99 protein-coding genes, 12 pseudogenes and 1 other annotated feature (1 of these 112 cut by a window edge) are annotated in these 115,063 nt (G+C 58.1%); of the genes and pseudogenes, 52 read left to right on the top strand and 59 right to left on the bottom strand.

The genetic code is table 11. The features are described 5' to 3' along the window. Nucleotides 1-137 precede the first annotated feature (137 nt). The 4 genes from J2J98_RS27310 to J2J98_RS27295 form a co-directional block, all read right to left on the bottom strand. On the bottom strand, nucleotides 138-1,946 hold the full coding sequence (locus tag J2J98_RS27310) for a DUF2326 domain-containing protein (protein ID WP_207603856.1): 1,809 nt from the start codon (nucleotides 1,944-1,946) through the stop codon (nucleotides 138-140). 2 nt (nucleotides 1,947-1,948) lie between these two features. Then, the gene (locus J2J98_RS27305; protein WP_012478041.1) at nucleotides 1,949-2,197 is read right to left on the bottom strand and encodes an ABC-three component system middle component 8; all 249 of its coding nucleotides are present in this window, start codon (nucleotides 2,195-2,197) and stop codon (nucleotides 1,949-1,951) included. Next, nucleotides 2,175-3,146: an ABC-three component system protein gene (locus J2J98_RS27300; RefSeq protein ID WP_207603855.1), complete on the bottom strand. Its 972-nt coding sequence runs from the start codon at nucleotides 3,144-3,146 to the stop codon at nucleotides 2,175-2,177. The genes J2J98_RS27305 and J2J98_RS27300 overlap by 23 nt, the downstream gene beginning before the upstream one ends. Nucleotides 3,147-3,292: 146 nt before the next feature. Further along, nucleotides 3,293-4,438: an RHE_PE00001 family protein gene (locus J2J98_RS27295; protein WP_246569487.1), complete on the bottom strand. Its 1,146-nt coding sequence runs from the start codon at nucleotides 4,436-4,438 to the stop codon at nucleotides 3,293-3,295. 189 nt (nucleotides 4,439-4,627) lie between these two features. Between J2J98_RS27295 and J2J98_RS27290 the strand changes: the two genes are divergently transcribed. Next, the gene (locus J2J98_RS27290; protein ID WP_207603853.1) at nucleotides 4,628-5,776 is read left to right on the top strand and encodes a tyrosine-type recombinase/integrase; all 1,149 of its coding nucleotides are present in this window, start codon (nucleotides 4,628-4,630) and stop codon (nucleotides 5,774-5,776) included. An 88-nt stretch (nucleotides 5,777-5,864) separates the two neighbouring features. On the opposite strand, the gene J2J98_RS27285 is transcribed toward J2J98_RS27290, so the two are convergent. From J2J98_RS27285 to repA (J2J98_RS27265), 5 genes and pseudogenes are all read right to left on the bottom strand, one after another. Further along, complete coding sequence (locus tag J2J98_RS27285; RefSeq protein WP_207603852.1) at nucleotides 5,865-6,299, bottom strand: type II toxin-antitoxin system VapC family toxin; 435 nt, start codon at nucleotides 6,297-6,299, stop codon at nucleotides 5,865-5,867. Continuing rightward, on the bottom strand, nucleotides 6,299-6,487 hold the full coding sequence (locus tag J2J98_RS27280; RefSeq protein ID WP_207603851.1) for a type II toxin-antitoxin system Phd/YefM family antitoxin: 189 nt from the start codon (nucleotides 6,485-6,487) through the stop codon (nucleotides 6,299-6,301). Before J2J98_RS27280 ends, J2J98_RS27285 begins: the two co-directional genes overlap by 1 nt. A gap of 196 nt (nucleotides 6,488-6,683) precedes the next feature. Continuing rightward, nucleotides 6,684-7,961 (bottom strand): plasmid replication protein RepC, encoded by a 1,278-nt coding sequence (gene repC, locus J2J98_RS27275; protein WP_207603850.1) that lies wholly within the window; start codon nucleotides 7,959-7,961, stop codon nucleotides 6,684-6,686. Nucleotides 7,962-8,199: 238 nt separating this feature from the next. After that, nucleotides 8,200-9,240 (bottom strand): annotated as a pseudogene (gene repB / locus J2J98_RS27270) (plasmid partitioning protein RepB). Continuing rightward, complete coding sequence (gene repA, locus J2J98_RS27265; protein ID WP_207603849.1) at nucleotides 9,225-10,433, bottom strand: plasmid partitioning protein RepA; 1,209 nt, start codon at nucleotides 10,431-10,433, stop codon at nucleotides 9,225-9,227. The pseudogene repB (J2J98_RS27270) and the gene repA (J2J98_RS27265) overlap by 16 nt, the downstream one beginning before the upstream one ends. A gap of 419 nt (nucleotides 10,434-10,852) precedes the next feature. Here repA (J2J98_RS27265) and J2J98_RS27260 point away from each other — a divergent pair. Next, nucleotides 10,853-11,095 (top strand): annotated as a pseudogene (locus tag J2J98_RS27260) (tyrosine-type recombinase/integrase); the annotation flags it as partial. A gap of 786 nt (nucleotides 11,096-11,881) precedes the next feature. Here the strand turns inward: J2J98_RS27260 and J2J98_RS27255 are convergent. From J2J98_RS27255 to repA (J2J98_RS27235), 6 genes and pseudogenes are all read right to left on the bottom strand, one after another. Next, nucleotides 11,882-12,073: pseudogene (locus J2J98_RS27255) on the bottom strand (cold-shock protein); the annotation flags it as partial. Nucleotides 12,074-12,224: 151 nt separating this feature from the next. Next, nucleotides 12,225-12,383 (bottom strand): OST-HTH/LOTUS domain-containing protein, encoded by a 159-nt coding sequence (locus tag J2J98_RS30550; RefSeq protein ID WP_246569486.1) that lies wholly within the window; start codon nucleotides 12,381-12,383, stop codon nucleotides 12,225-12,227. Nucleotides 12,384-12,590: 207 nt separating this feature from the next. Beyond that, a pseudogene (locus tag J2J98_RS30545) lies at nucleotides 12,591-12,957 on the bottom strand (NYN domain-containing protein); the annotation flags it as partial. A gap of 226 nt (nucleotides 12,958-13,183) precedes the next feature. After that, complete coding sequence (repC, locus tag J2J98_RS27245; protein WP_207603848.1) at nucleotides 13,184-14,398, bottom strand: plasmid replication protein RepC; 1,215 nt, start codon at nucleotides 14,396-14,398, stop codon at nucleotides 13,184-13,186. Nucleotides 14,399-14,589: 191 nt separating this feature from the next. After that, on the bottom strand, nucleotides 14,590-15,627 hold the full coding sequence (gene repB, locus J2J98_RS27240; RefSeq protein WP_207603847.1) for a plasmid partitioning protein RepB: 1,038 nt from the start codon (nucleotides 15,625-15,627) through the stop codon (nucleotides 14,590-14,592). Further along, nucleotides 15,624-16,886 (bottom strand): plasmid partitioning protein RepA, encoded by a 1,263-nt coding sequence (repA, locus tag J2J98_RS27235; protein ID WP_207603982.1) that lies wholly within the window; start codon nucleotides 16,884-16,886, stop codon nucleotides 15,624-15,626. The genes repB (J2J98_RS27240) and repA (J2J98_RS27235) overlap by 4 nt, the downstream gene beginning before the upstream one ends. A 336-nt stretch (nucleotides 16,887-17,222) precedes the next feature. On the opposite strand from repA (J2J98_RS27235), the gene traI reads away from it, so the two are divergent. The 13 genes from traI to J2J98_RS27170 all read left to right on the top strand — a co-directional run bounded on the left by traI (nucleotide 17,223) and on the right by J2J98_RS27170 (nucleotide 28,396). Continuing rightward, the gene (traI, locus tag J2J98_RS27230) at nucleotides 17,223-17,861 is read left to right on the top strand and encodes an acyl-homoserine-lactone synthase (RefSeq protein ID WP_207603846.1); all 639 of its coding nucleotides are present in this window, start codon (nucleotides 17,223-17,225) and stop codon (nucleotides 17,859-17,861) included. Then, the gene (gene trbB / locus J2J98_RS27225; protein WP_207603845.1) at nucleotides 17,858-18,835 is read left to right on the top strand and encodes a P-type conjugative transfer ATPase TrbB; all 978 of its coding nucleotides are present in this window, start codon (nucleotides 17,858-17,860) and stop codon (nucleotides 18,833-18,835) included. The genes traI and trbB overlap by 4 nt, the downstream gene beginning before the upstream one ends. Beyond that, on the top strand, nucleotides 18,825-19,208 hold the full coding sequence (locus tag J2J98_RS27220; protein ID WP_207603844.1) for a TrbC/VirB2 family protein: 384 nt from the start codon (nucleotides 18,825-18,827) through the stop codon (nucleotides 19,206-19,208). Before trbB ends, J2J98_RS27220 begins: the two co-directional genes overlap by 11 nt. Continuing rightward, a complete protein-coding gene (locus J2J98_RS27215; protein WP_207603843.1) occupies nucleotides 19,201-19,500 on the top strand; it encodes a conjugal transfer protein TrbD in 300 nt (99 codons plus the stop codon). Before J2J98_RS27220 ends, J2J98_RS27215 begins: the two co-directional genes overlap by 8 nt. Before the next feature lie 10 nt (nucleotides 19,501-19,510). Continuing rightward, nucleotides 19,511-21,967, top strand: coding sequence for a conjugal transfer protein TrbE (locus tag J2J98_RS27210; RefSeq protein ID WP_207603842.1), 2,457 nt, complete (start codon nucleotides 19,511-19,513; stop codon nucleotides 21,965-21,967). Beyond that, nucleotides 21,939-22,742 (top strand): P-type conjugative transfer protein TrbJ, encoded by an 804-nt coding sequence (trbJ, locus tag J2J98_RS27205; RefSeq protein WP_207603841.1) that lies wholly within the window; start codon nucleotides 21,939-21,941, stop codon nucleotides 22,740-22,742. The genes J2J98_RS27210 and trbJ overlap by 29 nt, the downstream gene beginning before the upstream one ends. Then, on the top strand, nucleotides 22,739-22,939 hold the full coding sequence (gene trbK, locus J2J98_RS27200; RefSeq protein ID WP_207603981.1) for an entry exclusion protein TrbK: 201 nt from the start codon (nucleotides 22,739-22,741) through the stop codon (nucleotides 22,937-22,939). Before trbJ ends, trbK begins: the two co-directional genes overlap by 4 nt. Next, the gene (gene trbL, locus J2J98_RS27195) at nucleotides 22,933-24,114 is read left to right on the top strand and encodes a P-type conjugative transfer protein TrbL (protein ID WP_207603840.1); all 1,182 of its coding nucleotides are present in this window, start codon (nucleotides 22,933-22,935) and stop codon (nucleotides 24,112-24,114) included. Before trbK ends, trbL begins: the two co-directional genes overlap by 7 nt. A 20-nt stretch (nucleotides 24,115-24,134) precedes the next feature. Next, nucleotides 24,135-24,797, top strand: a complete 663-nt coding sequence (locus J2J98_RS27190; protein ID WP_207603839.1) for a conjugal transfer protein TrbF — start codon at nucleotides 24,135-24,137, stop codon at nucleotides 24,795-24,797. Between the two features lie 17 nt (nucleotides 24,798-24,814). Next, nucleotides 24,815-25,627, top strand: coding sequence for a P-type conjugative transfer protein TrbG (gene trbG, locus J2J98_RS27185; protein ID WP_207603838.1), 813 nt, complete (start codon nucleotides 24,815-24,817; stop codon nucleotides 25,625-25,627). Between the two features lie 3 nt (nucleotides 25,628-25,630). Continuing rightward, nucleotides 25,631-26,071: a conjugal transfer protein TrbH gene (gene trbH, locus J2J98_RS27180; protein WP_207603837.1), complete on the top strand. Its 441-nt coding sequence runs from the start codon at nucleotides 25,631-25,633 to the stop codon at nucleotides 26,069-26,071. A gap of 11 nt (nucleotides 26,072-26,082) precedes the next feature. Then, nucleotides 26,083-27,381 (top strand): IncP-type conjugal transfer protein TrbI, encoded by a 1,299-nt coding sequence (gene trbI / locus J2J98_RS27175; protein WP_207603836.1) that lies wholly within the window; start codon nucleotides 26,083-26,085, stop codon nucleotides 27,379-27,381. 310 nt (nucleotides 27,382-27,691) lie between these two features. Continuing rightward, the gene (locus J2J98_RS27170) at nucleotides 27,692-28,396 is read left to right on the top strand and encodes an autoinducer binding domain-containing protein (RefSeq protein WP_207603835.1); all 705 of its coding nucleotides are present in this window, start codon (nucleotides 27,692-27,694) and stop codon (nucleotides 28,394-28,396) included. Between the two features lie 3 nt (nucleotides 28,397-28,399). On the opposite strand, the gene J2J98_RS27165 is transcribed toward J2J98_RS27170, so the two are convergent. Continuing rightward, nucleotides 28,400-28,723, bottom strand: a complete 324-nt coding sequence (locus J2J98_RS27165) for a transcriptional repressor TraM (protein WP_207603834.1) — start codon at nucleotides 28,721-28,723, stop codon at nucleotides 28,400-28,402. Nucleotides 28,724-28,947: 224 nt separating this feature from the next. On the opposite strand from J2J98_RS27165, the gene J2J98_RS27160 reads away from it, so the two are divergent. From J2J98_RS27160 to J2J98_RS27150, 3 genes and pseudogenes are all read left to right on the top strand, one after another. Beyond that, nucleotides 28,948-29,190, top strand: a complete 243-nt coding sequence (locus J2J98_RS27160) for a helix-turn-helix domain-containing protein (RefSeq protein WP_087002841.1) — start codon at nucleotides 28,948-28,950, stop codon at nucleotides 29,188-29,190. A gap of 345 nt (nucleotides 29,191-29,535) precedes the next feature. Further along, on the top strand, nucleotides 29,536-30,153 hold the full coding sequence (locus J2J98_RS27155) for a type IV toxin-antitoxin system AbiEi family antitoxin domain-containing protein (RefSeq protein WP_127431473.1): 618 nt from the start codon (nucleotides 29,536-29,538) through the stop codon (nucleotides 30,151-30,153). Beyond that, nucleotides 30,146-31,014: pseudogene (locus J2J98_RS27150) on the top strand (nucleotidyl transferase AbiEii/AbiGii toxin family protein). The gene J2J98_RS27155 and the pseudogene J2J98_RS27150 overlap by 8 nt, the downstream one beginning before the upstream one ends. A 225-nt stretch (nucleotides 31,015-31,239) precedes the next feature. Here J2J98_RS27150 and J2J98_RS27145 read toward each other — a convergent pair. From J2J98_RS27145 to traA, 4 genes are read right to left on the bottom strand one after another with little or no spacing between them, the layout of a single operon-like run. Continuing rightward, a complete protein-coding gene (locus tag J2J98_RS27145) occupies nucleotides 31,240-31,848 on the bottom strand; it encodes a TraH family protein (RefSeq protein WP_207603833.1) in 609 nt (202 codons plus the stop codon). Nucleotides 31,849-31,864: 16 nt separating this feature from the next. Next, nucleotides 31,865-33,028: a conjugal transfer protein TraB gene (locus J2J98_RS27140; protein WP_207603832.1), complete on the bottom strand. Its 1,164-nt coding sequence runs from the start codon at nucleotides 33,026-33,028 to the stop codon at nucleotides 31,865-31,867. After that, nucleotides 33,018-33,581: a conjugative transfer signal peptidase TraF gene (gene traF, locus J2J98_RS27135; protein ID WP_207603831.1), complete on the bottom strand. Its 564-nt coding sequence runs from the start codon at nucleotides 33,579-33,581 to the stop codon at nucleotides 33,018-33,020. The genes J2J98_RS27140 and traF overlap by 11 nt, the downstream gene beginning before the upstream one ends. Continuing rightward, a complete protein-coding gene (traA, locus tag J2J98_RS27130; protein WP_207603830.1) occupies nucleotides 33,578-36,904 on the bottom strand; it encodes a Ti-type conjugative transfer relaxase TraA in 3,327 nt (1,108 codons plus the stop codon). The genes traF and traA overlap by 4 nt, the downstream gene beginning before the upstream one ends. A 255-nt stretch (nucleotides 36,905-37,159) precedes the next feature. Between traA and traC the strand changes: the two genes are divergently transcribed. The 4 genes from traC to J2J98_RS27110 all read left to right on the top strand — a co-directional run bounded on the left by traC (nucleotide 37,160) and on the right by J2J98_RS27110 (nucleotide 40,485). After that, nucleotides 37,160-37,456, top strand: coding sequence for a conjugal transfer protein TraC (traC, locus tag J2J98_RS27125; protein ID WP_207603829.1), 297 nt, complete (start codon nucleotides 37,160-37,162; stop codon nucleotides 37,454-37,456). Nucleotides 37,457-37,460: 4 nt separating this feature from the next. Then, on the top strand, nucleotides 37,461-37,676 hold the full coding sequence (gene traD / locus J2J98_RS27120) for a type IV conjugative transfer system coupling protein TraD (RefSeq protein WP_207603828.1): 216 nt from the start codon (nucleotides 37,461-37,463) through the stop codon (nucleotides 37,674-37,676). Next, a complete protein-coding gene (gene traG, locus J2J98_RS27115) occupies nucleotides 37,663-39,597 on the top strand; it encodes a Ti-type conjugative transfer system protein TraG (RefSeq protein ID WP_207603827.1) in 1,935 nt (644 codons plus the stop codon). The genes traD and traG overlap by 14 nt, the downstream gene beginning before the upstream one ends. A 438-nt stretch (nucleotides 39,598-40,035) precedes the next feature. Further along, nucleotides 40,036-40,485: a thermonuclease family protein gene (locus J2J98_RS27110; RefSeq protein WP_207603826.1), complete on the top strand. Its 450-nt coding sequence runs from the start codon at nucleotides 40,036-40,038 to the stop codon at nucleotides 40,483-40,485. Between the two features lie 242 nt (nucleotides 40,486-40,727). Here the strand turns inward: J2J98_RS27110 and J2J98_RS27105 are convergent, their stop codons facing one another. Further along, nucleotides 40,728-41,051, bottom strand: a complete 324-nt coding sequence (locus J2J98_RS27105) for a hypothetical protein (RefSeq protein ID WP_207603825.1) — start codon at nucleotides 41,049-41,051, stop codon at nucleotides 40,728-40,730. A 442-nt stretch (nucleotides 41,052-41,493) separates the two neighbouring features. Between J2J98_RS27105 and J2J98_RS27100 the strand changes: the two genes are divergently transcribed. Further along, nucleotides 41,494-41,802 carry a WGR domain-containing protein gene (locus J2J98_RS27100; RefSeq protein ID WP_207603824.1) on the top strand — a complete coding sequence of 103 codons (309 nt, stop codon included), beginning with the start codon at nucleotides 41,494-41,496 and terminating at the stop codon, nucleotides 41,800-41,802. A 61-nt stretch (nucleotides 41,803-41,863) separates the two neighbouring features. Here J2J98_RS27100 and J2J98_RS27095 read toward each other — a convergent pair whose 3' ends face one another. From J2J98_RS27095 to J2J98_RS27075, 6 genes are all read right to left on the bottom strand, one after another. Next, the gene (locus J2J98_RS27095; protein WP_207603823.1) at nucleotides 41,864-42,037 is read right to left on the bottom strand and encodes a hypothetical protein; all 174 of its coding nucleotides are present in this window, start codon (nucleotides 42,035-42,037) and stop codon (nucleotides 41,864-41,866) included. 286 nt (nucleotides 42,038-42,323) lie between these two features. Next, entirely contained in the window at nucleotides 42,324-42,494 is a 171-nt protein-coding gene (locus J2J98_RS27090) for a hypothetical protein (RefSeq protein ID WP_020048119.1), read from the bottom strand. A gap of 320 nt (nucleotides 42,495-42,814) precedes the next feature. Continuing rightward, on the bottom strand, nucleotides 42,815-43,123 hold the full coding sequence (locus J2J98_RS27085) for a DUF736 domain-containing protein (protein ID WP_163928111.1): 309 nt from the start codon (nucleotides 43,121-43,123) through the stop codon (nucleotides 42,815-42,817). 641 nt (nucleotides 43,124-43,764) lie between these two features. Next, complete coding sequence (locus J2J98_RS27080) at nucleotides 43,765-44,691, bottom strand: ArdC family protein (RefSeq protein ID WP_207603822.1); 927 nt, start codon at nucleotides 44,689-44,691, stop codon at nucleotides 43,765-43,767. A 68-nt stretch (nucleotides 44,692-44,759) separates the two neighbouring features. Continuing rightward, nucleotides 44,760-44,882 carry a hypothetical protein gene (locus tag J2J98_RS30740; protein ID WP_259665027.1) on the bottom strand — a complete coding sequence of 41 codons (123 nt, stop codon included), beginning with the start codon at nucleotides 44,880-44,882 and terminating at the stop codon, nucleotides 44,760-44,762. Nucleotides 44,883-44,991: 109 nt separating this feature from the next. Beyond that, nucleotides 44,992-45,576 carry a hypothetical protein gene (locus J2J98_RS27075; protein ID WP_207603821.1) on the bottom strand — a complete coding sequence of 195 codons (585 nt, stop codon included), beginning with the start codon at nucleotides 45,574-45,576 and terminating at the stop codon, nucleotides 44,992-44,994. A gap of 453 nt (nucleotides 45,577-46,029) precedes the next feature. On the opposite strand from J2J98_RS27075, the gene J2J98_RS27070 reads away from it, so the two are divergent. Further along, complete coding sequence (locus J2J98_RS27070) at nucleotides 46,030-46,320, top strand: hypothetical protein (RefSeq protein WP_207603820.1); 291 nt, start codon at nucleotides 46,030-46,032, stop codon at nucleotides 46,318-46,320. Here J2J98_RS27070 and J2J98_RS27065 read toward each other — a convergent pair. The 12 genes from J2J98_RS27065 to J2J98_RS27010 all read right to left on the bottom strand — a co-directional run bounded on the left by J2J98_RS27065 (nucleotide 46,289) and on the right by J2J98_RS27010 (nucleotide 60,377). Next, nucleotides 46,289-47,179 (bottom strand): DUF7007 domain-containing protein, encoded by an 891-nt coding sequence (locus J2J98_RS27065; protein ID WP_207603819.1) that lies wholly within the window; start codon nucleotides 47,177-47,179, stop codon nucleotides 46,289-46,291. The two genes, J2J98_RS27070 and J2J98_RS27065, sit on opposite strands and share 32 nt — an antisense overlap. Beyond that, a complete protein-coding gene (locus J2J98_RS27060; protein WP_207603818.1) occupies nucleotides 47,176-47,631 on the bottom strand; it encodes a hypothetical protein in 456 nt (151 codons plus the stop codon). The genes J2J98_RS27065 and J2J98_RS27060 overlap by 4 nt, the downstream gene beginning before the upstream one ends. Before the next feature lie 90 nt (nucleotides 47,632-47,721). Then, a complete protein-coding gene (locus J2J98_RS27055) occupies nucleotides 47,722-49,545 on the bottom strand; it encodes a ParB/RepB/Spo0J family partition protein (RefSeq protein WP_207603817.1) in 1,824 nt (607 codons plus the stop codon). Between the two features lie 525 nt (nucleotides 49,546-50,070). Then, on the bottom strand, nucleotides 50,071-55,164 hold the full coding sequence (locus J2J98_RS27050) for a DEAD/DEAH box helicase family protein (RefSeq protein ID WP_207603816.1): 5,094 nt from the start codon (nucleotides 55,162-55,164) through the stop codon (nucleotides 50,071-50,073). A 113-nt stretch (nucleotides 55,165-55,277) separates the two neighbouring features. Beyond that, complete coding sequence (locus J2J98_RS27045; protein WP_207603815.1) at nucleotides 55,278-55,679, bottom strand: DUF3085 domain-containing protein; 402 nt, start codon at nucleotides 55,677-55,679, stop codon at nucleotides 55,278-55,280. Between the two features lie 10 nt (nucleotides 55,680-55,689). Beyond that, on the bottom strand, nucleotides 55,690-56,166 hold the full coding sequence (locus tag J2J98_RS27040; protein ID WP_207603814.1) for a DUF1419 domain-containing protein: 477 nt from the start codon (nucleotides 56,164-56,166) through the stop codon (nucleotides 55,690-55,692). A 65-nt stretch (nucleotides 56,167-56,231) separates the two neighbouring features. Then, the gene (locus tag J2J98_RS27035) at nucleotides 56,232-57,293 is read right to left on the bottom strand and encodes a DUF3991 and toprim domain-containing protein (protein WP_246569463.1); all 1,062 of its coding nucleotides are present in this window, start codon (nucleotides 57,291-57,293) and stop codon (nucleotides 56,232-56,234) included. Nucleotides 57,294-57,451: 158 nt separating this feature from the next. Next, nucleotides 57,452-57,637 carry a hypothetical protein gene (locus tag J2J98_RS27030; RefSeq protein ID WP_207603992.1) on the bottom strand — a complete coding sequence of 62 codons (186 nt, stop codon included), beginning with the start codon at nucleotides 57,635-57,637 and terminating at the stop codon, nucleotides 57,452-57,454. Nucleotides 57,638-57,942: 305 nt separating this feature from the next. Next, nucleotides 57,943-58,077 carry a hypothetical protein gene (locus J2J98_RS30735; protein WP_259664348.1) on the bottom strand — a complete coding sequence of 45 codons (135 nt, stop codon included), beginning with the start codon at nucleotides 58,075-58,077 and terminating at the stop codon, nucleotides 57,943-57,945. Between the two features lie 310 nt (nucleotides 58,078-58,387). Then, nucleotides 58,388-58,705, bottom strand: coding sequence for a hypothetical protein (locus tag J2J98_RS27020; RefSeq protein WP_207603813.1), 318 nt, complete (start codon nucleotides 58,703-58,705; stop codon nucleotides 58,388-58,390). 29 nt (nucleotides 58,706-58,734) lie between these two features. Next, the gene (locus tag J2J98_RS27015; protein WP_207603812.1) at nucleotides 58,735-59,499 is read right to left on the bottom strand and encodes a GntR family transcriptional regulator; all 765 of its coding nucleotides are present in this window, start codon (nucleotides 59,497-59,499) and stop codon (nucleotides 58,735-58,737) included. Continuing rightward, complete coding sequence (locus J2J98_RS27010; protein WP_207603811.1) at nucleotides 59,496-60,377, bottom strand: glucosamine kinase nucleotide-binding domain-containing protein; 882 nt, start codon at nucleotides 60,375-60,377, stop codon at nucleotides 59,496-59,498. Before J2J98_RS27010 ends, J2J98_RS27015 begins: the two co-directional genes overlap by 4 nt. A gap of 464 nt (nucleotides 60,378-60,841) precedes the next feature. Between J2J98_RS27010 and J2J98_RS27005 the strand changes: the two genes are divergently transcribed. Then, nucleotides 60,842-61,564: a Crp/Fnr family transcriptional regulator gene (locus J2J98_RS27005; protein WP_207603810.1), complete on the top strand. Its 723-nt coding sequence runs from the start codon at nucleotides 60,842-60,844 to the stop codon at nucleotides 61,562-61,564. 90 nt (nucleotides 61,565-61,654) lie between these two features. Here the strand turns inward: J2J98_RS27005 and J2J98_RS30535 are convergent. Further along, a pseudogene (locus tag J2J98_RS30535) lies at nucleotides 61,655-61,786 on the bottom strand (L,D-transpeptidase); the annotation flags it as partial. Nucleotides 61,787-61,850: 64 nt separating this feature from the next. Here J2J98_RS30535 and J2J98_RS27000 point away from each other — a divergent pair. Then, complete coding sequence (locus tag J2J98_RS27000; protein WP_207603809.1) at nucleotides 61,851-63,062, top strand: NADP-dependent isocitrate dehydrogenase; 1,212 nt, start codon at nucleotides 61,851-61,853, stop codon at nucleotides 63,060-63,062. Nucleotides 63,063-63,377: 315 nt separating this feature from the next. Here J2J98_RS27000 and J2J98_RS26995 read toward each other — a convergent pair whose 3' ends face one another. Genes J2J98_RS26995 through J2J98_RS26980 form a run of 4 tightly spaced genes read right to left on the bottom strand, consistent with a single transcriptional unit; the run spans nucleotide 63,378 to nucleotide 68,084 of the window. Continuing rightward, a complete protein-coding gene (locus J2J98_RS26995; RefSeq protein WP_207603808.1) occupies nucleotides 63,378-64,301 on the bottom strand; it encodes a sugar phosphate isomerase/epimerase family protein in 924 nt (307 codons plus the stop codon). A 17-nt stretch (nucleotides 64,302-64,318) separates the two neighbouring features. Continuing rightward, nucleotides 64,319-66,028, bottom strand: coding sequence for an ABC transporter permease (locus J2J98_RS26990; protein WP_207603807.1), 1,710 nt, complete (start codon nucleotides 66,026-66,028; stop codon nucleotides 64,319-64,321). Then, entirely contained in the window at nucleotides 66,025-67,029 is a 1,005-nt protein-coding gene (locus tag J2J98_RS26985) for an ABC transporter ATP-binding protein (protein WP_207603806.1), read from the bottom strand. The genes J2J98_RS26990 and J2J98_RS26985 overlap by 4 nt, the downstream gene beginning before the upstream one ends. A 50-nt stretch (nucleotides 67,030-67,079) precedes the next feature. Then, nucleotides 67,080-68,084: an extracellular solute-binding protein gene (locus tag J2J98_RS26980; RefSeq protein WP_207603805.1), complete on the bottom strand. Its 1,005-nt coding sequence runs from the start codon at nucleotides 68,082-68,084 to the stop codon at nucleotides 67,080-67,082. Nucleotides 68,085-68,230: 146 nt separating this feature from the next. On the opposite strand from J2J98_RS26980, the gene J2J98_RS26975 reads away from it, so the two are divergent. Continuing rightward, a complete protein-coding gene (locus J2J98_RS26975; protein WP_207603804.1) occupies nucleotides 68,231-69,388 on the top strand; it encodes an ROK family transcriptional regulator in 1,158 nt (385 codons plus the stop codon). Nucleotides 69,389-69,507: 119 nt separating this feature from the next. Here J2J98_RS26975 and J2J98_RS26970 read toward each other — a convergent pair whose 3' ends face one another. Beyond that, nucleotides 69,508-70,767, bottom strand: a complete 1,260-nt coding sequence (locus J2J98_RS26970; RefSeq protein ID WP_207603803.1) for an ROK family transcriptional regulator — start codon at nucleotides 70,765-70,767, stop codon at nucleotides 69,508-69,510. Nucleotides 70,768-71,053: 286 nt separating this feature from the next. Here J2J98_RS26970 and J2J98_RS26965 point away from each other — a divergent pair, with 286 nt between their 5' ends. The 6 genes and pseudogenes from J2J98_RS26965 to J2J98_RS26940 all read left to right on the top strand — a co-directional run bounded on the left by J2J98_RS26965 (nucleotide 71,054) and on the right by J2J98_RS26940 (nucleotide 78,729). Continuing rightward, a complete protein-coding gene (locus J2J98_RS26965) occupies nucleotides 71,054-72,508 on the top strand; it encodes an ABC transporter substrate-binding protein (protein ID WP_207603802.1) in 1,455 nt (484 codons plus the stop codon). Nucleotides 72,509-72,578: 70 nt separating this feature from the next. Next, on the top strand, nucleotides 72,579-73,508 hold the full coding sequence (locus tag J2J98_RS26960) for a carbohydrate ABC transporter permease (RefSeq protein ID WP_207603801.1): 930 nt from the start codon (nucleotides 72,579-72,581) through the stop codon (nucleotides 73,506-73,508). A 1-nt stretch (nucleotide 73,509) separates the two neighbouring features. Then, entirely contained in the window at nucleotides 73,510-74,343 is an 834-nt protein-coding gene (locus tag J2J98_RS26955) for a carbohydrate ABC transporter permease (protein ID WP_207603800.1), read from the top strand. Between the two features lie 27 nt (nucleotides 74,344-74,370). Further along, nucleotides 74,371-75,396, top strand: coding sequence for a Gfo/Idh/MocA family protein (locus tag J2J98_RS26950; protein WP_207603799.1), 1,026 nt, complete (start codon nucleotides 74,371-74,373; stop codon nucleotides 75,394-75,396). A 79-nt stretch (nucleotides 75,397-75,475) separates the two neighbouring features. Continuing rightward, nucleotides 75,476-76,642, top strand: a complete 1,167-nt coding sequence (locus J2J98_RS26945) for an ABC transporter ATP-binding protein (protein ID WP_207603798.1) — start codon at nucleotides 75,476-75,478, stop codon at nucleotides 76,640-76,642. A 181-nt stretch (nucleotides 76,643-76,823) separates the two neighbouring features. Then, nucleotides 76,824-78,729 (top strand): annotated as a pseudogene (locus J2J98_RS26940) (methyl-accepting chemotaxis protein). A gap of 118 nt (nucleotides 78,730-78,847) precedes the next feature. Here J2J98_RS26940 and J2J98_RS26935 read toward each other — a convergent pair. Beyond that, nucleotides 78,848-80,122: an ROK family transcriptional regulator gene (locus J2J98_RS26935; protein WP_207603797.1), complete on the bottom strand. Its 1,275-nt coding sequence runs from the start codon at nucleotides 80,120-80,122 to the stop codon at nucleotides 78,848-78,850. 457 nt (nucleotides 80,123-80,579) lie between these two features. Here J2J98_RS26935 and J2J98_RS26930 point away from each other — a divergent pair, with 457 nt between their 5' ends. From J2J98_RS26930 to J2J98_RS26910, 5 genes are all read left to right on the top strand, one after another. Next, nucleotides 80,580-81,866, top strand: coding sequence for a DegT/DnrJ/EryC1/StrS family aminotransferase (locus J2J98_RS26930; RefSeq protein ID WP_207603796.1), 1,287 nt, complete (start codon nucleotides 80,580-80,582; stop codon nucleotides 81,864-81,866). A gap of 126 nt (nucleotides 81,867-81,992) precedes the next feature. Then, nucleotides 81,993-82,664: an HAD family hydrolase gene (locus J2J98_RS26925; protein WP_207603795.1), complete on the top strand. Its 672-nt coding sequence runs from the start codon at nucleotides 81,993-81,995 to the stop codon at nucleotides 82,662-82,664. A 150-nt stretch (nucleotides 82,665-82,814) separates the two neighbouring features. Beyond that, nucleotides 82,815-83,312, top strand: coding sequence for a GNAT family N-acetyltransferase (locus J2J98_RS26920; RefSeq protein WP_246569462.1), 498 nt, complete (start codon nucleotides 82,815-82,817; stop codon nucleotides 83,310-83,312). Between the two features lie 342 nt (nucleotides 83,313-83,654). Continuing rightward, the gene (locus J2J98_RS26915; protein ID WP_246569461.1) at nucleotides 83,655-84,863 is read left to right on the top strand and encodes a glycerophosphodiester phosphodiesterase family protein; all 1,209 of its coding nucleotides are present in this window, start codon (nucleotides 83,655-83,657) and stop codon (nucleotides 84,861-84,863) included. A gap of 35 nt (nucleotides 84,864-84,898) precedes the next feature. Next, nucleotides 84,899-85,981 (top strand): hypothetical protein, encoded by a 1,083-nt coding sequence (locus J2J98_RS26910; RefSeq protein ID WP_207603794.1) that lies wholly within the window; start codon nucleotides 84,899-84,901, stop codon nucleotides 85,979-85,981. 480 nt (nucleotides 85,982-86,461) lie between these two features. On the opposite strand, the pseudogene J2J98_RS26905 reads toward J2J98_RS26910, so the two are convergent. The 8 genes and pseudogenes from J2J98_RS26905 to J2J98_RS26870 form a co-directional block, all read right to left on the bottom strand. Further along, nucleotides 86,462-86,596: pseudogene (locus J2J98_RS26905) on the bottom strand (helix-turn-helix domain-containing protein); the annotation flags it as partial. Nucleotides 86,597-86,950: 354 nt separating this feature from the next. Next, nucleotides 86,951-87,160, bottom strand: a complete 210-nt coding sequence (locus tag J2J98_RS26900; RefSeq protein ID WP_207603793.1) for a hypothetical protein — start codon at nucleotides 87,158-87,160, stop codon at nucleotides 86,951-86,953. 25 nt (nucleotides 87,161-87,185) lie between these two features. Next, nucleotides 87,186-87,326, bottom strand: coding sequence for a hypothetical protein (locus J2J98_RS26895; RefSeq protein WP_207603792.1), 141 nt, complete (start codon nucleotides 87,324-87,326; stop codon nucleotides 87,186-87,188). A gap of 1,142 nt (nucleotides 87,327-88,468) precedes the next feature. Further along, nucleotides 88,469-89,182: a GntR family transcriptional regulator gene (locus J2J98_RS26890; RefSeq protein WP_207603791.1), complete on the bottom strand. Its 714-nt coding sequence runs from the start codon at nucleotides 89,180-89,182 to the stop codon at nucleotides 88,469-88,471. A 204-nt stretch (nucleotides 89,183-89,386) separates the two neighbouring features. Further along, complete coding sequence (locus tag J2J98_RS26885) at nucleotides 89,387-89,926, bottom strand: hypothetical protein (protein WP_207603790.1); 540 nt, start codon at nucleotides 89,924-89,926, stop codon at nucleotides 89,387-89,389. Between the two features lie 1,198 nt (nucleotides 89,927-91,124). Continuing rightward, nucleotides 91,125-92,111: a molybdopterin-dependent oxidoreductase gene (locus J2J98_RS26880; RefSeq protein WP_207603789.1), complete on the bottom strand. Its 987-nt coding sequence runs from the start codon at nucleotides 92,109-92,111 to the stop codon at nucleotides 91,125-91,127. A 4-nt stretch (nucleotides 92,112-92,115) separates the two neighbouring features. Then, nucleotides 92,116-93,138, bottom strand: a complete 1,023-nt coding sequence (locus J2J98_RS26875; protein ID WP_207603788.1) for a carbon-nitrogen hydrolase family protein — start codon at nucleotides 93,136-93,138, stop codon at nucleotides 92,116-92,118. Between the two features lie 62 nt (nucleotides 93,139-93,200). Further along, a pseudogene (locus J2J98_RS26870) lies at nucleotides 93,201-93,589 on the bottom strand (RidA family protein). A gap of 179 nt (nucleotides 93,590-93,768) precedes the next feature. Here J2J98_RS26870 and J2J98_RS26865 point away from each other — a divergent pair. Together J2J98_RS26865 and J2J98_RS26860 are read left to right on the top strand one after the other, a co-directional pair. Continuing rightward, a complete protein-coding gene (locus tag J2J98_RS26865; protein ID WP_207603787.1) occupies nucleotides 93,769-94,689 on the top strand; it encodes a LysR family transcriptional regulator in 921 nt (306 codons plus the stop codon). Between the two features lie 163 nt (nucleotides 94,690-94,852). Continuing rightward, complete coding sequence (locus J2J98_RS26860) at nucleotides 94,853-96,058, top strand: aminotransferase class V-fold PLP-dependent enzyme (RefSeq protein WP_207603786.1); 1,206 nt, start codon at nucleotides 94,853-94,855, stop codon at nucleotides 96,056-96,058. A 124-nt stretch (nucleotides 96,059-96,182) separates the two neighbouring features. Then, nucleotides 96,183-96,297 (bottom strand) — a sequence feature (AL1L pseudoknot). Here J2J98_RS26860 and J2J98_RS26855 read toward each other — a convergent pair. Next, nucleotides 96,217-96,508 (bottom strand): annotated as a pseudogene (locus J2J98_RS26855) (transposase); the annotation flags it as partial. Its footprint overlaps the feature before it by 81 nt. An 829-nt stretch (nucleotides 96,509-97,337) precedes the next feature. Between J2J98_RS26855 and virG the strand changes: the two are divergent. Together virG and J2J98_RS26845 are read left to right on the top strand one after the other, a co-directional pair. Next, a complete protein-coding gene (gene virG / locus J2J98_RS26850) occupies nucleotides 97,338-98,081 on the top strand; it encodes a two-component system response regulator VirG (RefSeq protein WP_207603785.1) in 744 nt (247 codons plus the stop codon). After that, nucleotides 98,036-98,299 (top strand): annotated as a pseudogene (locus J2J98_RS26845) (glutamine synthetase); the annotation flags it as partial. The gene virG and the pseudogene J2J98_RS26845, both read left to right, overlap by 46 nt. A 74-nt stretch (nucleotides 98,300-98,373) precedes the next feature. On the opposite strand, the gene J2J98_RS26840 reads toward J2J98_RS26845, so the two are convergent. Then, nucleotides 98,374-99,849, bottom strand: a complete 1,476-nt coding sequence (locus J2J98_RS26840; RefSeq protein WP_207603784.1) for an efflux transporter outer membrane subunit — start codon at nucleotides 99,847-99,849, stop codon at nucleotides 98,374-98,376. Nucleotides 99,850-100,091: 242 nt separating this feature from the next. Between J2J98_RS26840 and J2J98_RS26835 the strand changes: the two are divergent. Continuing rightward, nucleotides 100,092-100,708: pseudogene (locus J2J98_RS26835) on the top strand (FMN-binding negative transcriptional regulator). 488 nt (nucleotides 100,709-101,196) lie between these two features. On the opposite strand, the gene J2J98_RS26830 reads toward J2J98_RS26835, so the two are convergent. Continuing rightward, nucleotides 101,197-102,018: a DUF3800 domain-containing protein gene (locus J2J98_RS26830; RefSeq protein WP_207603783.1), complete on the bottom strand. Its 822-nt coding sequence runs from the start codon at nucleotides 102,016-102,018 to the stop codon at nucleotides 101,197-101,199. Between the two features lie 480 nt (nucleotides 102,019-102,498). On the opposite strand from J2J98_RS26830, the gene msuE reads away from it, so the two are divergent. The 9 genes from msuE (at nucleotide 102,499) to J2J98_RS26785 (ending at nucleotide 111,991) form a co-directional block, all read left to right on the top strand. Beyond that, the gene (gene msuE, locus J2J98_RS26825; protein WP_207603782.1) at nucleotides 102,499-103,086 is read left to right on the top strand and encodes an FMN reductase; all 588 of its coding nucleotides are present in this window, start codon (nucleotides 102,499-102,501) and stop codon (nucleotides 103,084-103,086) included. Between the two features lie 20 nt (nucleotides 103,087-103,106). Then, nucleotides 103,107-104,210: a dimethylsulfone monooxygenase SfnG gene (gene sfnG, locus J2J98_RS26820; RefSeq protein WP_207603966.1), complete on the top strand. Its 1,104-nt coding sequence runs from the start codon at nucleotides 103,107-103,109 to the stop codon at nucleotides 104,208-104,210. A 162-nt stretch (nucleotides 104,211-104,372) separates the two neighbouring features. Beyond that, nucleotides 104,373-105,266, top strand: a complete 894-nt coding sequence (locus tag J2J98_RS26815; RefSeq protein WP_375337114.1) for an ABC transporter ATP-binding protein — start codon at nucleotides 104,373-104,375, stop codon at nucleotides 105,264-105,266. Further along, nucleotides 105,266-106,162, top strand: coding sequence for a branched-chain amino acid ABC transporter permease (locus tag J2J98_RS26810; RefSeq protein WP_207603964.1), 897 nt, complete (start codon nucleotides 105,266-105,268; stop codon nucleotides 106,160-106,162). Before J2J98_RS26815 ends, J2J98_RS26810 begins: the two co-directional genes overlap by 1 nt. 3 nt (nucleotides 106,163-106,165) lie before the next feature. Continuing rightward, nucleotides 106,166-107,206, top strand: a complete 1,041-nt coding sequence (locus J2J98_RS26805) for a branched-chain amino acid ABC transporter permease (protein ID WP_207603963.1) — start codon at nucleotides 106,166-106,168, stop codon at nucleotides 107,204-107,206. 99 nt (nucleotides 107,207-107,305) lie between these two features. After that, entirely contained in the window at nucleotides 107,306-108,640 is a 1,335-nt protein-coding gene (locus J2J98_RS26800; RefSeq protein ID WP_207603962.1) for an ABC transporter substrate-binding protein, read from the top strand. A gap of 121 nt (nucleotides 108,641-108,761) precedes the next feature. Beyond that, the gene (locus tag J2J98_RS26795; protein ID WP_207603961.1) at nucleotides 108,762-109,544 is read left to right on the top strand and encodes an ABC transporter ATP-binding protein; all 783 of its coding nucleotides are present in this window, start codon (nucleotides 108,762-108,764) and stop codon (nucleotides 109,542-109,544) included. Between the two features lie 24 nt (nucleotides 109,545-109,568). After that, nucleotides 109,569-110,816: an SfnB family sulfur acquisition oxidoreductase gene (locus tag J2J98_RS26790; RefSeq protein WP_207603960.1), complete on the top strand. Its 1,248-nt coding sequence runs from the start codon at nucleotides 109,569-109,571 to the stop codon at nucleotides 110,814-110,816. Nucleotides 110,817-111,133: 317 nt separating this feature from the next. Next, nucleotides 111,134-111,991, top strand: a complete 858-nt coding sequence (locus J2J98_RS26785) for a calcium-binding protein (RefSeq protein ID WP_207603959.1) — start codon at nucleotides 111,134-111,136, stop codon at nucleotides 111,989-111,991. 704 nt (nucleotides 111,992-112,695) lie between these two features. Here J2J98_RS26785 and J2J98_RS26780 read toward each other — a convergent pair. Both J2J98_RS26780 and glmS read right to left on the bottom strand, forming a co-directional pair. Continuing rightward, nucleotides 112,696-113,181, bottom strand: a complete 486-nt coding sequence (locus tag J2J98_RS26780; RefSeq protein WP_138333862.1) for a MaoC family dehydratase — start codon at nucleotides 113,179-113,181, stop codon at nucleotides 112,696-112,698. A 74-nt stretch (nucleotides 113,182-113,255) separates the two neighbouring features. Next, nucleotides 113,256-115,063: the 3' portion of a glutamine--fructose-6-phosphate transaminase (isomerizing) gene (glmS, locus tag J2J98_RS26775; protein ID WP_138396807.1), read on the bottom strand. The gene runs 19 nt beyond the window's last position; 1,808 of the gene's 1,827 nt are visible here — the last part of the coding sequence; its start codon lies beyond the right edge, outside the window — the gene reads right to left on this strand; its stop codon occupies nucleotides 113,256-113,258.

Raw genomic sequence — 115,063 nt, 5'->3', positions numbered from 1 at the left:
CCTTAACGTACGATTTCGGACTGCTCTTGTTCTGGCCCCAACAGGCGGTAGCATATCTCTTCGCCCCTAAGAGTCAGCCGGCCATTATCATACCCCTCGCCGCCCCGGCTCCGCTGTGATCATCAGTGAGACTGACGTCAGAATTCGGCCATCTTGAACAGCCGTCCAGCTTGTCCGCTATCGTCCAGTCGAAGAACTATCTCGTCATCTGCGAATGCAACGAGCTTACCCTTGGAATCGCGAGGCAGGTCAGACGCGATGACTGTCATGATATATTGAAGCTTTCGGTGGCTGATCTGCTCGCGGACAAGCTCGAGGAATGCCAGCTTCTTTCGATCGTCGAGAGCTTCAAACATTCCGTCGTGATACACGAAATGAAAGAACGGAATGTCCTCGTAAACGCGCAGGAGCGCCAGGTCGAACAAGGCGCAGATCAGCTTCTTGTAGCTGGTACCCTCGCCTTGGCTGGAGGCAACGCCCTTTTGCCCGGCAAGACCCAGGCTGATCTTGTAGTCAAGATTGTTGTTAGAGTTGATGTGAAAGAAGAAGATGCCTTCATGGTTGAGCACTTTTTGACAGTATTCGTTAAAAATCCTGGCGAAGCGCTCATAGATCACCGTCGGCTTTTCTAGCATAGCCTTGATCTCGTCAACGACCCGACCACGATCACGCTCTGCCTCGCGGACCTGCCTCGCAGTTTCCGCCACAGCTTCAAGTTTTTTCCGTTGCTCGCCAAGATATACAAGCTGCGCCTTCTGTTGCGTCACGTCCTTCTGCAATGCCTTGAACTTTTCGAAGGTGTCCGTTGAGCGAAGAACCTTCAGACGCTCGACTCTCCGAGCATCAAGCAACGTCTTTTGATCTTCGGCAGCCGATAGCGCGACCTCAAGCTCCTTGCGGCGCTTACGCAAGGCGGCATTTCGCTCTTGGGTGACCTTCTTCTTAAACTCCACGAGCTCGCCATACTGCTTTTTGAGCTGCGTCGGAAAATGAAGCTTTGCTTCATCAAAGATCGATTGAACTTCGCCCAGATCGAACTTGTCCTTATGGCTGAGAGAGCTGTCGATCTGGCCAATATCGTATCGTGCATCGTAGATCTGCTGATTGAGCGAGGCGATCTCGTCCTCAATGGTGTCGACGAGATCGCGCATTATCCGACGTTCTTCATCGTCGAAGCGAAAGGCATCGAGCTGCCCCTCCAAATCCTCGACATGCTGATGGAGGACCCCGAGTTCCGCCGTCAGTTTGGGAAGGTCCTCTTCTTTGAACTGGACCTCAGACTGCTGTTCAGCCTGCTTTTCCTGGAGTTTCGCAATGCGTTCGTCCAGCTCGTATTTTCGGGTGATCGGATTCTGATTGAAGCCAAAAAGATGAGCAACAAACGGCTTCCAATGAAGATCACGCCCGGCCTGGAACTTCTGCAGCTGCAGTTCATCACTCCAGTCGCCCTGAGAGCGCAGGAAGTAGGTGATCGCCTTTCTGTAGTCGTAAGGTTGAAGCGCACGCAGATCCAGCCATGCGTCAAGAAGCTTGATCGCTTCATCGATCGGCAAATCTGGATGGTCCCAGACGTCGTCGGCAGCGCCGTCAAAATTTTGATCGGGATCTTCATGACGGGAAAAGGCGACGCGCGTGGGTGCAGCAACACTACGCCTAATCGTGGCATACCCACCACCGTTCAACGCGATCTCGAGATAAAAAACAAAATCGGCGAAACGATCCCGATGTTTGTAGAGAAAGCTGTCCTGCGACCATCCCTTCAACATAAGGAAGTCGATCAGCTGCAATAGCGTCGTCTTGCCGAGATTATGCGAATCTTTCTTTCGATCCTTGGGATGTTTGACCTCGCCGAGCACGATGTTCAGCCGATCGCCATTGGCTCCATGATTGAACCCAATAGGTGAAAGAATGTCAGGCAAGTTCGAGTAAAGGCGACTGATTTGCATTGTCAATCGGCCTTGTATTCGAGAGTGTCGTTCTTGATGTGGTACTCTGCCTTACCGAGCAAAAACAGCAGGTCGAGAGCGGGGAGGAACGAAAGTTCCCCATCCGGCCCAACCCGCCGGATGACAACACCGCGCAGCTTCTCGAACTCGCAAACACCGCGCTTTTGCAGCTCCTTTAGGACAAGCGAGAACACGCGCAGCAGCGAGGTATCGAGGTTCAGGTGCTTCTTAGGCGTCAGCATGGACGACATCTTCGTTTTCCTCCAGCTGCTTGATCCCGATATCGCAATTGAAATACATATAGTGCAGCAGGATCGAAATGAGGCGTCGCTTGCCCTTCAAAACGTCGCGTTTCTGCTGAATTTGCTCATACATGAATAGGAAGATGTCGTCGAACGCTCCGAACTGGGCGCGCTTTGCGATGATCTTCTGCTTCAGCTCGTCGGCGGCATCGTGATACAGCGCTGCGAACTCGTCGTTCCTCGGATTTTGTAGGAATTGCGCCACTCGGTCGAAATGCGGCATGGATTGTGCAACGATTACTTGGCCATAATACTCGTCTGAAACCCCGTTGAGCTTGTTTTTCAACGGCATTTTCAACTTCTCAAAGTCGAAGGCGCTCTCGAAGGCGCTTCGCCCGTCGTCCTTGGTGTAGGAATGGAGCGCCCCGATTACCTCAGCCAGATCGTCTGGATTGAAGCGAAATGGCGAAGGATCGAGCAAATTCGGCAGTGTTTCGCGAATATCAGGATAATCGTCGAGAGCTAGGTGAAGACGCTCGACACCAATAATGTGTGCGGATGTCACACCAAGCGCCTTGAGATCCTTCATGTATTTCTCATCCGCGCCGCCCGTATATTTTCGGTTGGAGAAAACGAGGTAGTGATCACAGATGCCCTCACCATTAAGGCGTTTGATCTTCTCGTGTTCCTTCGCGAGTAGCCCTGCGAAATCAGGATCGGAGCATGATTTGTTTGGCGCAGCGATATGCTTGGCCTGCAGGACGAAATGCCCAGACAGCGGTGAAGCCGTGCTTGGAAAGGTGTTGGCGGTCCCGTGGAATTTTCCGTCTCGGCCGCCGTCCCGTCCACGTGCAAAAGGCGTTACACCCTCGCCGAGCCAACGCACGCAAATGCGGACGACGAGTCTTTCGAACTCGTCCTCATTTAGCTCGTGCAGTCTGTAATCGCGAGGCAACATAAGACCAGATTTGCAAACAAAAGTTGAATATAACTCTAACGTTTTTGGACTATCCGAGCGCAATTGAGTTTGCAACGGTGCGGTTACTTATTTGACGAAATCCTGACATATCAAGGGCCGGTGAGCCCTCAACCGAGACTGCGCCACTACACCACTCCCCACGCCCGAAACCTCCCCCTGCCCGTCATCTCGCGAAGCCCCAGTTCCTGCACGATCCGCCGCGCGCCTTGAGGCGTCACCTCAAGCGTCTTCGCCACCATGCCAGCCGAGATCAGCGGCCGCGCCATGACCAACTCGACCAGCTCTGGCAGCCTGGACGACGTTCGCCGCCCCTCCAGCTTGCGCATCATCATCTGCCGCGCCAGCACCAACCGGTCATGCTCCTTGAGCCCCGTCTGCGCAGCAATCGTGAGCGCCCTCGATATCGCCAGCAACCGCGTCTCGCGATCACGATGCCGGCGCCGATCGACGGGAACCGCCTTGAGCCCGAGATTGATGCCGACGAGATGGCTGCCGGTGGTAACGCCGCCCTCGCGCAGGATCGCGGCGGCCAGCAGCCGACCGAGCCAGGGGGCGTGCTGGAGGACGGCGATCTCGTTCCAGGCATCGAGCGCCACGATGGCCTGCAGGACCGGCGGCAGATCCTGGGACCGAGCCACCACCGCCTGCCACTCCGCCAGCCGCTCGTCCTCGTGCCAGCCGAGGTCGTAAACGAACGGATCCTTGTCCGGAGTGCTCTTTACTCGGCCCGGCGGCTTCTTCGCCTCCTCGATCGCGGCCTCGGAACGGGCTAGCACCGCATCGATCGCGGCAAACGCATCGCCCAGCCTGTCATTGTCAGGATCTTCGACTTCCCTTACCTCGGCCCAAGCGTCGCTCACCTCAACGCTCCCATCCCGCACCCCCTCCCCGTCTCCACCCAATGATGCTGCAGGCCACGCCTGCCCGCGCAGCGAAGCGAGGCCTTGAGCAGAGAGAGCCCAAGCGGGCGGATGGGCTGCGATGCGGCGTCGGGTTTTCAGGATGTCGCGGGCGATGGTGAGTTCGTGGGTCGGTGCGCGGATATCCCGGAGCGAGTCATGCAGGACGAGGTCTTCGAGATGGACGAGTTCGCCATCGACCCAGAGCGAGGCATGCGCCTCGAGGAAATGCGAGCGCTCGAGAAAGCCCTCGCCGACGGGAGAGCGGGCAATGCGCTCGTCGAGACGGGCAAGAGAGACCGCTGCCTCGGAGATCGGCCGCAGCAGGCTCTGGATGGGCAATTTTGTGAGTTCATAAAACATTGAATTTATGGTAAATGATTCGTTAAACGAAAGCTATATGCGCATTACGGTTCGGTACTTCTGATAAATGTATCCGCGGTCGCTCACATCCGATAAGTCTTCATTATCGATGGTTGTTGATTTCGCGGCGCAAATTGGTGAGAATCGGCGCAAATCACGGCCGTGAAGGCCACCGAATCCAGTGATTTTGGAGCGATCGTGGCCAAAGCCAAAACATCCCTGAGTGCTGTCGCGCGCCGCGCCGAAGAACTCGACACCATCGCGTCCGTGCTGCCGATGGAGCGCCGCGACGAGCTCGCCGAGCTGCTGACAGACCAGGATGTCGAGACGTTACGCCACCTCGTCAATCAGGGCATGGGAGACAATACCCTGCGGGCTCTCACCTCCGATCTCGCCTATCTCGAAGCCTGGGGATTGGCCGCGACCGGCCGGTCGCTGCACTGGCCGGCACCCGAGGCGCTGCTGCTCAAATTCGTCGCACACCATCTGTGGGATCCGGAGAAACGTGCGAACGACCCCGATCATGGCATGCCGGATGACGTCGACGACAACCTCCGGCGCCAAGGCTTTCTGAAATCCGTTGGCCCGCACGCGCCGGATACGGTGCGCCGGCGGCTGGCCAGCTGGTCGACCCTGACAAAGTGGCGTGGCCTGAATGGCGCCTTCGCCTCCCCTGCCCTCAAGTCTGCCATTCGTCTGGCTGTGCGCGCCGTCCCGAGACAGCGCCGCCGCAAGAGCGCCAAGGCGGTGACCGGCGACGTGCTGGCAAAACTGCTGGCGACTTGCGCGACCGATAGTCTGCCTGATCTTCGTGACCGGGCGATCCTGATGGTCGCCTTCGGCTCCGGCGGCCGCCGGCGCAGCGAAATCGCCGGATTGCGCGTCGAACAGCTGTCTGTCGAGGCGCCGATCGAGGTGCCCGGCGGCTCTCCCCTCCCCTCTCTCGCCATTCATCTTGGCCGCACCAAGACGTCCGATGGCGAACAGGATGAGGTGGTCTATCTGACCGGCCGACCTGTCGAGGCGCTCAACGCCTGGCTGGCGGCCGCCAAAATCGAGAAGGGCAGCGTGTTTCGGGCGATCGGGCGCTGGGGCACGGTGTCGCGGCGGGCGCTCGATCCGCAGTCGGTCAACGCGATCATCAAGCAGCGGGCGGAGATGGCCGGGTTGGAGCCGGGGGAGTTTTCTGCACACGGGATCCGATCGGGATATCTGACGGAAGCGGCCAATCGCGGCATTCCCCTTCCCGAGGCGATGGAGCAGTCGCGCCACCGATCCGTGCAACAGGCAGCAAGCTACTATAACAACGCGACCAGGCGCAGTGGTCGCGCGGCGCGGCTGCTTTAAACCAGGATGAACTCGGTACGACGGAGAACTCCTCGTCTCCTGACCAATCTCACTTGAGCTGCCGGACTTCCAGAGAAAGCCCCCTCCCCTATAACTCCGGCAATGCCTCGAACGGATCGAGTACTTGAACGCCCAAGGGCCTGAAATGGCGCATATTGCGAGTCAAGACCGTCAACCCATGTACTTTAGCCGTGGCGGCTATCGCAATGTCTTCAAAACCCGGCTGGTGGGCGCGAGGGTCATCAAGAATCCGGCCATCAGCACACGCGCATCTCAGATCGAACGACAACAGCTTCTGCGCGTAGAGATATTCGATGCTCTCCCACCAATCTTTTAGCCGCTGTGCCTTGGCGGTCGCGCCATCCCGCTCGGCTTTGGCGATCCCGGATTTGACCTCAGCGGCTGAAATGACCGACAAAAACAATTGCGAACTTGCCTTGTCGAGCCATTCGACCAGCTGGGCGGAACTTTGCCGTTTGGACGGGGCGAGCGCGGATATGACGGTCGTATCGACTACGAACATCAAAGATCAGCGTCTCGGGCCGGCTCATTGCCGGGGAACGCTGCCAACAAACGGCCAAAGCTTGGCACGCGGGATAGCTTTTCATACTCCTCGAACGAAAGCACCACGGCTTCCTTTTTGCCGTGTCGAGTGATGATGGCCGGGTTGCCATGGACCGCCTGGTCGATAACCGCAGAAAACATCCACATCCGATCCAATCGACTTCAGGCGCAAACGAATACCCGAGGAAACAACCACTCTTTCTGTCTGCGCCCGCTCCCGTTGCCGCCCATCCGACCGGATGGCAAGACGACGCCCCTGAACTCGATCTATTCTGCAGCGACTTCAACGCAAAGCTCGTCGCGATTAATCCATTCCGCAAGCCTAAGGGCGGAGTAACAGCTGTTACCTTTTCGCCCTTCTCTCGCGTGTATTCATCTCGCTTTGCGCAAGACCGTAAACGCTTTTTGAGAGGTGAAGACTTCCATCGACCGACCGGTCGACCATTGCACGGAAATAGCCCCCGGGCTTTGCAATCAGGTACGAGTCACGCAAAGATTTTTCGAGCACGGTCGCCAAGATGACAGACGCAGCAGTACGGCCGACCCTCCCTACAGCGTCCACCCATGCAGCCTCCGACAGGCCGATCATGCGCCGCATCACTTCGGCCGCGCCGACAACATCGGACCATCGGCGAAATTCCACGCTGACACATTCCTGTGCCGCGCGGCACCCAACCTGCAGCAAGCCAATCGACACAGCAGCAAGAACGGCACCCTGTATATCACCAGCCGTCTTTTCTGCCTGCCGCAATCGGTTTTGCATGTCACCCGCAGCCGCTTCAGGCTTATTTTCATAAGCCATTTCGGCGGCGGAGCCGTCGTCAGGTGGAATTATGTCTCGCTCGATAGAGCGGGTCCGTTCATTACTATCAGAAAAGATTTTAGGGATTGTATCAGTAGTGGACGTGACGCTGGTGTCACCCGCGGATGACATTTCATGCTCCTGGAAGCGTTGCTCCGCATACTCAAGAACCTCTGCGTAGAGTGATTCGAGACCGCTTGCCTGTTCTGCCCGGCTGGCCACACCATCGATGATTGCTTGCGCGGAGCTTCTCCAGATATCTGACTTTTCCGGGAACTCCTCGCAGGCATCGATGATTGCTCTGGGTAGCCTCGTGACAGCGCGACGTGCATCCTTGCTGGCCTTGAGTTCCCTCTGATAGTTCTCGACGCTCTCCTTGATCTCCTCCAGCCGTACGCGCGCTGGTGTGAAGTCAAGCCCGAAGCCGCTGGTAATCATCCCGCCTTTGTCGCGATCCACGAAACGCCGGCCGGTCGGACTGTCACGGTAGGCGGCGATTCCAGCCTCAACGATCCTGCGCAGGCAACGTGTCACCGTGCGCACGGAGCGCCGCATATATTCGGCTAGCATGGCGTTCGAGATGGCAACGATCGGTCGCCGGGTTCCTTTCCAATCATCGGGGCCCGAGAGGCCAAGGAGAATGTCCAGGGCATGATAGGTCGCGCCGTCGATCCCAAGAATCGGCGCTGCCTTTTTCAACAGGTGAGAGATCTCCGACTTCGAGGTGTCCGGTATGTCGTTGGCCATCGCCATCCGCGCGCTTGCGAGAATGGCCGGACTGACGCGTCTGAACGATGCGATTGCTGTTTCTTCTGTCATGAGCTAGCTGCCCGCAACGCCTTGGCGTGCGGCTCCATCGAGATTCTTGTTGATGAAAGCCAGCAGACGGGCGCAATTTTTCATTCCCGGCTGTTACGCAGGGGTTGATTGTGCCAGCGGTCCGTCATAGAATCAGTGTGTAAGAGCTGATGTCGATGGGACGCTTTCGTACTGTCGGCCAGGATTTCAAGGGTTCGCCGATTGCCGTCGGTGGGCCCTTTCCTATTTCTGAATCAGCCTACCCCATCGGCGCCTCCTCCCGTTTGCTTTCGGTACTCCTCCACCAGCGCCGGAAGCCTTTCGACGAGCCAGGCCGACAGGCCGGGCACCTTGCTTTCCGGAATCGTGATAAGCGTTGAAGAACGCGAAGATTTCGCGGTGATCACGGCGCCGCCGCCGACGTCGACCTCTTCGCCCTGGTTTCCTCTTGCCGCGTTGTGTTCGAGCGCGCTCATCAGCGCAGCGAAGCGCTGATCGCTCGTGGCAGCGGCCCATACAGCCGTCGAGGACACCCTATCGATGATCGCCTGGGCGGCGGCCGGAGCCTTCCCATCCTTGAAATGGGCGGCGAGCTTTTCCCACTTCGGGCGGCCGATCGAGGGAGCCGGACCAATTCTGCCGATCAGTTCGGCGGGGACCTGTTCCGCGATTCCAATCAGCATCGAAAGGTAGGTCAGCTTGCCATCCGCCCTGCCGAGCGCGGCGGCGATCGTCTCCCGCCGGAAGCCGCGCGCCTTGAGCGTCGCGGCAAAGAACGCCTGCTCGATGAAGGAGAGATTGGCGCGTTCGGTATTCTCGATACCTTGAGCGACCACCAGTTCATCGTCGGAGAGATTGCGGACGATGGCTTTCACCGGCCGTTCAAGGATCTGACAGGCGCGCAAACGCCTGTGGCCGTAAGCGACCTGAAAGTAGCCTTGCCTGTCGGGGGAGGTGCGAACGAGGATGGGAAGCCTCTGGCCCTTTCCCGAATGCCATCAACGAAACCCTGGAACTGCGGATCTCCCTCGATATCGAGGCGGTCCCTGACAAAGGAGGGAACGACAAGAGCGGAGTCAATTTCGACAATGGCTTCAGAGCCGCTCAATTGCAGGCGGAGGCGTTCATTCTCCTCCTCGACGGCAACGAAGGCCCGGTCCATCGATTTGAAGGCTCCAGATCCGACTTTCACCGCTGGCCCAGCTGAGATTTGCTTGGCAAGCTCCGCGGAATCGACGTTCGCGAACAGACTTTTCATCCGACTGGAGCGTTCTTTGGCATTTGTCATAACCGTCCCCATACCGATTTGAGGTGGTTGAAGATCTCGAGATTGACCGCGTCGACGGAATCCAGGGCGCGCGTAAGCGTGTCCCGACCAACCGAACCATGCGCCATTTCGTAAAGGCTCTTCTTCTCAAGGCCGGCGCTGGCGATTGCGGTCGTCTCCACCACCGCTGGCGCCAGCACGTCCTCGCCGAACAGGGAGCGCAGAAGCGCGACGACGTTCACCTGCGGAACGTCGTTCGGATTGTGCCTGGTGATGACATATCGGATGAAATCGTGTTCCAGAATACCGCCACGCTCCTCGATGACGTGCATGACATCGCTCACCATCGCCAGGAACTGGTTCATGCTGGCAACGTCGATCATAGCCGGCTGAACGGTGATCAGCAGCGAGGTCGCAGCACAAAGCGCGCCCAGGGTCAGATTGCCCAGTTGCGGCGACGAGTCGATCACGACGACATCATAGTCTTCCTCGACGCTGTTTATGACGGCGCCGAGCCGCCGGAAGAAGATCCCGTCGCCGCGGCCGCCGCCGCTTGCGATCGCCTGCGGCGTCACATGCTCGTATTCCATGAGCTCCAGGTTGCCCGGTACGAGATCGATTCCGTCAAAATAGGTATTGCGAATGACGTCGCGTATCGGTCGGCGGTTGTCGTCGTCATAACGAATCGCCGCATATACGGTCTCGTTGTCGCTGACATCGACCTCCGGCTGATAGCCGAACATGGCCGACAAGGATGCCTGCGGGTCAAGATCGATCGCGAGCACCCGCAGACCCGCCAGCGCAAGATAGTGGGCGAGATGAACGGTCGTCGTCGTTTTGGCCGATCCGCCCTTGAAGTTCGCAACCGCGATAACCTGCAACTTCTCACCGGGACGCCGGCGCGGCAAGAAATCCAAAGCTTCCATGGGCCGCTTCACCGCCAGGTATCTCCGGATCTCATTGACCTGGGCGAGCGTGTAGCTCCTGCGGCCATTCTCCAGCCTCTCTGGCATCGCACCTTCGCCGTCCAATGACATCTGTCGAAGGGTAGATCCTGCGATCCCAAGCATGGTGGCCACGTCGCGCGATTTAAACGTGCGCAACGATTTCATCGCTTTCGGCGGATACAAATCGGTGCGAAGAGACTGCAACTTCGCTGACAACATCTGCGATTGGCGTGTAATCTTCGCAGCGGAGGTTTCGCTTAATGGCCTGTATGTCTTCATCTGTTCCGTTATCCCGTCACGACGGATTTATGCCGCCATTCGCTAATATTCCGTCAGGAATGTTGCAGTTATCGCATACGTCGTCAAACATTCTTTGGTTAGTGACAAAAATGTAATGAATCACAGGCTGCCGGCAATGTGTTGCAGGCGTTCTCCATTGGGGGTGCGACTCAACGTCGGCCGCCCCCCATCGGCGTGCAACGCGGCGTCGCCATCAGCCCTGACCCCAAACTACGGGTACAGCGACACGCACTAGAGGCCGGCCAGCCCGTCTTAAAAATATGGAAAATATTTGCGCGAGTCGCAGATTTGCGACTGGAACCAGCCCGCTGCTTTCCGCAAACCAGGATCCGCTGACCAGCCTAATTCGGACCGAGATCATAGAGCTGATAGCACTCAAGACGATAAATCGCGCAAGGAGGAGCGCCACTGATCCACAGTCGGTCAACGCGATCATCAAGCAGCGGCTAGAAATGGCTGGGTTGGACAGTGGAGAGTTTTCCGCGCATGGTCTGCGCTGGGGTTTGCTGACCGAGACTGCCAACTGTGGGATTCCGCTCCCCGAGGCGATGGAACAGTCGAGACATCGCTCCGTTCAGCAAGCCTCGAGTTATTACAACAATGCCACGCGGCACAGCGGACGCGCTACGCGTATGCTCTGAAGGCTGCTTCCGGCTCGAGCGATCAGAAGTGGGTTACAGACAGCCGATTTTTGCTAACACTTTCCCCGAGAGAGATGGGGTGAGCGATGAACCAAGATTGAGTTGGAGTACGTCTACGTTGCAGCGTGGCCACCTTTACCCCTTCAGCGCTCCCCGCAAAGAGGGGAATATTCGACAGCGTCAGATCAATTGCCACGTTTGCTGAGTCCGCGCGTCTGCCCCTCATGGACGCCGGATGCTTCCCTCCTGTCACAAAATGGCGGGCGGCGGACGATAGAAGGAAGTGCGTGCAGCCTCTGTACCTTCGCTCGCTCGAAGTCGGTCAGGTTGATCGGCCTTCAGCGGGCGCGGCTGGAGCATCACGAGGGAACCGGGGAAGCAGCTCATGTCTCTAAGCTTCTGGTCTGCATCCTCTCAGCAGCATCGAAATTAAAGTCGTCGATGGCCTCCTTGACGCCGGCCGGCTCCATGACCAGATCCACCAAGACGATTGGCGGGACTTCGTGAGCCAATGATCGATAAGGATGTCCCAAATCCTAGTGACGGATGCGGCGGTTGTCCTGCCAGCGCAAGAACAAGCCCAGACCTCCGATAGTGACTGACAGCATGGTGTTCGTCGGACCCAAACGGTTTGGCAGGAGGCGAACCGCTTGAACACTCTGAAGGTAATGCTGCGACGCAGAACGTTGAAGTATGCGTGCTTGCACCGCGTACAGATCTCGGCCTGCAAAAAAGATCGACCGACGAACCTGGTCCATCCGACCCTTCACATAGCAAATAGACTCGGGCCTGCAGGTTGTCCGCAGATATCTTGCCGGACTTGCGATCCTTTACCAGCTCATATGTAATTTTCTGGCCGTCGTTGAGGGGCCCGCTCCACTACTGAAATATGGGCGAACACATCGGCGTGCCGTCGTCCGGCTTGATGAACCCGAAGCCCTTCGTTGCGTTGAACCACTTCACAGTACCCGTCGCCATGACGTCTTCCTTTGAACAATCGCCTTGCCGGAGCGTGTTACGCCGACACTTTTCTTGGCGGCAGCACTGATGGACGCTTCTCGCCGCAGGGGAAAGGCCGTACTCACGGTCTTGTCCCGGTACTTGCTCGCTCTATCGCGGCGAGATGGTGCTACTTTTTGCCTCGTTGTTTCACCCGGATGCTGATCGGACCGCCCTCGGCCTGGCGAACCTCGAACTGGTTCGTCTTGCGGATAACATCGCTGAATTTTCGGAAGCCGAATGTACGCGGGTCGAAATCCGGTGCGAGGTTCAACAACTGCTTGCCCACGGTGCCCAGGTTGACCCAGCCGTCATCACTATCCTCCTGGGACAGTACCTTCTTGATCAGCGGCACGGCCGATGTTGCCGACTGGAGCGGCTTGTCGGTGGAAACCGTATTCTGCTCGTCCTTGATCGCGCCAGGAAGCAGGTTTTCGGTATAGACGAACCGCCGGCAGGCCTGTCGAAAACTTTCCGGTGTCTTCTGCTCGCCAAAGCCGAATACATCGACGCCCTGCTCACGGATCCGGGCGGCAAGCCGCGTAAAATCGCTGTCCGAGGACACTAGGCAGAAGCCGTCGAACCGACCGCTGTGCAGCAAATCCATTGCATCGATGACCAATGATATCGGAAGCATTTTTTCCCGTCGTATACGCGAATTGCTGCTGCGGGATAATCGCGTGCTTTGCGAACACGTCCGCCCAACCCTTGGAGCGCGTGCCGGAAAAATGACCGTAAATGCGACGCACGCTCGCCTCCCCGATTTTGGCTACCTCTTCGAACAGCCCGTCGGCGATTTTAGCGGATGCATTGTCCGCATCAATCAGAACAGCTAGGCGCGGAGATCGAGTGTCAGACGGCATTGCTCTTCCTCATTTTTAAAGCGGTCTCGAAGGCCAGCAGTGCACGGCTCGGACCAGGCAAGGAACTTCATTTAACTTGCCCACCGGACCGATTGCTGCCTTGTCGGATGATGTCAGCAGCCGCCAGCCGAGTTGATCTACCCTTCCGCGCTCCAGCATCCGTCGATATCAAAACCCTGACAGCTGTCAGGGTTTTGATCAGCCGACCACAAGCATTGGCACCCAACTATCCCGTCCTGCGATTGCTATCGTCATCGACCCGAAGCAGCGCCATAAGCGCCGGGCCAAGTGAAAATTCGCCACGTGCTGCTTTGCGTGTCAGGTCTCGCAGATATCCCCCGGGCGAATTGATATGCCCAATTCGCTCAAGGATACAGGCGATCGCCGTGGCGGCATTCTCCGCCCCCATCACCTCACAGGCCTCCTGATAGGCTGACGGGCTGACACCGAGCATTGACCGGACAACGACCGCCGCCGCCATCATTTCGCGCCAACTTCCGATCGCACCATCCGGCCCATACATCGCGATTTCCGGACAAGCCCGCAGCACCATTCCAAGAGGAAAATTCCGCATTGGCTCCCGTTTCGGCCGATCATCGTCAACCGACTTTGCGCCATGGCTATTTCTGGAGCTAGGTTCAAGTTCAGTGATGGATTCGGTTTTTGAATTCTGTATGTGATGCTCACTATGATCATCATTGGTGCTAGTATTTGCGTCTTTTTGCTGCATTCCCAGGATGTTGATGATCTCCTGCTGCAATAGCTCCATTTCGTCCAGGATTGAATTCACGTCGCTGAGCGTTGGAGAGCGCGGAATCCTGCCAACGAGGCCGATGTAAATCATTTCGATGCTTTCCCAATCGCCGGACACGCCTTCTTCGATTGCGGCAGATATGAGCTTTCGAACGTCGCGCCGGCATATCGTCAAATTTTCCTTCGCCTGGCGGAGGGCGAAACGATCTGCGACGACCTGTTGCGCCATCATGGCAAGCTCATCCGCCCGCATGAGCAATGGTGACAGATCAAAGCCGAATGCGGTATCGATCGCACCCCCCTTGTCCTTCCGGGCGTAGCGCTTTCCATTCGCACTGTCCTTACGCACGATCAGTCCAGCCTCGACGAGCAGGGCCAGATGTCTACGAAGCGTAGCACCGGCGATCCCGTGAGCCCGAAGCGTCAATTGCGTGTTGGACGGGAAAACGATGAGCTGCGCGTCTTGGCGCAAGTCGTTGTCTGGGTAAAAGCTTAGGAGGGCGTCCAGCACGGCCAGGCTGCGATCCTGCAGCCCAAGCAGTTCCCTCGCCTCGGAAGCATCCCGAAAGACCTTCCATTTGCCCGCCGTCTTGCCTGGCTTGATCTCACTCGACTCGATTTGCCGTTTCACCAAGGCAAGCGTCATCGGTCGCCGCCCAAAGGGCGTCGTCACACTTCCAATCTGCATTTTCTTCACCTTCAAAAAGGCAAAAGAAACCCGCTCACCAAATTACGGTGCCAAAGACTCTTGACTGGGATTCGGGGAAATGCGATTCTCTAGTTGTCACACATTGAGAGAGGCTTCCACGACGGCAACGTTTGGGGGGCCTTTTCTTTTGCAGTTAGTCCTTTTTTCCATCTCCAAAACCCTGACAGCTGTCAGGGTTTCTCGTCTTCTCGCAGGCGGACAAAGCGCTCCGTTAGCGCTGGGAGCTCCGCCTCAACAAACTTCAAAAAGTCGATCCCGAGTGAACCCTCAGCCGAAATTCGAACCTCTTTTGAGGATATCAACAGGGCGCCAAGCTTCGTTCCGCTCTTGTCTGTAATCGGGCTTGGCTCTTTCCGACCAGTCGATACTGGCTTGATGGCGTTCAATGCACGCTGAAACCTTTGATCGGACGTCTCAACCGTATCGCCCGTCCTAACCAGTGCCGCCCTTAGGGCACCGAGCGCTTCCGCGTCGCCTGCAACAGTCTTAGCAAGATCCAGCCATCGTGGCCGCCCAATCTTCGGCGCCCGCCCGATGGCCTCGATGATATCCGCGGGAACGACCCTGTAGACATTCCGCATGCGAGCCAGTTCTGCGTCCTCGATCGAAAGCGCAGCGTAGATGTGCCGAGGCTTGATCCCCGCATCATCCATTCGGGAGGCAAACAGCGCGCGCTCGATCCAGGTCAGGTCTTGGCGACCCGCGTTTTCGATGCCTTGTGCAAGAACTAGGTCGAGGTCGGAAATTTCGACTTCGAGAGCGCGAACAGGCCTGTCAAGCTGCATGGCAGCGAGCCAGCGTCGATGACCGTAAACGATCTGATAACGACCTGGGGACGAGGGGTGTTTGCGAACCTGGACGGGAACCTTTTGCCCCTCAGTCTCGATCGACCGCTTGAACGCCTCGAAGCGCGACGCATCATCGTCCGGCAGCCTGTCCGGATAAGGGGAAGGGTCGATGAGCGACGGATCCAACTCGCGAATAGCACCACCGCCCGACTCCACGATAGCCTTCAAGCGATCTCGCTCAGTTCGAATGTCGTCGATTGCTCGGTGAGCAGCACCGATCACACCTGCTCCGACACGGTTTCCGGCAACCGGGGCAGGGGCCTGCGACGGCTGCTGTTGATCCGCTGCCTGATCGCTCTCCAGCTCTGCGGAAAGCAACCCGAAGCTGGCGACAATCGACTTCCGAGGGGATTTGCTCATGTCCGCCCCCAGCTCTCATTGACGAGGCGAACAATCGCCTCGTTCACCGCATCTACCGCCTCGCGGGCACGCTTGTGGGTATCGCGTCCGATCTGTCCCAATTCGAGCTCGTATACCGAGCGTTTCGCCAAGCCGGCTGCTTCAACGGCGGTGCTTTCAATGGCGGTGGGCAATAATACATCGGGGCCGAACAGATGCCGAAGCATCGCAACGACTTGCGACTGTGGCGCGTCATTGGGGTCGTGTCGTGTAACCAGATACCGAATGAAGTCCTGGTCCAACTGAGCGCCGCTCTCGTTCAGAACACTGATCAGATCACCCATCATGAGAAGGAACTGGCTCATTGACGCGACGTCCAGCATGGCCGGGTGGACTGTAATGATCATGCTAGTCGCGGCGTATATCGCGCTCAACGTCAGAAAGCCCAGCGATGGCGGAGTGTCGAGAATCACGATGTCGTAGTCCGCCTCGACTTCCGAAAGGGCGAGTTTCAGCCGCTCAAAGAAGATTGCACCGGAGCTGGACTTGTTCGCCAAGATCCGTGGCGTTTCGTGCTCATACTCCATGACTTCAAGATTGCCAGGAATGAGGTCGATGCCACCAAAATATGTCTTGCGAATTATGTCGCGGATGGGACGACGCTCGGCGTCATCGTAACGCAAAGCGGCATAGATCGTTTCGTTCGACCCGACGTCAACTTCTGGCTGAGCACCGAACAAAGCGGACAAGGATGCTTGCGGGTCCAGGTCGAGTGCGAGGACGCGATACCCATGAAGGGCGAGATAGTGGGCAAGATGGACACAGGTCGTCGTCTTCGCGCTGCCGCCCTTGAAGTTGGCTATAGCAAGAACCTGGAGGTGCTCGCCGGCACGACGACGGGGCAGGAACCGCAAGGCGTCTGCTGGCTTTTGAATAGCGAACAATTCACGCAGTTCATTGATCTGGTCCAGCGTGTAGACGCGATGGTTGTTTTCCAGCCTACTGGGAATCGGCCCACGTCCTTCGGTGGACATGAGCTTCAGGGTGGAATCGGGTATAGATGTCAGCTTCGACACTTCGTTGGTCAGAAAGGGACGCAGGGTCTTTTCCGATTTCGGCGGATACATACGAGTTCTGAGCTGCTGCAATTGCCCGGACAGAAGCCCGGCATGGCGCATGATTTTGCTGCCGGCATCTTCCTTTGAGCCAACACTTGCTTGTACTCGGTTTGCTATCGCCATCTGTCCCTCTTGGCGGCTTTTCACCGGTTTACCGGCCATTGCCCGCCAAAAATAGAACACGATTCTCCGAACTGGTCCAGCGGTTTACGGTTAACAAAGGGTGAACCACGAGGGACAATTTTCATAAGGCCATTGGGTTTTTGCTTTTCCGCTCCGGGAGTTAGCCCCAAACGGCGCGATCTCTGATCCCGCAATGTTCTCCTGTGAATCCTACAAATCCGAACAGTGTAGCAGCACGTAGATGGGGCGGTTCCGTAGCGCCACAGCCCTCATGACCCGCGACTCACCTCGCTACGCGCATGTTGAATCCTACAACTGCCCTCCGATCCCAATCTGTGCTGATTTCCTCGCCATCCAACGATGATGGAGAAAAGCATGCATCTTCTCACACTCTCAACGCCCCGGACGATTCAAGAGGCGCATCTCCTGCACATCCATCACCAGCTTCGTGCTCGGGTCTTTTCCGATCGCCTGGGTTGGGAAGTCGACGTAACGGCGGGGTGCGAGTCCGATCGTTTCGACGCGCTTCGGCCGACTTATGTGCTCGCCGTCGCAGAGACGGGCGGATTGATGGGGTGTGCGAGGCTTCTTCCTTCGCTTGGTCCAACAATGGTGGCCGACGTTTTCCCGTCGCTACTTCCCGACGGTCAACTCAATGGTCATGCCGCGATGATCGAGAGTTCTCGCTTCTGCGTCGACACAACTCTCGCGGAGGGGAGGGGCGACGGCTCGGTCCATGAAGCGACGCTCACCATGTTCGCTGGCATCATCGAATGGTGCATGGCGAATGGGTACACTGAGATTGTTACGGTGACCGATCTTCGATTCGAGCGAATCCTCGCTCGCGTCGGATGGCAGCTGCATCGTTTAGGCGAACCCAAGAAGATTGGCGTGACGATCGCCGTAGCGGGCACACTGGCCGCCGACGCAGATACGTTCCTCAGGCTTCGCCCCTCCAACTACCGTTCTCAACTCGCGCCCTGTCAGCCGGGCAGCCTAAGGAGAAATCCATGAACCAGCTTCGCTCTCACCCTCGGCTCGTCCGCAAACTTCAGGATGCGCTCGGCGATCAGCTTTGTGTTGCCCTGGACGACGCTAACGTCGTCGAAATCATGCTCAATCCGGACGGCAAATTATTCATCGAACGGCTAGGTCACGGCGTTGCGCCCGCCGGCGAGATGTCATCCGCTGCCGCGGAGATGGTCATTGGTACAGTGGCGCACGCGCTTCAGTCAGAGGTCGACACGGAACAGCCAATCATCTCCGGCGAGCTGCCAATCGGTGGTCACCGCTTCGAGGGACTGTTGCCTCCCGTTGTCACCAAGCCTGCCTTCACGATTCGTCGTCGGGCATCGCGCCTTATTCCGCTCGAAGACTATATTTACGCCGGGGTGATGACAGAATACCAAGCCGCAACGATCCGCAGTGCCATTTCCACGAGGCTGAACATCATCATTTCCGGGGGAACGGGCTCGGGCAAGACGACGCTTGCGAACGCTGTGATCCAAGAGATCGTCAAATCTGCCCCAGACGATCGCCTCGTCATTCTTGAGGACACCTCGGAAATCCAATGCGCCGCCGAAAACGCAGTTCTCCTGCATACCAGCGATACGATCGACATGGCGCGGCTCCTCAAGAGCACCATGCGCTTGCGACCCGACAGAATCGTGGTTGGCGAGGTCCGCGACGGCGCAGCTCTGACGCTGCTCAAGGCCTGGAACACCGGCCACCCGGGCGGCGTGGCGACCATTCACTCGAACTCCGCCATGTCGGCGCTGCGCCGGCTTGAACAGCTCACGGCCGAAGCAAGCCAGCAGCCGATGCACGAGGTAATCGGAGAGGCCGTCGACCTGGTCATTTCGATTGAGCGGACGCCGCGTGGGCGGCTTGTTCGCGACATCATTCAAGTCGAGCGGTTCATCAACGGACAGTACGAGATCGAATCCGATCAGTTCACCGAAGAATTGGAGGCGCGCCATGTCGCGTAAGCATCCCCTCATCGCCGCCGCGCTCCTTGCGGCGCCAATCATTCTTGCCTCTGTCGTGCCGGCGCTCGCCAGTTCCGGGGGCAGTCTCCCATGGGAAGGGCCGCTGCAGCAGATCCAGGAGTCGATCACTGGACCGGTCGCGGGTGCGATCGCGCTTGCAGCCGTGGCCATTGCCGGCGGCATGCTCATCTTCGGCGGCGAGCTCAACGATTTCGCGCGGCGACTTGTGTACGTCGTTCTTGTCGCCGGCATCCTGCTCGGCGCCACCAACATTGTCGGCCTGTTCGGTGCGACCGGCGCTTCGATCGGGCTGACCGACGAGCAGATCACGTCAATTGGTTCGAACAGAGGAGGGGAGGGAGATCATGGCTGAGTCCCTGTCCGGCCTGCGGCGTAACCGCATCCATCGCGCGCTCTCTCGCCCGAACCTGCTCATGGGCGCCGACCGGGAGCTGGTCCTGATCACCGGTCTTGCAGCAGTGATCCTGATCTTCGTCGTGCTTACGGCCTATTCGGCGATCTTCGGCCTCACTGTCTGGGTCGTGATCGTCGGGCTGCTCAGGATGATGGCGAAGTCCGACCCACTGATGCGGCAAGTCTATATCAGGCACATTTCATACAAGCCCTACTACAAGGCAACCACTATGCCGTGGCGGCGGTACTGAGGAGGCGGCCATGGTAGCTCTCAAACGCTTCCGGGTGACCGGCCCTTCCTTCGCCGATCTCGTTCCCTATGCCGGCCTGGTCGACAATGGTGTCCTCCTCTTGAAGGACGGAAGCCTGATGGCCGGCTGGTATTTCGCTGGCCCGGACTCCGAAAGCGCGATCGACCTCGAGCGTAACGAGCTGTCGAGGCAGATCAATGCCGTTCTGTCGCGGCTCGGAAGCGGCTGGATGATCCAGGTGGAGGCCATCCGTATTCCAACGGTCGACTATCCATCAGAAGATCGATGCCATTTCCCCGACCCGGTAACCCGCGCAATCGATGCCGAGCGTCGGGCGCATTTCGCGCGCGAGCAGGGCCATTTCGAGAGCAAGCATGCGCTGATCCTGACCCACCGGCCGCTCGAATCCAAAAAGACTGCTCTCAGCAAATACATCTATTCGGATGAGGAAAGCCGGAAAAAATCCTACGCGGACACGGTGCTCTTCGTGTTCAAGAACGCGGTGCGAGAGCTTGAGCAGTATTTGGCCAACACGCTTTCGATCCGGCGAATGGAAACCCGTGAAACGGTCGAAAGGGGAGGCGAGCGAATTGCCCGATACGACGAGCTGCTGCAGTTCGCGCGGTACTGCACTACCGGGGAAAGCCATCCAATCCGGCTACCCGACGTTCCCATGTATCTCGACTGGATCGCCACCGCGGAGCTTGAGCACGGACTGACGCCAAAGGTCGAAAACCTTTTTCTCGGCGTCGTTGCGATCGACGGTCTGCCGGCCGAGAGCTGGCCCGGTATTCTCAACAGCCTAGACCTGATGCCGCTGACTTATCGGTGGTCATCGCGCTTCATTTTCCTTGATGCCGAGGAGGCCCGGCAAAAGCTCGAACGGACGCGGAAGAAATGGCAGCAGAAGGTCCGGCCGTTCTTTGACCAGATATTCCAGACACAAAGTCGATCCGTCGACCAGGACGCGATGACGATGGTAGTCGAGACTGAGGATGCGATCGCGCAGGCCTCGTCGCAACTGGTTGCCTATGGCTATTACACACCGGTCGTTGTGTTGTTCGACAGCGATCGCGAAGCACTCCAGGAGAAGGCCGAAGCGATCCGGCGGCTGATCCAGGCGGAAGGTTTCGGGGCACGGATCGAAACGCTCAACGCCACCGACGCCTATCTCGGTAGCTTGCCAGGCAACTGGTATTGCAACATCCGTGAGCCGCTGATCAACACCAGCAATCTCGCCGACTTGATTCCGCTGAACTCGGTCTGGTCCGGAAACCCCGTCGCGCCATGCCCCTTTTACCCACCGAATTCGCCGCCCTTGATGCAGGTTGCGAGCGGCTCGACAGCGTTTCGTCTGAACCTGCACGTCGATGATGTCGGCCACACGCTGATCTTCGGTCCGACCGGTTCTGGCAAGTCGACGTTGCTCGCCCTGATCGCCGCGCAGTTTCGTCGCTACGAAAATGCGCAGATCTTCGCCTTTGACAAAGGCAGTTCACTTCTGCCCCTGACGCTCGCAGCCGGCGGCGATCACTATGAGATCGGCGGCGACAATGCGGAAGAGGGGAGGGCGTTGGCCTTTTGCCCATTGTCCGAACTCAAAAGTGATGCCGACCGGGCTTGGGCAACAGAGTGGGTCGAGATGCTGGTCGGTCTGCAGGGAGTCACCATCACCCCCGATCATCGCAACGCCATCTCTCGGCAGATCGGCCTCATGGCCAGTGCATCCGGTCGCTCGCTCTCGGATTTCGTCAGCGGCGTGCAGCTGCGCGAGATCAAGGACGCACTGCATCATTACACCGTCGATGGCCCGATGGGCCAGCTTCTCGATGCAGAAGAGGACGGCCTCACACTCGGCGCCTTCCAGACCTTCGAGATCGAGCAGTTGATGAATATGGGCGAACGCAGTCTCGTTCCGGTGCTGACCTACCTGTTCCGCAGGATCGAGAAGCGGTTGGATGGGTCCCCCAGTCTGATCGTGCTCGACGAGGCGTGGCTGATGCTCGGCCACCCTGTCTTCCGCGACAAGATTCGCGAGTGGCTCAAGGTGCTGCGCAAGGCGAATTGCGCCGTCGTTCTCGCGACCCAATCGATCTCGGATGCCGAGCGGTCCGGGATCATAGACGTGCTGAAGGAATCCTGCCCGACAAAAATCTGCCTCCCGAATGGCGCCGCTCGCGAGACAGGGACGCGAGAATTTTATGAGAGAATCGGGTTCAACGAGCGCCAGCTCGAAATCGTCGCTACCGCCATACCGAAGCGCGAATACTACGTCGCCACGCCAGAAGGCCGGCGGCTCTTCGACATGTCGCTTGGGCCAGTTGCGCTGAGCTTTGTCGGCGCGTCGGGCAAAGAGGACCTCAAACGCATCCGCGCACTGAAATCCGAACATGGCCACGAATGGCCGATCCACTGGCTTGAAACGAGAGGAGTTCACGATGCCGCATCGCTACTCAGGTTCGAATAGATGGCTCGCCTGCTTGGCCGCCGCCGCTCTCACGACCGGCGCTGCAGGCTCAGTGCAAGCCGGAACAGCCACCGGCGCTGCGACCGAATGGACGCAGCTCGCCAACAATGCGCAGCTCGTAGATCTTCTAAAAAGCTCCGGCATCCAGGTCGACAATCAGCTGACGCAGATCAGCCAGCTTGCAGAGCAGATCCAGAACCAGCTGAAGATCTACGAGAACATGCTGCAAAACACTGCGCAGCTTCCTGATCATGTCTGGGGGCAGATCGAAAGCGATCTCAACCAGCTGCGCAGTATCGTCGACGAGGGACAGGGCATCGCCTTTTCGATGGGGAATGCGGACGATGTTCTCCAGCAGCGCTTTCAGAGCTATGCCGATCTCAAGACCAACTTGCCGGACAATGCAACGTTTTCCTCGACCTACCAGTCCTGGTCGAACACCAACCGCGACACGATCGCCAGCTCGCTGAAAGCGGCGAGCCTCACGGCCGACCAGTTCGATAGCGAAGAAGATACAATGTCCTCGCTGCGGTCGATGTCCGAAACGGCTGACGGGCAGATGAAGGCTTTGCAGGTCGGCCACGAGATCGCGGCTCAGCAAGTCGCGCAAATGCAGAAGCTTCGCGGTCTCGTCTCCCAACAGATGACAATGATGGGAACATGGCTTCAGACGGAACAGACCGACAAGGACCTGGCGCAGGCGCGGCGAGAAAAGTTCTTCAACGCCGAGGTCAAGAGCGTTCCGGAAGGCCAGAAAATGGAACCGCGATGGTGAGCCGCCCCGTCCTCATTGCCTTGGTCCTGGCTGTCGCCGCTGCATCGTCTGCCGCGACAGTACTGATCGTCAATTCCCGAAACACAAGAATACCTGCGCTCACCGAGGAGCAGCGCGCCGTCCGGGAAAAATTCTTCGGCTCCGACAAGGAGCTGCCGCCGATCAAAGAAGGTCAGGAGATGCGCCCGAGATGGTGAAGGTTGCTGTCGCGCGTTCATTCCTGATTACCGGTCTTTTTTGCCTCGCCTATGCTGTTCCCGCATTCGCGCAGGAGGGACAGGTCCTCACGGAACTGGAAAACCAGGTCTCGTCCGCTGCGAAGGGGTGGGAGACCACCATCATGGAGGCGGCGAAATCCCTATTCTGGATTCTCGCAACGATCGAGATCGGCATTGCGGCCGTTTGGTTGGCAATCCAGTCAGCCTCACTGGACAGCTGGTTCGCCGAACTGGTGCGGCGGATCATGTTCATCGGGTTCTTCGCATTCGTCCTTACTCAAGGTCCGACCTTCGCCCGAGCTGTGGTCGACAGCCTCTTCCAGATTGGCGCCGGTGGCGGTTCAGCGTCACCCGCTGAGGTGTTCGACGCCGGCATTCGGGTCGCCTCGCAAATGTCCGAGCAGGCACAGTTCGGCGTGTTCGAAGACAACGCGCTGGCAATTGCGGCCGTGTTGGCAATGGGAATCGTCGTTATCTGCTTCTCGCTGGTCGCCGCGATTTTCGTGTCGGTCATGGTCGAGATGTATGTCGGCCTGCTCGCCGGTATGATTATGCTCGGATTGGGCGGCTCATCCTTCACGAAAGACTTCGCTATCCGCTATCTCGTCTACGCCTTCGGCGTCGGCATGAAGCTCATGGCCCTGGTGATGATCGCCAAGATCGGATCGAACGTCCTGCTTGGCCTCGCTCAAGCTCCGACTGCCTCGTCGGATCAGTTCGTCACCACCTTGGCCATTGCCGGTATCTCCGTCGTCGTCTTAATCATCGCGATGTACGTCCCGAACATCATCCAGGGCGTCGTCCAGGGCGCATCGGTTTCCGGAGGAATGGAAGCGATCCGCCACGGCGGCCAAGCGGCCTCTTTTGCCGCCGGTGCCGGCTTCCTCGCAGCCGGCGCTGCCGGCGCGGGGTTTGCGGTGGCTCAAGCCGCACGAGCTGGCGGTTCATCCGTTGCAGGTGCCGCTCTTCGCGGCATGGGTGCGAGCTTCAGTTCTGGTGCACAGGCGGCGGGATCGGCGGCGAAGGAAAAGGCAATCGGCTCTCCGGGCGCTTATGCCGGGTCCATTCTCGGACTGGCCAATGGCAAGCTCGATGAACAGCGCGGCGGTCATAGCGGACCGAAGCCTCCTCCCGAACGCAACGACAAACCGTAATCGAGACAAGGGAAGAATAAATGGCAGCGAACCGCGCCCCGGAAAACCCGTATCTTGCCGCCCGCCAGGAATGGAGCGAACGCTATGGCTCCTATGTGAAGGCCGCAGCCGCATGGCGCATTGTTGGTGTCCTCGGTCTGGTCATGGCCGTCATCGGCTTCAGCTACGCGATGTTTCTCAGCACCCAGGTCAGGCTCGTGCCTTACATCGTCGAGGTCGACAAGCTCGGAACTGCGGTCACGGCAGGTTTCCCCGAGCAGATCGAGTATGCCGACGTCCGCGTGGTGCGCTCCACACTCGGTAACTTCGTCACGAGCTTTCGCTCGATCACTCCAGATGCGGTGGTGCAGAAGCAATATATAGACCGGACCTACGCCCTTCTTCGCACGTCCGATCCGTCGACGGAGAAAGTCAACGCCTGGTTTCGAGGCAATTCTCCGTTCGAGAAGGCAAAGTCCTCGACGGTTGCCATCGAGGTCAACAACATCGTGGCGCTCTCGAACCAGACCTATCAGATCGACTGGACGGAATACGAGCGGGACCGAAAGGGCAAGGAAACCGGCACACGCCGTTTCCGCGGCATCGCAACGGTCGCGCTCACCGCGCCACAGGATGAGGCGACGATCCGCCTCAATCCGATCGGCCTCTACGTCCGGGATTTCGACTGGACGGCACAGCTTTAAGGGCAGGGATTCTTTCAATGAAAAAAACGGGATTGATCGCAGCCGCCGGCTGCATGGCCGGACTCTTGCTTGCCGCGGGCGCACAGGCGCAAAGCATGACGAGCAACGAGGTGAAGGGAACAAATCTTTCCAGAAAGTGGCGCGGCACGCCGGGACTGGTCACGACAGGACCGGACGGAAAGGTGATTTTCCTGTTCGGGGAAACGCAGCCGTCCGTGGTTTGCTCGCCCCTGCAGGTCTGCGATATCGAGCTTCAGGGCGGCGAGATCGTCCGCGACGTCCTCGTCGGCGACACGGTCAGATGGAAGGTGGAACCCGCGACCTCGGGGGCCACAGGCGGGCAGGCGATCCATCTCATCGTCAAACCGTCGGAACCAGGGCTTCTCACCTCGATGGTCGTGACGACATCACGTCGAACCTATCATATCCAGCTCAAATCCCATCCCAGCCAGTACATGGCGCGCATTGGCTTCGAGTATCCAGAAGACGTGTCCACCAAGCTCGCCGACATCAATGCCCGCCTCGAAACGGGCGGCATTCCGGGCGCCGCGCCGGACAAGCTGAACTTCTCCTATTCGGTCAGCGGCGGTGCTTCGTGGAAACCGAAGCGGGTCTATTCGGACGGAGTGAAGACCTACATTCAGTTCCCGAAGTCGATCTCCGGCCAAGATGCGCCTGTGCTCTTCGTCGTCTCCGGCGGTCAAAATCGTATCGTCAATTACCGGATGAAGAACGACATGATGACCGTCGACTATGCGATCGACAAGGCGATCCTCCTTTCCGGCGTCGGTTGGCGGCAGCAGAAGATCACCATCCGGCGGGGAGGCTGAACCATGCGGAAGCTTCTCGCATATTGCGTCGTGGTCGCGCTGCTCTCCGGTTGCCAAACGGCCGACGACGCGCTGACCACCAGCTCAACCCCTGTCGCAGTCACCGGACCGGCTGCGAGCGCCATCGCCGGCGACATGGCAAGCCGACTGGCCGAACAGATCGGCCCTGCCGGTGCTACGACCACGATCAAAATGGAGACGGACGCATCGGAGTTCGCATCCGCCCTCGAGGCGGCCCTGAAGGGGCGGGGTTATACGGTCGTCAGGGACGGCAAAGTCGCCAAAGACATCAAGCCGGTCGAGCTTGCCTATGCAATTGAGGGAATCGACGGGCAGCTGCTCGCGCGGGTTTCGACGCCTTCGATCGCTCTCGGACGTGCTTATACACCAACGGCGGCAGGCGCCACGCCGGCTAGTCCGCTTTCGATCATGCAGCGTAACTGACGGAGAGCAATATGGTCCAGTCGCTCCAACTTGGCGCGTCAGCCCAGGCCGACGATCAGAATGGCATGCGCCGGCTCAACCGCCTGCCGATCATCGTCGCCATCATCGTCATCGTGCTGTTCGTCGGCGTGGTCGTGATTGGTCTGTCACTGCGCGGGCTTTCCTTCAATCATGGCGACATCGAGGGTGCTTCCAACAGCCCTGCGACCAGTTTCGGCGATCAGCTTAAGCGGGGTGTCACCGACGGCATTATCGGTGACCCAGAAAAGCAGGAGGTGTTTCAACCGACGCCAGTCGTCGCGGAGAAAAAGGAAAAGCAGGAACCGGTCTTCGAGCGCCAACCAACAGATCGACAAGATCGCCGACAAAGGCTCGAATCCGAAGAGGAGTGGAAGGCACGCCTGAAGCGAGAGCAGGATGAACAATATATGCGCGAAGCCCAGCGGCAACGGATGGCGCGTCTCCAGGCCCGTTCCACGGCGCTCGATTCGCCGCTAAAGGTAGACATCTCCGATGTCGAGAAGGCTGCAATCTCCACCAATGACACCGTCCGCCAGCCGACAAATGCCGTGACGAGCAGCGCCTCAGACCTTTATGGCGCGGCCATGAAATCCGGCCTGATGGGACAGAACGTCGATCAGAACGGGCAGACGTCGAGGGAGGACTTCTTTAATCAGGACATCAAGGATCTCGGCTACCTGCCGAACCAGGTCGTGCCGCAGATGTCACCCAACGAATTGAAGCGCGGTTCAGTCATCCCGGCGACATTGATCACCGGCCTCAATTCCGACCTGCCGGGGCGCATTAGCGCTCAGATCAGCCAAAATGTCTACGACAGCGCAACCGGTTATCGCCTTCTCATCCCGCAAGGCGCAAAGCTCTTCGGTCGCTACGATTCCAAGGTGTCCTTCGGCCAGGAACGGGTACTCGTCGTCTGGACGGACCTCATTTTTCCGAACGGGTCTACCCTGCAGATCGGTGGTATGGCGGGCACTGACGCTGAAGGTTATGGCGGCTTCCAGGACAAGCTCGACCGACATCTCTGGAGAACATTCGGTTCTGCAGCCCTGGTGGCAATCATCGGGGCGGGTACCGATATGTCGATGCCTGAGAGTTCGACGCTCGCGACGCAGGACACGGCTTCGGATGCAGCAAGACGGAATTTTGCCGCGTCATTTGGCCGCGTAGCAGAAGAGACGATCTCGAAGAATCTGAACGTTCAGCCGACGATTCGCATCCGGCCGGGCTACAAGTTCAATGTGTTGGTCGATCAGGATGTTATTTTTCATTCTGTCTATAGCGGCCGCTAAACAGCTAACGGACGCTCAGATTTTCGCTTGTCGCTGAACGTCGCAAGTACATTCCGCGCGGGGCGCAGGTGTGACTAAAAATCTCTATAAAAATCATCGTCTTTAGATCAGAAAGAGTTGAATATCCGGCAGAGGTCAATAGACCTAAGCGATGCAACGAACGTGGATCTGCTTCGCGTAGAAGCAACTGCCGTATCGTCCAATGTCCCATGGGGTTCCGGCTAGCCGAACGGTGGCAACCGGTACCTCGCGGCGTCAGAACGGCGCGACGAGTGGGAGGCTTGCACCGTCGAAAAAAGGAGAAAAGTTAGTGGACGGTGACCTTCGCTCTCTCATCGATATGACAGAAGCCGCGCATGATGAACGTATGATCAAAAGTGCTTTGAAAACATTTGCGCACACATGCGGCTTCGACCGTTTTGCTTATCTGCAGACTGAGGGGTTGGAAATCCGCACATTCAACTCCTATCCGGAGGAATGGCAGGGTGTTTATCTCGAAGGCCATTACTCCCGCATCGACCCGGTCGTTACTGAAGCCAAGCGTCGCATGGAAATGTTTTCCTGGACGGCCGACGATTGGCCCGCTCGTGGAACCTCCGAACTCAGGCGTTTTCGGGACCAGGCGATCGAGTACGGAATTCGGAGTGGGGTGACGATCCCCGTCGAAGGAAGTTTCGGGTCGACGATGATGCTGACGTTTGCATCTTCGGCGCCGACGGCTGACGTTTCAAAACTGCGGGATGCGCAACAAGCGATCCGAGCGGTGCTGGTGATCCATTACTGCCTGAAGATTATCGCTGCGACGACCATTGTCGCTCCGAGACGGTTGCTTTCACCAAGAGAAGCAATGTGCCTCATGTGGGCGGCAAAGGGTAAAAGCGCTCCGGAAACCGCAATGCTAACGGGGATCAACCCGAGGACAGTGCAGCACTACCTTGATAAAGCGCGCGAAAAACTTGAGGCTGCGACCGTCCCACAGCTCGTCGCAATTGCTAAAGATCACGGGTTGGTTTGACCGTCATTCATGTTTATCGAGTGGAACCTCGGGGACGTAGCCTAATGCATCGATGATTTCCGAAAGTTCTTCTTGCTGGACTTCAGATTTCTTTTGGCGCGCGACATACTCCTCCTGCAGGCTCTTGAGCACGGCGGCGGAAATTGATGGGTCTGCGGTCGCGCGAGCCCATTCGTCATAGACAGCTTCGTCGGCGGCGATCAGGAGGCGGTGTTCGAGAATTGCCGAGACAGCCAACACCTCAAGCTTCGACTGTTGCATCGAGCTGAAGCGCGATTCTCTTTCCTTTTCTCGACCATTTGCATCGGATGAGCTCGCTTTGTTCACCCGCTTCTCCCAAACTTTCATTCTCTCACCAAGCGGCCCCGAAGGTTCGCCTACATCAAATGGGACACCGTTACATCCGAAATCTCTGAGTTGCAGACAATGTGCTGATGCTTATATCGACAACTAAACCCATTACCCGCCCGCATTGGCAGGCATTTACGGGAAGGAGCTTTACATACTTTAGTTGATAAACTCCGAGTGTGTAAACGGCGATCTTTCGGCGCATGGACATGCGCAAACTGGTCGGCTCGAATTTTGCCCGCCTGCGTCGGGAGAAAGGCCTGACACAGGAAGAGGTCGAGGCGCGTTCTGGTTTCAGCCAGCAATATCTTAGTAGCCTGGAGCGAGGTCGTCGCAACCCAACTGTGATTACGATTTATGAACTGGCTCAAGCCTTAGATGTCAGCCACGTCGAATTAGTGCGACCGATTGGTGAGACCCAAGTGAGTACGCAAACAGGCGCATAATCTGGGATCTCAGCAGCTTCAATCCGGCCCGCGACAACGAGAAATCGTCGAAGCAAGCCAATGGAATTGAGATTGTACTCCTCTCGAGTCCGAACAATCGCTGCGATGAAATTGCAAGGCGCTGCCGCAGACGAGATCGTCGAGGGTTATCCGGCTCTCACTGCGCGCATGGTGGACCTCGCCGCAAGCTACATCTTTACTCCAGGCGACCACTAGAATTGTCAACTTTGTCCATCGAGGCAATTAGTCGTGGTGAAGAATTCATAATGCGAGGGCTTTCTCGGCCCCAGGGATTGTGATACAAATCCTAGGATAATAGATCCTATTCTCCTAGCTTTTATATCAATGCCCAGTTCAGTCACGCAACGCCAAATTGCTCGGACCGTGCTAACCGAGCGCGGAATAGCACGTTTCGTCGAACTGCGGAACGCAGGAGTGACGGCTGCCACCATGAGCCGAATGGAACGAGATGGTGAAGTGCTGCGGCTTGCCCGCGGTCTCTATCAACTTCCTGATGCGCAGCTCGACGCCAGCCACAGCCTGGCGGAGGTTGCCAAACGCGCGCCCAAAGCCGTTATCTGCCTCGTTTCGGCATTGGCATTTCACAGCCTGACAGATCAGCTCCCCGGACAAATCTGGCTTGCCATAGGCCGTAAGGACTGGCCGCCGAAGCTGGAAGCCCCCGCTGTGCGCATCGTGCGCTTCACAGACAGCCTTCTCAACGACAGCGTCGAAACCCATATCATTGAAGGCGTTCCTGTGAGGGTCTTTGGAATCGCCAAGACAATTGCCGATTGCTTTCGATATCGCAACAAGATCGGCCTTTCGGTAGCGATAGAAGGGCTGCAGGAGGCGCTGCGGCAACGAAGGGCTACTCCTGGCGAAATCGCCAACCAGGCCGAACGCGGTGGCGTTGGCTCTGTGATCCGGCCGTATCTCGAGGCGCTGACCGCCAATGGCTAAAGAAATCAGAAACGTCGGCGCCTCGGTGCGCGCCCGCCTGTTGCAACTCGCCAAGGCAAGCGGGCAAAGCTTCGATCTCGTCCTGACGCGTTTCGCCCTTGAACGGTTATTGTTCCGGCTTAGCCAGTCGCCCCACGCCGATCGCTTCGTTCTAAAAGGGGCGATGTTGATGATGAGTTGGTTCGACAATCCGCACCGAGGCACGCGCGACCTGGATCTTTTGGGTTTCGGTGATCCGAGTCCGGACCCGATGCTTGAGACATTTCGGGAAATTCTGGCGCAAGAGGCCGACGATGGCGTTACGTTCGACGCTGATACGCTGCATGTGGATCGTATTCGCGAGGCACTGGATTATGGTGGGCTCAGGCTGCGGGTGATCGCTTCGATCAGCGGAGCCCGGATCAACCTGACCATCGACATCGGTTTTGGCGATGCGCTTGAGCCTGGGGTGGAGGTTTTGGATTATCCTTCCATGCTCGATTTTCCGATGCCGCGGCTTCGGGCCTATGCGCGAGAAACGGTCATTGCCGAGAAGTTCCAGGCAATGGTGATGCTGGGGCGAGTAAACAGCCGCATGAAGGATTTCTACGACATCTGGATCCTCAGCAGGTCTTTCGACTTCAGCGATGATCGGCTGGCGCGCGCAATAGCCGCTACCTTTGATCGCCGCGAGACACCGATCCCCATTGACCTGCCGGACGCCCTAACGGAGCCTTTGCCAAGGACCAGCAAAAGCAGCGACAATGGCGTGCTTTCATTGAAGGCGTTGCACACAATCCTGGCGATCTGATCGACGTCATCGCGCAGATTGCCACATTCCTGATGCCGCACGCGGTTGCGGCTGCGAGGCTGGACGAATGAGCGGTTTGGTCGCAACCACGCGAGTTCATGGCTCAGCGAGCAGAAATCAGATCCTGTCGGGTTTTTGTCGGGCAACTTCATAGCTGGAACCCGTCAGCACGCGGTTTTACTGGCTCGCCGCCATTACAACCGCGGACGAGGCATCTGGAAGCGCATTAAATTCATGCTTTGGAGTCGCCTAAACTTTGGCTTGGCCGGAACATGCCTCGCCAATGCGAGGTGAACTCAACGCTGTTGTTGACCACCAATGCGGGAAAGATCGATCCGTATGCCCGCATGCCTAACATCCTGCATCGTCTCTGGTTGTAAGTCTTTCGGCGTCGCTTCCTCGCCATCCACTTCCTTATCGCTTTGCTGCGGCGCTTCGATGGGTATGCCAGGATCCTCCGCCTGAAACACGCCGACACCCCCGAACTGGCCGGTCTTCCATGCGTAGACCGCGTCCTCGAAGATTTGCGGGAAGACGTCTTTGCTCGTGGGGTTGCCATACCATTTTGCAACGATCCTCAATACCTTGGCGAACATCGCAGTGCCTTTCCGGAGGTTCTGGCAAGGATCGACGAGATCGGGCTTCAGATCCGCCGGTTCCTTGACTCCCACGCCAGCGGGGAACTGGGTGAGCCCTACGCGGACGACCGCCTGACCAGCATATTGGCGCACGATCGCAATCGCCTCCTCGGCCGATGCCGCTTTCGGAACGAGGATCAATCGGTCGCCTGATTTGACGGTGACGACGAAGGGATCAGCCGAGCCCGCCGCCATCACGAACTGTTCGACGATCGTCGGCTTGAGTGAAGGGTCTGCGCATTCTTTTATCAGGGCTGCGTCGATCATGGTGTCTCCTGAGCACTCAGGTGTTGAAGGCAATAACAATCGGTTTTGCGAAGAGCTTTGACCACGCTGTGGTGGCAGTTCGCTGGATAGCTACGATTGATGTCCCTTCGGTCCACCACCCGTTTCCGACAGCAACAATGAGGTCCGGATCGTGCAGCATCGACTGAAGCACCGGCCAAACAATCAGTTGCTCGTAGCAGATCAGCGGTGCCGCTCGGCTGGCGCCGATGGAGACGACCGGGTTCGCGAAGAAATCCGCCCGAGCACCACCACTCTCCCCAAACCAGGATCGCCACGGCTGCCACATCGAACCGGGAACCGGCATACGTTCGCGATAGAGGATGCGGCCGCCCCTCCCGTCGACCGCGACCAGAACATTGTCGTAGCCCCCAGCATCGACCATCGCCGCACCGGCGATCACCGTCCCATCATCATCCCTGAAGGCGCTCGTCCAAAGCCGCGCCACGGTCGGTGTCCAGAAACCGAGCGCAGTTTCCGGCAGCACCACAAAACGGGCCCCATCGCTGGCCGCGCCACGCACCGTTGCGATCATGGCACGCTGGCGTTGAAGCCCGGGCTCCCGACCGAGCGAAGCCCCCATATCAAGATCGACGCCGCGCCAGCCTTCCGGTAGTTTCGGGTCGGTCCAGATTGCGGCGGACCACAGCCAAGGGCCTGCGAAGGCGATGGCGACAGCTGGCCAAATGCGGGTTACGAGACCCGCAAGGCCGGCTGTCATGAAGCCAAGTCCCCACCATCCCCATCCCGGAAACAGAACACCCGCGGCGGTGACAGGATGCGCCCAGCCCGTGATGCCGAACGGCGGGATGGCCATGACGGCTGCCGCAAGGAGGTAGCGAAACGGACGCGCGCGTCCGTTCATCGTCCAGAGGAGCGTATGCACGGCAACGAAACTCATAGACGCACCCAGCCAGAGCAGGAGGCCCGGCCAGATATCCGACGAATAAAAGGCGGCAACGCCTTGTGGCAGACCCCGGGACGCGGCCAGGAAGTATCCGCTGGAGACAAGTGCCGCGACCGATCTCGTTTGCGAGATCGACCAAAGAACCGGAAACCCGAGCGCGACGGGTAGGAGCCACACATGGCCGCTCCAGCCCACCACGCCGATCGCGATCGAAGCGAATATCAGCAGCGCTGGCTGAAGGTAATCACGGCACATAGGTGAACACCTCCTGCGCCAGCCCGAGAATGCCGGAGATCGGCACCGGGCCAAAATATCGGGAGTCATAGGAGCCGGGGAATGCGGAATGCAGGAAGACATATCCTGGCGGTATGATGCCGCTCGGAAACGGCGTCAACGGCCGGCCTTTTCCATCACGTAGTGCGAGACTGGATGAGGAAACCACCCGCCCATCCACTCTCACGTTGACGCCGATTTCGACACGCTGTCCTACAACGGCGATCACTGTCTTGATCAACGGTGCGACGTCGCCCGGGCAGGAACCAGAACGGAAATAGCCTCGTGCCCTGGCTGCCCGCATCGCCGCCGTTTCCAGCGGGCAGATGAACAGGAGGTCGTCGACTGCCACCGGTCGATGAAGCGGGATAATGCGCCATAGGCCCAGTGGCTCGCTCGGCGTCAGATTGATGCGGTAGCCGCCGGCGACGGCAGTCACCACCAGCAGAATGATGGCCGCGGCCGCTATCGACAGAACCGCAGTGGCACGTCGTTGTTGCGTGGTCATCGACCGGGTGGTTGCTGCCCGGGTCATTTCAGCGAGAGCCCTTGGCTCTTGGTTTGCCGCAGCGTCTCGGCCTGCTTGAGCGCTTCGGTCGTGCGTTCATGAGCGCCAAGCTGCTGGACCGTCCGCATAGATTTCCACGCGGACTGGACCTCAGCCTTCTGGACGACCGTCATTCCTGCTGTGACGGTCTCGAAAGTCTTGCCATCAGTGTCTTTGGCAGCCAAAGGCAGGAAGGTCCGTTCCCCGAAACGCTCCGACACAGCCTTGGCAAAACCTTCGAGTTCTGCCTTCACCATTTTGTCGGCGAGCGCGTATTCGAGGCCAGCCGGAAGATCGTTGCGATCGATCGCCTCGCGCACGCGTTCGAGCGTTTGCTTGGCGGCTGGAGAGAGCGCCGGGATGTCGACCGAAACCTTGAGCCGGACCGCGCGCTCCTCCGTCTCATGTTTGAATTCGGCCTCGGCCCGCTCACGAAGGTAGCGTTCAAGATTTCGGGCGAGCGCCGGTACATTGGCGAGCGCTTTTTCCCGGTCCTGCTTGTCACCACGGCTCGCGAGAAGACCGGTCTTGCCCTTGAGCGCGCCAAAGCTCTCTGGCTCGCCGGCAATCCTTGCCAGGGTGGACTGCGCGACCGACTGGTCCTTCAACATGGTATCGACATTGATCGCCTTGAAGGCAGCTTCCGGCTTCGCGTAGATGAGCTGGAGGCGGGTCGAGACGTCCTCCCATTGTTTCTTGAGGCCGGGATCGGCGGCGAGCTTATCTTCGACAGCCTGGTCGAGCGATTTCGGGAAGGTGGTGATGCCTGATACCATGGGCTTGGCCTCCTTGATTGTGTCCGGGATGGAGTGTTTGTTGCTGCCGCGGACCAGCCCGAGTGCCGCGCCGATGGCGGCAAGTCGGGCGCCGAGGTCGGCGAGTTTCTTTTTCTGCCGGACGGCCCATTGGAGCCGATCGTGTGCGATCGTGCGGGCGACGTTCATGAGGTGCAGGCCGCGGGCCTCGGCAAAGCGCAACGCCTGGCGATAGAGTGCGCTCTTCTCGTAGTCGAGGCTGGTTTCCTTGGCGTTCCGGCGCGACAGGATCGGGATGAGGCCGCCGGATTTCGCGAAGGAACGACTGCCGTAGTAGATCGCGAGATCCTCACGATGGCGCGTCATGGCCACATAGGTCAGGTGCCGGTCCAACGAGAGGGAAGCAAGTACCTTCACCCGGTCGACGGTCGCGCCCTGGCTCTTGTGGATCGTCGTCGCATAGCCGTGATCGAGATTGTTGTAGAAGCGCTGCTCGATCGTGACCTGGCGACGATGTTCCCTTTCGCCGATCTCAGCGACGATCCGGCCGGGTGCGGCCTCAACCACCTTTGCGAGCATGCCGTTCTTGACGCCAAGACTGCCCTCGTTCTTGAGGAACACGATCTGGTCGCCGGCCGCGAACATGCGGGTTCCGTCCTCTGTCTTGAACGCAAATCCGTCTGCGACGACGCCACGCTCGACCAGCTTGGCGCGGGCGATATCGTTGAGCATTCGGGCGTCGCGGCGAAGGTGTGCGAGGATCAGGCTGGTCTTCGAAGGGTCGTAGTCGCGGTCCCACGCTGCGATCAGGCTTTCGACCGCCTCGTCCTTCAGTCTCAAACCAATCATTCGACCATGGGCGGTGTAGGCATCGACAGCCTTGCGGACATTGCCACGCGCGAGATCGAGCGAGGCGTCGCGCATCCATTGCTGACGCTGACGATAGATCGTCTCGAGTTCGGCATAGCCGATGCGATCGGCAATGGCGCGAAAGGCCGCACCCGCTTCGATCGGTTGAAGCTGTTCCGGATCGCCGACAAGGACGAGTTTGGCGCCGGCCTTGGTGACTGCTTCGACCAACAGCGCCATCTGCCGTGACGAAACCATGCCGGCCTCGTCGAGTACGAAGACGGTCTTATCATCGAGCTGGTTGCGACCCTGGTTCCAGCGAAGCTCCCAGGACGACAGCGTGCGGGAAACGATGCCCGCTTCCTTCTCCAAACCTTCGGCGGCTTTGCCAGCCAAAGCTCCGCCGACCACACGATAACCGGCCGTTTCCCACGCCTCGCGCGCAGCCTTCATCATCGTCGTCTTGCCGGCCCCGGCGCGGCCGATGACAGCGGCAATCCGCGTGGTCCCGGCGACATGCTCGATCGCCGTTCGCTGCTCATCCGACAGACGAGAATGGCGCGTAAAAGTCGCCTGCAGCACCACCTCACGGACGCCATGGGAGGCGCGACCGGAGAGCCAGATCGCGCGATTGGCCATCTCGGCCTCAAGCCGGATCATCTCGCGCGTCGTGTATTTCGCGGGTGTCCGAATACCTGTCGCAAAGTTGATCCGCTCGCGTTCGAGCCGGAGTGCTTCCGGACTTTGCAGAATGCGGACCATCAGACTTTGGAACAGAAGGACATCGTCGATATAGCGATACAACACCTTCGCAACATCGCGTTCGTCGAAGACGCTCTTCTCCCGCGTGATCAGGTCGAGCACGATCTCCGGACGGCGCTGGATGCGGCGGGCGTTCTCCCTGCGGCGCTCCTCCTGAAGCTCGACGCGTTCGAGTTTGGGAGTCGAGGTCTCCGACTTGTGGTCGGATTGCTCGGCCTTGCGCTCGATGGCTTTGGCGCCGACGCCGAGGTGAATGGTTGGCTCGAGGTCGATACCCTGCTTTTCGAAGGAACGGCCATCGATGCGGATATCGAGGCCGGCAAGCGCCAGATGTTTGTTCTGGCAGGCAAACCAGCCGTCGCGAAACGCATTGAAATCCTCAGTGCTACCGGCCCACAGCTGATAGACGATTTTGCCGGCATCATTGCGGATCGGCTTGCCGTCCGGGGCGAGAACCGCGACCTTCTTTGAGCCGAACCCGTCCTCGGTGAGCGGCCGCAATGTCGTCATCAGATGCACATGCGGATTGCCTGGGGCGTCGTGATAGACCCAGTCGGCGACCATGCCCTTCGCGGTGATGTGGCACGCCACAAAGTCGCGCACGAGCGCGATGTTCTGCTCGGCCGTCAGTTCGAGCGGAAGGCCTATGGTGACGTCCTTGGCGAGCTGCGCGTCGGATCGCTTCTCGAAGCCCTCCACTTTGTTCCAGAAGGCCTCGGATGCGCCGGCGACCGAGCGATCGGCAATCATGCTGCGCACCCATTCCGGCGCGTCGGTAGGGATCACGAACTCCTCATGCAGGAGCCCCTGCTTTCGCGTGTAGTCGATCGTCCGGGCTTCCCGCTCAAACTCCATCTTAGCGCAGTGCCGGTAGGCGGCCGAGAGCACGGCGCTGCGGCCTGAGCCACGGGCGACGACGCTGACGGAGAAGTGAGGGACGGCCACGGCGAAGTTCTCTCCCGGTTACGAACGAAATCAATGAGTTCGTCGGGAGCGGCGGCCCCGCCAGGCACTCTCAGCAACACGTCGCGCCAGCGACGTATAATTGCGCCCTTGGAAGCCGCTCCTTCGGAACGGCCGGGATCATCCACGAAAGCATCGCCGCTGGCGATTGTAGGATTCACAGTAGTGCGTTCGCTACTTAAGTTCCGGAAACTGGCTTCGAAAGACAAGCTTTCTCAGCCAGGGAGACAAACGGACATGAAGAAGCCATCCGCGAAGATCCGCGACGAAATTGCCAAACTGCAGGAGCAGCTCAAGCTCGCCGAGACACGGGAAGCGGAACGCATTGGCCGGATCGCGCTCAAGGCAGGCCTTGGCGAGATCGAGATCGACGAGGCGGAGCTTCAGGCAGCGTTTGACCAACTGAGCAGGCGATTTCGCGGAGGGCAGGGGGGTACGACCGGAGGGAAAAAGGGGGCAGGCGATGGCAGCGGCGCAACGTCAACCACGGCGGTCGCGTCTGGCCCGAATGCAGGCCGGACTGGCGAGGCTTGAACGGATGGTGAGGACGATGACATCCGACTCCCGCAAGAAGGACACGCGCGAAAAGATCGAGCTCGGCGGCCTGATCGTCAAGGCCGGTCTTCGCTATGAGAAGCGAGCGCTGGTGCTGGGCGCGCTGATCGATGCAGCGCGCCGCATCAAGGGCGACGATGGCGAGCGATCCAGGCTCACCGGACTCGGCGTGGAGGCCTTCGGCAATGACGATCAATAGGATTGCGCTCGTTATAGTGCCAGCGGCGTTGATGATCCCGGTCGTCATCGGAATGACCGGGATCGAGCAGTGGCTATCCGGGTTCGGCAAAACCGAGACCGCACGACTGGCATGGGGGCGGGCAGGGATCGCGCTTCCCTATCTCGCAAGTGCCGCAGTCGGAATCTTGTTCCTGTTCGCGACCGCCGGCGCGATCAATATCAAGCAGGCAGGTTGGGGCGTCGTTGCGGGATGCAGCGGTATGATCCTGATCGCGGCACTTCGCGAGACAATACGCCTTTCCGCTTTCATGAAGACGGTACCCGCCGACAAGACGGTCTTGGCCTTTCTCGATCCGGCAACGTCGATCGGAGCGAGTGCGGCGCTCTTATGTGCCTGCTTCGCACTCCGCGTCGCGCTCATCGGCAATGCGGCCTTCGCAAGGGCCGAGCCGAAGCGCATTCAGGGCAAGCGGGCGCTCCATGGCGAAGCGGACTGGATGAAGCTGACAGAAGCGGCAAAGCTGTTTCCCGATACTGGCGGTATCGTCATCGGCGAGCGTTATCGGGTCGACAGAGACAGTGTCGGGAGCCAAGCGTTTCGAGCCGATAGCGCTGAGACGTGGGGCGCCGGTGGCAAGTCGCCCTTGCTGTGCTTTGATGGCTCCTTCGGCTCGTCGCACGGGATCGTTTTTGCCGGTTCCGGCGGTTTCAAGACAACGTCGGTAACGATCCCAACGGCGCTCAAATGGGGCGGCACGCTGATCGTGCTCGATCCATCGAACGAGGTCGCACCGATGGTCTCCGCACATCGCGGCGGAGCGGGGAGAGACGTGTTCGTCCTCGATCCGCGGAAGCCGGACATCGGCTTTAACGTCCTGGATTGGGTCGGATGTTTCGGCGGAACCAAGGAGGAGGATATTGCCTCGGTCGCCTCATGGATCATGAGCGACAGCGGCGGCGCGCGTGGTGTCCGTGACGACTTCTTTCGCGCATCGGCGCTGCAGCTTCTGACGGCGCTCATCGCCGATGTCTGCCTGTCCGGCCACACGGATGAGAAGGAACAGACACTTCGGCAGGTACGCATGAACCTCTCCGAGCCTGAGCCAACATTACGCAAGCGGCTCCAAGACATCTACGACAATTCCGGCTCGGATTTCGTCAAGGAAAACGTCGCCGCATTCGTCAACATGACCCCGGAAACATTCAGCGGCGTCTATGCCAATGCGGTCAAGGAGACACACTGGCTGTCCTATCCGAACTATGCCGCCCTCGTGTCGGGAAAGAAGTTCTCGACCAGCCAAATCGCGGCGGGCAACACCGACGTCTTCATCAACATCGACCTCAAGACGTTGGAGACCCATTCGGGTCTTGCGCGAGTCATCATCGGCTCATTTCTGAATGCAATTTACAATCGCGACGGACAGATCAAGGGGCGCGCCCTGTTTCTCCTCGATGAGGTCGCCCGGCTCGGCTACATGCGGATCCTCGAAACCGCGCGTGACGCCGGCCGCAAATACGGGATCACGCTCACGATGATCTATCAGTCGATCGGCCAGATGCGCGAAACCTATGGCGGCCGCGACGCAGCAAGCAAGTGGTTCGAGAGTGCCAGCTGGATTTCGTTTGCCGCGATCAACGATCCCGAGACCGCCGATTACATATCGAAACGCTGCGGCATGACCACGGTCGAGATCGACCAGGTCAGCCGCAGTTTCCAGGCAAAGGGATCATCGCGAACACGCTCGAAGCAACTCGCTGCCAGACCACTCATTCAGCCCCATGAAGTTCTGCGCATGCGTGCCGACGAGCAGATCGTCTTCACGGCCGGCAACGCGCCGCTCCGATGCGGCCGCGCCATCTGGTTCCGGCGCGACGATATGAAGGCATGCGTCGGCGCGAACAGGTTTCACATGATCGGGGATGCGCCAAGGCCTGCATGATCCAAGCCGGCGCGCGGTGCAACCGAGCAAGGCTGATCCAGGAAAGAGAAGAGTATCGGAGAAATCAGCATAGCGACGCCCGACGGGCGAGATTTCGGGAATTCTCGTCGTGCGATGGGTGGGAAACAGGGCAGCCGCGGGAGCCTCAACATAGTGGCCCGAAGGGGAGGCGGGATCGACTGCTCCCCGCCCCTCGCGCACCATTTTGCCGGCCACGCAGTAGCCCGGAGCCAAGCTCCTCCGTAAACGCAGATGAAACCGAGTCCGACATAGGCTGAGGCGAAACGAGGGGATCGGATATTGGCAAATTCGAATGTGGTTCCGTTCAAAAAGCCGCCGAAGGCCAGAGGCAGTCGCGGTCGGCAGCGCGCGGGCGGAGGATTGCTGAGATCTGGGCGGAACAGATGGCGTAGACGCTCGACGGCAGTTCTATGCACCGTGATCATTGCTGTTGGGGGTTGGCTTGCCTATGGCGGCGCCGACGTTCTCCCCGGGTTCGCCACTTTGGCCAAGACACCGACGACGGATTCATTGTCGGCCGCATTTTCGATCTGCGACGGAAGCCATCGAGCCAGCTGCGTCGTCGACGGCGACACCTTCTGGTTCAACGGCGAGAAAATCCGTATTGCCGATATCGACACGCCCGAACTCAGCCCGCCCCGCTGCGAGGCTGAACGGATAAAGGGTGAGGCGGCAAAATCTCGCCTGCTGACGCTGCTCAACGCAGGAAAATTCTCTCTGGCAGCCGGGTTCCGTGATGAAGACAAGTACGGTCGCAAACTTCGCACCGTGTCTCGCGCAGGCAATTCGCTGGGCGACGTCTTGATCGACGAAGGGCTCGCCCGATCATGGGATGGTGCCCGACACGGCTGGTGCCAGGGCGGGTGACAGCGAACCATCGCTTCCCCGGCACGGGAGAGGGATAGGGGTTTGGGGAAAGGGAGGAGGGAACCGTCCCCTTTCCCCATGGGAGGATGTTTGAAGGAGGGGCGTTGCCCTTCCTTCATGGGGTGAGGTTTGAGAGGGGCGGCAGGCCACCCTTTCAAAGCCTTACCGGCCGGTCGATCCGGCTGAAACGGCTCACGCGAAGGCAAAGACCAGAGGCGGCGAGCCACCTCTGGTCTGAAACCTCAATGATCTTCATCAGGTTCGAAGAACGGCTCTCTGTCTTCGAGGCCGATGTGCCATTGCTTGTCCGACCACCGCGACGGGAGGTAGATCTCATCACCGCCAAAATGCGCAATGATGATCTCGTCGGCCTCGTGGAACAGAGCGAAATCGACTTTGTGCTCGATCGCCCAGAGGAGGGATGCAGACAGAAACTCTCGCGAGATATCGGCTGGCAAATGAACTTCCGCATCGAAATTTCGGCGCAAACTTTCAAGCCAATTCGGTTGTTGATTCAGCAGCTTTTGATCTTCGCCAACCAGGTGAGTGTTTTGATGCCTTGTCATCAGAGTCTCCTTTTCGTTTCTGACGAAAGGTGTCCGCACCGTAGCCCGTGAGGGGTCAGGGACCGCGGAACGCGGCCGCCCTGCGGCGAGCGGAGGAACCGATTTTCCTGGGGCCGCTTGCGGCGCTGGGAAAATTGGAGGGGCCGCGATGTCCTTGACGCCGGAACGGCGGGTGCAAAATGGGATGTCAGAGAGAGATAGAACCGCGTCCGGAAGGGACGCGACCGCTTGCCATCTCCGATGGCCTTGTGTCGTTCTGGCTGTCTCCGGACAACGATTTTTGACAGAGGCATGCTTCTTGCCGCGAGAGGATCGTAACCCGACTGGGCGGAGACCGCGTGCAGGCTCCGGCCGCAGCGCGAATAGAGCCGCGCGCCGGCGGCGCCTCGCCCGAGCACCATTCTTCACGAAAATGAATCGGTCGCACCTGTAGGATTCACATATGTCGTTGGACGTGGCGGCGCCGGGTGACGATCATGCCGACATGATTTCGCAACCCTACCAGCTCTATGTCGAACGAACGGACCCAGCCAAAAACATGGCTCGGTACTATGCCATGGCGATCGAGCAGACGATGTTCGGAGAGGCTTGCCTGACGCGGCGTTGGGGACGGATCGGCAGGCGCGGGCAGGAGAAACAGCATGTTTTCGAACGGGAAGAGGAAGCGGTTCTGTTGTTCCTCGACCTGTTGAAACAAAAGCGTGCTCGCGGATATTTGCCGAGAACAGGGCTTCAGCTCTCGCAAAGCTGACCTTGGCCGCCTGTGCGTTTCGAGCGACAAAAGGAGGGCCGCCGTAGCGGCCCCTGGCGCATCATCTGCGCCGGTCCCAGTCGGTTTCGAACGAAGCCTCGATCTCAACGAAGAACGGGATCTTGACCGCGAGCTTGAAGCCGAGTTTTCCCTTGCGGAAAAAGTGACTGATCACCTTGCCGAGAGCCCGAAGACGGCGGCCGGTGGCGCCGAGGAATTTTGCGAGTTGGCGCATGATATTTTCTCCTTTCGATAAGCTGTCATCGCGGGGTGAGACACGCTGACCGGAAAGGAGGGCTGCATCGGGACGGCCGCAGCCATGCGGAGGACTTGCAGGCGACTGAATTTTGACCCGCGAGGAGCCGGCGGCGGGGAAAATTCTGGCGGCGGCAGGTTGCGGCGCGACGGACGGGATGCAGCATCCCCATGTCGATGACAGGAGATCGAAAGGAAAGTTGCAGCGGATCGCTCCTCTCGGACCTGCGAAAGACAGCGTCCAGAGTGCTGGTGATAGGCCGCCCTCAAGAGGGCGGCTCTTCGGAAAGAAGAGCATCAAGCTCTGCGTTGGCAAAGGCAAGCTCCTGCCTTGCGCCGGCCAGAGCCGCCTCGATCTGAAGGCGCTCGTCCCAGTCCGCGCAATTCGCCAACTCGGCCCGCAGTTCCTCGATGTGCTGTTCCAGGGAAAAAGTCATCGTTTCATCTCCTTGAGTTCGTGAAAGACGATGCCCGGCACCGGGGAGGTGACGACGGGGTCAAGGATCGCGACAGCGACCGGCGGAGCCGGGGAGTGGGGGAGCCGATTTGCGCAGGCTGCCCTTGGGCAGCTGGAGTAAATTGGGGGAACCGCTCATCCTTGGGGCCGTCGTCGCCGACCGGTATCCTCGACAGGATCTGAGCCGCTCACCCCCTCTCGTATGGCACTAAAAAAGCCGGACCGGGCTCGATGCCCGATCCGGCTTTGATATTTCGGCGGATCAGCAGGCCCCGCCTGGTAGCGGGGCCGTTGAGCGCCTCAGTCCTTGCGGCGGGACCAGATAAGCTGGAGCTCCTTCTCGCCTTCGACCTCGACGAGGCTGGCGTAGATCGGGGATGGGAAGCTCGGATCGTCCAGTTTGACCGAGAGGTAGTCGCGGCCCTTCTGCTCCGAGACCCGCTGCCAGGCGGCGCCGAGCTCGACATTGCCTGCGTAGATGCGGAAGTGCGGACCGTCGTCGGAGGGATTTTCGATCCGGGAGATGCGAGCCTTGACGTTGAGTGCGAGAGTGCGGATCGAGCCGGCGAAGCCGTTTTCGGTGGAGGTGAAGGTGCCGATGGTAGCCATTGTCTGTTCCTTTCGGTTGTTTCGGGCCGCGCCCTTCGCGGCCTCGATGGCTGTCGCAAGGATCGGGGACGATCGGACCGCACCCCGAAGGGGCTGAAACGACGTGGAGGGCGGCCGGGAGCGGCTTTGTTGTTGCGCGAGGAATGGGCGCGCAGCGCTCAGGGGAAGAAAGTTGCGGACGACCGTTGCGGGAGAACGATCGAGGCGAAGCCGGTCTCCGATCAGACATGCCTCATCGAGCCCGCGGAGGACGTGGCCTATGACAGCGGTGGGAGGAACTTGGACATGGCGGCCTTCGTCAGCGCGTTGCCATGTCGGAACATCGCAGCCGCGATCCCGTTGCCCTGTCTCTGAGTCAGGGCGTCGGCTTTGGACGCGACAAAACTCGGCCGCCCGGGCAGTTGCCTCCTCTCATCAACGCGATATTGTCGGGCCGCGATTCGTCGCCTGGAGGATCTATGCGTCAGCAGACAAAACCGTTTGCCGTCGAAATCAAGCACTCCCGGAAGCTGAAAGCCACCGATCGGAAACCATCGATCTGGGGGAAGTTGGACCTCACGTCCGATCAGAACGCGCTGGCGGAAAGAGAGCCGAAAGAGCTGTCGGCCGTTGCGGGTGACAACGACCGACCATGGCGTCTCCTATGCAGCCGATCTCTCGTCGGCCTGAATGGACTGGAGACCGTGCAGGAAGCTGACAGCACGCTGGGCATGCGCCGCGGCCTGGAAAATAGCCCGCCTGTCGTCGCATAGAATCTTCAGCCACGAGCCTAGGTAAGAGGCATGGTCCGGCCGGGGCTCCAGCTCCGGCGCGATTCCGAGATCGGCGCATAGGAAGCAGCTTCCGAGCTCGGCGATCAGTTCCTCGCGGGCGCGTTCGCTCTTGTCTTTGGCATATCGGCTGAGATCGCGACCGACGCGATCGGCGCGCGCCGTCCAATGGCAACTTTCGTGACTCAGCGTTGCCACATAAGACGCGGCGTCGCGGAAGGTCTCGAACGGCGGCATCTGGATGTGATCCGTGACCGGCGAGTAGTAGGCCTGCGAGCCTCCATGGCGAATGACCGCGCCGGTGTTCCGGAAAAAGCGATCGGCGTGCTCGACCCGCTCGACAGGATCGAGCACCGGAACCGGTCGATGATGATAGTGTTCCGGCAACCCGTCGATCTGCTCGATGTTGAAGACCGTATGTGCCTTCAGAAACGGGATTTCACGGTCGACTTCGCCACCATTGCCATCCGTTTCGGACTTGGTGAAGCGGCTGGCGAAGACGACGGTCGAACCGGTCTCGCCCTTGCGCACCGCCGCTCCCAGTTCAAGCGCCTGCTTGAACGTCATCCACATGGGTGAAGTGAAGCCGCGCGCCATTCCCTCCGACCATAACAGGAGAATGTTCATGCCCGAATAGGGCTGACCGTCGTGGCGTAGCGGCCGGGTAATCCGACCATCCGTGTTGGCCGCGTGCCAAGGCTTCATCCAGGGTTTTACACCCTTTTCCAGATCGGCAACGATCCGGTCCGTGATCCGTGCATAAATGTCGGCGCGTTCGTCCTCGGCTTTCCTGCTCATGTCCTTATCCTCCGTTTTGGAGGCCGCGCCCATCGCGGCCCCGTCGCGGAGGTCCGAAGCAGGAGCGATCAGGCGGCCGGCCGCACCGGAACGGCCGCAACGGAGTGAAGGACGGCGAAGCCGTTGCGGCAGACCGCCGGCTCCTGCAGGACCGCCGACCGGGACGGGGTCGCGTGGCGAGCGGGGTCCATGTTTCTCTTCCTTCTGATGACCTGGAAAAAGGCCGGTCCCAAAGGAACCGGCCTAATGATCAGGGAGAGGGAAGAAAGGGCGGAGCCGAAGCTCCGCGCGAAAAGCGGCTCAACCGAGTGCCGCCATCTGCGCCTCCGCCGCCTTGCGGTCGAGCGACTGGCCCGGGTTTTCGACCGGGCGGTCGAAAGGCTTCCAGGCTTCGCCGATGACGTGGCTGTAAGCTGCGACTGCGCCCTCGGCGGCCATCCGCAACGCGTGGGACTGTATGCCCATGTCGGCGGCGAATTCGCGTTTGCGCTGGGCGGCGCTGTCGTAACCGACCGGGCCATCGAGGTCCTCGTCGCGGGCATCGTTTGCCGATTTGGCGGTGGCGTCTCGCGCCTCGGAGACTGCCCGACTGTAGAACTGGCCGGCTCCGTGCGCCGAGCCGACATAGGCCCCGACGATGCGCTGGAGATGGATCTGCATCGCTTTCTCGCCGAGACCGTCTGAGAGGCTGTCGGCGGTCGCAATGATCAGGCGCTCGTGGAGCTCACGGATGCCGTCGCTGTCGACCACCGCGGATCCAAAGCTCTCGGCGATCAGCATTGCCTGGACGGTGTCCGGGCATGTGAGCCTGACCATCTCGAGGGTCGCGCCCTTGCGGAGCGGCACGACGCGGGGGGAGGGTCGATTGGTTGCGGGCTTGGCCATGGGATCTTCCTTTCGTGGTTTTCACCGAAGCGGCTCCGGCTCCTGCCGGTCTGCCCTTCGATGCGGTCGACAGGAACCGGTTGAGGACGGGCGCTTTCACAGGTCCGGGACGGCCGGGCGAGCGAAACGGATTTGCGGACAAGCGGGGTAAAGCCCTGCGAAGGACGCGGAGCCGTTTTGCGAGGGAGGCTGCACCGGCCGCTCCGCGGCGCGCCAGCGGCCTTGAAACGACCGGCCGCCGGTTCAGACCGCAGCGAAAACGAAGGGCAGACCGGCAGGGGTCGGGCTATGGATCCGAGACCCCGGAGGAGAGAAACCCCTGGGAGCGACAGCCAGCATTCCTCCTCCAGCGCATCAGCCGCCGCGAAAGCCCCCATACGGTCGGACTCACGCCGCCGCATTACCTGCATCATCGCCGAGCATCATACGCATGGTAGTGATCGCCCGCTCCTGATGTTGGAGTTTGCGCGCCAGGGCAGCGATTTCCGTTCGCCGTTCGAAGCTGACCCGCTCGACGTGATCCTGAAACAGCTGTTCGTCGGAGCGCGTCCACCGCGACCCGCCCCGGCGGTGCGAGCGGGCTTTCGCCTTCTCGGTAACCGCTATGCGTTCGGCCCGGCCCGTGATCTGCCGGTGAATGCGATCGAGATGGTGGCGCGTCTCTCGCCGCGCCGCCCCCATGCTGGACAGAAGAACGCGGGACGGACCGGATTCATGGACCGGTCACCCGCGCCTGCCAGTTGATGAAAGACGACGATCCGTCATAGGCAGCGTGGTCCGCCGGATCGATGACGAAGCCAAATCGGCCAACCTCGTACTCGTCGCTTGGCACGAGAAAGCGTCGCTCTTCCGCATCGGTGGCCCGCGCGCCGCCGATCGTGGCGATGACCTCGGTCATCCCGGCATGATGACCCGAGCGTAGCGCGGAGATGACGATCCAGTCGCCGGCACTCTCCCGCTCAAAGGCGCGGCGATCCTTCTCATGGGATTCACCGGGCGCAAGCAGACGGCCGAAAATTGCCTCCCAGGCATTGGGCGAGGTATCTCGCACCGTCCGATCGGCGCACTTGCGCTCGCATGCGGTAAAGAGGCTCGGGTAGGTGAGGGCAACCGCGGCCCACGCGGCATCTTCCTCGTACCAGCCATTGGCGCAACCCAGCATCGGATGGATCTTGGCATTGCGCTCGTTGGACAGCTTGAACCCGCCATGCCCGGCAGTGGTGTGAGCGACGATACCCTCCGCGTAGACGGTGGCGCCCTGCGACGGTCCCCAGGGGGTGGAGCAGTTCATCCGGACAGTTTGTCGGTCGAGCGCCCGGAGGTCTCGGACGTGCTCGGCCTGCTCGATCATCCGTGCCCGAAATTCCGGCTCGTCCGCAACGGCGCCATGATGCGAGTAGAAGTCGTCGCGATTGAGCTCGTAAAGCTGCCGTGACACACGCCAGGCGCTGGCGAGAAAATGCTGGCCGTCACGTCCCGGCACCATGGCGAAGACGAAATCGCCGACACGGGCGACGGGCATGTCATCGGCGCTGCGACCGAAGGCCACCCCTGAACCTTCAGGGATGGAAGCTGCTTTGGCTTGGAGAGCAGGCGTGTTCATGCCGCGACCCTCCCTTCGGCATGGGCGGCCGCCACTTCATCGGCAGTGACCTCTTCCAGCACGGCATTGGGATAGCTATGCCGGGTCAGCCATTCCTCCGCGGCTTGGCGATTGGCGGCGAGGTGGACGAGCTCGGCGTTGTCGCCGGCGCGGTCGAAGACCCTGATGTAGCCGAGCTGCGGGCGCGCGATCACCTTGAATGTCAGGCTGCTGTCGAGTGAGAACGTCCTGTGGATACGGATAGTGATGACGCTATTGGTGCCGAAATCGCCCTCATGCAGCGTAAAATCCGGCGACAGGCAGGCATTGCCGATGCCGCGCTTGCCCTGTTTTCGGATCAGCCTTCCCTTGCCGTTACGGCTTTCCCAGGCGGCGAGCTTTTGTCGGTGGCGCTCGGGCGGGCGGGGCGTACCGTCGGACCGGGCGAGATCATAAATCAAAGACGCAGACATATTCGTTCTCCTGTTTCGAGGTGTGGAAACAAAGCCGCCGCCGGTGATGGCCGGCGGCGGTATCGATCAGTATGACGTTGTGGGGCAGGGTTACTCGGCCGCAATTCCGTAAGCGGTATTGGAATCCTCAGGGCTGGTGTCAGCGCCGGCATCGACCAGGTCTTCGAGGTCGGCGTCCGCCGCATTGCCGTCGTCCTGGGCTTCCGGAACATGCGGATTGGCCTCCGCGTCGTCCTCGACCGACGGCTCAGCCTCATCGACGGCGCCGTGCTCGATGCCGCCGACCGCCCCTTCGGCGGACGCTTCGTGGTCCTCGCCATTTTTGTCCATGTTCTTAGCCAGCCACTCGGCCAGCTTTGCGTCATCGGGTGCGAAGAGGGCAGACGGATGTACGAAGCGTTCATCCTTGAAGTGCTCGACTAGGGCAGCGCGGGTGTCCCTGACACGCGGGCGGGGAACGACACTCGTGCCGCCGCAGGACGCTTCCAACGCCGGGCGGGAGAGGCACGCGAGGAATTGCTCCGTGCCCATGTTCGGAAGATAGGTGTCGGCGCCGATGGCATCGCCGGCGATCCGGGCGACAATGCCGCTGTCCGTGCGGTTGGTCCGCGCCGACAGTGCGTCGATCAGGGTCAACCTGGCCACGACACGAAGCGTATCCGTGGCGAACTCCAGCTTGCCGCTTTCACCGATCAGCCGGACGGCGTGCCGGGCGAAACGCCTGGAGCCGTAGAGATGGTTGGAGGTTTCGGAGCCGGAATCGACCGAGACGTTCTGCCCGGCGAATGCGAGGACGAGCAGCGCCATGAGCGTATCGTCCTCGATCGGCGCTCGTGCTAATGCCTCGTGCAGAGCGTCTGTGCGGAAATCGCCGATCATGTCGAGGCCGTTTCGAGTCACGTCGGGCCGGGTCTTGGCTGCAACGTCGATACCCTCGTTTCCGTCCTCGCCGCCGAGCGCGGTCGGATCGGCGCTGCCCTTGACTTGTCTGACCTCCGGCATCCGGAAGTGAGCAGTCTGCACCTTGCCGTCACGGTCGAGATACATGGCGGTGCAATCGCCCTTGCCGGGCTTGCCGTAGACGCGCTCCGCCTTCGGCGGCAATTGCGGCTGGCCGAAATTGCTGACTTCGACGATGGCGCCCTTCTTGGGAAGATTGCTACTCATCCATTCCTGCTGCGCACCGAGGAATGCTTCGACGTTGGTGGTGTAGCGGTTATCCTCGTCGGCCGGGCCGAACAGGTCTTCCGCCCACTCGATGCCGTAGGCCTGGCGGAGATCGTCGCCGAAACTCGCATCGCGCGCGAACATGCGGGTCTTGGTGAGGCCGTTGGCAATCGCCCACCAGGACGCCGTGTCACCCTTCTTCGGCTTGTGGGCCTTCCAGACTTCCTTCTGGTCATCGAGTGACGCCGCGGAAATCGTGCGCAGCTGCTGCTCGCTCGGCATGTCGCCCCTGGCCATGTGATCGAGCATCGCCGGCAGCACGTTGGCGAGCAGGCGAAGCTTGCGGATTTGTCTGACCGGCAGTGCCAGCGCGACCGCAATGGCCTCCTCGGTCCAACCGAGTGCAATGAGGCGCTCGATGCCACGCCATTGATCGATCGGATTGAGCGGCTCGCGCGCGATGTTTTCGATCATCGAACGCATCGCGCCATTGTCGTTGGCCGCCTCGACGACGATAACATCGATTTCTTCGATGCCGGCGGCGATCGCCATGCGGGTGCGCCGGTGACCGGCTTCGATGACATAGCCGTTGCCGCCGGCTTCGGCGAAAATGACGGGCGGCTGGATGATGCCGACGGCCTTGATGGTCGCAAGCAGCAGCGCGTCGGCCTGGGGCGTCGACGTCGACTGGCGGGTGTTGTCGGGATTCTCCTTCAGCGCACGCGGATCGACCTTCATGAGTTGCATGGGAGTGTTCCTTTCCGGGGGATGCGGACCTGGCCCTCTGCCGGTCCCTTCCTGTCTTCATTTTTTCCTGAAGACATCTCCCGGACCGTAAAGCGGCCCGACCGGCGCAACTGCGGTCGAGCAGCCCTGCCGCGAAGGACAAGCGGGGCTAACAGCCCTGCGAAGGACGAGTGGCCGGGATGCGGAGGCGGCGGTTGAGCGACAGCGGCGGCGGGAGGACCGATCTGCGACCGGTTTTCCTTCCCTTTCCCCTTCTCCCTTTCCCAACTTCTTCTGATAAGCGCTCTGCTACAGAGCTCGCAATCTGGTTGCGAGGGAACAAAAAAATGGGCCGTCGGAAAAACCGGGGCCCATGAAGTGTGAAGGTCAAAAACCTCCAGAGGGGAACAGCTGTTGCGGCGGCACTGGGAGGAGACCGCCATGTGCATCAGCTGTGTGCACTATGATCATTTTTTGATCAGATGGAAAACATTTATTGTGCAATGCACCTATGCGCATGCTGCACTGCTTCCAAGATCAAGCTGATTACCTGGCAGAGGTACCTGCCTCGCGCGCCTCGGCTGCGAGTTCCGCCTCAACGTCCCGGAGCTGGCGACGGTTTTCGCCCAGTTCCCCGGCAAACGCGAATTCGCCACACTCACGGTTTTGGTATGAGGCAAGACGTCTGCGCGCCTCCTCCAGCCGCTGGCGATAACGTTCCCGCTCCCCGTCGAAGTCGTCGAGCGCGTGCTCAAGGCGGGAGACCGCGCCGAGTGGCGTCACCGTGACAGCGAGATCGATCTCGTAATCCGCGCCCGTGCGCTGAAGCATGGTCGTGTAGCGATAGCCGTCAGACCTGCCGAACCGCTCGCCATCATAGACGAGATCGAAGCCACCAATGGAAGCGATGACGATCTCACCCTCCTGTTGAAGCTGGACGAGGGTAAGGATTTCCTTCATCAGCGCGCGGCCGGCTTCCTTTCGCTCGTCGTATGAAACGCCCGTGACGGTCATCGTGAAGGCATCTCCCGCAGTCGGAACCAGCCGTTGGACATCCTTGCCGATGTCGCCGATGCGCCGGGTCGACACCTCAATGTCGCGTTCGGCGTCCCGGACCTGCCGGCGCACTGCGAACAGGTCGTCATCATAGGCGGCGCGTAACCGCTCGAGACGAGCGATATCGGCTTCGAGTCCGGCCTTCTGCATCAGGCGTTCGTCGCCCGAGGCAATCGCCTTGGCCATGGCGAACTGGTTGGCCTGGCCTTCGCCGAGATCGTCCAGCCTGCGGATCGATGTATCGCCGGAAAGAGCCGCAGCGATGAACCGGGCCTTGCGCTCGTTGTTCTGCCACATGGAGGCATCAAGTGACCCTTGCGTGGCGTAGGCGAAGATGTCGACGACATCGTGCTGATTGCCCTGCCGGACGATGCGGCCCTCGCGCTGCTCGATCTGTGACGGCAGCCACGGCACATCAAGGTGATGCAGCGCCTTCAATCTGAGTTGGGCGTTGACGCCGGTGCCCATCATTTCGGAACTGCCGATCAGGAAACGAACTTTGCCCGAACGGACGTCACCGAACAGGCGTTGCTTTGCCTCGGTCTTCTTGAAGTCCTGAATATAGGCGATTTCCGATGGCGGGACACCAAGTCGGACCAACTCGTCGCGAATCCAGCGATAGGCGCTGAAGCCGCGCGTCTTCTCGGCATTGATGGTGCCGAGATCGGAGAAGATCATCTGCGCAGCGCCGGCAATCTCATAGGGCTTGCCGTCCGGGCGAAGATAGGTGTTTTCACTCGTTTCCTTCCAGATGCGAAAGGCGTTCTCGATGAGCAGGTTGAGCTTGTTGTCCGGCTCGTTGTGGTTTGCCGGAATGACCAGCCGCAGGTCGATCGCCGCGTGGCGCCCGTCGGTGATGACGGATAACAGGATGTCGTCGCCGGGCTGGGCCGGCCCCTCGCGCATCTCGATCGCCTTGATGCGGCTGTCGAGGATCTGCTGATAAAATTTGAAGGCCGGCGTCGGCCTGGCCGCGAGAATCTGCCGCCGACCGGTCGAGAGTGCCGGGACCTTCACATATTGTTTCAGGTCCTCCGGCATCACCACGTCGGCGAAGGAGCGGAACATGGCGATCAACTCCGGCACGTTGACGAAGCTCGCAAACCGGCTGACCGGCTTGTATTTGCCGGACGGCTGGATTTCGAGTTCGGTCGTCGTGTCGCCGAAGGTCGAGGCCCAGGCGTCGAATTCGTGAAGCCCGCGTTCGCGGAGCGCCTCGTGGCCGAGCAGGCGCTGGATCGAGAACATCTCACCGAGCGTGTTGGTGATTGGCGTGCCGGAGGCCAACACCAGCGCGCGGCCGGGATTCTTGCTCTCGATATAGCGAGACTTGACATAGAGGTCCCAGGCCCGCTGCGATCCGTTCGGGTCGATGCCTTTCAGTGTCGACATATTCGTCGCAAAAGAGAGTTTGCGGAATTCCTGCGCCTCGTCGACAATGATCTGATCGACGCCGATTTCCGAGATCGTGAGAAGGTCGTCCTTGCGGGTTGAGAGCGCTTCCAACCGCTCTTGCAAACCTTCCTTCAGGCGCTCGAGCCGCTTGCGCGACACCCGATCCTCGCTGTCCACCTTGGTCAGAATATCCTCATAGAGCTCGAGCTCATCATGGATCATTTGGCTCTCGAACACCGACGGAACGGCGATGAACCTGAAGGCCGAATGGGTGATGATAACAGCATCCCAGGTGGCCGTGGCGGCGCGCGACAGGAAACGTGCCCGCTTGTCCTTGGTGAAGTTGGTTTCGTCGGCGACGAGGATACGGGCGTTCGGATAAAGGGCGAGGAACTCGCGCGCTGCCTGTGCGAGGCAATGGCCTGGCACAACCAGCATCGCCTTGGCGATCAGGCCGAGACGGCGCTGCTCCATGATTGCCGCGGCCATCGTCATCGTCTTGCCGGCACCGACGGCATGGGCGAGATAGGTCGACCCGGCAGAAATAATGCGCCAGATGCCGCGCTTCTGGTGCCCATACAGAACAAAGGCGCCAGAGGCGCCGGGCAGTTTCAGGTGGGAGCCGTCGAACTTTCGCGGCGCGATGTTGTTGAACCGGTCATTGTAGACTCGCGCCAGCCGGTCGGTGCGGTCCGGATCGGTCCAGACCCAGGACTGGAATGCTTGCTTGATCTTCTGCAGCTTGTCGCGGGCCGCTTCGGTATCAACGACGTTCAGAACGCGGCGCTCGCCACCAACATCCTTGAACACGTCAAAGATCTGCGGAACCCGGCTGTTCAGCGCATCGGCCAGCAGTTCGCCGGCATGGCGCCGCCTTGTGCCCCATTCGGAGGTGCCGGTGGCGTTATAGCCAAGCTGCCGTACCTCGACGGTCCAGGATCCGAGTTCCGGCATATGATGGATTCTGATGTCGACATCCATCGTCTCCCTGACGAAGGCGACGATATCGGCAGCCGGGATCCAGGGCGCGCCGAGACGCGCGGTGATATCCGACGGCCGGAGGTCTGCGGGCTGGACGCCCTGCAGCGCTCGGACATTGCGCTCATATAACGGATCGAGCGCCGCCGCCGCTTCGGCGACCGTGAGCTTCGTGCGGACCGGGCCAGAGAGATAGGCGTCAGAGGTCTGCCATGACCCGTCGGCGGGATCGCGGAAGATGGCGTCCCCGAGCTGGCCGATCACAGCGCCGGGATCGCGATGCAGCAGCTCGGCAATATGCTCGGGATCGACGCGGCCACGCTCGTTGAGAACGACGGCGAGCGCATCGGCCGCTGAGGTTATGACGGGTGGTGCAGGAGGGGAAATCACCCGCTCAGAGAAAATCGGACCGGGCTTTGCCGTATCGGTTTCGAGGTCGTAGTCCTCGATCGAGGCCACCAGCCAGCAATCCGGGTCGTCCAGGAACGGCTGGAGATTGGACCGGCGATGGGTTTCGCCGACCTCGCCGCTTTCCTCATCGTCCGAGATCGAAACCGTCGTATGGTTGATCGGCCCGAAGTCGCGCACAAAACTCGACCAGGCGATGCGCAGCCGAACCTGCAGATCCCGCCACGGTCGGTCCAACTCCTGCGCTTTGAGAACATCGCGCACTGCGTCGCGGATCGGAATCAGCTTCTTAATGATCCGGACATGCTTTTCGGGCAGGCCGTCGCCTGACCGGCCTTTCCGCACCGAAACCGCGAGCGGCACTCCGTCGATCATTTGCATGAGGCCGTGGCGGTTATTGATGAAGAAGCTGCCCTCGCGGACCTTGTCGTTGCCGGAGCGGAGATCGACGATCTCGCCCAACTCCTCTTCCAGATCGATGTCGATCTGCGTCGGCTCGCCGTCATACAGATCCTCCGGAAGAAGAGCGATCACGGCCATCAGTGCCGTTTCGAGATCTTCACCGGCGCGTGGCCGGCACGTATAGGTCTCGCCGAACGGGCCAGACGTTAGGGCGTGCTCGCCGAGCACGAGGTGCGGGTGCCGCGCGAACCAGCGGTTCACTCGGATTGCACCGTCGTCGGATGTGGCCGGGCGCACCTCCTCCAGATCGAGCCACGACAGCTCGCCCTCCGGCTCGGCAATCCGGCGCTTGCGGAAGAACAGGATGTCCACCACTACGTCCGTGCCGGCATCTGCCCGGAAGCTGCCCTCGGGCAGGCGGACGGCGGCGATCAGATCGGCGGATCTGGCGATATGCTCGCGGGCCGTCGCGTCCGCCTTGTCCATCGTGCCCGAACTCGTGACGAAAGCGGCGAGTGCGCCAGGCTTCAAGAGATCGATCGACCGGGCGATGAAGTAGTCGTGCAGCCGCAGACCGAGCGGACGGTAGTGCCGGTCCGACCGAACCGTGCGATCGGAAAAGGGAGGATTGCCGATCGCGAGATCATAGATCGCGTTGAGTTCGATGCGCGCGAAGTCGGCGTTGATGACGCGCGCCTTCGGCTGAAGCAGCCGGGCAATCCGTGCCGTCACCGGATCGAGTTCGATTCCGGTAACATGGCTGGTATCCCTGAGAGCTGTTGGCATCAGCGCCGGAAACAGTCCGGTGCCGATCCCTGGCTCCAGAACACGTCCGCCACGCCAGCCGAGTCGCTGAAGGGCCGCCCAGATTGCGCGGACGATGAACTCGGGGGTGAAGTGAGCATACTGGGTACAGCGCGCGAGCGAAGCATAGTCGGCATCGGTGACGGCGCTTTCCAGCGAACTGCCGAGGTCGTCCCAGCCTTCCCGGAAGTCGACTTCGCCTAGACGCCGGAACATGCCGTTTGCGAGTTCCGATGCGCCAAAACCGATGAAGCGGATCAGCCTCGCCTGCTCGTCACGGGTGGCGGGTCGATCTTGCTTTTCGATCTCGGTGGCAGTCAGGATGGCCGCAAGATTTGCCTTCGCCCGCTCCTTCCAGGTCGCGGCCAAGCCGCGGTCGTCGCCGTCGTTGAGATAGAAGTTGGTTCGCTCGCCTTGTCTCCGCGTCGCCGGCCGCTTCGCAGCTGGCAGAGGCAATGCCGGCGTGGGGGAGGGGGGCGGCGGATCGGGATCGTCGTCATTGGCGGCGAAACCGCCAAACGCAGTGACGCTGAGGCGAAGGCCGGACGACAATGCGCTGCTGCCGAACATATCGAGGGTGAAGGGATCGTGGGACATGAAAGCTCCTTTTCGAGGATGTGCGCCACGGGACAGGTCCCGTGGCTGTGAAGGCGGATGAAAATGAGTTGTGGGAATTTCGACCTGGTTCGTCCGGCGGCAGCGATCGCGACCTACGAGCGTGTGATTACGGAGAGCTGCATTGTTTCCGTCGCAAACTCCGCCCGCAGATGCGTGGCTTCCGGGTTTGTGGAAAGCATGGCTTCCAGGCTCTCAGAGTCGATGAAGACGATGCCGTCGTCTCCCCCGAGATACCGGCGCTTGTAGTGCCAGTAGTCCGGATTGGTCTTCGGATCGCACTCCTCGGCATAGACCGCGAGCGCTCTTTGGCCCTCCGCCAATTTTCCGTTGGAAAGCAAATAGACGCCTTCGTCGCCGACGACCCACAGGCCGGGCCGTTCGTCCTTGCCTGGGAGGAGTCCATAATACGGATTGCGGAAGCCGCCATTGGCTTCCGCGTCCGTGCGTCCGCGCGCGATCACCGCATCGACCTCGACCACGCTGAAAGTGAACATGGCTTCTTCCTCACGCGGCGATCGGGGAGGGAAGGTGGCGAAGATGCACCGGCAGCTTCGCAGTGACCTCCTTCTCGGTGAGCTCGTCGAGCCGCTCTTGGCGCGTCATCGTCCGGACCGGACGGCTTTCTCGCTCGATGATGGCGACGCGCATCGTTTCGACGAATGCCCTTTCGGAAAGATCGCAATAGCCATGGAAATAGCGGATGACCTCGTCGATCCTGAGCGCGAAGAACACTGATGTCACCGAGCAGGACATGAATTCGCGCATCGCGAACATGGACCCTCGGATCCACAACGGAGGCAGGATCTCGAACATATAATCATGTTCGGTCTCGCCGATCCCGAACCATTCGCCCGAGTAAAGTGGCGCGGCATCACCGACCCAACGGTTCGGGCGCTGGGCGTGGCGATCGAACATGCGGAAGATCTGCTGGCGGCTTGCGACACCCTGAAAAACCTTGGCGATTGCGGGAGAGGGGATCATCTGCGGCTCCTTCGCGCGTTTTCGGACCGACGTGCGGCGCCGTCCTCTCGGCCTCGCCATTCCCTTCAGTCCTTCATGACACCTTCCGAGCCGCCGGCATCGCGACCGGCCGGGTCAAGGGCCGGCTCCGCCGGGCGAAGCCTCCCTTGACGCGGGCGGTGCGAATGCGGCACGCCACTTTCCTTTCTTTCCCGTTTTTGCTTTTCCCTGACTTTCAGGGTCTCGTTCCAATCCTCCTTGGGAGGGCGCAGCCGCGTCCAGTCGCACCCGGTATCCTCGGCGAGCGCCCGCAACCGCTCCGCAAACAGATCCCCCTGAGAATTGGCGTCCGTCGCCGCGAGCAGCCGGGCGTCAGGTCGGGAGGCCAATTCCCGCAGCGCGGCTTGCGTGGCCGACGACCATCCACCGCCGGTGCTGAGATAAAGCGTGCCGTCGCGCAACCCCTCGATCGCCGCAAGGCTCATGGCGTCGATCGCGGCTTCGGTGACGGCCAGGCGCAACGCAGTATCCAACCCGATACGGAAGAGAACCTTCGTTCCGCCAGAGGCGAACCCCCGGTATTGTGGGCCCCGTGCCTCCCAGCCGGTCACCACGCCAGCATTGTCCGTATGAGCTGCCCACATGCTGCCATAGGGGCCTTCCCGAAGCAGGTCGGCGTTGATCGCCGCATGGAGCAAAGGCGCCGGCAGCCAGCGCACACTATTAAGGTAGCGCCATGTCGATGATCCGGGCCATGGGCTGCGGCGCGCCTGCCAACGATTAGGGAAAGAGAGGTTGAATCCTTCACCACGCCTCGCAGGCTGCCACTCCGGTTCCGTGATCTCGAAACCAACGAGATCCGCGACCTTTTCGGCGCCTTCGAGAAAACCGACATGATCGAGATGCTCGACAAGCCCGAAGACATCGCCTTTCGCATCGCTTAGCGGATTGAACCATCCGCGCCCCTCATGCGTGACGATGATGATCTCACCACCACGGCGAAACTTGACTGCCCGCCGGGTGCTTTCCTTGATGTCAATGGCGAACCTCGCCTGTTCAAGAACGGCCGCGCAGCTCACCTGCTCACGCAGCGCCTCTATCTCTCTTCTTTCCATTTTGCTCCCGATCGCCCGGCGATCGGCCTCCATTGCCTTTCCTTGCCCGTCGCTTCGCGGGCACCCTTCGGCCCGCCGCGAAGAGCAAAGGCTGCAAGGGCGCGGCTGACAAGTGTCGGATCATGCAATGCTTGACCGCGGCGAAGCCTCCCTTGCGCCTGCAGCGCGCAAGCGGCAAGCCAAAGGCCGGCTCAATGCGCCGGCCAGGGAAAAAATTCGTAAACGATCGCCAGATCGTCGTCGGCGTCGATCTCGTCAGAGGGTAGAACGCCGCACTCGCTGTCGGCTTCGAAGACCGTGATCAGGTCGCGGGAGAGCTGGAGGGACCGTACGAAGGAAAGATCGAGCGACTTTAGAGGGGGCTCCAGGCCGGCCAATTCCCGCTGAATGACTCCTCATGCGCGGGACGTGCGCGAGCAAGCGCGACGTGGAGCGGCAGCAGATTCCTAGCGGATCTTTCACCGGGTTGACGTGGAATCCGGAACAGAGCCGGGGTCCATTCAAACACGCGAATTGGCTTGCTTTCATGGCCACCTCGGTTCCGCACCGACCGCAGGAGCCATCCTATCCGTCTTTTTAAAAACCAGTGGCGCGATCTTGCTTAGGGCCAGGATGTCGCCCAAACGGTGCATTTACGAGCAGATGAAAGGCAAGGTGAAAGCATCCGGCGCCCATGACGCGATCAGTCTGATCGCATGAGCTTCGCTTTCTCAAGCGCCTGTTCCAATGATTCGGCGTTGAGCGAAATAACCGCACGCTCCACGCACGCCTGAATTTCAGCGGTACCCTTTCCCTCGATCAACGCGATATCAGCCAAAGTCCAGCCTCTCGATATCCAATGGAGACAGGTTCGTTCAGACGGCGAGAGCATTGGTATCTTCATGACGCACTGGTCCCACTCAGCTAAAGCCCAGCGGGTTTCCGAGCGGAAAACGTCGACCTTACCATTGGAGAATCTGTGCAAACTTGATCCGAAATAACCATGGGTGCTTGCCTCGAAACCTTTGGTCCACCTATCCAGCTCGACTTCAACTTAAACTCGGGGGTCAACACCACGAGATCTGCGCCGTCTTCAGGCACAAGCCGACCTTCGTGCTTTGCGGGTTCCACGAGCGGAAGCTTTTTCGTCAGCGCGATCGCGCGCGTGGCCGCCTCGGCAAGGCAGCGCCGCGACCAAAGTTGAGCCCGACACCGTCGATTGAGGCGCGGGGCGGCCGAATCGAAGAGACGGGTAATTTCGCCCTCAGCTCGATGGGACATCTCAGTGCGATGGCGGGATGGTCGGACAAGCTGCGCGCGACCGTGACGACGAATGCGGTGTTCTCGGAGCGCAAAGCCGCACCGGCGGCAGCGAAGTCTTTTGCTAAGCGCTCGAGCAATTTGGCCGCCGCTTTCGAAATTTGGTCGACCTCTCGGCGCATGTTCGTTTGCATGGTGGCCTGCATGATAGGATCCTATCTTGTAAAAAGAGAGGCTAGTTTTCGAGAAAGGTGAGCTCGCTGACGAAACCTTCGGCATCGCCTCGAAAAAGTGAGCGGCTGAACTCGATCGCGCGGCCCGAAGCAAGATAGGCAACGCGCTTTGTTAAAAGACCAGCCGTTCCGATCGCGACGCCAAGCGTGGTGGCGTCCGGATCTTCGATGTTAAGTGCAAAAGTGCGCTGGATCGCGCGAACGGGTCTAAAGCTGGCGTCCGCGAGTGTGTTGCAGATGGAAGAGGTAACGGTCCGAGTGTCGGGCAGGAATTCCGAGGAAATGCATATGCGTTCAATCGCAAGCGGCTGGCCCGCCGAGCTCCGCAAGCGGGTGATGCGCACGACACGACTGTCGCTTGACAGGCCGAGTGTCATCATCTCCTCTGGTGCGGGATAAGACGTGCTGCGCTCGATCCACTCGACTTTCGTGTCCGATTCAAGCCAGGAAGTATCACCCGTCAAAAAGTTTGCACGTAATGGAGGCTGATCTGCGCGGACCGCCGAGCCGGCTACGAAGGTTCCTGAGCCGCGCCGGCGAACCAGAAATCCGTCTTGGACGAGATGGTCGATTGCTTTGCGGACCGTTACACGGCTAACGCGGACATGTTCAGCGAGGTCTCGTTCGGGATAAAGAACGTCGCCCTTTTTGAGTTTACCTGACAGGATCGACTCTACAAGCGCCAGGCGAAGCCTTTGATAGAGCGGACCGGCGCCCTTGATGTCTTTGCCCCACCCCGGAAGCATGGCAGCAAGCCCGTCACTCATTCGATCGCTTTCAGGTGCCCGAAGCGCGAAACAGCCAGGGCCACGGCCCCGCTCAGTGCATCGCCTTCGGGCGTTACCAATAGACTTTGATGCCGTGCAGCGATCCAGGACGAATAGAGCGGCCCCAATCCCCCTAACAGGCAAATCCTCTGCGTTCCCCGAGCGACTAGACGATCAAGTGCTTCGTCAACTGAAACAGCGGCTTCTTTCAACAGGCGCGCGGCGACGGCATCGCCTTGTTTGATGTGCTCGAATACGCGCGGCGCATAGCGACCAAAGGCGCAGGGCTTTGCCTGCCGCGCAAACTCGACGATATTACGTGGGTCATTCTTGAATTCCGCAAGGACGGAGGCGGTCATGGCGGACATGACATGGATGCCGTCGTATGCGAGCAGCGATTCTTGCAAAAGCGCATGTCCAATACGAGCGCCGCTGCCGAGGTCGCCGACAGTAAAGCCCCATCCGCCGGTGTAGGTCACCGTATCACAGTGGCGGGAGATGTAGATCGTGCCTGTTCCTAAAATGGCGACGGCTCCGTCTTTATCGCCAAGCGCACCTTGTAGCGCGATCAGTCCGTCTGACTCTATGTCCGCCTCGGCGAAAGGTAGCCTGTTTTTCACGTAGTGAACGGCCTCGCCGACATTATTGCCCGCTACCCCCAGAACTGCACGCGCCGAGGCGATGCTACGCGCATTGATGCCAGCTGCGTAAAACGCTGCGCGGGTCGCACTGGCAATGTTGTCGAGCGCCGCATCCGGATCGGAAAGGATGTTGGCTGGCCCGGCTTGAGCCCGCGCAAGGATATTCCCGTTCGAACCGGCGACTGCCGCTCGGCAGCTCGTGCCACCGCCGTCGATTCCGATTAGGTATGCGGTCATCCGCCCGTTCCTTCAGGAGGTCATCTGACACAACGTCGATCGCGTTCGGCCCGCGCCAGCTACCCGTGTTAGTACGTACGTCGCACAAACATACTTCGTTGTCAATTGGAAACCGGCCGCGAGGGCATGGGGCGACGCAGTCGCGAGTAACCCTCACGCAATTTTGGGAAATGCTCGTGCGCAAAGAAGTCGACGGCTTCGTCGCTAGGATTCGAAGGTCTTTGCTCCGTTGTTCAAGTTTGAAGGATTCTTCGGACGGCATCGTGTCGAGGCAGTCGCATCAAACAACAGCCATGGCAGGGAAACTTTGATCTGGATCAAAGCGCGGTCCCGGCGAAATTGATAATCATCAAGCCGTGCCGGAAAAACGGGATAGCCGAACCCGCAATCGCGGCGTAATCATCTCGGGCATGCCGGCATGCGCAGCCACGCCCGCCACACGCGGATTTCGAAGGGATCAGGACATGGACGTCGTACGCAGTGACGTTTCGGACGCCGGCACTCTCGTCGCCTGCCGTTCCTGCCAGGCGCGGCACGGCGTCGTCTGCGGCGCCTTGTCCAACAGCCAACTCCGGGAGCTCGGCCGCCACTCGCTCCGCCGCACGGTCGGCGCGGGCTGCGAGATCATCGCTCAAGGCTCGGAAAGCTCTTCCTATTCGAACATCATGCGCGGGGTGGTGAAGCTCTGCAAAGTGATGCCGGACGGACGCCAGCAGATCGTCGGCCTGCAATTCGCCCCCGATTTCGTCGGCAGGCCATTCGTGCGCGAAAGCACGCTGTCAACCGAGGCTGCGACCGATGCCGAAATCTGCGTTTTCCCCCGCAACCTGCTCGACCGCATGATATCGGAAGCGCCGGAACTGCAGCGCAGCCTTCACGATCAGGCGCTAAAGGAGCTGGACGCCGCGCGCGAATGGATGCTCACGCTCGGCCGGCGCACCGCAGGCGAGAAAGTCGCAAGCCTGCTTTACCTGATCGCCACACACGCCGAACCGCAGACCGCCACGAGCACCGATTTCGAACTGCCGCTGTCCCGCGCCGAGATCGCCGATTTTCTCGGGATGACGATCGAAACCGTCAGTCGCCAGATGACCAGGCTGCGCAAGAGCGGCGTCATTCGCATCGAGAACTTCCGACATATCATGGTGCCCGACATGGATGAGCTGGAGCGAATGATCAGCGCATAGAACGGGATCTGCCAACATGGGGGCGCTGATCCGGGATCGGCGCGCAAAACGGATCAGATGCCGAATTCAGAGTCTGGCGCTGAGCCGAGATCAGCGCGTGATCACGATGCGGGTCTTAGCGAGGCCAGCCCCTGGCGCCAGCGAGAAGAACTGGGCGGCATTTTCGAAGTGCAGGCGAACGCAGCCATGCGAGTCCGGCCGGCCCGAGCGCTTCAGGCTATAGCGCTCCTCATCACATCACCCACCCGGGACCCCGTCCCCATTCAAGCTCGAACGAGGCAGATACATGAACAAGATCAAGGTCGCCAATCCCGTCGCCGATCTCGACGGCGATGAAATGACGCGCATCATCTGGCAGCTCATCAAGGATAAGCTGATCCATCCGTATCTTGACCTCGACATCGACTATTTCGACCTCTCGGTCGAAAACCGCGACGCCACCAACGACCAGGTCACTGTCGACGCCGCCAACGCCATCAAGAAGTACGGCGTCGGCATCAAGTGCGCGACGATCACGCCGGATGAAGCCCGCGTCAAGGAATTCAACCTCAAGGAAATGTGGAAGAGCCCGAACGGCACGATCCGCAACATCCTCGGCGGCGTCATCTTCCGCGAGCCGATCATCTGCAAGAACGTGCCGCGCCTCGTTCCCGGCTGGACCAAGCCGATCGTCGTCGGCCGCCACGCCTTCGGCGACCAATACCGCGCCACCGATTTCAAGTTCCCCGGCAAGGGCAAGCTGACGATCAAGTTCGTCGGCGAAGACGGCACCGTCATCGAGAAGGAAGTCTTCAACGCACCGGGCGCCGGCGTTGCCATGGCGATGTACAACCTCGATGAATCGATCCGCGAATTTGCCCGCGCCTCGATGATGTATGGCCTGATGCGCAAGTGGCCGGTCTACCTGTCGACCAAAAACACCATCCTCAAGGCCTATGACGGCCGCTTCAAGGACATCTTCGAGGAAGTCTACGAGACCGAATTCAAGGATCAGTTCAAGGAAGCAAACATCACCTACGAACACCGTCTGATCGACGACATGGTCGCCTCGGCGCTCAAGTGGTCTGGCGGCTACGTCTGGGCCTGCAAGAACTATGACGGCGACGTCCAGTCCGATACCGTTGCCCAGGGCTTCGGCTCGCTCGGCCTGATGACCTCGGTTTTGCTCACGCCCGACGGCAAGACGGTCGAAGCCGAAGCCGCCCACGGCACGGTCACCCGCCACTACCGTCAGCATCAGAAGGGCCAGGAAACCTCGACGAACTCGATCGCCTCTATCTTCGCCTGGACCCGTGGCCTCGCCCACCGCGCCAAGCTCGACGACAATGCCGAGCTCGCCAAATTCGCCACCACTCTGGAAAAGGTCTGCGTCGACACCGTCGAATCCGGCTTCATGACCAAGGACCTGGCGCGGCTGATCGGCCACGACCAGCCGTGGCTCTCGACCACTGCCTTCCTCGACAAGATCGACCAGAACCTGCAGAAGGCCATGGCGTAAGCCGGCTTATCCAAGATAACATCGAAGCGGCGGGAAATTCCCCGCAGTCCGAGTGCTGACAAAACCCCTGGCCTTGGCTGGGGGTTTATGATTCAGTGGGACATGTTGAAGAAACTCCCGCCGCAGCAGACGGCTCTCGAGGCAAGGGCCTGAAACGTCGCTAGCCAGCAGTCGCGGCGAGGATCTCTGCCTATTGATCGACGACACCGACGAAGCGACAGATTCTTTGGTCTAGACTGTCCATCCATCCGGGCCCGGAACTGTTCAGGCGTCAACGCTGCTACCGAGAAACGTCGAGGGTAGGCGTATTCGCCATCATGCGCTTTGCCTCGCGCGCGCCTCGGCGACCATCTCCTCGAGCCTAACAGCAACACTATGAGCGCGGCGATAGAAGGCGGATTCTGGAATCCCATATCGATCCATTGGTGTCTCGAAGTTGAGCGGAGTCTGATAAGGAGTTGCAGCGATCGCCGAGGCGATCGTGTGCCAATCTAATCGTCCGTCGAATGGCAAGAGATGGTTATCAATTGCTCCGAAATTGTCGTGAATGTGAGTAGCGATGAGGCGATCCGCGAAACGCTCAAGCACGCTGAGCTTGCCTGGCTCGATCAGTTCCCAGTGGCCACTATCGAAGCAGACGCCGATGAACTCCTTGCCGTATCGAGCGAACAATCGATCATAGAGGTTGAGGAAATTCTGGGCGTTGGCGCAAAGGAGAGTTTCCGCGGCAATCTGGACGCCTTTTTCGACGCAGTAGGACCTAATCTCGTCGAGAGACTGGTAAAGGGGGTCGAAGAACGCTCGTTCGGCGGCTTCGCTGCCGAAGACGTTGTCGTTGATATCGATGTGCAAAACAATATTTGGGGACTGGAACGCGGCCGCCAGGTCGACACGGTTACGCAACAGTTCGACTCCGCTGCGGCGCTGCCATTCATGCGGCGACAGGAAGTCCTTGCGCGTCTCCATCGCGAAAGGCCCAGGGTTTTTGTGGCCGATCTCGGTGATAGGATTGCGGCCGTTGCTGCCATGAACGGAGTGCACTTTCAGCCCAGCATCGGCCACGATCCTGCTTGTAAACTCAATCTCGGCGTCGGCCAGCCAGTACGAACTGCCGGAGTCGGGATTCCAGTTGACGTGTGTGAAGCCAGCTTCCTTGATGAGGGTGAGCGAGTTGCGAATGCCTTCGTCGTACCAACGCTCCTGGTGCGGCCAATGCCAGACGGTAATGCAGGTCTCCAATGGATCAGTCTCCGGTTCTACAATGTTGTGGTTTCTGGACCTTTGCCAAGGCCTATGCGCTCGGCCAACAGAATGATCGCCATTGAAAACGCCATGATCAGAGTGACATAGACAAGGTTGAGCGCGGCCTGTTCAGGATCGACAGACAGCGAGCTGTCTACGATTGCAATCGGCAGCGGTTTATTGTTGACGTTGTATAAAAACGCCGACAGGGGGTATTCCGACAGGAGATCGTTGAAGACCATCCCGGCGACGAGGATTCCAGTCGGCGTCACTATCGGCAGAATGATGCGGCGATAGCGATAGAGACCAGTGGCGCCCATCGAGCGGGCCGCCTCGTTATAGGCCGGATCGATTCCTACGAAGGCTGCCCGCAGAAACCTCACCATAATGGGCAAGGCGACGATGGCATAGCCAATCGGCAGGAGCCAGTAGCCGCCGAGGAGAACTGCGTTTCCAACGAGTGGGTTTGGCGTATCGAAGGTGACGATCAGCCCGACAGCGAGCAGAATACTAGGAACTACCCATGGCAGGAAGAAAGTGATGTCCAGAAGGCGCGTTAGCCAACTGCGCCGGCCAAGAATAACCGGGACGGCAAACAGTGTAACGACGAGCGCCGCCGATACCGCGACAAGGCTCATCACTATGGAGTTGAAGAACGGAAGAAAGGCGGTGCCTTCGGTAAAGACGCGGGCATAGTTCTTCAGTGTCAGGCTGGATGGGATCACTTCGATGCCGATGCTCGCGGCCGGGGCGAAGGAGAAGAGTACGACAAGAGCGATCGGCACCGCATAAATAGCCACGAGAAGATAGGCAAAAAAATGTAGCAACGCATTGCCGATCGGGCTGCAAATTTTGCGTAACTGGATGGGCGCAGTCGCTTTTGCGCCGCCGACATGGGAGCCGCGCGCTTCGTAATATTGAGACAGCAGGATAAGCACCATGAGACACAGTCCCATCATAAGCGCCAGTAAGGCGGCCATGTCGGGACGGCGCAGGCTGTTCAGAGTGAGCACCATCTGGCTCAGCATATGGAAATCGCGACCGCCCAGCACCTGAGGGGCGGCGAAAGAGCTGATCGCAGTGTAAAGGGTGAGAAGGATGACAGCGAGGAGCGTTGGCATGATTGCGGGCAGTACCACACGCCACAGGATCGTATATTCCGAGGCACCCATACTGCGCGCGGCTTCGATGGTTGCGTAGTCGACGCGGCGCATCGCGGCACGCAGAAAAAGATAGTAAAAGCTGGTCATCAGAAAGGTATGCGTGAAGAGCACGCCGAACCAGCCGGTGAACCAGTCTTGCGGCAGGCCTGGAATGATCGCCTTCACCAAATGTGTTACCGCACCTCCAGGACCATAGGTGAAGTTGTAGCCCGCCGCCGCAACGACACCGCCGAAGACCAGCGGCGTTGCATAGGCAATTTTCAAGAGTGCGCGACCGCGTACGTGAAAATATTCAAGGACGACCACCTGGAAAATCCCGACAATGGTCACCGTGACCATGGTAGCTGACGTCATCCAGACCGTGTTCCAAAGCGCAGCGCGCACTCTTCGTGATCTTGAAAGTTCGCTTACGATCTGGCCGACCACCAGGCTGCCGTCCTTGAAAAATGCCGCATGAAGTGACGCGACCAGCGGCAGTATCAGGAAGGTGACGACGATCCAGATCAGGGCCGCCAACCCGATCCAATAGACTACGCGCTCGACGGCAGCCGCGCGGTTCATCTGTCCGCTTCCGCGAAGATATGCACCGAGCCCGGCCGGATCGTCCAGGACACGGTCTCACCGATTTCGGGTAACTCGTGCCCCATCCTGGCGGCCGAAATGAAATGCCCGCCGGCATCCAGGTCGATGCGGCTGTGCGCGCCAAGAAATTCCACATGGCGGACGGTCGCCGGCAACCCGGCTTCTACCGCTTTCCCGACACACACATCTTCGTGGCGGACAAAGATGCGCCCCCGAACGTCGGGGCCTAGAATTTGCGCGACAACCGGTGCGAGCAGTTCGTTGGCGGTGCCGATAAACTCGCAGATGAACGGCGTCGCGGGCTTCCGATAAAGAGTACGTCCGTCACCGATCTGTTCAACGCCACCGTTCGCCAGCACGACGATCGTGTCGGACATCGTGAGTGCATCTTCCTGATCATGCGTGACAAAGACTGCCGTGAAGCCAAATTCCTGCTGGAGCCTCTTGATCTCGCGGCGCATCGTCACTCGCACCTTGGCGTCGAGATTGGACAATGGTTCGTCGAACAAAAGCATCTTGGAGCCCGCGACGAGCGCGCGCGCAATCGCGACCCGCTGTTGTTGCCCGCCTGACATGGTCGATGGCTTCTTGTGCAGTTGCTCCGTAATCCCGGATGTTTCGGCGATCTGGGCGACACGCTTGCCAATCTCGCTCTGCGGCATTTTCGCCACACGCAAAGCAAAGGCGATATTCTCGAAAGCCGTCATCGTTGGAAACAGCGCATAGTTTTGGAATACCATGCCGACATTGCGCCGCTCCGGAGGAGCGATGGTAATATCTTTTCCTTCAAGGATAATCCGACCGCTCATGACCGGATGAAAGCCGGCCAGGGTCCTTAGAACGCTGGATTTGCCGCTGCCGGAAGCCCCGAGCAGAGCAACGAACTCGCCTTCGTGAATCTCAAGCGAGAGGTCGCGGATGACCACCTTGTCGCCGTAGCCAATATGCAGTTTATCGATGATGAGGATCGGGGTCGGCATAATAATACTCCTGAGAAGCCTGGCGATCTGCGTCGCCCGGCCCTACATTCTCACCGGATTTCAAGCTCGATCTTCTGCAACCAGCCGTCCAGTTTGGGCGCGATCGCATCCCAGTCGATCGGCTGCGCCTTGACTACTTCCGCATTCGCCTGCACCTCTGGCGGTGATTTAGCCAGCGCCGCCGGCAGCACCGGAACCTGACCGAACTTTTTGGCGTAGCTGGCCATGACATCGGCAGAGCCGAACCAGTCGACGAATGCCTTTGCCTGCTCCAACTGATCGGTTCCCGCCATGATCGCCACGCCTTCGGAGATGACCGGCGTGCCACCTTCCGGGTCAATGACCTTGACTTGCATGCCGAGCTCCTTGGCGTCCTTGATGGCGCCGCCGAACCAGTTCAGATTGATGATCGCACCGCCCGATTTGAAGGCTTCCTTGCGCGCATCGGCGTCATCGACAACGATGGCGTTCGCATAGAATGCGCCAAGAAAATCCCATCCAGCCTGAGTGACTTCGCCCTTGTCGTCGAGGAATCGGGCCAAGATGCCGGCCAGATAGACCCTTGTCGTCTGCCAGGCGGTGTTGCCGATGACGTATTTGCCTTTGTATTCGCCCCTTGTCAGGTCCAGCCAGCTTTTCGGCGCCCGCTCAGCGGCAAGCTTGTCGGGATCAAAGGCGATGACAACCGGTGTGCTCCAGAATTTGTAGACAATGCCTTCCTTGTCCTTGTATTGCGCAGGGAGGTCCGCCGCCCAGGCTGGTATGTATGGCTGGAACAGGCCGTTCTTTTTGAGCAAAGCCATAGACGTGTCGACCATACCCAGTACGACATCGGCCTGGGGGTTGTTCTTCTCGGCGACCAGCCGATCAAAAAGTTCTCCTCCGGGTGCGCGCAGAAACTGCACATCGTGACCGGCGGCTTTAGCCTGGTCGATTATCCACTGAACGTTCTCTTCTCCCTGAGGGGAATAAACGACAAGACTATGGGCCAAGACCGGAGAGGTGACCGCGATCAGCACGGCTGCCAGGGTCAATAAACGTTTGATCTGATGCATGGTGTTCCTCTCGTTTCAGTTTGGCCAGTCATCCCTGGTTGGCGCTTTCTTAATGGAGCTTCGTGACAGTTTAATTACATTGCGTAATTTAATATATATTGCAATAGCTCTTCTGCTGCTAATGATTTGAGGCACTCTTGGAACCAATGGACCTTTCACGGAACGAACGACGACTGGTCGAACTGATTTTCGTGGGCAAGAAGATTGCGCGCGTCGACCTGGCCGAACGGTCCGGCATGACGGGTGCTTCTGTAACTCGGCTGATAGGTCGCTTAATTGAGATCGGACTTCTGATCGAGGTGGTCGAGCGGACCGGCGCCCAAGGCCAGCCTCGGCGCTTGCTGAGCTTGCGGGCTGACCGGTATCTTTCCGCAGGAATAACATTCTCGGTCTCCCGAATGGAGGTAGCAATTGTTGATCTAGCGGGTAGGATTCTTACCTCCCGCTCAGCCGACATCGAAACCAGCGCGGCTTTGTCTGTGGCAGAGGCGGCGCAGGAGGCTATTGCAGCGATGCTGGACGACCTTGGCACCCCAAGGGATCGCCTTCTCGGGATCGGCTGCTCGGTGCCCGGCAATTTCGGCACGATGTCGAATATCCTCAAGGCCCATAGCTTCTTCCCGGCTTTCGATGATGGTGAGGCGGACCAAGCTTTTAAAGCGACTTTCGAGGCGCCCTATTACATCGAGAATGATGGAACAGCTGCAGCGCTCGGAGAATATGTGTTCGGCGGACGCATCCCGCAGCCTGATCCAATGTTCTTCATTCACATCGGACACGGCGTCGGGGGAGGCGCGGTTATCGACGGGCGACCGTACCGCGGCATCAATGGAAACGCCTGCCTGCCCGGAGTTCTATACCCGTACGACCAGCCGCGCCCATCCGGCCAAGATCTTTTTGCCGCCCTCAACAGTACCGGCTTCGCCATCCACGACTTCATCGATCTCGAGCGGTTGCCAGACAGCGCCGAAGTGGCTTTAGGAGCCTGGATAGAACGCGCCGGAAAGCAGCTCAGCGAGACGGTACGTGTTGCAACGGCGATGTTCGACCCCGCGCTGATTGTCCTTGGGGGACGGCTGCCAGCACTCGTAACAGACAAGCTGGTAGGTGCAATTTCCAGTCAGTCAATCATTGGTCCGTCGCGCGGCTTGGAGGTCGCTGCAGTCGAGGCCTCCCGACTTGGCCCTCGCGCCGGCGCGATCGGGGCCGCCTGCATACCGTTCTTTGCCTCTCTCTTTTCAGCCGCCGTCGCAGACGATGGCAGTCCCTACCTTAACGGTCGCAAGCCAAAATCCCGACCCTAGATAATTCGACGGCGCGCCTGGGTCTCTTTAAGAAGCCTACTGGGCAGGCCTTGCTCGGCGCGAACCGACACAACAGGTCCGCAAGCCCCTTCGTTGCATATCGGTACCGCTATAAGGCCTCAAATGACCAGCTTGAGGTGGCTGGATAAAACCAGACCCGCGGCGCCCCGCAGAGCCGTATGGCCTTCGCCGATACCATTCACCGTGATCGATATCTCCTGACCAGGTCTCTTCACCACCAACTGTTCGACATGCTGCCTGATCAGCTCTGCAGCCTTCATTCCGCCTCCGGCGACGTCTCCATGAAGGACGTAGGAGTTGAGGGACAGTGTTTGCTGCAGGTTGACGATGCCGAAAGCCACGTTCCGTGTATAACGGTCGAGAAGTTCCTCTGCCGCATTCGAGCCTTCGTCTGTTTCCTTGACAAGTCTGGCACAGGTGACGCTTCGGGGATGTGGCAAGCCCATTCGGGCGGCTTCTTTTCGTAGCCACGGAAGGGCAGCTACCGTCTCCCAGCAACCGTGCTTTCCACAATTGCAAAGGGCACCGTCGATCTGAACCACGCTGTGCCCGAGCTCACCGCCGGATCCGGCGAGTCCACGATAGACCTTGCCGTCGATGAAGAAGGCGCCGCCGAGCACCTCGCCGGTATAGACCGCTGCAAAATTTTGTTGGCCGCGGCCGGGCCCGAACCATCTGTCCCCAACAAGCAAAGCACGAGGGTGATGATCGATAACAACGGGAAGAGAGAAGCGTTCTTGTAGTATCGCTACAAGAGGTAGTCCCGTTAGAACGGGAGCAAGGTTGACGGTAAGAATTGTTCCTTTGTCACTGTCGATCATTCCAGCAGAAGCCACGCCAATGCCAAACGGTGCCCGCTGGGCCTGAGACAGTGTGGCAGTAAGCGTCTTCGTCATGACAGCGATGAATGCTTCTGTGTCGCCATGCGGATCAAACTCAGCTTTCGTAACGGCCTTGATCTCGCCGGTTAAGGCCACGAGGCATGATTGTATCGTGCCGGGCAGAAGGAGGACAGCGCCAAGCATCGGTGCATCGGGGTTAAAATAAAGCGGACGAGCCGGCTTGCCGCCTTTGACGTCGGAAGGCGACGCATCTCCCTCAACAAGAAGCTGGTCTTCGATCATCGGCTGCACAATACCGGTTATCGTGGTCCGGTTGACACCTGCAAGTCGAGCGAGATCTGCCCGGCTTTTGGGTCCGTTATCATATAAGGCTTGAAGGACGCGACCGCGGTTTATCGCGCCAAGTGCCGATTGGGAGACAAGTGTCACGTTGCCGCCGTTCTCGCCGGCGGCGACTTCTCTGCTTGCAGGGGTGCGCCGGCCCAACGAATAGGACGGCTGGCTCTCAAACTTCAATTCTCTTCTCCAATCTACCGGATCCTTTTAGCCCTTACATTATCGAACGGCCATACAGCACAAGGCCCTTTCCGGTGATGCAAGCAGGACGTCGATGATAACCGCGGTACAGCGCGGAAATTTTAGCCGCGACAACTTCTTGACACTAACATAAGTTTGTGCGAGGTACAAACTAACTGCTTACAAAAAGCACATTAGGGGTAACAATCTCAGTATCGACAAGCGGAAGCCCGGGGCTGCGCTGAAGGGCCGGGGTTGGGATACGAAGCAACTGAGGAGGCTGTTTATGACAATCGATATCGGAAATATGTCGCGACGTGACCTGCTGAAAAGCGCTTCCGTCGCAGCTCTTGTGGCTGGCGCGGGATCATTGGCCGTGCCACGGCGAGGGGCGGCACAGGATGCGAACACGGTTCGCGTCCTGTCGGTTGAAGACCCATTCTTTTTCTCAATGAAGGCGCTGGTGCCAGAATACGAGAAGGAAACCGGCATCAAAGTCGAACTGGAGAGTCTCTCCTATGACGCCCTTCAATCGCGCCTCGTCTCTGCCTTTGTCGCCAAGACCTCCGACGCCGATGTCATCGTCGTCGACCAGATGTGGCTCGGGCAATATCTCGACAACGGCTGGATCATCTCGCTGAATGATTTTATTGCCAAGGACAACGAATTCGATCTCACAGACTTCATTCCGGAGGTCCTTTATTCCTCGAACATCTGGCGCGGCCAGATCGGCACATTGCCGGTCGCAGCCTATGCTCAGGGGGTTATGTACCGCAAGGACGTCTTTGACGAACTCGGCATTGCAGCGCCGCCGACCGAGACGTCGGAAGACTGGACCTGGACGAAATACGTTGACACCCTGAAGTTGATGGAAGGCAAATCATTTGGCGGCAAACCGCTCTTTCCAACCGTCGTTTGCGGCTCTCAACCGTCGCCGATCGTCCACATGTTTACGCAGGTCTCAGCAAGCCACGGCGCGAACTGGTTCAAATCATTCCCGGCCGCTCCGTGGGATTTCTCCCCGCAGTTGACAAGCCCCGCATGGATCAAGTCTGTCGAAGTCTACAGGCAGCTCTACAAGTTGTCTCCGCCTGAAGCCATCAATTATGTCTGGTTCGACGCCGGCACCCGTTTCGCCAAGGGCGACATCGGCATGTTCTACTGGTGGACCCCGTACTTCTATCTGATCAAGAATTCCGGCTACATGACCGGCAAGAAGTCGGACGTCATGGAGAAGTATGCAACCGCAGCCTTACCGAAAGCTGAGGGCGTGCCTCAGACGGTCAGCCTCGGCGGCTGGAGTCTTGGCATCCCGTCCAGTTCCGAAAGGCAAGAGGCAGGCTACGCCTTCATCAAATGGGCGACCTCGAAGGCCACGCAGAAGAAAATGGCTCTTTGGCCGGACCTCAACTACCAGTTCTCCGACTTTGCGCGCGTTTCGCTCTATCAAGACGAGGAAGTCAAGGCGATCTATCCCTACCTCGATGTGCAGTATGCGATGATGAAGCAGGGCAACGGCAAGGTCACACGCCCGCCGGTCCCCGGTTACACGGCTGTCGAAAGTGTGCTGGGCCTGACATTGAACCAGCTATTGACCGGAACCGAAGAGCCGAAGACCGGCCTGGAGCGCGCCAACAGCCTGTTCGAGAGCATCCTGAAGGGCAATCTCATGATCCCTTATCAAAAGGACAGCTACGCGGATTCTCTTGACGGTGCCAAAGCCCTGATCGCCAAGAAGTAACAGAGTTCTCCTCGGGCCGGCGCGACAGCGATCGCGCCGGCATCCAATTGAAGAAGAACTGGATCTGGCAATGCACACGACAACTGTTCGCTTTCCGCGAGCCTTCGGGCCTGCCCGGAAGAGCTTTATCCGACGAAACCTGCCATACTTGCTGATTGCGCCTTCGGTGGTGATGCTGCTCGCTCTGATCGCCTACCCGTTGCTGTTTGCTCTCAGATCGAGCTTCTATTTCTGGAATCTGCAAATCGGCCCGGAGCCGCTCCAGTTTGTTGGCTTCGAAAATTATGTGCAGGCGCTTAACGCCTTCGATTTTCGCGCCGCACTCACCAATACCCTGATCCTGTCGATCCTTGGCACGACACTTGAGTTCACGTTTGGCCTGGCGATCGCGCTCATCCTGCTCAAGGCGCTGCCCGGCATGAACATCGTGCGGGCCCTGCTGATCCTGCCCACCACGATCGCGCCCATCGTCGTCGGCTTTTTGTTCCGCTACCTCTATGATCCCGGCGGCGGACTGTTGAGCTGGCTGTTGCAGTCGCTCTGGCTCCCCGTTCCCGCAGAGGGAATTCTTGGCTCGCCATCGACAGCACTCGCGGCCATCCTCTTCGTCGACATCTGGCAGTGGACGCCGTTCTTTGCAATCGTCCTCTATGCGAGCCTGCTGGCCGTGCCCGACGAGATTTTGGAGGCCGCACGACTGGATCGGGCGTCCGCGTGGACGATCCTGATGCGGATCAAGCTGCCGCTGATCAAGCGCACCGCGATCATCATCGTCATGCTGCGCTTCATGCAGATCTTCAACACCTTCGACACAGTACTTGTGCTCACCCGCGGCGGACCGGGCACGTCGACGCGCACGCTTGGATACTCGCTGTACGAGCAGGGCCTTGTCAACTTCAACATAGGCCTAGTCAGCGCCATGACCTGGATCACCGTGCTAATCGTCAACGTCATCGTTGCCCTCTACGTCTTCTTCGCGTTCCGAAACGAGGAGTGGTGAAATGTCCCGTCGCCACACGAGCTTCAACACGGCACTCACCTACGCCGCCGGCCTCCTCTTCCTGGCAATCTTCGTCGGTCCGATCCTGTGGTTCATCGCTCTTGCGATCCGGCCGGCCGAGACGGCGTTCACCATGCCGCCGCAACTTGCCTTCGAGCCCAATCTCGATGCTTTCCGGCATATCCTCGTCGATCCCGGCACCAACGCGCCGCAACTGGTCAACAGCCTCATCGTCGCGATCGGTGCTGTGCTACTCAATCTGCCCTTTTCGGTTCCTGCTGCCTACGCATTGTCCCGTTTCAAGCTCCGCGGCAAGAAGAACATCATGTTGTGGTATCTCGGGCTGTTGATGGCCCCGCCGGTCGCGTTTCTGATCCCGTATTTCATCCTCATCACGCGCATTGGCCTCCAGGGTTCCTACTTTTCGATGATCCTGGTCCTACAGACGCTGACGATCCCGTTTTCCGTCTGGTTGATGAAGAGCTTTATCGATGAGGTGCCAGTGGAACTGGAGGAAGCTGCCCGAGTGGACGGCGCCCGTTGGTACACGATCATGTTGCGGATCACGCTGCCGATCGTTCGTCCCGGCATCATTGTTACCTCGATGTTCGCCTTCGTGTTCGCGTGGAACAACGCCGCTTTTCCGCTGGTGCTGAGCTCACGCTCGACCGCCACCCTTCCGATCGGAACACTTGGGTATTTCGCAACGAGCGGAGTGACCTGGAACTACATCGCCGCCGCCGCAGTGCTCGCGATGATACCTCCGATGATCATCTTCCTTGTTTTCGATCGATACGTCGTACGAGGCCTCACCTTTGGTTCGGTGAAGGGCTGAGCTTTCCTTTATGAATGGAGTAATGAAATGAATAGACTGCGAATGGGCGTCATCGGCGCCGGTCTCTGGGGCGGCAATCATGCCCATACCTTTAATGTCTTGCCGGAGACCGATCTGGTCGGCGTCTGCGATCTTGATGAGGGCCGGGCGCTGAAGATGAAGGAAAGCTACAGCGCAATGCAGGCCTTCACCGACTACCAGAAGCTGATCTCAAGCGATCAGATCGACGCCATCTCGGTCGCAACGCCTGACTTTACCCACACGCCGATCATTCTAGCGGCTCTGAAAGCCGATAAACACGTGTTGAGCGAAAAGCCGCTTGCGACGACGGTGCGTGAAGCCGAGGAAATCGCTGCGGCTGCCGTAAAATCCAAGGGCAAGCTGATGATTGATTTCCACAACCGTGTGAATCCGATCCTCGCCCAGGTTCGTGACATGATCCAAAACGGTCAGATCGGCTTGGCCAAACACGGGACCGCGCGTCTTTCGAATACGACATTCGTTCCGCTCGAAATGCTGAGCTGGGCTGCAAAGTCTTCGGCACTCTGGTTCCTGGGCAGCCACCTCGTCGATGTCCTACGTTTCATTCTCGCAGACGAAGTCGTGCGTGTTTATTCGGTTGCCCGCTCGGGTACCCTATTTGCCGCCGGCGTGGATACGAAAGACTTCCATGTGTCGGTGCTTGAATTTTCCAAGGGCACGGTCGTGACCATGGAGAACAGCTGGATCCTGTCGCGTGACAATCCTTCGCTTGTTGATTTCAAGATCGAGTTCGTTGGTGAAAAGGGCCAGGTCCAGGCGGACCCCACCCATAATGGCGGCCTGCGCAAGATCGTCGACGGCGGACTGAAATACAATGACTACATCGGCATAACACCAACCGGCGCGACACGGATCGGCGGTTTTGTCTTGGAATCCATTGCCCGCTTTGTCGATAGCGTCGTGCGAGACGCTCCGCTGCTGGCAGATGCGCAGGACGGTCTGGCAAACACAAAGATCCTGGCGGCGATCGAAGAATCCGTCGCGACCGGCAAGGCTGTGAACATCGGCTAAAGCCGGAACCAAAGGCGAGGGGCATGTCCGCACAAACGGTGCGGCTTGCCTCGCTTGAAAAATGCGGGAGTACATAAAAATGGCGTCCATGACCTTCGACGGGATCGGCAAGACCTTTCCGGACGGGACCGTTGCCGTTGCGAATGTAAGTTTTTCGGTCGCGGACGGAGAATTCGTCGTGTTGGTCGGCCCGTCGGGTTGTGGCAAGTCGACACTATTGCGGATGGCAGCGGGTCTTGAAGCGCTCAACAGCGGCCGGCTGCTCATGGATAACGCTGACGTGACGGAGACAGAACCCCAGGACCGGGATATTGCGATGGTTTTTCAGAACTACGCGCTTTACCCCCATATGACCGTTTACGACAACATGGCCTTCGGTCTGCAGCAGCGAAAAATGCCCAAGGACAAGATCGACAAGCTGGTTCGCGACGCAGCGGAAATGCTTGATCTTACCCGTTATTTAGAGCGCAAGCCCGGGGCATTGTCCGGCGGTCAGCGCCAACGCGTGGCGATGGGCCGGGCGATCGTTCGCCATCCCATGGCGTTCCTGATGGATGAGCCTCTTTCCAACCTGGATGCAAAACTCCGCGTGCAGATGCGCGGCGAACTGAAGCTCCTTAATCAGCGGCTCGGCGTCACAACCCTTTATGTGACCCACGATCAGGTCGAGGCTATGACCATGGGCGATCGTGTGGCTGTGCTGAAGCCGGTGTTTAATGGACAGGAGAGTAATCTTCAGCAGATCGATACGCCGCAGATGCTTTACGATAAGCCGGCCAACCTCTTCGTCGCCGGGTTTATCGGCTCGCCTGCCATGAATTTTGTTCGGGTCGAGCTGACGGCGGAAGGCGGGTCGCTAAAAGCTGCGGTAACTGGAACGAAAATATCCTTCTCGGTCCCAGCCCAGGGGGCACTGTCGGCCTTCGCCGGGCGACAAGTCATTGTTGGAATTCGCCCAGAGATGTTTAAGGTTTGTCCCGAGGCCGAGGCGTTGTTCAACGAGCAGATCCCGGTTGCCGAAGCGCTTGGAGCCGACACCTTCGTGTTCTTCGACATCGCGTCACCGTCGGTCAATATCAACGATGCTGAAGATACCGAAGACTTTCTCAATAAGGGTAAGAACCGGCTCGTGGCGCGTATACCACCTGCGCTGACGCCACGGCCCAATCAGTTGCTGCCATTGACCGTCGACCTGGGGAAGTTGCACTGGTTCGATCCAGTAACCGGGACTGCGATCCGCGACTGACAGAACGTGCACGAACTATCGCCAGCTGGGGTCTCAACTCTTCCTCCTGCCCTCCCAGGCAACTTGGCTGTCGTCGATTACGAGGTCGGCGGCAGCCATTTTTTTAAAACTCGAGACATCAAACCATCAGAATCTGAACATCCATACGCCGCAAGTGACACCGACCTTAGAGGAGTGGCCTGTGAAACACGTTTCCATTGTCGGTAAGTTCTTTATCATCATGGCCGTCTTTGGCATCATGGCACTCGGCCTGACGTTCTGCCAGAGCCGGCAAATGCTGAAGGTTAACGACAGCTATCAGGAGCTTCTCGACAGAGATGCATCTGCAGCACTTCGCTTGACCCAGTCGAACCGAAGTTTGGATACAGCGCGTGCCAGCATCAGCGACATGGTGATGACGCGGACGAAAGAGGCGAGGGCGCGGGCAGAAGCTGGCTTGAATGACGCACGAGAAAACTTCGTCAGGTTCATGGATCTGGCGATCGCTGCAGTTCCTGAACAGAGCGAACTGCCGAAGTTGAAGGCGGATGGATTCTCCCTCCTGACCGATACGTGTGGTGCTGCCATCGCAGGTGGTCGCGGCGCAAATAGTGAAACCGAGGTTGCCATGGTGCAGCAACTCTATCTCACTCTTTGCCAACCCGCCTTTGCTGCCATCTCACCAAGATTCACATCCGTCACGGAAAAATCGCTTCGGACGCGGAGCAAAAGCGTGCTGACGTTTCAAGCGTTGTCCGTGACACGTCCGTGCTGGGTTTGGGAACAGCTATTGTGGCACTCTTTGCTGTCTCGTGCTTCGGCTTTCTCGCAATTCGCGCCTGGTTGGTCAAACCGATCAAGCAGATGGTTACGACAATGAAGGTCATAGCCGACGGCGATCTCACTTCGACTGTTGAGGGAACGATTCGCCGCGACGAGATCGGATCGATGGCCCGGGCAGTACAGATCTTCAAGGACAATGAGTTAAGGGCGCGCGATCGCCGAAAGGATGCAGAGATAAATCGTGGCGCAAATGAGATTGAACGTGCGCGTCTAGCCGAGACCGAGCGTCAGCGAGCGCGGGATATGGCGGAGGCAACGTCCGGGCTTGCAGAGGGCCTAAGGCATCTCGCCGACGGGAACCTCGTGTTCAGCCTCGACGACAAGTTCGCCGAGGACTTCGAACCGTTGCGGGCGAACTTCAATGCTGCTGTTGCCCAACTCGCTGAGAGCTTGAGAGCTGTGTCGAACGCGACCGGGTCGATCGATGATGGCGCACAGGAAATCAGTTTGAGCGCGCAAGACCTGTCACGCCGCACAGAGCATCAGGCTGCTTCACTGGAGCAAACCGCCGCCGCTCTGGATCAGATTACCCAGCACGTCGCCAGTTCCTCTAAGCGCATAGCGGAGGCGCGACATCTTGCGATCGAGACAAACAAGTCGGCGCGCCACTCCGGGGAAGTGGTCTCAAGCGCTGTCGCGGCAAGGCAACGCATCGAACGGTCATCCTCGCAGATCTCCAGTATTGGGGGGTCATCGACGAAATCGCGTTTCAGACCAATCTTCTGGCCCTCAACGCAGGCGTCGAGGCGGCACGATCCGGCGAGGCAGGAAAAGGTTTCGCGGTAGTTGCCCAGGAGGTGCGGGAGCTTGCTCAACGCTCCGCGCACGCAGCAAAGGAAATCAAGGATCTTATCCTCAATTCGGTTGATGAGGTCAGGAGTGGCGTCAAGCTGGTCCGAGACACCGGGGATGCGCTCAAGATAATCATTCAACAGATAGTCCTGATCAACACACAGCTTGATGCCGTCACCGCCGCTTCCAACGAACAGTCCGCAACCCCTTTTGAGGTCAACCGGACAGTTAATCAAATGGATCAGGTTACGCAGCAAAATGCAGCGATGGCCGAGGAATCCACGGCTGCAAGTACGGCACTTACCATCGAGGCAAAACAGTTGCGCGGGATTGTGGCGGAGTTTCAAATTGAGAAGGCGCTCTCTGAGAGGCAGACCAGTCAAAGCAACCTGAAAACAGCGTCAATGTCTTCGCCAGCACGCCGGATGCTTGAAAAGGTCGCCAACGCACTCGGCACAGTGAGTGACGGTTGAGTTGCAAATAGATCCCGGCAATGACCGCCGACCGCCTCAGGTCGTTGCCAAATTGCTTCAAAAGGAGCCCATTTTGGCGCCACTTAAGAAGCTTCCCGAGGATCGATGGCGGATGTCATTAGATGACGAAATTCAGCAATTCAGAAAGAAGCAGACTAGCGGCACCGCGCAAAGCCGCCAAGCATTCTCTATCTCCGAAAGCAAGGGCAATTTCATCGCCCGGGCGATGGAATACCAATTCCCTGAAGCTTTCCTCGATTAAATGAAGTATGGGGCTTCCCCCCCGTACGATGTCGCCGTGAATAACGATAAAATTGGGCGCCATGAACTGCTGGAGGTTCGCCAGGCCGACCGAAATATTGAACGCGTAGTCGCAAAGTAATTCTCTTGCGCCTGGGATATTGTCGTTGGCCAGAGTCAACAATCGACTCACATCCAGCGAGTGAGGTTGTGGCAACCGCCTGGCCTTGGCCTCGTCCGTTAGCCACTTCGAGCTGGCGATTGTTTCCCAGCATCCACGTCGGCCGCACTGGCATATCCGACCTTTGACGTCTACGGTCGTATGACCGATTTCACCGCCTGCACCTGCGGGTCCCCTATAGAGATGCCCATCAAGGTAAAGCGCCCCACCCAAAGTCTCGCCGATATGAACGGAGGCGAAGTTTCTCCGACCACGGCCTTGTCCAAACCATCGGTCTCCAACCAGCAAAGCTCTGGTATCCCGATCGACACACACGGTAACTCCGAATCTTTTGTGCAACTCGGCTTCGAGCGGTAAGCCGTCCAGGAATGGCCCGAGACTAACGGTCACGATTGTGCCCGTCTCCGTATTGATCATTCCTGCCACTGCTACACCTATCCCTAAGATCGGTTTGGCAGATGCGATAGTTTCTTCGACACAGGTGCTTATGATACGGAATGCGTCGGAGGGGTGTGTTAGGTTCTTCGGAAAATTGGCGGCGTGTTGAGCATAGACCTCGCCCTCCAAAGAGACCAGACACGCGCTCACGCGGTCGTGAAGCAGGAGCACCGCGCATATCGGCCTTGCATCCTTGGAAAACCACAACTTGGTAGCCGGCTTGCCGCCTGTTTCATTGGGAGGTATCACCTCTCCTTCCGCAAGAACGCCCTGATCGATTAGGGGCTGCACAATCCCTCCGATAGTTCCTCGAGTCACACCGGTAAGGCGGGCGAGATCCGCTCTGCTAGATGGTCCAATGTCGTACAAGGCTTGCAGCAATCGGCCCCGATTCGCGGGGCCCAAGGTTCCCGTTGGAATCAATCTTTGAGCCAGTACAACACCCTTAGTGCTCTCATCATCATGGTGATCAGCAGGACTGCCCTCGCGTTCACCCAGTCGATGAGCTTCGTGTCTTCTTATCAAGGATTCCATAGCATCCAATCCTGTTGCCGAATTCCATTGCCACCAACGGCCAGTACTAGCGGAGGGCAACCGTTTCTTCGCCATTCGGTGGGCTCGGATTATTATGAGCTCGGGGCAATGTGCTGTTCGTCCAACGCCTCTTCAATAGGCACCCGGCGTTACGGGAACCTTTGGCCGGTTCCCGTCCCAAGCCTCATTCAGTGATCTCAGTTGTCCCCCCAGCCGTTAAAAAACTGTTGAATGTCCAACGTGCTCCGCGCAGAAGCTGACCAAAGTGACGCCTTAAGCGCCTGTCCGCCAATATACAACAACTATTCAGGAGTATACTTATTATACCCCGTTTGCTCCAAATCTACTTTAAAATATACTTTATGATATACTCCATTTTAGCTATCATACGTGGGAAAGCAGTGCTAGCGTTTGTGTGGGCTGATCAGCATTCTAGTGAGCATGATTGGAGAACGCGATGAACGGATTCGGTGCACTACGGCTCATAACTCGCAACGCAACTGGTGCTTTCTCCGGCGAGAAGCTCGCGGTTTTCGGTGGGAAGCCTGTGGTCCCCCAGGGACGTGTTACACCTTGGCCCGCCGCGGAGAAGAGACACTCGGATGCCCTGCGTGGAGTCGTGGACGGTGGAAAGTATCACCGCGTTAATCATCCAATTGTGAGCGGTTTGGAGCAAAGCCTTGCAAGATGGACTGGGAAGTGGCAAGTGCGCGCTGTCGGCAGCGGAACGGCGGCCATTCACATCGAACTCGACTACGTCAAAGAGCGAGGCGAGCAAGTTGTTACCGCGGCACTGAATTGGCCAGGAGCGGTAGGGCCAATTAAAATCACTGGTCTCCAACCCGTCTTCGTTGATGTCGACATGAACTTGGCCGGGATTGATCAGCGCGCGGCCGCTGAAAGGTTCAACCCTAACGTTGCTGCAGTTTTAGTCACTCATCTTTTCGGAAACAATGTTCTCGTCCCCGACGCGAGGGTTGCAGCGCGAGCTCAAGGCATTGCTGTGATCGACGACATCTGCCAATCGATCGGCGCCGCGAAAGCAATCGTCGGCGGTGCGCATCTTGATGCAGACGCGCTCGCTCTATCCGGAAACGGCGCCAAGCACCTTGGCGCCGGCGAACTGGGATTTGTCATTACGGAAGACGCCAACTTGATTGCACATGTTGATCGCGTATCGCTGTCCAGCTCGTCTCGGAGTGGAGCGCGAATATTCTCGCCCTATTCCCAAGGGTACAACTACAGGCCCAACGTATTCTCGTCATCTATAGCGAACTTGCGGGTCACTGAGATGGATAAGCAACTGCAAATCCGAAGAGACAATAGCAAGCTTTTATGGGAGATGATCAGCGAGCTTGTGGGTATATTTCCTCTATTCAACCCATCTGACTGCGACCATTCGATGCTCAACTTTCCCCTCCGGATCGAACCTGCGGCACTTGGCTTCGCGCCAGGCCCGGCTGCAAGGGATTTCGTGGTCAAATCGCTGCAGGCCGAAGGCGTGCCTATCTGTGTTTGGCTCACGAAGCCGGTATTCGAATATCTTCCGGACATTTGCGACAACTGGAACGCCGCCGATTTTCCAAATACAGTGAAACTCTTGGATACGATGTTTTACGTCTCCGAGATTGCGCCGCCCAACGACGGCGAATTGATGCGGCTTTATGCAGAGGCGTTTCACAAGGTTTGGAATGCTCTTCATAAGCAAGGTCCGAAGATCGCCGCAGGAGCAATTGCCGGCTGAGCACCACGCGCGAATTTCCCCGTGCCGCAATGGCCGATTGGATTCAATCATACCCTGCTAAATGCCTGGAAGATTGAAAGTGGCACGGGGACAAAACTCAGAGTCATTCTATGGTGAGGACTACTTATGTCTTTTTCAAAAAGTCCGGAATTGCTGATCTTCGACTGCGATGGGGTTCTCGTCGATAGCGAGCTGATTGCAACTGCGGTGCACATCGAAGCTTTGGCGAAATGCGGCTACATCATATCGGCTGAAGAGTATAACGATCGCTTCATAGGAATGACTGACCAGCAAAGTTATTCCGTCATAGAATCCGAGGGCGGCTTACGCCTACCGGAGGATCATCATGAATGTGTGGTGGCCGAACTTGCAAAACGATATCCTCGCGATCTGCGTGCAACCAACGGCGTTCAGCAAACCTTGGAGGTTATCGATCTAAAGAAGTGCGTGGCGTCGAACAGTGATGATGCAAAGCTCTCCTTGGCGCTTAAAGTCACAGAGCTGCATGATTACTTTTGGCCCCATGTCTTCAGCGCTTCGCAAGTTGCGCGTGGTAAGCCTGCGCCGGATCTGTTTCTGTTTGCAGCAGAGAATATGAACACCCCGGCTAGCAGTTGTCTCGTTATCGAAGACAGCGTTGCTGGAACTCAGGCGGCGGTGGCAGCCGGAATGATGGTGATTGGCTTCGTAGGTGGTTCGCATTGCCTTCCTGGGCATGGAGACAAACTGATGGAGGCAGGTGCCACAAAGCTGTTCAGCCGCATGACGGCGTTGCCACAAATCTTAGCAGGTTTGTGATCACGCAGTTGCGCCTGGCGAACGGTCTTGAATCGCGGCGTCACTGTGCAGGATATATCGTGAGGTCCGATAACTCAGTTAGTGCACGGGCTTCACCTCAAATTGCGCGATCCTCGCCCGTTGCTCGGCCCGCCAAAAAATGGAGACACTATGACCGAGAAACCAATGGTAGCTGGAGCTCCGCTCACCATCGAGTACCTGGAAAAATATCCGAATTTCATTTCCATTTGCGCAAGTTGGACTTTCGGACAATGGGGTTGTCAATCAAATGGTTCGTACGAGCGAACGCGAGGCGAGTTTGAAGCGGCAACGAAAAGCTCGATGCCGCTAACACTTGTCGCCATTGAAAACGCATTGCCTGTAGGAATGGTCACTTTGGCAGCTCGTGATTTCGATGGAAAGCCTCATCTATCCCCGTGGCTTAAGTCGCTTTTTGTCCATCCATTTCACCGCAAGAAAGGAATAGCCACTTTGCTGATCGAGCGGCTGGAGCACGAAGCATTGCGACTCGGTTTTAAAAGTCTGTACCTGATAACAGAGGACGCGCGACTTCTCTACGAGAAGAGCGGCTGGCGGGCAATTGATCACGTCCAAACATCGTATGGCGAAGCAGCGTTAATGGAGAAAGCCCTGCTTCCTCTCAGCTGACGCTACGCTAGAACGGAAATAATTGCGCCGGAGCTCCAAGCTGCTTTCATGACAGCTCTCTCAACGCTTGAGCACGCGATGTCGCAATGCGGTAACGCAACGCCTTGGGTGGACACTTTATGGATCATCTTGCATGTCGAACAGCGTGTTATTGCTGGTACAACGCAAGGATTGAACGTGGACCGGCTGAAAACTTCCTCGCGCTGCGACGGCATCCTCCAGAATTTCGTCCCCACCCCAATCCTTAGCCACTGCTGTGATAGGCTGTTGCAAAGGCCGCACGAACAAACCGTACAACCTAGCGAGCTACCTGAAATACTCATCGAAAGGTTCTGAATCTTTATGGACACCAGCAACAATGTGGCATCAGTACTTCTGAATTTTTGCTCCTCGCGTGTCGGTTACCTCGGCCGCCGACGTGATCTGCGTGCATCGCTCACCCTAACTTCTCTTCTTGCTGTCGGACTTCCATACTACGCCGCAGCAGAGGCGCTACTTCCGGTAAAGCCATCGCCATACCTTGTAAGTGCGATTACAAGAAACATGTTTAAGCTGCCGAAACCCGACGACGACTTGGTCCTGCTATCTGCGCACCGCGGATCTTGGGAGATCTTTCCTGAGAATTCAGCCTATGCCTTGCAAGACGCCTGGAATTCGCAGATTGAGAGCGTGGAGGTCGATGCCCGCTTCACCGCAGACAAAGAAGTCGTTCTATCTCACGACTACAGGATTGAGCGCGAGTCAACTGGAAGCGGCCTATTATATAATCAGAACTTTTCGCAGCTACGACGGGCCGATCTACGGGACCGGCATGGCCGCGTTTTTACGGATTCACGAGGGCGAAAGGCGAAGTTCCTAACGTTCTCCGCCGCGCTCGATCTACTCGCCGAATATGTTTCCGGTGATGGTCATGGGTACGTGATGATCGTCGATATCAAGGCGGCAGTCGATGATCAGGACCCTACTGATCCCATCGAACTTATGCAACGCTGCCTTGACATTCTCGCGAGCAAGGGAAATGCGAAGCTCGGCAAAGCCGTTGTATTCAAGCTCAAAGCAAAGGATGCGGTGGATGTCGGCACGATTCTAAATCGGACTACCTACGACCCCAACCTCATTGGCGGGCTAATTGTCGTCGAAAACCCGGACGACGAGAATGTGAAGGATTCCAACTATGATCCCCACGAGGATCCAATCTACGATCAATGGAATGTGGCGCCGTTCTCCATTCAGTTTGAAATGAACCAATTCTATAAAGGTGACGGTCTGCAGGCATATTTCGACTATATCGACCAGCAGCAGGGCTTCGCCACCTATCATGAAAGTAACTACTTTCCAGAGGGCGTCGCCAACAGCGCCGGAAAATGCTGCTTCGGGCACAACACGGATCCGAAGTCGACCGCTCAACGAGGGATCGTACCAGATTACCGAGGAGATCCTGAGATGGCGGTCGTCAATCGTACCAATCTTATCACCACTGATTGGCCCGACGTAGTCGGCGATATGTTGCGCCAGATAGGGCGCCGCAACACCTCCGAGCTCACTCGCTAGAGCAAGACCTCCGCTTTCAAAAAGGTAAAACTTTGATGAATAATGGAATAAAAATCTTCCTATTGTTTTCCACGCTGGGCTGTCTTGTCGCTGGCGAAGGGCAAGGGGCATCATGCACCAATGAAGCCACTTGTCTTAGGAGCGCGTCGGACAAAGTATCTCAGACGCTCACACCAAAGGTAGTGCCAATTTTCGGAGAATTTCCAAAGCTGTACATACACGACTCGGCGGCAGAAGCGGATTATCCGGTGCCCGAAGATACGAGGCAGGCATTTGACTTCTATACCAACAAGACTTCCTTCAACCTTCCACCGCACGCGTCAATCGAGACTAGTCAAAGCGCGTCGATCAGACCAGACAGGGGCTTCACTGTCCTTTTGGTCGAAAAGACCCGTGAAAATACCGTCCCTGATGGCGGCAGCGCCTTATCGCTTCTAAGTTCTAATTCGAACGATGCTTACCTATCATTCGCGTTGGGAGCGACACCCAATCCGAACGGTCAGAAGTGGTCTTTCGCGAAAAGCCTGCTTCAAAGCAACATGGCGTCTATTGCATGGTGGCAGAAGCCCTGGGATATGAACGTCGTGGGGCCAACAGGGGCATTCTCCGGCACAGAGTGGATTTACTATACCTTTACTCCAGATGGCAAAGTTCGCATCGACCGTTTTGCGCCATATACCTATTTCCTAGCGTTTACAGCTTACCAATGGGATGAGGCAGTGCTCGACAGTGGGTTCCCGCATTCTCCTTTCAGCTCTGGTACGCCAAGCGATCGTCCGAAATCCGTCATTTTCGGATCGGTTGGCCCATGGGTTATTGGCGCTGCAGTAGTGCCCGGTCAGATATCGCCCATGATTGAGCCAATTGAGGCGCTTCCGGGCTTTGAGGGAGTGACGATCTTCTCGACCCCGTTGTCGATGAAAGAAGTCGTAGCGTATCAAAATTCCCTGAAGAGGAGCGACTTTCTCGACGTCAATATGCTACCCTGCAACAGCGGCCAGTACCTTTCCGGAGAGATAAGGACTCCCTGCGGCACGGCTCGTCCTGGCAATCCTCCGTCGAATGTAAAGTCGGTGGCTGGTGATGGGGTCCTCACCAATATGGAACGCTATGAATAGCGATGTTGAGCGACTCTCATTGTTCCGACGGCGATTACACGGCATCAGTTTCAGCGATCGGATGCTGCAACCCCGGCCGCTTGCGAACCGAATGTCTGAGCCAGATCGGGCAAAGATGGTGACAAGTCAAGCTGTGAAGTCGCCGCGCTAAGATATTCTAGAACCACAGCAGGATGTCTTCAATTTCTTGAGCATTGCAGCAGTGAGATTTTCTCCGGCGCGGCCCCAGGTGTTTGGCATACGATCACTCAAAATCGTGTCGACTGCGAGATCAGTTTTGCGAAATGCCATCTGAGGCCGATAAGCGACTTAAGCGTAGGTTCTCGTCTGACCCTTATTCATCTTTGGCCCAGCCGTTGGTGTCGGCCGTCTTCGCGAGGAGGAATGCATAATCCCTGCTGATCTCGTCGAGGTTTTTCACTAACTCGCTGTCCGGCCCACCGAGCAAGGTTTGATAGTCCTCGCCTCTTGTTAGCCTCGGCGATAGCGCTGTGACCACTTCACCACAGAGGAAACGGCTATGTCGAACCGCTCCGCCACCACCCGACAGTTCTGACCGGCCGCAACTGCAGCCACTACGCGTTCACGAAGATCATTCGAATAAGGTCGCGTCATGGATGCTGACCTCCGTTCCAGCATCCATCATGAATCACAATTCCGCTGATTTGGGAATCCCGACCAGATTCCGATAAGCCATGAACCACTCTAGATGTGACTGTCATGGAAGCGTTCCTGTTAAATTCCAGACCGTCCCGCTGTCCATGCTTTGATTGAGCACCGAGATGCTGCCGTTAGCCGCTCCCCTTTGATTGGCAGGATCCGTCGTCTGTTGCACGGAATTGAAGATCATTGCAGCAGCGACCGTACCTCCACCCATCTGGACTTGGATGTTCGCATCACCCGCCGCGGTTCGTCCCTGCATGTCTAAGCGGGCAACGCCCACGGTATGCAATGTGCCATCCCCACGTCCTAGATCGGCGAAAGTGATTTGTGCAATGACAGCCTTACAGTCATTCCGCTGCCCACTGTTCGGGATAGTTTTTCCCCCGGATTGCGTTGTTGGTGTTCGTCTTGATCAACAGCAGGATGAAACTCCTTCGTGCCGTTGATGATGTATGACTGCTGGGTGACGTCTTTCCCCGGATCGCCAACGAAACGCTTAGGTTCAGTTTTGGACATCTTTAATCTCCAGATTGCCTCGAGCTCAGAAAGTCTTGGCCGTGCATGAAGCATGATACGTCTTCGGCGCCGCTCCCAGATCGACATCCTCGTCGCGGATGCCGGCGAGCACGTCCACTCCCTTTTGGAACTTGACGACATTCTCGGCGATTTGCCAGTTCCGCAACTTCCCGCCATGGTTTGTGCCCTTTTATGTGTTCGAAGAAATGCGGTTATCCCGCAACGCGGATGCGGCGGCCGTTCCGCTGCCTCGCAATAGCTCTCAAGATTCGTGCCAGGCAGGCCGATTGAGCTGACGAACAATTATCGCTGTTATCTCAAAAAGGTGGGCGGAAAATGCGGGATCGGGCGAAGAGGAATGTGTGTCGCGGAGCCGACAAAGGTGACGATGATGTCGTAAGTTGGACGTAAACGGTGTTCCTAGGCAACGTCTTCGAGCGATTGGTTCACAGACTACAAACATCGTCGTGTGAAGTTTCACGTGGGAGGAGAACATCGATTACACCTCTGCCAATCATTCCCAACAAAGTGTGCGGTCGCATGCCGAAGAAAGAAACCCTTGGTTTTGGCTTGCCAAGGAATACGGCTGCACGGCTCAATCCGTCTCGGAAGCTTGCGTCATCGAGTCCGCTATAAGGCTTTCCTTCGCAATTCTTTTATTAAGGAAGATCTGCTCGTCACCCAACAGGGCATATCCGCCGCCCAAGCCTTTTCTCGTTGCGTCCGCTGCCTCGAAAAATCTTTGTGCGACGGTGGCGTTAAGGCTGCCCTGCGGAAACCGCACGACAAAAAAGCCTGTCTTCCCTGTCGTGTTGTTTATGCGAGGATATTGGTGGAAGACGTAGCCTAGGGAGCCGGCAAGTCAACCCGCTGCGGCGTCATCGAGATCACCCTCGGTCTGAAGCGATGCATTGGATTGAGGATATACCCGCCTGGCGTAACCTCTGTCCTCAAGCTCGCAGCGTCGATCCCGTTGGCTGTTATGATTTTTGGCACAATGTCTTTTGAAACTTCGGCTGAAAACGTCGTTCGATCAACATAGCTGGCCTGGGCAAGCCGCGGCAAATGGAAACCTGCGGAGCGCGTTGCCGATACGACACAGGCACCTTTCGCTTTGCCAGCGCTGTATTCTGGAATGCTGAAGGGATGGCGGCAGCCTCCTTTATTTGGCAAAATAATTAAATGCTGGTAGGTGATCCGACATCGAGCTTTTGAATTGCCCGCAGCAGCCGCAGATATGCGCGGCACTCGACAAAATTCTTCAGGCTCGTTGATTGGGATCATTCGCCGAGATGACGGTATGCGATGTCACAAACTTTTCGCAGGCGCCGGAAAACCTGTTAATCCACGTTCGTTTACCTCTTGTACAATCCTTGAGACATCACCCTGTTCTAGATCGAGGTGGTTCATCAACGCGGACTCCACCAGGGTCGTTGCCGTGCCAAGTTCAGACATTGCGGCAATTAGCTTCCCGAGGCTTTCAACAAACGCGGGCCGAAGTTCCGACGCAGTTATTTCCATTCGTAAAGGGTGAGTGCAAAAACAGAATCGTTGGACGATTTTGCAAGCCTCGCAATTCGATGCTTCTTGGGCGATTTTAGTGAATATCGCTTCTGCCCTTAAGGCAAGTTCGTCAGGGGACAATTTATCCGTCACGGTCCAACTGTCTGGGACCTGCGGCCGCATTCGATTTAATGCCGAGATCAGGGTCTCACGTCCGACAACATAGACATCTAACAGAGCTCTTTCCGACATTGGCCTCGTGAAAAAGCCTCTTTGAGGGATGTATTGGATCTTGCCTTCAGCTGCAAGCCGCTGAAGCGCTTCGCGAACTGGCGTTCGACCAAGACCGAGCTTAGACGCTAGATCCTGTTCCCTGAGATGTTGCCCCGGCACACGACCGTAGCTGTGGAGAATTCGTCGGATAGCATAGTAGGCAATATCGGCCTTTGCAGGTTCTGGTTCAGTAGAAAAAATTGAGTCAGCCCCACGACCTTGGGGCGCGTTCTTGCAACACCGCATTTGATAGTTTTCCTCTGTCGATATCCTTCAAGGACCCTACAGGAGCTTCTTGCATTGAGACCGGACGGTCGCTTCGAATTGAAGGCTGAATTAGTCGGCCCTTCCAATACCGGCAATGCCTTTCGCGCCCGAACCAGATTCGGCATCGACACCTGCTTTACAGCTGTGGCCGTAATTGGCAGCTATCGCATCCTGCCACAAGTTTCAAAAGGCCGCGTCGGGATGGCGCGCGCTAATCCAATGTCTACCGCCGGTCGTATTTCGTAAGCGGCCGGCTTTAAGAAAACCGTCTTCGCAAGGCCTGCATGTGCCATCAATGTAGTGGCAGTTTTCGAAATCAACATGCTCATAATAGCTCTTTGGTGGACGCGTGTATCCGCGGTTCGCGAAAGCCTTGACTTGTCCATCAGTAGCGATGGTTTCGCCGTTGTCAGAATCACTGCCAGCGCAATCAAAAACACGTTCAGATTTTGAAAGAGACCATGTGATCTGACCCATTCCCTCCGGTTCGTGCTTGGTGGCGAGAAGTGCTTTGGGTAGGCCCATGCCGGTCACAACGGGACGGTTAACATATCTTCCGCTATCAGCGACTTCGCGAAGCGCATCCAAATGGTCGTTCCGTGCGGGCGGCCAGCGAATAGCACGCCTTGCAGCAACTACACGTTCGCGATCGAGGAAGGCGAGCCTCATTTCCGGGCTATCACACCTGGCTTTGTTTGGATGCATTTTGTCACGTCGGTTCATCTAACCCTCCCGTCGCTGGCCAGAGGCAGCCCTCTGTCGCGTGTTGAGCAGGTCTAGACGGCGCTCCGCCATAGATCAATATATAGCAATAATATATTTTTTTATATATTTAGAATCCCGCACCAATGTACGTTTAATACCTTATGATGCGACCATAGAGCTCGCCATCGTATAGTATTTAGCATGCAAATTGAAGGTTTACTTGAGTCCGCGAATGTTCAGGCTGACAATCTCCGTTGATGACGGCCAATGGTCGAAGTGGTCATTTACGGCTATGACTCTCTCAAGCAGCCCGAAAAGGTCGCCTCTATCTGCCAACTCCGAAATGTTGGTCGGATTGAGTATTTCGTCACCATAACGACGGTCGCCAGTGATTTGATTTTATTGGCTGAATCGGCGTTTCGACGAAGTAACTTCCTTCACGCTTGTATTGAATGTCGAACATAGATCGCTGACAAGAGAACGCGTGGGAAGAACACCGCTTACGCCGAAGTCGGTTTACTCGGGCCACCATTATATTCGGCCGGCACAAAAGCGTTCTCGGCAGGTTGGAAACGATGACATCCTGGCCCCCCTTGCGGTAGATCCGAGTAGTTTCTCTGGGTGGGCGACACCCCGCAAAGCAAAAACGAACCGCATTCCTATCGCGCCAGTCACCGGCGCTCGCTCCCCGGGACATTGATACTTTTATCCTCGCGACACAGGCGGTCCCATAGCCACAACAGGTGGCTGCCGTCGAAATAAGTTCGACGACAACCACGTTGCCTTGGGAGGCGAGAGGTTTTCCCGAGAATCCGGTCTTCCGGATGAGGCAGCAAGGCAAGCTACGATTCGCACATTCGACGAACGGTGAGGGCTCTTGCACATGGTTTTCTCAATCGAGTCACAAACGAAATGCACCTAGAGATGACTAGGGGACGACGGATGGCCATTAAGACGATACCTCCGCATTCCAAAATAAGTTTCGCCAATGGTTGACGCGGACAGGTGCTGCGACAACTGCTGATCTACCCGCATAATCGCGACCATCGCCTGGGCCCCTCAATGGGTGGTGTTTTTCGTGCGTGGGCTGGTGTGACGGCGGGCTACAGCTTCGGTTCCACCCGATCGTAAATTTCGCAGGAAGCTCTTGTCCTGTCGATGTGGCAGACCGGAGTGCTCCGTGGATACCCATCCCAATATCACAGTGGGCTCCGGATCAAGGATCAACGTCAATTTGAACCGTGTGCACCGCATTTCTCGCGTCAGTCAGCGGCTGTCCCTCCCCAAATTCATCCGTGCACCGACATAGCAAGATATTCTGGCCAGATGTAGGGGTCCACGGCAAGTCGAACCGCTGCCAACTTCTTCCCTCGCGCGGCCCTACTGAGGCAGTCTGCCATGAGCCTCCACCGTCCACGCTGACCTCGACGCTGGAGATCTGATGATCTCCCCAAGCCCAGCCCCATATTTTCGTTGGGATATCCGCTGACAGCAGATCTCTTGGCGACGGCGATACGATAACGGACTCCGGGGCGACGCCCCAAACCGGCTTCATCCCCGACGCCGTAGGGTCATTGTAGAAGCGCGTCGTATAGGCGCCGCTTGCGCGCCGATCCGCAGCCGTGATCGAACCAACCCATTTTACGGAGTTTGTGCCATACCAACCTGGCACGACCAGTCGGACCGGTCCTCCGCGTTCTGGAGTGAGTGGCCGACCGTTGATCTCAAGTGCGAGGATAACTTCTTCTGCAAGTGCTTTGCCGATCGGCAGGTCTTTTTGAAAGGCCTCTTCAACATCTGCGTATTCGCCCCACTCGAGGCCGGAAGTCCAGATGTAGGACGCATGACTGCTGATCTTTGCGCGTTCCAGAACAAGCGACAGCGGCACACCTTTCCAAACTACATTTCCGACCCTGCGTTTAGCCACTGTCGGTGCAAGCGGACTTCCAGCGCATTCGTGAAACGACATGTACTCTCGCTGTGGCATCGCTTGAAGGTCAGACAGATGCAATCTCGTCGGGTTACCCACGAGGCCATCAACATCCAAATGCCAATGCTCGGGGTCGATCTCCAGGAACCCCATATGCGTGACTAGAAAAAGATCATCTTCAGGGGTGATCCACGAGTTGAGGGCATGAACGCCGTCGGTCGGGCCTTGAAAGGAAAAGCCCTTCTTCGTCATGCGCATAGCGGTCCGCGTCATCACCTTACTCCGGCAAGGCCAGTGCCTCAGGGCCTCTTCGAGGCTCCTCGGTGCTACCTTCGACAAATCTGATCGGCTTTCGGCGCGTTCGGTTTACGACAACGTCGAAAATATCGAAGCGGTTGTAACCAGCAGCGACGTCGTGAAAGCGCTTCTGTTCAACACAGTCGTCGAGATCGATATGGGCATAGCCGATACCTTCCTCGATCATTTCATCGCCCATTGGCGCTCCAGTTGGCCCCAGGAAAAAGCTACTGGCCCGCGGACTGGCATCTATGGTCGCTGCGATGGCAGGATCATCTGACGCAATCGACTCGCGTGCGCTTTCATCAAGGCGACCAGCGACAACAATTCCGAAGCACTTGGCCTCGAAGCAATGCGCCGAGGCACGAATGCGGTTGGCCGCTCGGTTGTCGTAGTTGTCGCTTTCTGTCGGGACGCGAGTGGGCCAGATCGGCGGATAGCTGCTGATGTGGACTTGCTCGCCCTGCGTCATCAGACTGTAGCGCGCGAGCGGATTGGTATTCTCTCCGCAAATCAGACCGCCAATACGACCAATCCTCGTGCTTGCAACGACCAATCCTGCGCCATCGCCTGGATCCCAGACCAGTTTTTCAAAGAAGGTCGCGACCAGTTTTCGATGGTGGATCAGAATTTGTCCGGTATCGGAAATCAAGATATTACTATTCCACAACCCTCCGACACTTGCCGGGTTGCGCTCGGAAAAACCGATTGAAACGAAAACACCGTTATCGGAGGCTGCCTTTCGCACACGCTCAATTTCCGGGCCGTCTATGTACACCGAAGCTCTCAAAAAGCGTTTGAAATGTTGGTGCGATTGAATGGGCGGGTAAAGTGCTGCCCAGACGGGGAAACCGGGAAGAAAGCTCTCCGAAAATACGACGAGCGATGCGCCGTTTCGGGCAGCCTCTGCTATCACCGAGCAAGCTTTTTCCGCGCTCGCCCCAGGATCGAGATAGACGGGGGCAATATGAGCAGCCGAGGCCCAGAATTTCATGTTTCCCATCGACATTCCTCTACTGATTAAGGCTCGCCATTAGCAATCTCGACAAGCTCGGCGAGTCAGGCTCAAGAATGTCGTTTCGCTGTTAGACCGATTTCAATGCGTGCTCCAAGCGGCAGGCTCGCACAGCCGATTGTGGTTCGGGCCGGGTAGGGTAGGGTGGTGAAAAACGTGTGGCGTAAATCTCATTCATCTGACCAAAGTCGCTCATGTCGGTGAGATAGACGTTGACGGATATGACATCATCCGATCCCAGGCCTGCTGCCTCAAGGACTTGAAACAGATTATCGAAACACTGGCGTGTCTGGTCGGCTACATTTCCGTCGACAAGTTTGCCGGTGCCGGGGTCTAGCGGTGTCTGGCCGGAGCAGAACAGAAGATCGCCGGCCCATGCCGCGTGCGAATACGGTCCCACTGCCGCAGCGTTTGAAGCATTCACAGTTCGTCTGGACATGCGTTCTCCCAAGGTAGGTCAAGTAGTGCGACCTGCTGGCGATCAGCGTTTCCGCAAGATATTTTACTTCACTGCGCACCACACATACAGCGGCACAGCACGTTTGAGACTATCAAAACGAAATTGCAAGCCAACCCGAATAGGATGCACTACCCTGTGCAAAAATAGACGGAGGTAGCATGGCGACTGCAATCGATCATCTTGATTGGGACGATCTCAAACTCTTCCTTATCGTCGTCCGGTGCAAGAGCATGACCGGCGCCGCTCGCGAACTAAAAGTCAGCCACTCCACCGTATCTCGTCGACTTGCTCGCCTGGAATATACGGTTGGCAGTGCACTCGTCGAACGGACCAAAGATGGACTTCTCCTGACATCGGCCGGCCTAGTTACAATGCGGCGAGCGGAGGAAATCGAAAACGGCGTGAATGCTCTTCGCAGCGACGTAAGCAATCGTGACGAAATACGCGGCACAGTCAGATTGGCCACCATGGAAGGCATCGCAACGCTTTATCTCTCCGAGCGCCTCGTTGAACTCAGTAGCCGGTACCCTGATCTAGACCTCGAGCTTGTAACATCGCCGCAAACCGTTCGGGTCGCTCGCCGGGAAGCTGATTTATTCCTAAGCTTCTTCAAGCCCCATGGAACTTCTCTCGACAGTCAGCTGATCGGACGTTTCAAGACTGGGTTGTTCGCTTCGCAGGCTTATCTTGAGCGAAATGGCGTTCCCTCTCAGGCGGCGGACCTTAGCGAGCACCGCTTTGTTGGCTATATCGAGGAGCTGATTCAGCTCGAAAGCGTGCTCTGGCTAGAGGAACTCGTACCCACCCCAAAAATTGCGTTCAGCTCAAATAGCATGATGTCGCAGATGTTCGCGGCGTCTGCGGGCGCAGGAATTGTAGCCCTTCCCGAATTCGCACTCAGTCTAAACCTGGGTCTCGTTCCAGTGCTCGACGAGCTGAGCGGCGAGCGCGAGATCTGGATGTCTGCACATCAAGACCTAGCCTATCTTCCAAGAGTGAGAGCCGTAAAGCAATTCGTGAAAGAGCTGGTTCGTCGAGACGAACAACGCCTTCTGAGAAACTCACCTTGGTCTTCGTGAAGTTTCGCAAATCGGACTGCGCGGAGCGCTCTGGCCGGCTGAATTGGCGGACGCTTACGCCCCGTCGCTCAATTCTGCACATCGGGTTGCGAAGTTGTCAGCTTCCGTGACAGCGCCGATTGCGTCAACAAGATTGACGCTCGATCAAAGGAAGGAATCCCTCATGTCGCAAATCAGCCGCGACGCTCGCAAGACTTTGGACCTTCTTCGCTTGCGTGCTGATACCCCCGGCACAAAAAACAGAAACCACCTTAACAATGCTGGTGCTGCGCTGATGCCGAGCCCTGTTATTGAAGCGGTGGTTGGGTACCTAAGCCGGGAAGGGGAGATCGGCGGATACGAAGCCGCAGCTGAGGCCAACTCTCTACTGGAGGGGACATACGACAGCTTGGCCACCTTCGTAAACTGCGCCCGTGACGAGATTGCGATAGCTGAAAATGCGACGATCGCTTGGCAACGCGCCTTCTATTCCCTCGCTTTCGGACCTGGAGACCGGATCCTGACGGCAAGTGCCGAATTTGCAGCCAACTACATCGCCTTTCTGCAGGTTGCCAGGCGCACCGGTGTATCGATCGAAGTCATTCCGAATGACGCTTCTGGGGTCCTTGATCCGGACGCACTGGCGAAAATGATCGATGATCGCGTTCGGTTGATAGCGGTTACCTGGATCCCGACCAACGGCGGGCTTATCAATCCAGCAGCAGCGATCGGCCGAATAGCGCGCGAAAATGGCATTCTCTATCTGCTCGACGCATGCCAAGCTGCGGGTCAAATCCCGATCGATGTCAACGCGCTCGGGTGCGACATCCTGACTGCTACCGGCAGGAAGTTTCTCCGAGCCCCACGGGGAACGGGATTCATGTACATGCGCAAATCACTCCTGGATAAGATCGAGCCAGCCATGATCGACCTATATGGCGCGCCCTGGACTGGTCCGGATCGATACGAATTGCGACCTGATGCCAGGCGTTTTGAAACATGGGAGAAGAACTATTCGGTTCGTCTCGGCCTGCGGGCAGCAGTGGATTACGCGCTCGAAATAGGGCTCGAAAACATCGAAGCGCGCTGCAGTCACCTTTCTTCAAGGCTTCGGGAAGGTCTGAGGGGGATGCGTGCCGTATCCGTACATGATCTTGGGGCGCCGCTCGCGTCCATCATCTCATTCACCGTTAACGGCTGGGATTCGCCAGCCGTCATGGCCTACCTGGCTGGCAACGGAATCAACGTCTCGGTTTCCCCGCCCTCTAGTACACCCGTGGACGCCTATACGCGACAACTCCCGCCCGTGGTGCGAGCGTCGCCACATTATTACAATACCGAGGAAGAGATTGATGCGTTCCTGGAGGCGATTGCTGGTATTGCCTCATAGCAGATTTGCTCGCCTGACGAATGAGCGGATCTTTGCAAAAAGGCAAAGCAGTTGATGCGACCTTCCGTTCGCACGTGTTAAGCGGATCATGCCAACGCAACGCCGCCCTGACCTTCCATCAGAACGACAAGCTTCAAAACCGATGAAGATCGGCTCGACCCGAACACTGCGCGGTGTTCGTCGATGAACGAGATCATCGCTTCAATGGGCGGTCGAGCTCCGCCATCGCGAAAAATGCTGACGCTCTGCACAAAATCTCGTTGGCCAGCCGAAGCTCACGGTTCTCCGCTCCAGCGCCTTCATCCTTTCGGCGACGTCGCTTGGGAGCCCAAGTCGGGGACCATTGTCCACCCGGCCTTCTTCACCCCTCCCACTGAACGTCTGCGCAGTGCAGCCGATCTTGGCGGGGGCGCGGACTTCCGGTGAAAACTTGTTCGTTGTCTTGCTCATACCGGCTCCACTTTCTCAAAAGTTGGAGCGTCCGGCAATCATGCACGGTTCACATCAAACGGCTCCAGGCATTTAGGCGTTGCGTCATTTAAGCATCCGTTCCGTGGATGGATTTCATTCAAACTATCAATTTCACCAATATCATTGAATCACTTAGGAAGACTGACGTCGACAAATTCGAAGGCGGCAAAGGACGAGTCAAGGAGTGCAGGATGGCCCGGATTGGTTAGTATCGCCCACAGTGCTCCTCCATTTATAACGCGACGACATCGTGTCACGTTGCCCGGCCAACCCTGCTCAAGCGTGCTTGGATGAACAGCAGGAAGAAGCTCGCTGCAATGGGCTGGAATGCCAACTCAATGTCATACACCACGCTAAAAGCACTGAGATTCGCTACCACCGGGAAACGCGACGCTTTCATCGGAAGAGCATTAGATGATCGAATTCGGGCCGCAAAAATAGTCGTCCCGCTCAATCGGCTACAACTCTCGCATCCTATCAACCGCGTCAAACGAAGTGGAACCGATAGATCGCATCGAAAGCACGTCGCTAACATCACGCTTTAAGGCCAACACCCGGCCTGTCGGGCCTCGTTGTCATCGTTGCGCATTCCTCGACGAACGGCCGCGCGTGAGTTGGCGGACCAAGAAGTTTGTTTCTAACGGATGCGCCGCTGGCAGAATATTTGCGACCAATTGTGTCTTTCACCAAATCGCGAACTTTGGGTCGCTTCTCAAGCGTGCACGGAACTGGTGACTTCATTGGAAACGAGCGAATACAAACCAGTAGCCTGGAGTTGCCAGCGTAGATAAGTTTGAAAGGTACGCGATTGAAACACGTTCTTGTCGCCGATGACGACCTCGCCATGCGCAATCTTATTGTCGAGTATCTGACATTGCATGCCTTTAAGGTAACCGCAGTCAGCGATAGTGGGCAGCTGAAACGTGTGCTCGCATGTGAACCGGTTGACCTTGTGGTTCTTGATTTTAATCTGGGTCGTGAAGATGGATCGGACATCGTGCGTAATATGACGGTGAAATGGGATATCCCCATCATTGCCATTAGTGGCGACCGCCTTGAGGAGGCAGATCGAGTTGTTGCACTGGAGCTCGGCGCAACTGATTTCATTTCGAAGCCTTTTGGAATGCGCGAATTCTTAGCCCGTATCCGCGTAGCATTGCGCCGGCGGCCTATCAGCCCACGGGCAAAAGATCGACGTTCCTTTCATTTTTCCGGATGGACTTTGAACCTTAGGCAGCGTCAGTTAACCTCTGAAGAAAGCGATGAGGTCAAGTTGACGGCCGGTGAATTCAATCTTTTAGTAGCCTTTTTGGAAAGGCCACGTGACGTTATGACGAGAGAACAGCTTCTACTTGCGAGCCGTGTCCGGGGAGAAGAGGTGTATGACCGAAGCGTTGATGTCCTCATTTTGCGCGTGCGCCGAAAGCTTGAAGCAGATCCGGCCAACCCCCGTCTAATTAAAACAGCCCGGGGCGCAGGCTATTTTTTCGACGCTGACGTGGGCATATGGACCACATCAGCGTCTACGGTCCTGACAACGACAAGCGCCTGACCGGCAAGCATAACACGGCTTCGTGGAACAAGTTCTCCTACGGCGTTGCCGACCGAGGTGCTTCGATTCGCGTGCCACACTCCTTCTCAGGAAGCACTACAAGGGCTACCTCGAAGATCGCCGCCCGAACTCCCAGGCGCGCCCTACAAGCTCGCTTCGCAGATTCTGAAGACCATCTCGGAGAAATCCCCTCCGACTCCGCTTCGGCTGCATCCTAAGTTTTAATACGGCGCCGGCCTCCCCGCCGGCGCCAATGCAACTCGGGCGCTGGCGCGCCAATGACGTGATCAGGTTAAAACATCTCACAATGCAATGCTCGACTACTGCGAGTGCGACCGGACGTTTGCATTTGCTGCGACACCCGCGAAGCCTCCACCCAGGGCGACGCGACCATGGGAGCCGCAAAAACACCGCCGATTGCGACATTCAACTGCACGTGATCCTTGGCCAATTTTTGGATTGCCGTAGCGAGGCCTGCCTGAGCGCTGGACACCTGCCTTTGCGCGTCGAGAACATCGAGCAGAGACGAGGCGCCATCCTTGTACGAGTCCACCGAAAGCTTCAGTGTTTCTTCGGTCGTTTCCACTTGCCTGTGACGTGAGTTTACTGTGCGAACGTCGCGTCGGGCGGCTGTCAAAGCGTCCTGGACTTCCTGCACAGCTGTCAGCACGGTTGATTTCCAGCGTATGTAGGCTGCTGCCGCGGCCGATTTAGAAGTCTCCACGTTTGCCCGCAAACGGCCGCCGTCCAGAATCGGGAGGTCAAGGCTCGGCCCGAAGGACCATTTCGAGATATCGCCGCGACGGCCACGCTGATTGATATAGGAAGGTGTGATCGAGCCGGAGAGCGTTATCGCGGGATAAAGCCGTGCTTCCGCCACGCCGATCTTTGCAGTCGCCGCAGCGAGATTCCGCTCAGCTTCGCGAATATCGGGTCGATTGCGAATAAGATCGGCGGGAATTCCGGCATTGATCTTTTCGCGATAGACCGGCTGCCCTTCGTTTTTCTGCAGTTGCTTGACCACCATTTCCGACGGCAAGGCGATGAGGGTAGCAATGTGATGAGCCGACACGCGGAAATTCAGTTCCAGACTTGGTAATTCGGCAATCGTCGACTGGACAAGCGCTTCGGCCTGCGAGACATCCAGCCGGGAAGCTGCTCCCGCTTCGAGTTGAAAATTCGTGAGATCGTAGGTCTCCTGGCGCGACTTCAGGTTCGCTCGAGAAATGGAGACGCGCTGCTGGTAGTACCGGGCGTCGATGTAGGAGGAAACAAGATCTTTGATTAGAGCCAGCTTTGCGACGTCGACAGCCGCATGCGCAGAATCAAGAGAAGCAAGTGCGCTTTCGGTGCTGCGCCGGTACTGGCCGAATACGTCCAGCAGCCAGGTCAACGATAGTTGCCCCCCGGAGATATTCTGGGTGCTCGTGACATCTCGCGCTTTGCAGATCGTGTGTGATGCTCCAAAATCAAGGTTGGGAAAGCCCCCGGCGCCAGTGATGGTGACGTCCGCGGCGGCGGCATTAATCCTTTCGAGCGCCTGCTGAACACTGAGGTTCTCATCCAGGCCGGTGGCAACGTACTGGTTGAGCGTACGATCTGAAAAGGAATTCCACCATGCCGACACCGCAACATCGCCGACGCTCTGTTTTGCACCCTCGGAAAACTTCGACGGTAAAGGCGTTTCCGGCGATGCATAGTCGGGCCCGAGCATGCAAGATGACAAAAGCAGCGGCAACACCGCAGCGGTTAGAGGGAGCGAATGCATTTCAATCAACCTCGATTACAGCACAATTCAAGTGAAACCCGTTTCGCCTGCCCGAAGAATGATGCAAGCGCACAATTGCCGACGCAGTCGATCGAGGCGAAAAATTCGAGCGTGAGACTACGAAATCGCGTGCAGCCAAAGCAACAAGTCTACAACCGTTGTCCTCCCCCATTTGACTACATTTGTAATAAGTCGCCAGAAAGCCGGCCAGACTCCGACAGGAAGCCTAAAGTCTCGGGGCTTTGAGGAAGGACGCTGGCTATGACACCATTGACGAGTCCAGAACGCATATTTGCACTTGTCGCCTCGCCAATTTCGTGACGGCTACACCCAACGGGCCGATGGCCACTCCCTTACCTATATTCCTCGATGAGGCCGAGGGAGAAAGGGGCGTCCTCTATGCACATCTGGCGCGACCGAACCCGCAGTGGCAGGCTTCTGTCATCGGCCATAGACTGCAGTCTTTATGGGGCAGGACGCCTATGTGAGGCCGTCCTTGTACGCTTCGAAAGCAGAGCATGGGAAGGTTGTCCCAACGTGGAATTACACAGCGGTTCACGCCTGCGGGCCGGTCGAGTTTTTCGAAGAAGCCGAACGACTATTTGAGATTGTGTCGCGCCTCACGAGAATCCACGAGGTGTCACGCTCGCTACCTTGGTCAGTCACTGACGCTCCCGAAGCCTACATTCATGCTCAAATTCGTGGCATTAATGGTATTCGCCCGCCGGTCGTGTCGCTGCAGGGAAAGTGCAAAATGAGCCAAAATCGACCTGCGGCCGATCGCAATGGGGTGAAACAGGGACTTGGCGATAGCGGCAGCCCTACCGATCAGATCGTTTCTGACATGATCTTCGGCTGAGGCGAGCAATTGGGGAGTGAGATTGCGGAAATCGGCCTAGGAATGCAGCAATAAGTTAGCTGGCTCGTCATCCGTAGTTGGCTTGAGACACGAGAGCGAATGCCCCCAAACCATCAACATCGCAGCATTTTGTGCCGGATCGTACACATCGTGTTCCAAGAAGCTATCCTACGGGCAAGGTTGTCGGGATCGAGTTTCTCATCGACGGAGGCGGCAGCCGCGCGGACGGTGACGGTGGGCGTCATGGCGCGGTGGGATGTCGACAACAACAGCGGCTTGGTCATAGGTTACGAGGGAACGAGCGATCCCAGTTCGTACAATTTCGACGAATGTTGCGTTCGTACCGCCGTCAGGTCAATTCAGTTTAGCGAAAAATTCCTTGCAACAAATCATGGGGTACGATAGTTGTTCAGTCGGGCCTGGCCCATGAGATCGCCTTTGCGGTCGCCCAAAAGCCTCGATGGAAACGTCGGAGGCTTTTTGAGTTTTTAGGCCTTCCGTTCGACATTCTCAAAGCAGCTATATTTGGATCCGAGCATCGGCCGCTCGTCTTCCTTGATATGGCAGTCAATCAGCTTTCCGTCGTCGGTCAGGCGCTGGTAAGGACGATTGCTGGCATGATAGCCGCCCATGCAGATCGGCCATAGATACAGGTCCGCCAGTTGCGCCATCGGCGAAGTCTTCTGCTTGGTCTTGAACTCGTAGAGCGTCTGGTTCAACTGCTCGGGGGTCAAGGGGCCGTACTTATCGGAATTTTCCTTAGCGAACGGCATTCCCTCCGCCTTTAGAGCCTTGTAGTAGCCCTCCAGGTTCGCATCCTCAGCCTTGTTGCAGCGCTCAGGATGCACGCGCAGCTTCATGCCTTGGGCGATAGCGCATTTCGCGGCGCGTTCAACGACGACAGTAAATGCGGTTTTGCAGAGCATCCAAGGATTCTTCTTGTACTGGTCGAGGTATCGTCCACAGTATCCGGGGCGGTCGACAGTGCACGCGATACCGACCACGGGCGCCTCTCGCATCAGAATGTAAAGTTCCTCGTAGAATGCTCTCAGTTTGTCCTTCTCCCAACCCCGTAGCAAATCGAAGTTCTCGTTCTGCGATCTGATTTCCGAGGAGTGCAAGGGCGCGGTGATTTCCCATTTCGCACAGAACTCTGCGTGAAGGTCTCGGGCATGTTCCTCTGCGTCACTTCGAACCAGGATTCCACCGAGTGCGAACCAGTCGTACCCGTGCGCCGCTTTCTTCCCGACCTTGTGGGTGGGATGTCTAGTACCGGAATCGTCGAGGTAGAGGTTCAAGGTGACAGGCAAGGCAATCTCTCGTGGCAGTCGATCGGATTCGTTCTACTCGACTACTGATACCGCCAAATACATAATTTTTGCTCACTTACCATTTCACCACACCTTGATGTCGCTCAGTACCTAGTCAAGCTTGCGGCGGTTGGTGAGGAATGTCGCACGCAGCTGGCGGTAGTCAGGCGGCTGGTTCTGACGACGGCGGTCGGCAAAAGGTCACGCACAGCAGCGGAACGGAGGCATCTAAGGGAAATCGACCGCTTAGATTTTTGGGATGGTTCGAATTCCTATAGTGCGATTATCTTCAACACAACGGTAGCCAAATGGCGCGTCGAACGCCACATCGAGGGCACCGTGCACTGCTGCTAAGTTATTATTTCGGTCGACATGGAATTCCAGGATCAGAATTCCACACTTTGAACGAATATTAGAATTCAGTCGTTGTCATTAGTCTATTAAATATATAAACTACGCCAACAATTGAGGCGCAACGAAATGAAAATTCTAGGGCTATCAGGCAATGTCAAGCAACCATCCCGAACTGCCTCTGTTGTGGAGGCCGTCGTCGCAGCAGCGGCATCGAAGCTGGGCCTCGAACGGCGAACCATAGAGCTGGTCGACGCTGCTCCCGTTCTATTCAAGGCGCTTCGATCCGACCAGCTGGATGCCGCGGGGCGTTCGATTATCGACGCCGTCGAGGCGGCTGATGTCCTGGTAGTCGGGTCGCCGGTCTACCGGGCATCGTATGCCGGCGCTCTTAAACATCTTTTCGATCTTGTTGACTACCGCGCACTAACCGGCAAGCGGGTCATTTTAGCTGCGACAGGCGGCACACCGCTGCACGGTTTGATGATTGAACATCAGTTGCGCCCACTGTTCGGCTTCTTCAACGCCCTGACGCTGCCGACTTCGATCTACGCGACTGAATGCGATTTCGTGGATTATGAGATCACCAGCCCTGCGGTTCGCGAGCGCATTGAGCGCGCCGTTTCAGAACTCGCGCAGGTGCTGCCGGTCTCAGATAACGCCGCTGCCGACCGCGCCCATGGAAACCGACCAGCGCTCGTCGCCGCGTCAGCTTAGCCATTTCTAGGGAGAGTACCATGTCCTACGCCAGCAGAGAGCCGGTCAAATTTGCGTACTGGGTGCCCAATGTTTCGGGCGGCCTCGTCATTTCCAACATCGAGCAACGGACCAGCTGGACGATCGAGTACAACAGAAAGCTGGCGCAGATCGCCGAGGCCAGCGGCTTCGATTACGCACTGAGCCAGGTTCGCTTCACCGCCGGTTACGGCGCCGAGTTTCAGCATGAATCGGTCTCCTTCAGCCATGCGCTGCTGGAATCGACGACGACACTGAAGGTGATCGCCGCCATTCTGCCGGGACCATGGAATCCGACACTGGCAGCCAAGCAGATTGCGACGATCAATCACCTCACCAATGGTCGTGTCGCCGTCAACATCGTCAGTGGCTGGTTCCGCGGCGAGTTCCACGCGATCGGAGAACACTGGCTGGATCATGACGAGCGTTACCGCCGCTCGGAGGAATTCATCCGCGCGCTGCGGGGCATCTGGACCGAAGACAATTTCACCTTCCACGGCGATTTCTATCGCTTCAACAATTATTCGCTGAAGCCAAAGCCGACCGATCCACAGCCGGAAATCTTCCAGGGCGGCTCCTCGCGCGCGGCGCGCGACATGGCGTCGCGTGTTTCCGACTGGTATTTTACCAACGGCAACACGCCAGAGGAAATCAGAAAGCAGGTCGCCGATATTCAGGGTAAGGCAAAGGCCAGCGGCCACTCGGTGCGCGTCGGGGTCAATGCCTTCGCAATCGTGCGCGAGACCGAAGAGGAGGCCCGCGCCGTTCTGGCCGAGATCATTGAAAAGGCCAATCCCGAGGCCGTCAACGCCTTCGGCCATGAGGTGAAGAAAGCCGGAAAATCCTCGCCGGAAGGTGAGGGAAACTGGGCGAAATCCTCTTTCGAGGATCTTGTTCAGTATAATGATGGCTTCCGTTCCAATCTCATCGGCACACCTCGTCAGGTCGCGGAGCGGGTTATCAATCTGAAGCGCGCTGGCGCCGACCTCATCCTTCTCGGTTTCCTGCATTTCCAGGAAGAGGTCGAGTATTTCGGCAAGCACGTCATCCCGTTGATCCGCGAGTTGGAAGAAGCCGAAACGGCGACTGCAGTCGCCGCCGAGTAATCGCAATACGTTGTCGGCCGACTGGAAAGCTGGCGGCCTGAAACAATGACAGGCCAAGAACCCGGTGGTTCGTTTAGGGATAGCGTGCGCCTATGAGTCCGTGGGCTCGTGGCGCGCCGCGAAAGCAGGGGCGTGCACACTATGACATTTGCCTTCGGAGGCTTGGGAGCGGCGCCGTTTCCGCCGGACGTTCAGGAGCACTTGGCCGGCTTGGACAGAGGAACAGGCGGCGCCTGGACCTCGCCCATTGAAGCCGGCGCAAAGGACGGCATCGTTCTGAAGCTGGCCGGCATTGATCTGTCCTTCGGTGGCGTCGTCGCCCTGAAGGATATCGATCTGTCCGTACGGCGCGGCGAAATCCTCGCCATTATCGGACCCAACGGTGCTGGCAAGAGCTCGATCATAAATGTGATCAGCGGCGTATACCGACCCGATCGCGGTTTTGTGTGGCTCTCCGGGCGCCGCCATGCACAGGTCCCGACGCAGAAACTTGCCCGTCTCGGCATTGCTCGCACGTTCCAAAACCTGGCGTTGTTCAAGGGTTTGAGCGTTCTCGACAATGTCGTGGTTGGACGAGCGCACAAGACGCGGTCTAGCTTCGTCGAACAGATCGTCGGCCTCGGTCGAGCCCGCACGGAACAGAGGGATGCCCGCAGTCGGGCTTTCGAGGTGCTTGAGTTCCTCCGCCTTTCGCATGTTGGCGATCGTCTGGTCGGTACACTGCCTTATGGTCTGCAAAAACGGGTGGAATTGGCGCGCGCTCTGGTGGCCGAGCCCGATATCCTGCTGCTCGACGAGCCGATGGCCGGCATGACGGCGACCGAAAAGAACGAGATGGCCGATTTCGTGCGCGCTGCACGCGATCGTTTCGGTACGACAGTCGTGCTGATCGAACACGATATCGGGATCGTCATGGACCTCTCCCATCGGGTCGCCGTGCTCGACTACGGTCGCAAGATCGCCGATGGAACGCCCGCCGAGGTCCAGCGCGACCAGCGCGTGATCGATGCCTATCTCGGTGTCGCCCCTGAGAACGAAAACGGGGAGGGCATCTGATGTCCGATTTCGACTGGCTGTTCTTCACCGAGGTCCTCGTCGGTGGCCTTCTCTCCGGCATCATGTATTCGCTGGTCGCGATCGGTTTCGTGTTGATCTACAAGACATCCGGCGTCCTCAATTTTGCGCAAGGGGCAATGCTCCTGTTTGCGGCGCTGACCTTCGTCAGCCTGACGGAACGCGGCATTTCCTTCCCGCTAGCATTCGCGATCACCTTCGCGATCATGGTCGTTATCGGAATTGCCGTCGAGCGCACGGTGTTGCGGCCGCTGACCAACAAACCGCCGATCACGCTCTTCATGGCAACCCTCGGCCTCTCCTATGTCATCGAGGGCGCTGCCCAACTGATCTGGGGTACGCAGGTGCACGGCCTTGACCTCGGTATCGAGGACGTGCCGTTCGATGTCGGTGGTGTCTACATCAGTCAGTTCGACATTTTCGCAGCGATCGTTGCCGCCTCGATGGTCCTGCTGCTCTCTGTCTTCTTCCGTTACACCCGCATCGGGCTTGGTTTTCGCGCCGTCGCCGACGACCAGTTCGCCGCACTGGCCGTCGGGTTGAGGCTGCCATGGATCTGGGCGACGGTCTGGGCCGCTGCAGGCCTGGTGGCGCTGGTCGCCGGTCTGTTGTGGGGAGCCCGCGTCGGAGTGCAATTCTCCCTGTCGCTGATCGTTCTAAAGGCCTTGCCGGTTCTCGTCCTCGGCGGGTTCGATTCGATCCTAGGCGCGATCGTCGGCGGATTGTTGATGGGCGCGTCCGAGAAGCTGGCGGAGGTCTATATCGGGGAGTATTTCGGCGGCGGTATCGAAGGCTGGTTTGCCTATGTCATCGCGCTCGCCTTCCTCCTCGTGCGCCCTTCCGGCCTGTTCGGCCAGAAGCTTGTGGAAAGGGTCTGACCGATGTCCACGATCACCTACGATCTTCCGGTATATCGCCTCCCCGCGCGCTGGGCGATGCCATTGGCCTGGCTTGCCACCTCCTATGTCGTTGTGCCGCTTATCGGGTCCGACTATCTTTTGGAGGCTATCCTGCTGCCGTTTCTGGCGCTCAGCCTCGCCGGCCTCGGCCTCAATATCCTGACTGGCTATGCGGGGCAGGTGTCGTTGGGAAGTGCTGCCTTCATGGCCATGGGTGCCTTCGCCGCGTTCAACTTCAATCTTCGCTTCGACGGTCTGCCCTTGATCGTCAGCATGGTTCTTGCTGGTCTAGCAGCCGCCGGCATCGGCCTGGTATTCGGCCTTCCCAGCTTGCGCCTCAAGGGCTTTTACCTTGCGGTATCGACGCTTGCCGCGCAGTTTTTTGTGCAGTGGGCGCTGACCAAATTCAGCTGGTTCTCCAATGATTCCGCATCCGGCGTCATCGATGCGCCTCAGCTTTCGGTTTTCGGTCTTGTTTTCGATGGGCCGGTCGGACGATACTATTTCGCGCTGACGGTGGTCGCCGTTCTCACTTGGCTGGCCTATCGTTTGGTGAATTCGCAGACCGGCCGCAATTTCATCGCCCTGCGCGACAACGAGACAGCGGCGCGGATCATCGGCGTGCCGGTGCTGAAAACCAAGCTTCTGGCCTTCGCAATCTCCTCCTTCATCATCGGCATCGCCGGCGTCCTATGGTCGTTCGCCTATTTGCGCACTGTCGAGCCCGCCGGTTTCAATCTCGACCGATCGTTCCAGGTCCTGTTCATCGTCATCATCGGCGGACTTGCCTCGATCCGCGGTGCCTTTTTCGGAGCGGCGCTGATCGTCGTGTTTCCGTTGATCCTGTCACGGCTTGGCTCCTTCCTGCTCGGCGATATCTTCAATTCGGGCGTGCTGGATATGAGCCAGCGCATCGTGCTCGGCGCGCTCATCATCCTCTTTCTGATTCTCGAACCGGATGGGCTCGTCGCCCTGTGGGATCGGGTCCGAAAACGAATCGGCGCCGCCATCGTGCGGTCCTGATCGAAACGGAGCCATCAAGGCTCTCGAATGCCAACAGCCTTCATCAGATCAACCCGGACCGGCGCCTTGCCCCGGTCGATACCCGGAGTATGTCCAAAAATGACGATCCTTTCCAAATTCAAGATTGCGGCTCTTGCCGCCGGCCTCGCCTTTTCGGTGGCCATGCCTATGGCCCGTGCTGACGAACAATATTTTCCGCTCCAGAGCTATCGCGTCGGCCCCTATGCTGCCGGCGGCACCGGCTTCTTCGGTGGCTTCATCGATTATCTGAACCTGATCAACACGCGCGACGGCGGCGTCAACGGCGTTAAGCTGACATGGTCGGAAGCTGAAACGCAGTATGAGGTCGAACGTGGCGTCGAAGCGTACGAGCGCCTGAAGAGCAACCCGAACGTTGCCGCCTGGAACCCGCTTTCCGTCGGCATTGCCTATGCGATGATCGATCGCATCACCGCAGACAAGGTGCCGTTGATCACCATCAACCATGGCCGCACGGATTCGACCGATGGCCGCGTTTTCCCCTATGTTTTCCCGCTGCTGCTCAATCCCTACAGCGAAACTTCCGGCATCGTGAACTATATCGCTTCCAAGGAAGGCGGGCTTGAAAGCCTGAAGGGCAAGAAGATCGCCGTGCTCTACCACGGCTCGCCCTATGGCAAAGAGACGATCCCCATCTACGATCTGCTGGCGAAGAAATACGGATTCGAGCTGCAGCAGATCGAGGTGCCGCATCCAGGCAACGAACAGCAGTCGCAGTGGCTGACGATCCGGCGCGCCAAGCCAGACTACGTCGTCCTGCGCGGTTGGGGCGTGATGAACCCGGTTGCGCTGAAGACCGCAGCCAAGGTTGGCTTCCCAGCGGATCACATTATCGGAAACGTCTGGTCCAATTCAGAAGAAGACGTCATCCCCGCTGGTGATGCAGCCAAGGGCTATACGGCGATCACCACACAGGCTTCGGGAGCCGAATACCCCGTCGTTCAGGAGATCGTCAAAACGATCTACGACGCCGGCAAGGGGAACCTGGAAGACAAGAAGCGTATTGGCTCGGTCTACCACAACCTCGGTATCGTCAACGGCATCCTTAATGTCGAGGCAATCCGCACCGCACAGGAGAAGTTCGGCAAACGGACGCTGACCGGCGACGAGGTCCGCTGGGGCTTTGAACACCTGCAGCTCGACCCGGCGCGTGTCGAGGCGCTCGGCGCCAAGGGCCTGTTCCACTCCATCAATGTCACCTGGGACAATCACGAAGGCAACGGTTACGTGACGTTCCAACAATGGGACGGGAAGAAGTGGAACGTCGTCTCTGACTGGATCGCGCCGGACTGGGCACTGTTGCGGCCCATCATCGAGAAGTCTTCCGAAGCCTACGCGGCCGAGAAGGGCATCAAGCTTCGTACGGCGGCGGACGCCGAGGCGGCGACCAACTGATCCTTTCAAGCCGCGCCTGATACCAGGCGAGGCTTGAAGAACCGGGCGCGAGGATGGTGCCTCCCTCTCCAACCTCGCGCATTATCTCAATCCGGCCTTTTAAGGCAAGAGGAACACGATCATGGCTCTGGAAACCACCCTGCTTGCGGTCGATGGTCTGAAGGCGACGTACAATAACGCCATCACCGCGCTCGACGGAGTCGGTTTCCACCTGGCGCGCGGTGAAATCCTGGCGCTCCTTGGCGCGAATGGTGCGGGGAAGACGACGACACTCAAGGCGTTGTCCAATCTGCTTCCAGCCGAACGTGGGCAGATCGTTTCCGGCAGCATCCGCTTCGACGGGCTCGATGTCCTGCGCACAAGCCCTGCTGCACTGGTGCGTGCCGGTCTCGTGCAGGTGCTTGAAGGTCGCCATTGCTTTCGCAGCCTGACAGTCGAGGAAAACCTTGTCTCCGGTGGGCTTGGCCGCGGCAGCACGCGCGCTCAGATCGCCGAAGACGTCGAGAAGGTCTACACGCGTTTTCCCAGGTTGAAGGAAAAGCGTCGTGCACTTTCCGGCCTGACCTCGGGTGGCGAGCAGCAGATGACGGCGATTGGCCGGGCGCTGATGTCGCGGCCGCGCCTTCTAGTTCTCGACGAGCCATCCATGGGATTGGCGCCGCTCATCGTCCAGGACATTTTCCGGACGCTGCGCCACCTCAATCGCGAAGAGGGTCTTTCCATCCTTGTGGCGGAGCAGAACTCCGCAATCGCACTGAAACATGCCGATCGCGCCATCATCCTCGAAAACGGCGCCACGGTGCTGACCGGTGACGCACAGGATGTGCGCGGGCGCGACGATATCAAGTCTTTCTACCTCGGCAAGAGAGCCGTGGCTCCCCCCATCCCGGCCGTTGTCGGCTAACACTATTCAAGAAGAGACACCCCCATGACCCTTTCCACTATTAATACCGACTATGCCGCAAAAGCTGTGCCCCCTGTTGCGCGCCCGTCGGAACTAGCCCACATCGTCAAGACCGATGCCGAAGCGATTGCCATCGCGAAGACACTTGCGGCAGAGTTCATCAAGGATTCGGCCGTGCGCGACCGCGACCGCATCTGGCCGGTGAAGGAACTGGACGCGTTTTCGCAAAGCGGTCTCTGGTCGATAAACGTGCCGAAGGCGTTCGGCGGTCCCGAAGTCTCCTATGCGACTCTTGCGAAGGTCATCGAGATCATCTCGGGGGCCGATTCATCGATCGGACAAATCGCGCAAAACCACCTTGGCGTCGTGGCCGCGATCCGCACGGTTTCGGATCCAGCCCAGCAAAAGTTGTTGTTCGCCGAAGTGCTGAGGGGCACGCGCTTCGGCAATGCCTTTTCCGAATTCGGATCCAAGCGCGCGGTGGATTTCGAAACCAAGTTCATCGATGCTGGCGATCATGTCGTCGTCAACGGCCAGAAATTCTACTCATCAGGGGCATTACTCGCGCATCTTGTGCCGATCGTTGCCCTCGACGACGAGGGCAGGGCCTGGTATGCGATTGCCGAGCGCGATGCACCAGGTCTGACAGTCATCGACGACTGGTCCTCCTTCGGCCAGCGTACCACGGTGTCGGGGACGGTCTTGCTTGACAATGTCAAAGTGCCGAAGACGCATGTGGTGCCCGGCTACAAGGGGTATGAGGTGCCAACCGCGGACGGCGCGATCTTCCAGATTATCCAAGTGGCGGTCGATACCGGTATCGCGCAGGCCGCGATAGACGAGACTGTCAGCTTTGTGCGCACCAAGAGCCGCGCCTGGGTTGATTCCGGCGTCGACAACGCCTGGGATGATCCCTACACGATCCAGTCGATCGGAGACTTGACGCTACGACTGCATGCGGCGCAGGCGCTGCTTGAAAAGGCAGGTTATGCCATTGACCGGGCGATCCTGGATCCGAATGCGGAGACCGTTGCGGAAGCCCAGATCGTTACCGCCGAAGCGAAGATCCTTTCCACTGAAATCGCGATTGCGGCGACCAACAAGTTGTTCGAATTGGCAGGAACGCGTTCAACCCTTGCAGAGCACGGGCTTGATCGCCACTGGCGCAACGCCCGCACCCATACTCTGCATGACCCGGTCCGCTGGAAGTACGCCATTTTGGGTAAGTATTTCCTGAATGGCGAGAAGCCACCGCTCCATGCCTGGAGCTGAGGTTTTCGATCTGCAAAGCACCCTGAGATCAGGTGCTCTGCAGATTTGTCTGCAACGTATACGCGGGAGGAAGCTTTCACCTTCGTCAACGAGGTGTCGCGGACATTGTTGCCACTGCTTGGCCGCCGATTGTCATAGCCCTAAGTCTTTTTCATATTCTGCCGGCCATCTACGAAGGGCGCACAGTCGTCCGGAGATAAACACTTCGGCATCCATCATTCAAATCCTTCAGATCAAATCAATGGATTTCACTAATAGGCTCTTAGAAAACATAAGGGGTGCTGGCAGCTTCGGCTGCCTCATAAGGAGTATATGTGATGATGATCAAAGGCACTGATAAAAGCCCCTTTATTATTAATGGATCCGATGACGACGACACAATCTATGGACTCAATCGCAATGACTGGATCAAAGCCGGCGGCGGCGATGATCTGATTTGGGCTGAACGCGGCAACGACAGCATCGAGGCCGGGGACGGCCATGACATTGTCTGGGCCGGGGATGGCTCAGACGCAATCAATGGCGGTGATGGTGACGACGTCCTGTATAGCGACGGCTCATACGTCGCCTTCAACCCCTTCGAACAGCGCCGCGTAATACCACATAGCGGCGAGAGCGACGACTGGCTCGACGGCGGAAAGGGGAAGGATATCCTAGCGGCTGGTGACGGCGCAGATGTTTTGACTGGCGGCGAAAACGGTGACGCCTTCGTGTTTCGGTTCCACGATCCTATGGTTGGAACAACGCACTGCTATACGACTGTGACGGATTTCGACCCGAAGCAAGACCGTTTTGTCATGGACGCCAGTGACTTCGGTAACGGGAAACTGTTTGGCGCAAATTTCATCAACCATTCGAAGGGTTTCCCAGGCGAATTTGTGGACACTTTCTACAATGGCGAGGCCGAGAAGGCGCACGGTGAGCACGTCGTGGTAATCACCGATCGAGGGTTCACGTCCAGCTCTGCCGCCGCGACCGCTATTCACGGGGAAGCCCGCGGTGACATCATTGTCTACTATGATGAAAAAACTCTCGGTCATGATGGCAAAACTCACGGTGCGACACTAGCCTATGTCGATTCCGCGAACCACGCGCATGCCTTCGCTCATGTCGACAATCTGCACGACATGTCAGATCTTACCTCGTTTACGGGGGAAAATTTCGGCTTCATTTAATTCGAAGACCCGAGGAGCGTTCCACCCTTGGGGCGCTTCTCTTTTCCAACGTGGCGCAGTACGGAAATAGAAACGACGTAATTTTGTGATCGAATGCACCGGCCCGTGAACAAGGTCCAATGGCCGGTCGCGTGCGTCCAATGTCGGCGTTGTTCAACCGAAAAGACGCGACCCTGGTCGAGAGGATGGTGAGATGCTGGCGAAGTTGCCCTGCTGCTGAAGACCAGCGTGGTATCAGGAGCGACGCCTGCGTAGCGTCCTCTTCTGTACAGGGCCGCGAAGCAATTCCATCTTAGTGAAAGTCCGCGTTGAGGGCCTTAGCAGGATTACGTCCCGTTTCATGGCTCCATGGCGAGGGGCCACGCGGTCACATCCTTTTGGTAGCGGTGCGTCTTCCCTCGAGGAAGGTTAACAGTGCTGTCGTCAACATACTGGCGTTGGCGACAGGCTTCGGTGATCTGCTCGGCCGGAAATGAGTAACCGCCATTACTTCAACAATCATTTACGTTGAACGAGCCTGGTGATCTCGCTGATAACGGTATGTCGCGCATGATGCCAGTCTGCCGCCTTGCTTGCGGCGCAAGTCTAGTCAACCGGCTGAAAGCAATAGGCGTTCGTAAGGGAAAACAGACGCTCAATGCAAAAAAAGCGCCTAGGTCCATGGCGGTACTATCCGTAGACCAGGCAACTGGCGCGGGCTGGCGTCAAATTCCTTTAGGCCTGTCGTTTGGGTCAAACTGAATGATCGTGATCCAATTGGCAGTGAGTGCCGGTCGGCTCTCGTTCTCGATCTCGACCGTCACCTCGTAAGTGGTCACCAGCATGCTTGCGCCGCGAAATTGACATTCAGAGAGAACGAAGCGACCGCGCACGCGGCTACCGGTCTTAACCGGTGACATGAAACGCACCCGGTCTAAGCCGTAGTTAAGGCCCATGGTCTGCTCGCGGATCCTTGGCATGCCGCTGAAGTTCATCGCCGACAGAAGCGAGAGCGTCAAGAAGCCATGAGCGATAGTGCCACCAAACGGGCTTTCGACTGCTGCGCGTTCCGGGTGCACGTGGATGAATTGATGATCGTGTGTCGCATCGGCGAAGAGATCGATTGTGGTTTGATCGACGGTGATCCATTCGGATTTACCGAGTTCCTGGCCAATTCGCGACGGCACGTCGGCGAGCGAAAGTTCGTGCATACGACCTCACTTATTTGATGTCTGGTCAAGTCTTGGATTTTCTCGGAGGCGAGTTGCGAATTAAATCGTCACAATCATTCGACTGTGACTGATTTAGCCAGATTCCGCGGCTGGTCCACATCTGCCCCCATGACGACGGCCGTGTGATAGGCAAGAAGCTGCAGCGGCAGAGAAAAGATCATCGGCGCGATAATCTCCTCAACATTAGGCAACACGATGGTGTGCATGGTGGGGAGTTTCGACATCGACGCACCCGTCTCGTCGGTGATCAGAATGATACGGCCGCCGCGGGCGGCCACTTCCTGCATATTGGAGACAGTCTTATCGAAGAACCGATCATGTGGCGCGATGACGATGACTGGCATATTTTCATCGATCAGGGCGATCGGACCGTGTTTTAATTCTCCTGCCGCATAACCTTCAGCATGAATATAGGAAACCTCCTTGAGCTTCAGCGCACCTTCCATGGCCAATGGGAAATTTGTGCCACGGCCGAGATAGAGCACGTCGCGGTAATGCGACAATTCCCGTGACAAGAGCTCGATCTGCGGCTTGATGTCGTTCAGCACTCGTCGCATAACGCCGGGCAACGTCGCCAGACTTTGGACCAGCGCCTGCTCCTCGTCGTCCGTGATTGTGCCCCGCGCCTTGCCTGCGCCGATGGCTAGTGCAGCGAGAACAGCAAGCTGGCAGGTGAATGCCTTGGTAGAAGCAACGCCGATCTCTGGCCCGGCGAGGATCGGAAAGATGGCATCTGCCTCGCGGGCAATAGTTGATTCTGCGGTATTGACGACAGCGCCTACTCTCAGACCTTGTGCTTTGCAATAGCGTAGCGATGCAAGCGTGTCAGCCGTCTCACCAGATTGAGAGATGAAGAGCGCTGCCGACCGCAGCGACAACGGGATTTCGCGATAGCGGAATTCAGAGGCGACATCAATTTCAACCATTAACCGTGCGTAGCGCTCGAACCAATATTTGCCAACGAGCCCCGCTAGATATGCAGTGCCGCAGGCAGAAATTGCGAGGCTCTCAACCCTGCCAAAACCGATGTCGGTTGCAATGGCATTGACCTGATTATCGTTGACATTGATATAGTGACCAAGAGCACGGGCGATGACCTCGGGTTGCTCGTAGATTTCCTTCTCCATAAAATGCCGGTGATTGCCCTTGCCGACCAGGTCTGCGGTAGCAAGCGATATGTGCCGTGGGCGCGTAACGACGTTGCCTTCCGTATCGAAAACCTGGACACTCGTTTTGCCTACAGCAGCCCAATCGCCATCGTTCAGATATGTGATGTCGTTGGTGAAGGGAGCAAGAGCGATCGCGTCGGAACCTAAAAACATCTCACCATCGCCATGGCCTATCACTAATGGTGGTCCATTGCGCGCCACCATAATGGTCGCTGGATCATCCTCAAACAGGATGGCAAGAGCAAATGCGCCCTTGACGCACTTCAACATGGCATGCATGGCCTCAAGGCATCCCATGCCATCCTGACGGAATTTTGTCAGGAGATGCGCAATCACCTCGGTGTCAGTGTCGGTCTGGAACTTGGCCCCTACCTCTGCCAATTCGTCCTTCAGCTCGGAAAAATTTTCGATGATGCCGTTATGAACAACGGCTACGCCATCGGCAAAGTGGGGGTGAGCGTTGCATTCTGTCGGTGCGCCATGGGTCGCCCAGCGGGTGTGGGCGATGCCGACAGTGCCGCTCAGGGGCTCTTTTTTCAATCTCGCTTTAAGGTTCCCGAGCTTGCCTTCTGCACGGCGTCGGTGCAATTCTCGCTCGAAGATCGTAGCAATCCCGGCTGAATCATAACCGCGGTATTCCAGCCGCTCCAAGGCTTCGATCAGCCGCTCCGACACGGGCTTATGTCCCACTA

It is taken from the genome of Rhizobium bangladeshense (genome assembly GCF_017357245.1).
GTDB classification, from domain to species: Bacteria; Pseudomonadota; Alphaproteobacteria; order Rhizobiales; family Rhizobiaceae; genus Rhizobium; species Rhizobium bangladeshense.
This window is presented reverse-complemented; position numbering and strand designations above follow the sequence as displayed.

Bases quoted from the DNA above. Each gene is read 5' to 3' on its own strand.
- J2J98_RS27140 (WP_207603832.1), bottom strand. From the start codon at position 33,028: ATGTGCCGTGATTACCTTCAGCCAGCGCTGCTGATATTCGCTTCGATC.
- J2J98_RS27000 (WP_207603809.1), top strand. From the start codon at position 61,851: ATGAACAAGATCAAGGTCGCCAATCCCGTCGCCGATCTCGACGGCGAT.
- repA (WP_207603849.1), bottom strand. From the start codon at position 10,433: ATGAAGACATACAGGCCATTAAGCGAAACCTCCGCTGCGAAGATTACA.
- J2J98_RS26865 (WP_207603787.1), top strand. From the start codon at position 93,769: ATGGCGACTGCAATCGATCATCTTGATTGGGACGATCTCAAACTCTTC.
- J2J98_RS27145 (WP_207603833.1), bottom strand. From the start codon at position 31,848: ATGATCGACGCAGCCCTGATAAAAGAATGCGCAGACCCTTCACTCAAG.
- J2J98_RS27285 (WP_207603852.1), bottom strand. From the start codon at position 6,299: ATGTTCGTAGTCGATACGACCGTCATATCCGCGCTCGCCCCGTCCAAA.
- J2J98_RS27305 (WP_012478041.1), bottom strand. From the start codon at position 2,197: ATGTCGTCCATGCTGACGCCTAAGAAGCACCTGAACCTCGATACCTCG.
- trbH (WP_207603837.1), top strand. From the start codon at position 25,631: ATGCGGAAGCTTCTCGCATATTGCGTCGTGGTCGCGCTGCTCTCCGGT.
- J2J98_RS26945 (WP_207603798.1), top strand. From the start codon at position 75,476: ATGGCGTCCATGACCTTCGACGGGATCGGCAAGACCTTTCCGGACGGG.
- J2J98_RS26860 (WP_207603786.1), top strand. From the start codon at position 94,853: ATGTCGCAAATCAGCCGCGACGCTCGCAAGACTTTGGACCTTCTTCGC.
- repB (WP_207603847.1), bottom strand. From the start codon at position 15,627: ATGAGCAAATCCCCTCGGAAGTCGATTGTCGCCAGCTTCGGGTTGCTT.
- J2J98_RS26975 (WP_207603804.1), top strand. From the start codon at position 68,231: ATGGACCTTTCACGGAACGAACGACGACTGGTCGAACTGATTTTCGTG.
- J2J98_RS26890 (WP_207603791.1), bottom strand. From the start codon at position 89,182: ATGCGGTGTTGCAAGAACGCGCCCCAAGGTCGTGGGGCTGACTCAATT.
- J2J98_RS27080 (WP_207603822.1), bottom strand. From the start codon at position 44,691: ATGAGCAGGAAAGCCGAGGACGAACGCGCCGACATTTATGCACGGATC.
- J2J98_RS26900 (WP_207603793.1), bottom strand. From the start codon at position 87,160: ATGTCCAAAACTGAACCTAAGCGTTTCGTTGGCGATCCGGGGAAAGAC.
- trbG (WP_207603838.1), top strand. From the start codon at position 24,815: ATGAAAAAAACGGGATTGATCGCAGCCGCCGGCTGCATGGCCGGACTC.
- J2J98_RS26880 (WP_207603789.1), bottom strand. From the start codon at position 92,111: ATGACGCGGACCGCTATGCGCATGACGAAGAAGGGCTTTTCCTTTCAA.
- J2J98_RS27100 (WP_207603824.1), top strand. From the start codon at position 41,494: ATGTCGTTGGACGTGGCGGCGCCGGGTGACGATCATGCCGACATGATT.
- J2J98_RS26930 (WP_207603796.1), top strand. From the start codon at position 80,580: ATGAACGGATTCGGTGCACTACGGCTCATAACTCGCAACGCAACTGGT.
- J2J98_RS27105 (WP_207603825.1), bottom strand. From the start codon at position 41,051: ATGACAAGGCATCAAAACACTCACCTGGTTGGCGAAGATCAAAAGCTG.
- J2J98_RS27095 (WP_207603823.1), bottom strand. From the start codon at position 42,037: ATGCGCCAACTCGCAAAATTCCTCGGCGCCACCGGCCGCCGTCTTCGG.
- J2J98_RS26805 (WP_207603963.1), top strand. From the start codon at position 106,166: ATGTCCACGATCACCTACGATCTTCCGGTATATCGCCTCCCCGCGCGC.
- J2J98_RS27155 (WP_127431473.1), top strand. From the start codon at position 29,536: ATGCCCAGTTCAGTCACGCAACGCCAAATTGCTCGGACCGTGCTAACC.
- trbB (WP_207603845.1), top strand. From the start codon at position 17,858: ATGAACCAGCTTCGCTCTCACCCTCGGCTCGTCCGCAAACTTCAGGAT.
- J2J98_RS27040 (WP_207603814.1), bottom strand. From the start codon at position 56,166: ATGATCCCCTCTCCCGCAATCGCCAAGGTTTTTCAGGGTGTCGCAAGC.
- traG (WP_207603827.1), top strand. From the start codon at position 37,663: ATGACGATCAATAGGATTGCGCTCGTTATAGTGCCAGCGGCGTTGATG.
- J2J98_RS27015 (WP_207603812.1), bottom strand. From the start codon at position 59,499: ATGAGTGACGGGCTTGCTGCCATGCTTCCGGGGTGGGGCAAAGACATC.
- J2J98_RS27160 (WP_087002841.1), top strand. From the start codon at position 28,948: ATGGACATGCGCAAACTGGTCGGCTCGAATTTTGCCCGCCTGCGTCGG.
- trbI (WP_207603836.1), top strand. From the start codon at position 26,083: ATGGTCCAGTCGCTCCAACTTGGCGCGTCAGCCCAGGCCGACGATCAG.
- repC (WP_207603850.1), bottom strand. From the start codon at position 7,961: ATGACAGAAGAAACAGCAATCGCATCGTTCAGACGCGTCAGTCCGGCC.
- repC (WP_207603848.1), bottom strand. From the start codon at position 14,398: ATGCAGATTGGAAGTGTGACGACGCCCTTTGGGCGGCGACCGATGACG.
- J2J98_RS27280 (WP_207603851.1), bottom strand. From the start codon at position 6,487: ATGTGGATGTTTTCTGCGGTTATCGACCAGGCGGTCCATGGCAACCCG.
- J2J98_RS26925 (WP_207603795.1), top strand. From the start codon at position 81,993: ATGTCTTTTTCAAAAAGTCCGGAATTGCTGATCTTCGACTGCGATGGG.
- J2J98_RS27020 (WP_207603813.1), bottom strand. From the start codon at position 58,705: ATGCAGGCCACCATGCAAACGAACATGCGCCGAGAGGTCGACCAAATT.
- J2J98_RS27055 (WP_207603817.1), bottom strand. From the start codon at position 49,545: ATGCAACTCATGAAGGTCGATCCGCGTGCGCTGAAGGAGAATCCCGAC.
- J2J98_RS27300 (WP_207603855.1), bottom strand. From the start codon at position 3,146: ATGTTGCCTCGCGATTACAGACTGCACGAGCTAAATGAGGACGAGTTC.
- J2J98_RS27045 (WP_207603815.1), bottom strand. From the start codon at position 55,679: ATGTTCACTTTCAGCGTGGTCGAGGTCGATGCGGTGATCGCGCGCGGA.
- J2J98_RS27060 (WP_207603818.1), bottom strand. From the start codon at position 47,631: ATGTCTGCGTCTTTGATTTATGATCTCGCCCGGTCCGACGGTACGCCC.
- J2J98_RS26985 (WP_207603806.1), bottom strand. From the start codon at position 67,029: ATGCCGACCCCGATCCTCATCATCGATAAACTGCATATTGGCTACGGC.
- J2J98_RS27220 (WP_207603844.1), top strand. From the start codon at position 18,825: ATGTCGCGTAAGCATCCCCTCATCGCCGCCGCGCTCCTTGCGGCGCCA.
- J2J98_RS27065 (WP_207603819.1), bottom strand. From the start codon at position 47,179: ATGAACACGCCTGCTCTCCAAGCCAAAGCAGCTTCCATCCCTGAAGGT.
- J2J98_RS26935 (WP_207603797.1), bottom strand. From the start codon at position 80,122: ATGGAATCCTTGATAAGAAGACACGAAGCTCATCGACTGGGTGAACGC.
- J2J98_RS26990 (WP_207603807.1), bottom strand. From the start codon at position 66,028: ATGAACCGCGCGGCTGCCGTCGAGCGCGTAGTCTATTGGATCGGGTTG.
- traI (WP_207603846.1), top strand. From the start codon at position 17,223: ATGCATCTTCTCACACTCTCAACGCCCCGGACGATTCAAGAGGCGCAT.
- J2J98_RS26920 (WP_246569462.1), top strand. From the start codon at position 82,815: ATGACCGAGAAACCAATGGTAGCTGGAGCTCCGCTCACCATCGAGTAC.
- J2J98_RS30740 (WP_259665027.1), bottom strand. From the start codon at position 44,882: ATGGACCCCGCTCGCCACGCGACCCCGTCCCGGTCGGCGGTCCTGCAG.
- J2J98_RS26790 (WP_207603960.1), top strand. From the start codon at position 109,569: ATGACCCTTTCCACTATTAATACCGACTATGCCGCAAAAGCTGTGCCC.
- sfnG (WP_207603966.1), top strand. From the start codon at position 103,107: ATGTCCTACGCCAGCAGAGAGCCGGTCAAATTTGCGTACTGGGTGCCC.
- J2J98_RS26885 (WP_207603790.1), bottom strand. From the start codon at position 89,926: ATGAACCGACGTGACAAAATGCATCCAAACAAAGCCAGGTGTGATAGC.
- J2J98_RS27215 (WP_207603843.1), top strand. From the start codon at position 19,201: ATGGCTGAGTCCCTGTCCGGCCTGCGGCGTAACCGCATCCATCGCGCG.
- traF (WP_207603831.1), bottom strand. From the start codon at position 33,581: ATGACCCGGGCAGCAACCACCCGGTCGATGACCACGCAACAACGACGT.
- J2J98_RS27005 (WP_207603810.1), top strand. From the start codon at position 60,842: ATGGACGTCGTACGCAGTGACGTTTCGGACGCCGGCACTCTCGTCGCC.
- J2J98_RS26785 (WP_207603959.1), top strand. From the start codon at position 111,134: ATGATGATCAAAGGCACTGATAAAAGCCCCTTTATTATTAATGGATCC.
- J2J98_RS26875 (WP_207603788.1), bottom strand. From the start codon at position 93,138: ATGGGAAACATGAAATTCTGGGCCTCGGCTGCTCATATTGCCCCCGTC.
- J2J98_RS27010 (WP_207603811.1), bottom strand. From the start codon at position 60,377: ATGACCGCATACCTAATCGGAATCGACGGCGGTGGCACGAGCTGCCGA.
- J2J98_RS26910 (WP_207603794.1), top strand. From the start codon at position 84,899: ATGAATAATGGAATAAAAATCTTCCTATTGTTTTCCACGCTGGGCTGT.
- J2J98_RS27310 (WP_207603856.1), bottom strand. From the start codon at position 1,946: ATGCAAATCAGTCGCCTTTACTCGAACTTGCCTGACATTCTTTCACCT.
- J2J98_RS27075 (WP_207603821.1), bottom strand. From the start codon at position 45,576: ATGGCCAAGCCCGCAACCAATCGACCCTCCCCCCGCGTCGTGCCGCTC.
- J2J98_RS27050 (WP_207603816.1), bottom strand. From the start codon at position 55,164: ATGTCCCACGATCCCTTCACCCTCGATATGTTCGGCAGCAGCGCATTG.
- J2J98_RS26955 (WP_207603800.1), top strand. From the start codon at position 73,510: ATGTCCCGTCGCCACACGAGCTTCAACACGGCACTCACCTACGCCGCC.
- J2J98_RS26795 (WP_207603961.1), top strand. From the start codon at position 108,762: ATGGCTCTGGAAACCACCCTGCTTGCGGTCGATGGTCTGAAGGCGACG.
- J2J98_RS27190 (WP_207603839.1), top strand. From the start codon at position 24,135: ATGGCAGCGAACCGCGCCCCGGAAAACCCGTATCTTGCCGCCCGCCAG.
- J2J98_RS26960 (WP_207603801.1), top strand. From the start codon at position 72,579: ATGCACACGACAACTGTTCGCTTTCCGCGAGCCTTCGGGCCTGCCCGG.
- trbL (WP_207603840.1), top strand. From the start codon at position 22,933: ATGGTGAAGGTTGCTGTCGCGCGTTCATTCCTGATTACCGGTCTTTTT.
- J2J98_RS26780 (WP_138333862.1), bottom strand. From the start codon at position 113,181: ATGCACGAACTTTCGCTCGCCGACGTGCCGTCGCGAATTGGCCAGGAA.
- J2J98_RS26980 (WP_207603805.1), bottom strand. From the start codon at position 68,084: ATGCATCAGATCAAACGTTTATTGACCCTGGCAGCCGTGCTGATCGCG.
- J2J98_RS27035 (WP_246569463.1), bottom strand. From the start codon at position 57,293: ATGGAGGCCGATCGCCGGGCGATCGGGAGCAAAATGGAAAGAAGAGAG.
- J2J98_RS27090 (WP_020048119.1), bottom strand. From the start codon at position 42,494: ATGACTTTTTCCCTGGAACAGCACATCGAGGAACTGCGGGCCGAGTTG.
- J2J98_RS26965 (WP_207603802.1), top strand. From the start codon at position 71,054: ATGACAATCGATATCGGAAATATGTCGCGACGTGACCTGCTGAAAAGC.
- J2J98_RS27085 (WP_163928111.1), bottom strand. From the start codon at position 43,123: ATGGCTACCATCGGCACCTTCACCTCCACCGAAAACGGCTTCGCCGGC.
- msuE (WP_207603782.1), top strand. From the start codon at position 102,499: ATGAAAATTCTAGGGCTATCAGGCAATGTCAAGCAACCATCCCGAACT.
- J2J98_RS26950 (WP_207603799.1), top strand. From the start codon at position 74,371: ATGAATAGACTGCGAATGGGCGTCATCGGCGCCGGTCTCTGGGGCGGC.
- J2J98_RS26810 (WP_207603964.1), top strand. From the start codon at position 105,266: ATGTCCGATTTCGACTGGCTGTTCTTCACCGAGGTCCTCGTCGGTGGC.
- traD (WP_207603828.1), top strand. From the start codon at position 37,461: ATGGTGAGGACGATGACATCCGACTCCCGCAAGAAGGACACGCGCGAA.
- J2J98_RS27210 (WP_207603842.1), top strand. From the start codon at position 19,511: ATGGTAGCTCTCAAACGCTTCCGGGTGACCGGCCCTTCCTTCGCCGAT.
- J2J98_RS26840 (WP_207603784.1), bottom strand. From the start codon at position 99,849: ATGCATTCGCTCCCTCTAACCGCTGCGGTGTTGCCGCTGCTTTTGTCA.
- J2J98_RS27070 (WP_207603820.1), top strand. From the start codon at position 46,030: ATGTTGGAGTTTGCGCGCCAGGGCAGCGATTTCCGTTCGCCGTTCGAA.
- trbJ (WP_207603841.1), top strand. From the start codon at position 21,939: ATGCCGCATCGCTACTCAGGTTCGAATAGATGGCTCGCCTGCTTGGCC.
- repA (WP_207603982.1), bottom strand. From the start codon at position 16,886: ATGGCCGGTAAACCGGTGAAAAGCCGCCAAGAGGGACAGATGGCGATA.
- J2J98_RS26915 (WP_246569461.1), top strand. From the start codon at position 83,655: ATGGACACCAGCAACAATGTGGCATCAGTACTTCTGAATTTTTGCTCC.
- J2J98_RS26800 (WP_207603962.1), top strand. From the start codon at position 107,306: ATGACGATCCTTTCCAAATTCAAGATTGCGGCTCTTGCCGCCGGCCTC.
- traC (WP_207603829.1), top strand. From the start codon at position 37,160: ATGAAGAAGCCATCCGCGAAGATCCGCGACGAAATTGCCAAACTGCAG.